Origin of the sequence: Absiella sp. AM29-15 (assembly GCF_003434225.1) — a bacterium.
Lineage (GTDB): Bacteria > Bacillota_I > Bacilli_A > Erysipelotrichales > Erysipelotrichaceae > Hoskinsella > Hoskinsella hominis.
In genome coordinates, this window is record NZ_QVFL01000015.1 from 29,216 (window position 1) to 125,845 (window position 96,630).

The window sequence follows — 96,630 nt, forward strand, 5'->3', positions numbered from 1 at the left end:
GTTCTTGTCGCTACTTTACTCATTGCCTTCACCTTCCAATTCTTTCACTGCTTGTGCACACTGTTCTGCATTTGGTGCACTTCCATGCCATGTGGCGTTGTTTTCCATAAAGGATACACCTTTGCCTTTGATCGTATGTGCTAGGATCATCGTTGGTTTTTCCTTTTCTTTCTTCGCTTCATCGAATGCGAAACGAATATCTTCATAATCATGTCCTTTGATGTTGATGACATTCCATCCAAATGCTTTGAATTTTTCATCAATTGGTGTAGGGTTCATGACATCACGGATGTTACCATCGATCTGTAAAGAGTTGAAATCTACGATCGCACATAGATTATTCAAGCGATAATGAGCAGCAGCCATAGCAGCTTCCCACACTTCGCCTTCTTCACATTCTCCATCACCTAATAAGGTATAGACTCTATGATCATTTCCATCTACTTTGTTTGCTAATGCCATACCAACAGCGGCAGAGATACCTTGACCAAGGGAACCTGTGGACATATCGACACCATCGACATAGTTCATATTTGGGTGTCCTTGTAGTTTACTGTTGATCTTTCTGAAAGTATTCAGATCTTCCTTTAATAAGCCTTTTTCAAATAAAGTGGCATACAGTAAAGGTGAAGCATGACCTTTTGATAATACAAAACGATCACGATCGATACCTTTGACATTGTCTTTATTGATATCCATGACTTCAAAATATAATACAGTTAATATATCAGCTGCGGATAAAGAGCCACCTGGATGACCACTATTTGCGTTAGCGACCATACGGACGATATTCTCACGAATACGTGCAGCATGTTGCTTTAATTCTTCTGTTTTCAAATGATATTCCTCCTTTTCATGCCTTTAGTATATCGATTTTTCAAAAGCATAAAAAGAACTCTTTTATTATGTTTTAGACATTTATTGTTTCTTAAAATGTCTTAGAACGCTTCTTTGTATACAAAATCATCAAAATACCAATCATCCCACAGATAAAATCACAGAGTGGCTGTGCCAGTATAATACCTTTTAACTGCAAACACCACTGTAATAAAAGCAATAGTGGTATAAATAACAACAACTGTCTTAATATTGAATCTTCAGATTTATTATTTTCTAATAGGTTCATTAAAATCATCTTCTTTGATCATGATATATCATATTTATAATTAGAAAAATAGCAACACAGTAGTATTGCTATCATATTTATCAATATTGATGTATTACTATACGTAACAATTTAGGCTTATTACCGATGTAAATTACATATCTTTCATCCCCGTTTAGCACACGAGTTCTTTTCCATTTACCATCTTTAAAACAGCCCTCTTCTAATGCGATAATGCCGATTTGATATATTGGATTCGTGATCGTTATTTTACTTTCTACCCCGTATATAAACCATTCTTTCCCAGTATTTATGATAAATCCGGCACTATCTAATTGTTCTTTTGATTTTTTTAAGTATGAAACATCTACATGGTTTCCATCAATCTGAAATTCGATATGATTTTCATCAAACTGCTGAAGATATGGATAAATATCAGCAGTTCCACGATATTTTAATAACAATGGCAACATCATTTCTAGATCATTATAAATCTGATTTAAATATGGCAAACTTCCCTCAGGATGGAATGCTGCTTTATCTATTCCTAACATTTTCATAACACTATCTTCATTAAATATGTCATCACCTACAAAATCTTCAATACCAAATGGCGAATAGCAAATGCATGGATATGCGGAAAAAACATAAATACAATGCGATATAGAAGCGATATCCTGCCTTGTTTCTGGAATAGCTAATACATCTTGTTTGGCATATATATCACAGATTTCTATAAAATTATCCACATAAATATCCGGTGTACATAAGTCTAAAGATGGCGCTAAATAACGATATAACTGATATTGAAATTGATTAGGTCCCCCACTTGGATAATCTCCTGCTTTTTCAAATGTTTTTTTTAGCCATGTATTTACCATAAAAGGCAGGGGATATATTTCTTTTCCTCGTTTTGCGATTTTTTCAATTGCCTTGGCATAATGATACGTCATAAAAACTTCATGACTTTCTTCTTCAAAAACTTCTTTCCATGTGCCTTTTTTCTTAAACAGGGTCTGAAGTTCTTCAGGAATTATTTCATTATATTTATTTTCGGCTATATCTTGAAAATCTCTTGAGGCTTTTAAAACACCAATCTCATTTTCTATCTGTACCATAATAACCGTGTGTTCATCTGAATCAAAATCATGGAGAAATTGCATCAGATGTGCAAATGCTTCTACATCCTTTTCAATCGCCTGATCACATAGTGGTGTGATGGCATAAATTTGATTTCCTTTTTCATCTTTGATAAATGGATAGGTTTCTCTATCAAGTTTCATCCATTCTGGTACATATGTAGACATACCATTTTTCCATAATCCAAACCACAACAAAATGACTTTTAAATTCTTTTTTCTTAAATCTTGAAGGATTTCTTCAAGAAGTTTAAAATCATAAATTCCTGCATTTCTTTCAACCAGTTCCCAATATACTGGAATTAATAATGTATTGATATGTATATCATCTAATTTATTCAAAATATGGTTGCGGAAATATACGATATCTGAGCAGGCTGAATTATGCACTTCACCAGCTAGTGCGATAAATGGTTCTCCATTAATATGTAACATTGCTGTGTTATCAGTATATTTTAATTCTATCATCCCATTACTCCTTTTCCTGTAATCTCATTTGTTCAGATTTATATGCTTTTTTATCTGCATATTTAAAGAATGGATAATAGATAAGCGCACCTACAACCTGAAGAAGAACCTGCAAGACAATAATTTTCCAACTTCCTTGAATTGTCGCATGCAATCCTATTGGCAAACCAAATACTGGATTAGCACCTAAACAAGGAGGAACGATACCTGAAACAGTTAGTAAATATGCAATGAACAATACGATACCATTTGTCAATATGAAAGGAATCGCGAATGTAAAATTCAATACTAACGGTGTACCAAAAACCATCGGTTCAGAAATCCCAAAGATTGCGGCAGGTGCTGCTACTTTGCCAACAGCCTTATACTGTTCACTTTTCGCAAACGACATCATAATAGCAAAACCGATAGATGTAGCACATAATGTATATGTTGCAAAGAATGCATATCCTACAGTGTTTGGCATAGGCAACCCTGCTGCTGCGGCACTTAAATTTTCAGCATCCATGGCCATTAAAACCGGCTGCATCAATGGTAAGGTAACATTGGTGCCATGAATTCCAAAAAACCATAATAATTGTCCAACAGTTGCTAACAGTATAATTGACCATATGTTGCCACCAAAATTTTTTAATGGTGTCTGAATCAATGAATATACTGCCTGATGAACACTGCCATACGTTGTGTGATTAAATAATATACTGATAATCATGAATATAACTGAAATGCAGAAAAATGGTACTAAACTGGAAAATACTTGTCGAATCATTGGCGGTATCGCTTCTGATAAATTTAATGTGATTCCTTTTTGAATAAATAATGTATACAATCTTCCTACAAATAAACCTGTAAACATTGCAGTAAATACACCAGATGCTCCCAGCCAGTCAAAACTTAATACAGAACCTGCTTCTGTATTTGTCAAAGGTGTAATGATGAAGAAACATAGCAGGGATAAGATTCCTCCACGTACGCCATCATCTGTTTTATCAAATTGTTGTATTAATGCTCTTGCGACAAAAAATGATACATATACTGCCATAAATCCAATTGTAAAATTATTAACAGATGCTAGAATTGGTGTTAACCCTATGGTTGCTACAACACTTTGTACATCTTTTATCGGAAAAACCAATAATAATACAGCCAATGATCCCATCAGTAATATTGGCATTAAATTCATCATTCCTTGAGAAACAGCATTCAAATATTTATTTCTTGTCAAACTCTCAAAAAAAGGCATAACCTTATTGTTCCAAAAACTCATATTTTCTCCTCCATACATTGTTCTCGTTCTAAGTGGCCCATCTTGAACAATCATAGTATATCAAATATCCAAAAATATGCCTTTCAAAAACGCTTTATATTTTCATTATCTTATGTTATTTTCACGTTTGCGAAAATTTTATCTTTAAAATTCTGATTGAATCGCTTATACTAAATATCGAGGTGAATTAAAATGCAGACAGATTTCACTACATCAATTCTTGATTATTTGAATAGTACCAAAAAAAGCGATACCTATCATAATATCTTATGGATTACTATGCAAAATATTGATAAACTAGACAAATTAACAATTAACCAATTGGCTGATTTATGTTATGTTTCAGCACCTACCATTACTAGATTATCACATTTTTTTGGCTGTCATAATTTTTCAGAGTTTAAACAAAATATCAAAGAATTAGGAAACAGTATAGAGTTTTCTCATTTTCATATCAATAAAACCAATTATAAATTGTTAAGTACAACCCCAAAACAATACCTTGAAAACTACACATCTTCAATAACAAATGCATTAATTGACGCTAGCAATGATATGGATCTAAAACAAATCGATCAATTTCTTCATCGCCTATATCAAACAGAAAATGTTTACTTTTTCAGTTATTCTACTTCCTATCATAATGCTTCTCTTTTACAAACTGACTTAATGACAAATCATAAAGTTTGTATATGTCCCCATACCATTGAACAACAAAAACAAGCCGCGAAGGAATTGACAGAAAATGATCTTGCAATCGTGATTTCCTGTTATGGCAATATGCTAAACCGCTTTGAAAATTTAATCAACGAGATCACTAGGAGTAATGCTTATACTGTTCTAATTACTCAAAACCCTACCACTATAAATTCTGCTTTATTTGATGAAATATTGTCATTTGCTAAAAGCAATCACATTGAAGCTGGGCCTTATATTATGAATTATGGATTTGAATACTTAGGTAGACGATATCATACGCTATTCAAACATAATGATTAGTAATTATGTGAATTTAATAAAAGCATATTTATAAACTTATTTTGTGTTACACTATGAATAATAGGTAATATAAATATAATATTTAATCGCATTATCATTCTTTCAACCATACACTGAAATGTTATGACGCACTTTTCTGTATTCCTTCTAAGAAACAGTTTCTTATTTTATTATGCAAAAGATGCAGTGTCATAGATTGATTTTCTGCTCTTTTAGCAGCACTTCCTGCTTTTACATTTATTTCTTTTATACAGTTTGCTAATAATTCAAATTTCATGCTATCAGGCATACAACATACCTCCCCTTCATTTCAAAAAATATTAAGTCTAACATATTGCTGCATTCATCCTACCACTTACTTATCGCCGTTGAAGTGAGAGGACTTCTGCCTGCTTTGGGTTAAATGTTTTATAATTATGTGAAATCAATAAAAGTATATTTATAAACTTATTTTGTGTTATACTATGAGTAATAGGAAATATAAATATAATATTTAATCGTATTATTATTCTTTCAACCATACACTGAAATGTTATGACACATTTTTCTGCATTCCTTCTAAGAAATGATTTCTTATTTTATTATGCAAAAGATGCATAAGGAAAGCTCATTCATTTGAGTATGGAGGAAGTTTATGAAACAAAATTTAACAATGTCTTTTCTGAGAAGTGAAATGCCTTATGAAAAAAGAATTGCCATTCTGCCAGAAGATTTAAAAAGTGTGAAACATTGTGAACAGCTTTATTTTGAAAGTGGATATGGAAAAGATTTTTTAATCGAAGATGCTTGCTATGAAACCTATGGTTGCCATATCGTAAGTAAAGAGGAAGCTTTACAAAAAGATATCTTATGTGATACCAAAATTGGTAATGCTTCTTATTTGAATTCAATTGGCGATAACAAAATCATTACCGGATGGATTCATGCAGGTGCAGATAAAGCTTTGACAAATACCCTGATCAATCATAAATTTACCTGTTATGCATGGGAAAATTTCTATAAAGATCATCGTCATTTATTTTGGAAAAACAATCGTATTGCTGGAGCAGGTGGCGTTATTAATGCTTTACAATATACTGGTTATCTGCCTGATGGATTAAAAGCTGGTATCATTGGCAGAGGGGACAGTGCTGCGGGAGCTTTCTCCATGTTATCAAAACTTGGTGTCATCATTCGTCAATATAATCGTAAACAAGAAGCTTTATTTGTAGAGGAGCTGCCAAATATGGATATCGTCGTTATGGCGATTCGCTGGGATACTTTAAGAACGGATCATTTAATTACATCCATCGCAAGAAAAAGTATGAAGAAAACCGCAATTATTATTGATATCAGTGATGACGCAAATGGTGCAATCGAACAAAGCCGGTCAACCTTGTTAAATCATCCTATTTATTATTTGGATGACATTATGATCTATAGTGTAGGCAATGTTCCAAATATCTTTTATAAATCTGCCACTGCTTCCATTTCAGAAGTTATGTGTCAGTATATAGATTACTTAGTTGAGGGTAATGATGATCCTGTACTATCCAATAGCGTTATCATAAAAGATGGCGTATTGTTAGATGAACATATTCTCAAGCAACAGCACAGATAATTCACAATGAAAATCATATAGTTTTCTCAGAAACGCAATTAGAATGAATGTCACATGAAGGGATTGATATCACAATATGTGTGGAGATATTTTAAATATTTTTGGATGTAACACCTAGACATTTAATGAAAATCAGGCACTCAAGATTAATTGAGTGCTTTTTTACGTTAAAGAAAAGAAGATTACATAATCAAGTAACCTTCTTATATTGCATAATATATTATAAATTTCTTGCGACTTCAAATGCATCCCATACAGCTGCCATGATATTATGAACTTGCTTCTCATCTCCAAGGATAAACACATCTTTATCTAACATACGGACTGCATCTTCTAAAGTCTTATTACTTCTATAACCGATTGCTGTCACGATGGTATCCGCTTCGATTAGGTTTTCTTTACCATCTTTTGTGATGACATATAAACCTTTTTCATCAATATGATCAGCCTTTGTTTCTGTTAATATCTGAACATGGTGAAAGTTTAACATATCCTTCAACATATCTCTGTTTGGAAATGCCATTGCATCTTCCCCACCAAACACGGTATTTGTCATTTCAACAATCGTAACTTGTTTTCCTCTTTGTGCAAACCATAATCCTAATTCAGAGCCAACCAAACCAGCACCAATAATTGCGACTTTATCTTTTACTTCATTTATATGAAGACTTGATTCAACACTACCCATAACATGATTTTTTTCTGATCCGGGTAATTTCAATTCAATTGGTTTTGCGCCTGTCGCAAGAATAATAGCATCATATGCATCATCTTTTAACATAGTTTCATCTACTGGCATTTGTAAATGTATTTCTACGTTTAACGCTTTTAGTTCTGTTTCATACCATGCAAGCAATTTACGATCATATCGTTTAAAATCTGGCATACCTCCCGGTATCAAACTTCCTCCAAGTCGATTGCTAGCTTCATATAGAACAGGTTCATGTCCTCTTAGTTTTAATACACGTGCGGCTTCCATGCCTGCAACACCTCCACCAACGATACATACTTTTTTAGGTGTTACTGCTTGTTTTAACGCGAATTCTTTCTCATTTGCACAGCTTGGATTGACTGCACAGGAAATAGGTACCGCATGTTCTACACGATTTACACAGGCATCATGACAAGATAAACATGGCCGGATACGATCAAATTTCCCTCTTCGTATTTTTTCTACAATATCAGGATCCGCAAGCAATGGCCTTGCAAGCCCAATCATATCAGCACTGGCATTCTGTAATGCCTCTAATGCTACATCAGGATCATCCATTCTGCCTGCAACCATAACAGGGATATTCACAGCATCTTTTATCATCTTAGCATAAGGAAGATACATTCCTTCATCAAAATACATAGGTGGATGATTCCAATACCAAGAATCATATGTTCCACAGTCAACATTCAATGCATCATATCCAGCCTGTTCAAGATATTTTGCAGCTTTGATTCCTTCCTCAATATCACGCCCTTTTTCCACAAATGCTTCATTAGGAACTGCTCCCTGACGTACATCCTTGATAAAGCTTTTTACGGTATATCTTAATGATACTGGGAAGTCCTGACCACAAACATGTTTAATACCCTGTACAATTTCTACAGCTGCACGATAGCGATTCTCAAAGCTTCCCCCATATTCATCTTTACGATGATTAAATAACTCCAGTGTAAATTGATCTAATAGATATCCTTCATGTACTGCGTGAATTTCAACACCATCGAAGCCTGCCATTTTAGCGATAACTGCGCCTTCAATCATCTTTTTAATCATGCCCTTTACTTCTTCTGTGGTCATTTCACGATGTAGTAGAGAAGGATTCCATCTGTTTTCTACTTCACTTGGGGCAACGTTGCCTGCTCCCATTGCGACTGCTGCTGGAACCATCGCACGTCCAAAACCAAAACCTAATTGTAAGAAAATCTTAGAACCATATGCATGTACCTTTTCACACATACGAGTTGCACTTTGTACAAAACTTGCTGGATTTTTAGAAAGCAATCCAATTCCTGGTGTTCCAAATGCTTCAATCGTATGATCTACTTTTGTTACACCAGTGATAATCAATCCTGTACCACCTTTTGCTCTTTGTCCGTAATACTCAATCGCTTTTTCTGTGTAAGCTCCATGTTCGTCTGCCATTCCTACTGCACCCATTGCAGCCATAAAATAGCGATTACGAATTTCACATTTACCAATTTTAATTGGCGTAAATAATTCTGAATAGTCTTTCATTCTAGACTCCTTTCTAATTCGTCGAATATAATTCAATGAATTTAATTCAATTAGTATTATATTCCACTTCCAGGCTTTGTCAAGAAAAATCGCTTACATTTTTGTATAAGTAATGTTTGTTTGACATTTCTTACAGATATCGGTATGATAAATAAAAACATACAGGAGGAAGCAATATCATGACAGAAAGACAAAAACAAGCAATGAAAACAAAACAAAAACTTATCGAAACTGCAATGATCATGATAGAAGAAACCGGCTTTGATCAATTAAAAATGCAGGATTTATGTAATCGTGCAGGTGTATCTGTAGGAACTTTTTATCATTATTTTAAAAATCTGGATGAGTTGATCCAGGAATCCTATTTGGGATTTGATGATATGCTAGAGGAAGAATTATTAAATAAACAATTTTCAAGTTATAAAGAAGCTATCAATTTTATTATTATTTATTCTATCAGACAACTTACTTCATTTGGAGTAAATGCTACTGCTATGACCTTTAAACAACAGATGGGGGCTTCCTCTCGGCTTATGGTAGATAAACATCGTTTTTATTATCAGAAACTTCTTTCTTACTTACAAAATGGTGTCACATCACATGAATTTTCACTTCCATACTCTGTAGAAGAAACAGCTGACTGGCTGCTTAGAACTGCACGTGGTACCGCAATTGACTGGTGTCTGCACGATGGAACATATGATGTTATTCAAATGGTCACATTAGAAGTAAATACTTTATTAGATGTGCTATGTCCTAGCAAAAAAAAATGAAGACATTTCATCTTCATTTCTAATATATAAACAAATAAATTCCTAACCAGTGTAAAAACGCACCACCCAATACAAATAAATGCCAGAGGAAATGTGTCCCATTTCCTTTTTTTGCGAATGGAATCATGCCAATCGTATAGACTAATCCTCCTGCCAGAATCATCCAAAGCAAAGGCTGATTGTGTTGATATAAATCTGGCAGATATAAAACACCGCTCCACCCAATCAAGAAATATAAAGTAAAATGTAAAGGAGGCCATTTGCCAGGTCCATATATTAAAATCATCGTTACACCAAATGCAATGATCAACCATTGAATGATGAACATGGTAATGGATAATGGACTAGCAATATAAACCAGACATATTGGCGCAAAAGTACCTCCAATTAAGAAATAGATAGAAGTATAATCAAATCTTCGCCATAAACGTTTTACTGTAGAGTCCTTTTTAAAGGAATGATATAAACAGCTCATAAGCATAAGGATAAACATACTGATACCGAATATTAAAGATGCCGCTACCTTCATTCCTGTGTCTGATTTAATTAGTAATAAAATCATCCCAACAAGGGCTAGTACTGCGCCTAAGCCATGTGTTACAGCATTGCCTATTTCCTCTAACAATGTTAATCGTGGTGGTTGATTACGTTCTCTTACCAGTTCTTTTTTCTGTTCGCGTGTTAATTTATCTTTCATGAGTATCACCTGTTTTCTCCATAAAGTATAACACAATTCATCATATGTATCATCATACAAAAAATTGAATTATTCTCATTTCAATATTCATTTATCCTTTAATTCACCTTGGTAAACATACTCAATCATTTTATTATTTAATATATGAAAAGTGCCTTGCATATGCACAAGACACTTTTTTGATAAATTTTATTATTTATTTGTAATTGCAGCCTGAGCAGCAGCAAGTCTAGCAATTGGTACACGGAATGGACTACAACTTACATAAGTCAATCCCATACGGTGACAGAATTCAATACTGCTAGGATCGCCTCCGTGTTCTCCACAGATACCAAGCTTAATGTTTGGACGAGTGCTTCTTCCAAGTTCTGCAGCCATCTTAATTAGTTTGCCGACACCTTTCTGGTCAACTCTAGCGAATGGATCCTGTTCAAAGATTTTCTTTTCATAGTAATCATTTAAGAATCCACCAGCATCATCACGAGAGAATCCAAATGTCATCTGTGTTAAGTCATTTGTTCCGAAACTAAAGAATTCAGCTTCTTCTGCGATTTCATCAGCCAATAATGCTGCACGAGGAATTTCAATCATTGTACCTACATGATATTTCATTTCAACATTTTCACGTTTTAAGATTTCATCTGCTGTACGTACAACAACGTCTTTTACATATTTCAATTCTGCTTTATCGCCTACTAATGGAATCATGATTTCTGGTTCAATATTCCAATCAGGGTGTGCTTTATTTACATTGATTGCGGCTTCAATAACAGCTGTTGTCTGCATTTCAGCAATTTCTGGATAAGAAATAGCCAAACGACATCCACGGTGTCCCATCATAGGGTTAAATTCATGTAATCCCATGATGACAGAACGTAATTCATCCAAATCAATCTTCATATCTTTTGCTAACTGAGCAATATCATAAGAGCTTGTTGGAAGGAATTCGTGTAAAGGTGGATCCAAATAACGAATCGTTACTGGCAAGCCCTTCATTGCCTCATAAATTCCTTCAAAATCACCACGCTGCATAGGTAATAATTTTGCAAGTGCTTTTCTTCTTTGTCCTTCTGTTTTAGATACGATCATTTCACGAACAGCTTTGATACGATCTCCTTCAAAGAACATGTGTTCTGTACGAACTAAACCAATACCTTCTGCACCAAAAGCAACTGCTTGTGCTGCATCTTTTGGTGTATCTGCATTCGTTCTTACTTTCAAGACACGAACTTCGTCTGCCCATTTCATGAAGCGTTCAAAATCACCAGAGATTTCTGCTGGAACTGTAGGGATTTTTTCTCCATAAATGTTACCAGTAGAACCATCAAGTGAGATATAATCACCTTTATGATAAGTCACACCTTTAACTTCAAATGTTTCTTCTTTTTCATTGATATTGATTTCACCACAACCAGATACACAGCATGTTCCCATACCACGGGCAACAACTGCTGCATGGCTTGTCATACCACCACGTACAGTCAAGATACCTTCAGATACATGCATACCTTCGATATCTTCTGGACTAGTTTCCAAACGTACCAAGACAACTTTGTGTCCCAATGCTGCTTCTTCTATTGCCTGTTCTGCAGTAAATACGATTTGTCCACAAGCTGCTCCAGGAGATGCTGGTAGTGCACTGGCGATTGGTTTTGCAGTTTTTAATGCTGCATCATCAAAACGTGGGTGTAGCAAACTATCTAATTGTTTAGGTTCTACCATCATCAATGCTTCTTCACGAGTAATTGTTCCTTCATCATACATATCACATGCAATCTTTAATGCTGCAGCTGCAGTACGTTTACCATTACGTGTCTGTAGCATGAACAGGTTTTCTTTTTCAATTGTGAACTCCATATCCTGCATGTTTTTATAGTGCTTTTCAAGTGTTGCACAGATTTCAGTAAACTTCTGATAAGCAGCAGGTGCAGTTTCTTTCAACTGATCGATAGTTTGTGGTGTACGAATACCAGCAACAACATCTTCACCCTGTGCATTCATCAAGAATTCACCATATAGTTTATTTTCACCAGTACTTGGATTACGTGTAAAGGCAACACCTGTACCACAGTCATTACCCATATTACCAAATACCATCATCTGTACGTTAACTGCTGTTCCCCAGCTGCCTGGGATATCATTCATCTTACGATAGAAAATTGCACGAGGGTTATTCCAAGAACGGAATACTGCTTCGATTGCACGGTATAACTGTTCTTTTGGATCTGCAGGGAAATCTTCATCTAAAGATTCCTGATAGAACTTTTTGAATCGTTTTACCATTTCCTTCATATCATCAGCGTCTAATTCAGTATCCTGTTTTACGCCTTTTTTATCTTTCATTTCATCAATAATTTCTTCAAATTTTGCCTTATTTAAGCCCATAACAACATCAGCAAACATCTGAATAAAACGACGATAAGAATCATATGCGAAACGTGGGTTTCCTGTTAAGGAAGCAACCCCTTCTACAACATCATCATTCATCCCTAAATTTAAAATGGTATCCATCATTCCAGGCATAGATGCTCTTGCTCCTGATCTTACGGATACTAACAGTGGATTCTTTGGGTCCCCAAACTGCTTCTGGCTCAATTCCTCCAATTTCATTAAATATTCAAAGATTTCTTTACGAATGTCTTCAGAGATTTTTTCTCCGTCATCGTAATACTTATTACATGCTTCTGTTGTTACAGTGAATCCGAATGGTACAGGCATACCTAAGTTCATCATTTCTGCCAGGTTGGCACCCTTTCCACCTAACAATTCACGCATGTTTTCGTTTCCTTCAGAAAAAAGGTAAACATACTTTTTGCTCATTAAGCATTCCTCCTCTAATGTAATCGTTTACATTTCGTTGGTACTATTATACTATAAACTATGCCATATGACTAGTTAAATTTTCACTTTTTTATGAACAATGTTGCAAAGCAAACAAAAAAGCTTTTAGATATGGCGTTTTATTCAAAAAATTTTTTTGATCTTCAAATTTTGTTTGTTGCATATAATACAGGAAAGCTTGCAAATATATTATCCCTAAACAAAAAGAAAAGCGCTATGAAGCACTTCTCCTGTTTGTTATGTTTTATTAATTCTTACCTAATAAACGGAACATATTTTTCTTATAAACTTCTACACCTGGCTGATCAAATGGGTTTACACCTAACATATAAACACTGATTGCACAAGCTTTGAAGAAGAAATAGCACATATAGCCAAAGCTTTCAGCTCCCATATCTGGAATAGTAATCAGGATATTTGGTACATTACCAGTAACTTCATGTGCTTCCAAAGTTCCCTTGCAAGCCATTTTATTTACCCAGTCAACGCTCTTGCCACTTAAATAATTCATGCCATCTGCATTATCTGGATCACTTGGGAATTCTAAGTCACTTGTTGGTTTTTCTACTAACAATAATGTTTCATATAATACTTTTTTACCCTGCTGGATGAACTGTCCTAAAGAGTGTAAATCAGTTGAGAAATTAGCACTTGTTGGCAGATTTCCCTTTTCTTCTTTTCCTTCACTTTCACCAAACAGTTGTTTCCACCATTCTGCAACCATGTTCATCTGTGGTTCATAAGATACTAACATTTCCACATCTTTTCCCTGGTTTTCAAGGATACGACGGGCAACTGCATACTGATAAGCGATATTCTTATTTAAATCAGCATCTCCAAAGTCTTTATAACCTTTTGCTAGACCGCTCATAATTGCGTCAATATCAATGCCAGCAACTGCAATTGGCAATAAACCAACAGGTGTGATGACAGAGAATCTTCCTCCGATATCATCAGGAATAACAAAAGTTTCATATCCTTCTTTATCAGCGATTGCTTTTAATGTTCCACGTGCTTTATCTGTGGTAGCTACAATACGTTTGCTAGCTTCTTCTTTACCGTATTTTTCTTCCATGAACTGTTTCAATAGACGGAATGCCAACGCTGTTTCTGTTGTTGTTCCAGATTTAGAAATAACGTTTACGCAAACTTCTTTATCAGCAATATAATCCATGACATTCTTAATGTAGCTGCTAGAGAATGTATTTCCCATAAATACGATTTCTACTTTATCCTTGTTGTATAAGCCATTGATCATTTCAATCGCAGCACGGCTTCCTAAATAAGAACCACCGATTCCACAAACAACGAATACTTCACATTTATCGCGCAGATCTTTTGCTACACTCTTGATACGGTCAAATTCTTCTTTATCGTAGTTATTTGGCCATTCTACCCAGCCTGTAAAGTCGTTTCCTTTACCTGTCTTGTTTACCAGCTGATCATGATATTTGCTTACAACATCCTGATAGCTTAATACGTCTTCTTTCAACAAGGCATGAGATAAATCTAACTTCATCATTTCTTTTTTTCCTCCTTCTATTGAATGGCATCCTTGATCCAGCCATCCAGTTTTTCCTGCAAAGAAGCAAAACCGATTTTCATAGGTGGCAATTCATGTGTAATTCTTTTACGCATACTTCTTGCCTTCTGCGGCTGTAATGCTTTCAGTGACAGTTTAAAGTGTGTGCCATCTTCATCCACATCCAGGATTTTTACCTTCACCCGCTGGTTGACTTTGACATACGTATGCACATCTCTTACAAAGCGTTCAGATATCTCCGAGATATGAATTAATCCGGTATGCTTACTGTCCAGATAGACGAATGCGCCATACGGTTTAATCCCAGTGACGACACCTTCTACAACACTTCCAATCATATACTGCACGGTTTCACCTCATTTCATCGTGCTTATTATATCATATCTTCGCTTTTATGTGTTATAATAATAGATGCCAGATGGAAATTTTCCACTCTCGCATTTATTTGAGGTGACATTATGAGTTCTATATACCCGTTATTGGCCGCTTTGCTGGCAAACGTATTTGCCCAGGTACTAAAACCCGTTGTACTGTATCTACGCACCCAGAAGTTAGATGTACATCAATGTATCGCCTGTGGTGGTTTTCCAAGTTCACACAGCAGTACCGTTACTGCATTAACTGTTGCGATTGGAATGAGTGAAGGTTTTGATTCAACTTTATTTGCCATTACTTGCGTATTCAGTTTTATCGTCATTTATGATGCGACCAATGTACGTTATTATGCTGGAAAAAACATACAGTTAACCAAGCAGCTGATATCTGATTTGGAAACATTAAAGGGTTTAAAATTTTCTGATCCGATCTATCATGAGAAAATCAAAAGTGTTCTTGGTCATAAATTTATTGAAGTATTAGGTGGTATTTTATTAGGTATATTGGTAGCTCTGATTTTATTTGAGTTACTACACATATAGGAAAGAGGTATGAGTATGCAGACAAAAATAGATGAAATTAAACACGTTATTGAAAAAATCCGTCCATATATCCAAAGAGATGGTGGAGATGTTGAATTTGTTTCTTTTGAAGATGGTATCGTCACGGTACGTATGTTAGGTGCCTGCATGGGATGTGTTGCATTGGATGATACGATTAGTGAAGGTATTGAAGCAATTTTATTAGATGAAGTTGCCGGCGTAACTGGTGTAAAGGTTGCTCAGGAATAATTTACCTTATAAGGAAAGCACCGATTGGGTGCTTTTTTATATACATGAATCGCATTTGATTTACGTGCATGGGCAAACTAGGCAATAAAAAAAGAGAGTTTTTAATAACTCCCTTCTGTCTATTTACTGGTGATATTGGTGATGTTTTTTAACTGAATACTGATAGTTCCATCACTTTGTGTAACGAATTCTACATAATCTTTTGAATTCATATAATCTACTGGAATAATAATTTCTATGCCATTATCGGTTTTAATCTTCTGTACACGTTCACTGCGTCTTGGTTTTACGTATTCTACATCGACTTTTTCTTCAATGCCTTTATCTTTGACTTCTTGGGTGAAGTCTTTTTTTATGAGTGGTTTTTCTGCGAACAGAATTTCTGCGATTTCTTCTACATCAATCGGTGCCTGACGATCCACTGTATCCGCGATAATGCTTTTCATTTTTGGCATGAGATTTACTTCTTGTATATCATATTTTTCACTGACTTCTTCTAATGTTTTACTCATGGTTTTTACAGCTTCCTGATAACTTGGCTTTGTGGTGCATTGTAAAACCAGTTCGGCTAAAAAGTTTACCTTTTGTGCTTCGATTTCAATTTTATTTTCTACACAATGGATACTTAAATCACTACATTCGATTAAAGCAGCACGATCTTTACTTGTCAAATTGGATGATAGCAGTGTACGATAGGAAATCAATTCGTTATAAACTGCTTCTTCCTGATGTAAGTCATGTGTTAAGCCACTTTGATATCCATTGTCTAAAATTAAAAGATAGCGTCTTCCCTCCTGCATGACACTGGCAATAATCAAGTCGCTTCCTTCATAAACCCCATATTGCATCTTTAAGTCAAAAATATGCTTAGCCAGTTTTTCACTGATTTCTTCAAAAGAAATGCGTGATGCGGTATAGTTTTCTATCCATGATTTGGCAATGCTGCCTTCTTTAAAGTGAGCAGCTTTTTTCTTTGTACTGGCAAAAGCTTTATTTGCCTTTTTTTCTATCATGCTTAAAATATCTTCATTCATTTCCTGCATACATTTACTGCTTGCGATATATGTGTTATGTTCACAATCCAGAATATGCACGATACTTTTTTCTAGTTCCATGAAATTCCTCTTTTCCTTATTTTTTCGTCCTGTTTATCATACCTTATTTTAAATATTTTTTCCAGTTTAGATTGTAAAAGTAAAAATAATCAAAATCACAAAAAATTCACATGACTTTTTTGTGTAATGTGCTACAATGAATATTGGGTAGAAAAGAAAAAGGACCAGGAAGGCTGATGGAATGGAAAAAGCAATATTTTCAAAAGTAGATTTAAACAATGTAAACAGTTATTTAGCAAATGAATATCTTGACTGTGTCAAGGATTTGATTGAGATTGATGATGTTCATAAGTTAAAGGACTTTTCACAGCATTTAAAAACAAGTCGTTTCCAACATTCATTGAATGTTTCATATTATAGTTTTTTATTAGCAAGAAAGTTTCATTTGGATGCATACAGTACTGCAAGAGCTGGTTTACTACATGATTTATATTTTTATGACTGGCGTGAAAAAGATACACGTCCAATGGAAGGAAGACATTGTTCTATCCATCCACAGATTGCATTAGAAAATGCAAAGAAAGCAACAAAGATCAATCATGTAATGGAGGACTGTATCGTTCATCATATGTGGCCGATGACCATCCATTGTCCTAAGACAAAGGAAGGCTGGATCGTACAGGCAGTTGATAAGTATTGTGCGATAAGTGAGATGATGTTACAAAGTGGACGTCGTATTAAGACTTCACAAATTGCCTTTTATTTTATGGCAATTATTTCTGTTATCCGATAAGTGTCTATAATGGGAGAGCCTAGCTCTCCTTTTTTTATTCTTCCAATAGGTTTAATTCACTCAGACGTTCTTCCATAAAACCGCGAAATGCGAATTCTTCTCCATCCTGTAATCCAAGATAATATACATAATCGATTTCACTTTGATTAAACATAATCGTTTCTTGTGCAGATATCCATCCTTCAGGATAAAAGCATGCGCTATAGTCATATTGGTGCTTTGTTTTGACATCCTCTTGACATCTGCCAATGATCATGATTTTTTTATTGCCGCCTTTTAGAAGTACAATGGTACCTAATGGTAAAATTTGTTCTAATGTTTTCTTTTTCATGTACGTTTAATTCCTCTCTCACTTATCATTAATATTCCACTTTTACTTTTAATCCTATACCCGCCAAAAATGAAGCTTTACCACCAAATTCAAGTTCCCCTTTTTTGCTGGAAAACTCTACTCCTGCACCTAATGCTCCTAATTCACCTGTACCTGTTACAGTGATTTTCGCTCCAAAAAAATTAAATCCGCCTTCTGCTTCTCCCTGAAGTGCAGCAATTCCTACATCTGCTTTCATGGTAATTTCTTCCTTATTCGCTGTTATTTTTGCTTCTCCATATGCTACACCGGCTTTGCCGCTGACTTCACCTTCTACATTAAAGTTTTCTGTGCCAATGCGCAATAATCCTTTTGCTTCACCAATGGATGCATTTCCACCAACTTCAAGGTTTACTTCTGGGTTGATTTTTTTATCTTCATCATATAGCTGTATATGTAAGTCTGTATTGCCTTCCACATTTCCAAAGGAAAGATTTCCCTGCGCTTTTGCAAATTTCATGGTTTTACCAATTTGATAATCCAGAATACTGGCACTTCCAAATGCACCAAAACATACACCGTTCTTGATGTAATCATCTAATGATTTACTTGGTGATATAGATGTATGAAAACGATGGGTACCATTCCACTTACTGCAGCTGAAATCCCAGAATGGCTCTTTTACTGGCGCGGCGAGAATTTGAAATACCTGTGTAACACGTTCAATAACATCTGTAGCGATATTGGCGATATCTTCTTCTGCTAATTCATAGGCTTCTTTGGATTCTTCAAGATAACTTTGTAATTTTGCCATATCATTGATCAGCTGATGATTTTTATAGTTCAGCTGATCATGATAGAAATAATAAGGTAGTAATTGTATGTGCGAGTTAGTTTGATTGCATAGTGCTAAAGTCTGCTGAAGTTTTCCAGTATGTACGCTCAGCATATACGTAAGATTTATAGTAAAGTTTCACAGATATAGCGTTGCTCCTGTATGTTCTTTTTCATCTTAGCGATATGTTGTTTTACATAGGGAAGCTCCATAGAAGAAACAGATGTGTGTACATCCTGTTCCATTCTTTGAAGATACTGTTGGATTTGGTTTAATTGTCTTTGATAGGTATAGATTTGATTAACGTTGGAAGGTGTCAGCTTCTGCATTTAGCTGCTGCTCCATTGTCTGATAAGTGAGTACTGTCTGATCTAAGAATTTTGCGTATGTATCTACTATCGTGCGATAGTTTTCAAAAGCTGGCAGCATTGCCATAAAGCGCTGACGAATCGTATCACTAGCAGGACTGTTCCAAAAATTGGACAATTGCTGCATCGTGGATGTGATTTCTCTTAAATTGGTATTTAACTGATTGTTTTCCTGTCGAATCTGGTTTGCACAGGTCGTGACCTTTGCCAAAGATATATTCATTGTTTCCATAAGCTGCCTCCTTAGTTACTTAAGCGGCGTGCCATATCTGCACGCTCCTGCTGCGTTCTACGATAAATGGATGCACTTTGTCTTAGATATTGTGCATATTGACGCATTAAGGTCACCATTTTTACAAAATCTGTTTCAAATCCTTTGATCTGACTGGTAAATGACTGATTGTCTTTTCCCTGCCATCCTTGTTTCATATTATCTACATCCTGAAATAGGTGACGATATCCTCTTTCATAGGCATCTGCCTGTTGTTCAATTCTTGCGGCACTGCTTTCTAAACGCTGGTAATCTACATTGATTTGAATGCTCATAGCCATTCCTCCTTAAATTAAAATGATATAGGATGCTGTATGTAAACCACTTTGGGCAACACAGCAATCCATTGCCAAAATCTTCTGGTCATTTTCATGATACAAATAAAACTGTTTCTGTATTGGTATTTGTTTCTTTTCGATATATGCAATACATACATCCATACAATCCTGAAGCTTTGCCTGTAATGGCAGATAGATGCTTAGGGAGGTCTGCACGAACGGGATGTACACCTCCACAAGAATACGATCATCCATATGTTATATCCTCCACTAACTGGATGATGTGGTAATTTCCATCTTTCCATAAGATTCCCATCCTTTCTTCGATATGTTCTTCATTAAAGTAAGGTAAATGTAATGTATATGTGGCAGCATTCAGGTTTGCGCCATTCCATAAAATGGTTTTTCCATGTAAATTACAGGAATCCGGGATTTCATGAACAGCATACATTTCTACCTGACATTCCTGTTTCATTATGGCTTTTAAAAAGGGCACATAAAATGTTTGATCACACAACAACACCACTTCCTCTTCTTTTAGAAAGATATCTTCCTTACTGATGACATGTTTTCCAATATAAACATGTCCTTTTTTCTTTTTGACAGTGATATGTTTTGGTAATACAGGTATCTGCTGTCGTTTTGTTTTTGCTTTCACAGTTGCTTTCACACTTTGAAATTGATAAATCTGGTTTTCTTTTTCAAAGATTCCTCGTCCACATATCTTTTTAGGTAATATTTCACATTGATGAAACAGTACATGATAATCATCTTTTTCTTCCATATAGAAACAATAGATATCATGCAGATATGTTTTGATCTGATAAGTCAATGCATAAGGATCCTGAAGTCCTAGACAAATGTAAATACCAAAGCTTGCGCCTTCTTTTAGTAGCATACGTATATCTTCCATATAGGTGGTATCTTGTATATTTACCATTTCATAATGCTGGAAAATACAATAGACTGGTTTTGTATATCCTTGTTTTTTACGTAAATGCAGTTGTTTTTTTATCTGATAAAAGAAACTTTCCATCTTTTCTTTATCTTCATAAATGATGACATCATCTACTGAAGGATACTCTTTCCTACAATGGTCTAATATGTAACAATCCGCATCCATTTGTTGGATTGAGGACAATATGGCCTGTAGAAAGTATGCTTTATCCTCTTCTCTGGTGCCGATATATGCAAAATGCTCCTGATGTAGATGTAATACAAAGCGTTTTTGATGCATTGGGTCATCAACCATCCCCAACATGTATGCTTCTGTTTGTTCCATATCGTTAGAAAGTGGTGGTAACCACAGGGTAGTGGCTTGCTGGCTGCTTCTTTGGGCACATATTTGAATATGATTTACGATTGCCTCCAGCTGGGTCATTGTACTTTTCGTTTTTTCTTCTACAGCCTTTTCAAATAATGGTTCTCCCGTTGGTGAAATAATGCTGATCTGACGATGGGCAAATGGCTCATGCTTTGTTTTTTCATAATAGGGAGCATTCGCCCATGCACCCATTCCCTTTACATACCATTCATCATAGCCCACCTGTAAATAAAACATTCCGGCTTGTTTCAAGTAAATGGCGTCATCTTTTTTCAACATTTCCACACTATCCATACGATCCGCAACCTTTAAACATACATGAAAGCGTGCATTACTCCAGATTTGATCATCCACAATGCCACTTGGTTTCTGGGTAGCCAATAATAAATGAATACCTAGACTTCTGCCAATACGTGATATCTTTTTTAAATCTTCCATAAATTGTGGCTGTTGTTGTTTTAATTCCGCAAATTCATCTGCGATAATCAAAATATGGGATAATGGCTCTGATACTACGCCTTCTTTATATAACTGTTGATATTGATCGATATGCATTACATGCTTTTGGCATGTTTCCTGCATTGCTTTAAATATCTTCTGCCGTCTAGTAAGTTCACTTTGAATTCCCTGAATGGAACGCATGATCTGATCATTATCCAGATTGGTCATGACACCTGCAACATGTGGCAGTTTTGAAAATGCCTGTGACATGCCTCCTCCTTTATAGTCAATTAATACAAAACTGAGTTGTGAAAGAGAATAAGAAACTGCTAACGATAAGATCAAAGTCATGATCCATTCACTTTTACCTGAACCTGTCATACCGGCAATTAAGCCATGTGGTCCATGAAAATGTTCATGTAAATCCAAAGAAATCGTTTCTTGATGTTCATTGATGCCAATGAGGGCTTCTAAAGAAGAAGTTTGTTTTTTCCAGCGTTCAAGAATCTGCAGCTGTTCGACATTTGCACATTCATACAAGTCTAAAAAGGTAAATGAAGCAGGATAACCTTGTTTCTGCTGGGTGGGAAAATGATATGTATGATACTTGGAAATGGTATCTTTTATTTCCTGTCGACTGGCTAAATGCATGGATAACTGCTCATTTTGAAGCATTAGATGGGCATCATCCATAAGCTGGATGATCTGCTCACACTTGGGATGTAATAATTGTAGATATGGTGCTATTTGAAAATATACTACCTGTTCCTCTTTCAAAAGATACGATAAGTAATCCATGTTTTGTTCCAGATGCCGATCAAATGAGAAAATCATTAAATAATCTTCTTCATCTTTTTCTTTCCACCATTGTTTTAAAGCATAATTCACCTGTTTTCCTGTTTGTTTATCACAGACGATAAAACGTGTTTCTTCAAAATATACAGCTGGTAAAAAGCCAAGGGCATAGCGTTTTATGAAACCGATATCTGCCAGAATACAGAAAGTGATATGTTCCCGATGATGCAGTAAATAAATCTGTAACATAATATTCGCAAGAAATTGCTGGCATAGAGCTTCTTCACCATAGATGCCAATTTTATGATTGCATCGACAATTAATCGTGATATTTTGATCATGCAGTCTAGTAGTATTTTGCATAAACTCATGATATGCATCCCAACAGATACTTTCTTCATGAATGGCTGGTTCTACATTACTGTGAAGATGAATGTCTGCATCACAATCTCCTTTTCCTATCGTAATATGTAAAAAGTTATGATCATTTGGCAGACGATTATGCAGCTTCCATGGTGCTTGATTCAACATTCTTAAGGCATCTTGTGTATCTTCATATCGAGAAGCTCTGCTGTGGCATTCTTTTTGTTGGTATGCCTTGATTTTTGTACGCATGTTTTCAAGATAAGAAAGATATTGGCATTGTTGGATGCTTGCTTTTTTCTTATGTTTTCGTTTTTCATAAATACGTGTCATGATTGGCCAAAGCATCATTGTACAAGCCATACTTCCACTCATGATGAGGGTTGGCAAAATACTGGTAAAGGATTCATGATTAGCTTTCATTGAAGTCACGCTGACGATTGCCATTGCCATAGAAGCGATTCCCATGATAAAGGAGGGTCCTGCACTCATAAAGAATGGTGTATCATCCACTTGTGATATTTCCTGTGGTAGTTCTATCGTTAGTTCCAATGGTTCTATTGTAAAGGTTTCATGAACGGATGGAAGAATATCTTGTGGAGTGAATGGATGTATGGTATGTACTTTTTCTTTTCCTTCCTCCATATGGATATTCATCGTGTCCTGTAAAACAACCAATAGTGTATCCTTCCCCATAATAAACAGATATTGCATTATCTGTATGCGATCTCCAGGATGAAGTTTTTCATGATTTATTCGTAATGCATTCACATATAAGCCATTGCGACTTTGTTCATCTTTGATAAACCAGGCATTGTTTTGATAATATATGCTGGCATGATGATGAGAAATCATTGTATCCTGTATGTATATATCGCATATTTTATGACGACCGATTTTATATGTTTTTGATGGTTCTAATGCATAATAACGATATTGAAATGTATCTTTTTGAATATATAAAAGATATATCAAATCATGATCATGGCGTATACACAGTTGTTTGTTTTTGGTTAATGGATAATACTTAGGAAAATCAATGGGAAAGTCACATTGTGGATTCTTCAACAAACACCATTCATTGTCTTGTCCACACACCTCCATGATCGGCATATGATGTTGGTTTTTTTGTCTGTACAGCCAGAATCTTCCAATCGCTTGTGATGGCAATAAACAGGAATCAATATGGGTAGGACTAAGAATGATGATTTCTGCGTTTTCGCAAGCCATACCAGATCGTACCTGTAATCACAAATAAAATACCTGTTAATGAATAGATCATAATATCACTTTTATTTTCGTTTTCTTCCAGTTGTTCACTCATTTGAATAGAATCCTGCTGTTTGGCAGTTTTTATTTCTTCTTTTACCTGTGCTTCTTCAAGTGGGGTGATGATCTGATTAAATTCTGTGACATTGCCTGCCTCATCCTCCGCTTTCGCATAGATATGTGTTTCATGATCCAGCATAATCAGATAATATGCATAACCGTTTTCATCATATTTGATTTGATTTACATCTATTTCCTTGCCATCAATCATTATTTTTGTAAAATGTTCATGGCTTCGTTTATGACTATCTTTTTGATCAATGTATAAAGAAATCTGAGAATGAATCATTCCATGATCTAGTATTTGATATGCATGATCAACATCATAAAGTGATATGATAGGAGCCTGTTCATCTATAGTGAAATGATATGGTGGTAATTTCCAGCGATTCATTGCCTGATCTCTTACATCCACCTCTAACTCATAATCACCTTCCTCTTTGATTGGCTGATTCCATAAATAAGGTTGTACTTCCCCATTACGTTTTAATGTCCAATGTACCACAGACAATTCCTTTTGATCATCTTTGATAGCTGGCGTATAGGGAGCATGATAGATGGCATCCTTTTCATTTTCAAAATGGATATTCGGCTTATAGTTGTCAATCACAAAGTCATACTGTTTGGAAGTAAGATTTCCTGCCAGATCACTTGCGTCAATCACTAATTTATATTGATGCTTTTTTCCATCTTCTTTTCTAATATACAACTGCACTTCATTGCCTTGCAGCTGTTTAAAGAACTGATCATCCTCATACAAAGTAGCTATTACCTGATTTAGCCATAAATCACTGATGGATGATTGTATTTGAACATCTTTATTGGTGATATAGGGAAGAGCATTATGAAAGGGCTGATGATTGATCGTTGTATTGATATTGGGTGCGATAGGATCATAGATCAGATGCAAAGAGTCAGTCGTGGTTATATTTCCCGCAAGATCTTTTGCGCTTAATCGAATATCATATTCTCCATATCCCTGTTCCATCAAAGAAAGCTGTTCACATATGGCTTGTGTTCCTTCATATGTTTTTGTTTGGCTGTTTCTTGTGATCGATAGTGTATAGTCAGATAAATAATCATCTGATACAGCATATTGAATCAATGGATGTTGATTCGTGATAGGAGCACTTAATGCCTGTAAAGATAACTTTGGTGCCTTTTGATCAATGATGAAATGATCACTTCCACTTGTTTGATTACCGGAAAGATCAAATATTTTCCAGTTGATATCATACACGCCGTCTTTTTTTATCTGATAGCGTAAAGTATCCTGTTTGTTATCTTTGGGATGTAATTCATCAATGACTTTTCCATCCCGCATAATTTGTATTATGCTGTTTTCTTCATCTAAATATAGATCACTTACATTCCAGCAAAGCATTCTGGCATGATTTAAATACTTTGTATCCTCATGATCATCATATGTATAACTTACTGTTGGTGCATGGTGGTCAATGACAAAATCTACTTTTTTTATCGTTCGATTAGATGCCAGATCACTTGCGCCTACTTCAATTTCATATACACCTTCCTGTTCAAATTTTGGATATGCAATGTATTGGTTACCCTTTTGTGTCCAGTTGAGGACTAGCTCTTTTTCCTTGCCATCCTTTTTCATAACCGCCCAATATTGATCGATATGCTCTTCTGTAATCATAATGGGAAATGTGACACTGTTTTTTTGATATTTATCGATTTTCATATCAATAACAGGTGCCATTTGATCAATTAATACTTCCCCTAAATCCTGTTCACAGACATGATGAACCTGATCCACAAAATAGTAACGGATATGATGGCTTCCATCACTTAAAGAAATGGTATATGATTCACGTGGTTCATTGAGAAATTGTTTTTTATCATCTATTTCAATATAGCTTTCTTCATAATTTAAATGTGGTTCATCGATTTGAAAACGCAGTTGAAGTTCATGATCATATATTGGCTGTAGATTTGTGATTTCTTCCTTACCTTCAAACAGATGAAGAATTGGTGCACTTTGATCAATCGATAATTCCACCTGATCTTTTACCATATTGCCACAGTTGTCCACAATCTCATAACGCAATACATGCTCGTTTTCACCCATAATGGAAAATGTCATATATTGTCCATTTTCGTCACTTTCCCAGGCAACCTCCTGTAAAACATCATTGATATAAATCTTAGATGCAGCGATATCCAGATGCTCATCTACTACATATAAACGAAAGGTTCCATCCTGCTCCATGACTTGTGGTTCCCATTTTACACCATCTTTCATTAATGTAACCTGTGGCAAGGTATCATCTACTAAAATTTCTTTATCATAGACAGCCTGATTCCCATAGGCATCTTCCATTTCAAAATGAAATTGATATGATCCGTTTTCTAATTGTAATTGAAATTCCTCCTGTTGTTTTAACCAAGAGATGGTTTGCTCTACACCATCTTTTTTTACGCTTGTAATCACTTGCTTTTGATGTTGATCAAAAAATTGAAAAGTAATCAAAGGGTGTGTAGAATAGGTATCTTGTAAAGCACCACATTCTTGTTTATCTTCATAGAATTTTATGGAATATGGTGTAGTATCCTTATCAAAGGCTGGTGTCAGAAAGCTTTCTTCATCAATCTTTAATTCGTATTGTACATCATCACCATCCAATACCTCTACCTGTCCAATCCAGCCATTTTCTACTTTCTGCCATGTGATCGTTTTAATTTCTTTCATATCCAGGTTTGATGATTTCACAAATAATTGGGCCTTATCCTTTTTATCATCGTCTACTAAAAAGCTTAAATTCGCCTGTTCATGATAACTTTCTTGTATTTGTGCACCATTGATCAAAAACATCTGTTCCTTCGCAAATAGAGATGCATCCATACAATAAAGCGACATTGCGGATAAAATACAGGCTCCCGCAGTTTTGGTTTTTCTCAAGTTATTCTCCTTTCATTTCCTGTGTCTGTGCCATCAGCACTTCTTTTTTAGTTTTTTGATGCTGTTTATCAATGTGAGATAAAATGATATAAAATACCAGAATACAGGCAATCAGATATCCTAATTTTGCGATAAAATATTCACTCATATATCCTCCATTTCTCCATCAGATAATCAAGTTGTGATATTGTCTGTTGAATACTTTCTCTGATGGCATCTTCGTGTTTGATTTTCTTCAACAGTGTTTTCGCTTCCTGAAGCATATGTAGATGGGCATGTTTTTCTTCATCTGATATGCAGGATTCAAATGCATCCATGTATAGAGAGCTTAGTAACAGCAAATCCTTATCACTTTGCCATTCCTTCTCCAGTTTTTGGATATAGCCAGTCACGTCCTTATCCTTACGCTCTATCTGCCATACCACAAAAGCATATTGCACACGATGCATTTCATCCTGCATAGATGCTTCCTCATACAGTTGTATCAGCTGCATCCACATTGTTTTATCCAGATCATTGCTTAATTCATATAAATCAGCCAACAGTTCTTTATGTACGGATGAATCAGTGTCTGTTTCTTTTATGATCTGTGTATACAATGCACTAAGACTTCTTTTACAATCCTTTTTATCTAAGATATCGCCCAGTATTTGTCGATAAGATTGATCAAATTCACTCTTGGACCTCTGCAATAATTGATATGCAAAATGGGCAGTTGATAAATCTTTTAACGTCATACTTTCCAATACCAGATATTGTTTGATATCCGGATGTAAATCAAATGCTTCCTGTTCATACAATCTTTCGATATGCTGTAAAGCATCTTTTTTATTTGTATAAGATAGATATGCACGATAGGCATCGATTTGATCAGGATTGGCGCATATGGCTTTTTCAAATGCTTTTTGTCGTATCAAATCGTTATAGATTTGTTGTTTCTTATCTTCATAACAAAGCATGCAATATCTTGATACAAGAATCATCATTACCATAATTCCTGTTAAGAAGAATGAAGATATGTGTTTTTTATGATGTTTACTAAGCTTATCCAGCTGAAGTGCTACATCTGACATATCATGGATACATTGATTATGATCTTTCTGCGCACATCGCCATAAGAAGATGTCAATTGCTTCTTTTGGCTTTTGATCAGGCACAAAACATTGATGTGCTAAAACATAAAAAGTCTGTCCAAAACTATATACATCACATGTGGCAGTGGGCTTCTGCTTTTTTAACGCCGGTGCTCCATAGCCTGGGAGTTAATGCATATACCTTCTGATTTTCTTCACTGACACTGACACCAAAATCAATCAAATGCAAATGTTTCTGTTTATCACATATCAAATTCTGAGGTTTTACATCCAGATAATAGATACCATGATAATGAAGATAATCTAAAATATCACGAACCTCTTTCATCCATGTTATCAGCTGTTTCCTACTGATTTTACGACCTATGTATTGATCTAGGCTTTCCCCTTCGATATATTCCATAACAAAGCTGCCTTTTGGATCGTATTCAATCAAAGATGGAATCATGGGATGATGAAGTCCTGCCAATAAACAGGCTTCCTTTCGTAAAGCTGAAGCATATAACGCTGATTTTGCGTCATCTTTCTTACAGATTTTACAAGCATAGCGTTTTTTGGTTTCTAAATGTTCTACCAGCCATACCTGTGACATGCCACCTTTTCCTAATAAACGTATTTTCTGATATGTCTTACACATGCTCCTCCTCCTTTGAAAATGGTGATTGAAACTGGAATTCATGATTGGCAAAGCTGATGATATCTCCATGGTTTAATGTTCGTTCTTGAATTTTTTCATGATTCACGAAGGTTCCATTACTACTATTTAAATCTGTCAAAGTATTGCTTTTTGAATCAAATACGGCATGTTTGCCAGAAACAAATGTATCATTGATACATAAATCATTTCCCTTATCTCTGCCAATATGATATTCATCCTTTTGTACGATATAGATAGCTTTCGTTTTTTGATCAATGAATGAAGATTGATCATCTCTTCCAAATAACACCATCGTTTCCATAAATAATTCATCTTCAATAGGAGAATGCGGTTTTTGTATAACAGCTGGTTTAGGAAGTCCATTCACAACAAATGCGACTTCTTGTTTTTTAGGAAGGAATTTCGCATACCATGGTGCTTTTGGTTTATTCGCATCAAAAAGTCTATGTAGTCCCTGAAGAACATTTGGCAAGGATACTTCTTTACCTTTTAATTGTTCAACTAAGAAACCTGATATCGCATATAGATTTTCTCCTTTCAACACTTTGATCAGTTCTTTTAGAAACGCCTTACTCTGTTCACTTTGAAATACCCATTTATCCATCGTCAATGGTAATGCCATAAATTTTAAGATACCGCCATCATAGCTTAGGTAAATCAAATCACTTTGTAAGACAACCGGTTTATTGGTATTTGTTCTTACCAGATGCTCAAATAAATAAATCAGAAACTTCATTGCTTCATCTTCTTCAAAACGATGCATTTCCAAATAAGACAATAAATCTAAATAGCCGTTGGTATCATAATAGAACTTCACTTTGCTGTTAGGATCACGAATTACATTCAGGCAAGATGTATCTTTACACATCTGAGCCAAAACGTATTCATCAAAATCTTTTGCTTTCTTTAACGTTACTTCCACAAATCCATCATCACGCTTCTCCAATTTTTTGATTTCTTCTTCCAATTTCAACACCTCTTTTTTTATCCGTACAAGTATACATACGTAAAAAAATCTGAAAATCCTAAATTTTTAGTCATTTCACATATTTTCACATAATTAAAATGGTATAATATTCCTACCTCTGAAAGGAGAAATCGCCGATGAATAAAGCGTTTTTTAAACATTTTCAAATCCTATTCCTCATTTTTATCATTTTTATAAATTTAGGGACTTTTTTCTTTACTGCACCTTTATCACAAAACCTAAGTGATCTTGGAAATGCTCTGGGGCATAAATTTTACCTCATCGTTTGGGGAATCAGTGCCGCCCTATATTTTTTCATTTATACCTTTGCATTTATGAAAAAAAACCGATATTCCTATCGGCTTGGTTATCTTCTATTAATGCTCGCTTGTATTTTTATGGCCATATCGGTATGTATACCCTATGATCCTATGCATGCCCCCTTCTTCTCAAAATGGCATACACAGCTTGCGATGGCAGGAACAGCTGCTTATGTGATCTTGTTTTATCATATCCTGACAACCATCATGAAAAAAGATATCCCTTTATTTCAATACTGCGTGCGTCCGTATACCCTCCTTGTTGTATGTGATCTGTTGCTCTATCTTTTAAATAGTGGTGTATCCACCCTGCTTGAAACATCATTTACCATTATGATGAGCATTTTGCTTTATATATTTCTAAAAAAATAGAGAACGCATGAACGTCCTCTATCCAAAATTATGCATACGCATACATATGACTGCTGTTAGGATGCCTAAAAACATACAAGAAACCAGTTGAAATCTTAAATACCCCGCTACACCAAAAATCAGTGCTAAACTGGCTAAACTGATCCTTTTTTTCTGCAGGCTTTTATCCTGTTTCATAATCTTTTAGTATTTGAATTCCTCACGGAATAATTCATCAATTGATTTTCCAGTTTCTTGTCGCAACGTTTCTACATCTTTATCTAAAACAATATTGCCTTCTTTGATAAATACAACATTGCTAAAAATACGTTCGATATCCGCAATCAAATGGGTTGCGATTAAAATTGTCTGATTTTCATCATAATTTTCTAATATCGTATCCAAAATCACCTCACGTGCTGCAGGATCTACACCGCCAATTGGTTCATCCATGATGATAAGTTTTGCTTTACGACTCATCACAAGTGCCAGCTGAAACTTTTCTTTCGTTCCTTTTGACATAGATTTGATACGCATTTTATTATCAATTTTAAATTTATCCATGATTCTTTTGCATTTTGTTTCATCAAAATCATGATACATATCACGGAAAATTCCAAGCACATCATTTACCTTCATCCAATCAGAAAAATAAGGCTCATCTGGCAAATATGAAACAACTGCTTTGGATTCTGCGCCAACGCTTTTTCCATCAATTTTCACAACACCCTGATAATCTTTTAACAGACCTGTCATGATTTTTAACATAGTAGTTTTACCACTTCCATTTGGTCCTAATAAACCAATAATCTGACCGTTTTCTACGGTTAAATCAACATTGTTTAATACCTGTTTTTTTCCATAGGATTTATTTAATCCACATATTTCAATCAGCTTTTCCATTTTCGTAACGCTCCCTTATCATTTGTATGATTTCTTCTTCACTGCTTCCAAATTCTTTCATTTCATCCAGAAAAAGATCAATTTTTTCATTCATAACATGCTTTTTTAATACCATAATTCGTTCAGGATCTTTACAAATATATCGCCCGTTTGTTCGTTCACTTATAAACAAGCCATCCCGCTCTAATTCCTGCATTGCCCGCTGTACTGTGTTAGGATTTACACCAAATTCCACTGCCAACTCACGAACTGGCGGTACCTTCATTCCAGGCTGATATTCGTCTGTGATGATTCGTCGCTTACATTCATCTATGATTTGTAAATAGATAGGTATATTATCATCAAACTTCATTTAGACCACTCCTTAATATTCTCTTTTTTTCATAATATGCATCGTTCTCAACACTGCAAGAATAATGATTAGCAATACACCTGATCCTATCATCAGAAACACAAATCCCAGCTGTAGATAGTCGACCAGCAAATATCCGGTATATAAATACCAGAAAGTAAACATAAGAATCACCAGGATTGCCAACAGGTTTTCCTTAAAATCATGCATTATTCTAATTCCAGTTTGTGGTCTAAGATATAAACAGATCCAAAATAGAATGCAACCATTAAGATGGCATCTTCTACCATAGAAATATACTGTGATGCATTACTGCTTACAACATTCATTTCGCCTCCACCAAACAAGACGCTTACAGAATCTATTCCTATTACATAATTATTAAATAAAGAAATCACGATCGTAATAGCAAAGAATAATAAGACAGCAATGATTCCTCTATGACGGCGAATATAGTTTGTATGTGTCACATTCATCACAAAATAAACCATAGCAACTGATTCAATCGTACCAATCAACACCATGATGATATTCATTAGGAAATTGAAATCCATTTGCTGAAATACTTTACCAAATGCATAAAATAATTCAGATAACGTAAATCCACCTGCTTTGTAAGCCAATAAAACTCCAGCTAATACAATAACAATCATAGATAAGATAAACCATAAAGCAGAATTTAAGATTTTCACTAACAGGATCATCTTACTTGAAGCTGGCAGCGTCATCGTCAAATAGCCGGCTTTTGTGAACATCGATTGTTGATAAGTTCTGATAATCATCACAAATGTTAATATAAAAACCACAAAAAGCATAATCGTAAACAGAAGAGATACGATCATCATAATGATATCACTGCTTCTGGTACTAAAGAATAATGCAGATAATAATAAAATCGCATACGTAAATAAATAACTTCTATAAGAACATTTTAATTCATATTTCCATAATTTCCAAAACATAAAGCTCCTCCTCTTTTTCAAAGATGATGTATCATTGTATTAATCATCTAATACAATAGTACAGCAGATGATGGGATATGTCAATAGACTTATTCTAATTATTTCCAAATAAATGGATACTTTTATAACACATAGTTTTACTAGATTGTCTGAAAATTAAAAAAAAGGCTATGGTCACATTAGCCTTTATGCATGCAATACACGATGTAATTTACCTTCTCTAAACATCCATAAAACAAGAATTATATCTAAAATTATCCAGATGATCCAGTATTTTGTGGCTGCTGGTATGATCAATCCTGCAACTGACATAAATAATGGTGTGACGCCAGATGTATAATTGACAACATTTAAATGCTCACTAAAATACATTAAAAGATTGCTAGGAAAATAGCTGGCAATTTCATACCCGCCCATGTGGAATACCGCATAATATATTGGGAAAATCACAAAAATCAAGGATAATATCGCAGAAAAATATGTGTTTTTTGACTTTTGAGAAATAAATAAAATACTGATACATAGGGATATTGTCATGATCAACTGATTGATAAATCCTATCCCTACAAGCTCTTTAATGGAAAATACATAAGAAGCGATTAAACTCCCCTGTTGGTAGAAAAAGATGTCCCAATGAATACCGGTTGATTGAAAAATAGCATAAACAAAAGTAACTATTTTACATAAAATTGGGATACCTGTTCCTAATAATAATGCAAAAATAATTTTCGCCCCTACCGTTTTGGTAGTGATAGGTGAACATGCAAGATATGTATCAGTTTTTCCCTGTGCTTCCCGACTAAAGATATTCGCAAAAAGTACAGCAATCACAATCAATATGATCATATTTGTATAGTTTATGCGATCAACGATATTATTTTCTATATAATTACTTTGATATGTATTCGAAAGATTTAACAAGCGCCGATTGATTTCTTTTTTTGAAACTTCATCTTTTACCATGTCACATTCGCCTAACACACATGTGTTATTTTCTGATTGATATACGTAGTTCTTACGATTTAACATGATATCCTGTTCTGGTATATATTGATTAAGTATCAACCATAAAAAGTCATCTTTATACCCATACCTTATATTCACTTCATCTAAGGAATGAAATTTTAATTCTGGATTATCGATTAGATCATTGATCATTTCCAGTGTTAATGTATGGTCTTCATACGCCTTGTATACCTTTTTCCAATCAAAGAAATTCATATTGGTGGTCATTTCTTCATCTATATCACGGTGAGGGTTATAATGTATAGCATCGTTTTCGAAATCAGGAATCTTCTTATAGATGTCCTGGTAATTTCCTTCTAAACTTTTTTGCTTTTCTATAAGTTGTGATACTTCCATCCCATTCTAGTCATCACTAAAGATACTTTTGATATCCTGTTGTGTCTGCCATAAACAAATGCCTAAAAACAACAATAAAATGAGTTTACCAGAAAAGGAAGAGATCAGTTTCTTCATTTCATAATAAATCAGTTTCCACATAAGCGTTTTCCTCCCTGAAATAGGATAGATATACATCATCTAAATTCGGCTCTTTTTCTATTGCCTGACCACAAGGTTTGTGATCTGACAATAATCGAATTGTGATAATATTTCCATCTGTTTTTCGATTGACGATTGTATAATCCTGTTCATATGCACGAATTGCCTGTTCATTCCCGCTAATTTCATAAACCTTTTCACTCATTCCCTGTAATATATCTTGCAATGGCTTTTTAAATAAGATTTCCCCCTGTTTCATCAACATGATATCATCGGCAATCGATTCCACATCACTAACGATATGTGTTGATAAAATGACAATCGTATCCTTGCCCACATGTGATAATAGCTGTCGTAATGCAATACGTTCTTTCGGGTCTAAGCCTGCACTGGGTTCATCCAGTATTAATATTTTCGGATGATTCAATAAAGCCTGTGCGATTCCTACACGCTGCATCATACCACCTGATAAATGCTTTAACTTTTTCTTTCTGACATCCTGAAGATTTAATCTTGTTAATAATTCATCAATTTTCTGTTCACAATAATCTTTTTTCAGACATTTCAATACACCAATATATCGTAAAAATGATTCAATATTAAAATCCATATAAAATCCAGCATTTTGTGGCAGATACCCCAAAGATTTCGTATACTCTTTATAATTCTGTAGGATTGCGATATCATCCATTTTCACAATTCCCTGATCAGGCTTCATGATTCCACAAATCATACGCATTAATGTTGTCTTCCCACTGCCATTTGCGCCAAGTAATGCATGGATGCCTTCTTCCAGAGTGAAGGATACATCGTTTACTGCGATTTTATCTTTAAATGATTTTTGTAAATGTTCAATTGTTAATTTCATAAAAGCCCTCCTTTCCAAGTCTTTGATATTTACAGATACAGCCTGACAGGAATAATATTATCGCTATTACACACAGATATGGCTGATAAGATATCCAAGATGAAAACCATGTAGAAGATAATGAATACCCTATATAATTCTCAAATACGCCTGTAAAAACATATATAAACAACATATATAACACGATATATACAGATAATGCGACTTGGTAGCTGCGTATTGGGACAATCCCAGATAAGAGCACAAATTCAGATAAACATAATGGCAACATGGATGTTGTGACTACCTCTATGATTTCACGATGGGAAAAATTGCCACAAGTGAATAACAGTCCTATGGTTACGATATAAAGTGTAAGAAAACACGCAATCTGAAAAAGGAATAATTTTGCGCCATTCAACGGTGTTGTGTATAAAATTTCATGTAGTCCACTTTCCTGATGACGAAATAGCAAAGTAGTGAAATAGATTCCCAGTGCACAATAATATAAGGAGATGTTGACTAATTCAAAATATTTTGTGAAAAATAGATAAATAAAAACAAATAAGAATATCAGATAACCGATGATGATCTTGTTGCCATCTACTTTTAGATATGCTGTAAAGATATGTACATTTTGGTGTTCAATACGATTTTCCTTTTGCATAAGCTGCACTTTGCAAGCCTGTAAAGTTTCATCTAAGCCTTCTGTTTCCAAAACTTCTACGCTTTTCCAATCCAGTTTCATAGCCAGTCCTCCTTTTTGGTAATTTTCCTTAATTTCTCCAAGCCTAGTCGTATCCGTGTTTTCACCGTATTTTCGCTGATTCCTAATATATCTGCGATTTCTTTTATTTTCAGTTCTTCATAATATCTTAGAATCAAGACTTCTTGTTGCTGCATCGGTAATGTTGCTAATAATGATTTTAAATCCCTCTAGGGATAAAGTGGTTCCACACTCATGTTCTTTAGTTTATCGTCATCCTCCTGAATAGGATGTGTACGATACCAGTTATGACAGCCATTAACTGCCATACGAAGCAAATAATGCTTAGTTTTTCCGATAAATTCAAAACGGTCTATATTTTTGATAAAGTTTAAAAAGACCTCCTGCGTAATATCTTTACTACATTCATTTCCTTTCACACGTACATAAACATAGGAGTATATTTGAGGATACAGTTTAGAAATTAATTCATCTAATGCATGTTGATCGCCGGCTTGTATCTTTTTGACAAGATGTTTTTCTTTCATATCTGACCTCCTCACTAAGTTAATGGTTTTAAGAGCCAAAAAGTTCTCTTTTTTCATCAAAAATTGATTTTTATTTTTTCATATAAAAAAAGCCTGTTTTTTCAAACAGACTTAATATTTTTCTTTAAAGAATTTCATTAGATTTTTTAAGGAGTTGATCAGTTCTTCTTCCTTATCCAGTTCCAATTCATTCAATAATTTTTCAATCATTGCCTCATGAAACTGATTATGGATCTGCATGATCGATTCTGCCTTATCCGTTAATGTCAGACGCACGATACGTTTGTCCTTCTCATCCTTGACTCTTTCTACATACCCTTTTTTTACAAGCTTACTTGTCGAAACGGTAAGCGTACCCTGTGTTACCATCAAACGTTTAGCGATTGCGGACATCATATTGGATTCACTTTTTTGAATTGCTTCTAGGATATGCACTTCGGTCATGGATAACTTGACCCCCTGATCACGAAGATTCTTCTCCTCAATCAGAAGGATGTAGTTAAATAAATCTACCAGAAGTTCATTTAAAGTATGACGTGTGTCATCCATAGATATTCCTCAAATTAAGCAGCTTGTTTTTCTAAAGCAGCTTTTGCTGTTTCAACGATTTTTGTGAATCCTTTAGGATCGTGAATAGCGATTTCTGATAACATCTTACGGTTGATTGTTACGTTAGCAAGTTTCAATCCGTGCATTAATTTTGAATAAGAGATTTCATTCATTCTAGCTGCAGCATTGATACGTGCAATCCATAACTTACGCATGTTACGTTTTAAATCTTTACGGTCATTGTAAGCATATTTAAATGAATGCATTACCTGCTCGTGAGCAGTCTTGTATAAAATGTGTTTAGCTCCGTAATAACCTTTTGCTAATTTAATAACTTTTTTTCTTCTCTGACGTGTTGTATATCCACCTTTTACTCTAGCCATATTTACTTCCTCCTATTATTTAACAAGCATCTGTTTTACACGTTTGAAATCTGTGTTGTTAACAGTTCCTGATTTTCTCAAGTGACGTTTTTGTTTCTGTGTTTTTCCATGGAAACGGTGAGAAGTATAAGCATGACTTCTTTTTAATTTTCCAGAACCAGTTGTTTTAACTCGTTTTGCTAATCCTCTATGTGACTTCATCTTTGGCATAAGTAGTACCTCCTCTAATTTTTTTATTTATTCTTTTTCGGTGCCAAAACACATGACATTGTGTTACCTTCAAGAATCGGTTTTTTCTCTACGGTCGCAATATCAGAAATTTCTTCCGTAAAGTTATTCATAATCTTTTTACCAACTTCCAGTCTTGTAATCAATCGTCCTCTAAAACGCATATCTACCTTGACCTTCATACCATCTTCAATCCAAGCTCTTGCATGACGCATTTTTGTATCAAAATCGTGTTTATCAATAACCGGAGATAGACGGATAGGCTTTACCTCTGTAACATGCTGTTTCTTTTTGGCCTCTTTCGCTTTTTTCTGCTGTTCAAAGCGATATTTACCATAATCCAGCACCTTACATACCGGTGGGACTGCCTTTGGCGCTACGCACAACAGATCCAAATCCTGATCATATGCGATTTGTAAAGCTTCACGACGAAGTTTGACACCCAGTTTATCACCATTAGCGTCAATGACCATGACTTCCTTAAATTTGATCTTTTCATTAACTAAATCGTCGTTTACGTTGTTAGGAATAACTTTCTTGTTTATAATAGACACCTCCATTTGTTGCCATAAGAAAAGCGGGTACTTATATGCACCCGCATGATTAACCTACTGATATCAATACTTCTATATCGATGTAGCTTATGACCCATATCCTTTGGATATCAGGTGAGAAGGGGTGCTTCTAACTTTCCACTAACTTTTCTGCTTGTTTATCTTATCATAGTGGTTCCACTATGTCAATCTTTTTATCGTAAAATATAATTTTCTTTCACAAAGTATCCAATTCCTGGTGTATAAAGCTCTTTAATATCATCGCCTTCATCTAGTGCTTTTTGAATTGCCCGATAATTTGCGCTAAACTGCGCAATCTGTTCAATCAGTTCCTGACTTGGTTCTTCATTTTTTAGATATTTTCGAATGGTTTCGTCTATATATGAGAAAGATCGTACCTGACTTTGATATAACTCTACTGTCGGCTCCCCTTTTCTGATGAGAAATAATTGTTCTCCACATTCCAAATCACTAAATACGTGTTTACAATATAATTCAGGAATAAACCCAAACAATTCCATACCCAGACTTTCATCTTTACATAATTTGATCAACTGAACACGAAGTTTTTTATACTCCTCTTTATCTTCACATTTTTCATACATATGAATTGCTTTTTTTGTATATGTAACAATCTGTTCCTTTGTGAATACAGGTGGTGTGTAAGTATCATCTTTTTGATAAAACAAAAAGCTTTGTTTTTCTGTATGATATGCATCGATACAATCCCAATTGCCAACATAGTCTTTTAATAGATCACTTAATTCTTTAGAAAGTACATCATTGATTCGCACTTCAATATCAGACTTTCTTCCCATTTTTGCGCAATAGATTTTAATCCAGTAACAACGCTTGTTGCCTAATCTTTTTAAAATCTGTTCTCCCAGCATATTCCAGAAGCTTTCCAGCATAATGCCTTCCCGTTTTCCATGAGAAGATACTTTACTTTCATATACATCAAATGCATGATTTTCCAATGTTTTGATGATCACGGTTTTGGTTTTATCTTTTTCCAATGCGCCTATGAATAATTGCACATCATGACGATTGAAATTATCACAGGCATCACGAATGCATTCCTCATAGCTTAATCCTAGACCACAAACAGGATCAATGATAGGATCCTCCAGGCTTTCATGATGGATTTGAAAAACAACCTGTGCCATTGTTTCATCTCCACCTAAAACATCCGCATAAATATAAATCTGATGTTCAGGGATCACAAATGCATCATTTTGTATTTGTCCATCTTCATATAGTTCTGATAAATATTGATATACCAAAGATGTTTCTTCTACAAGATTCTCTGGTTCTTTCTTCTTTTTTCTGAAAAACACGATATCTACCTCTCTTTTTATCATAAGTATACAACAAAATGTGACACCTTTCTACAATGATTGCGGAGATACCATAAAAACACATATTTCATATGATATAGAAAGTGGTTCCAGAGTAAAAAAAACCTTTCAACATTCCCTGTCAAAAGGTTTATTTTATAAATGGTGACCTGTCAGGGAATCGAACCCTGGACCCACTGATTAAGAGTCAGTTGCTCTGCCAGCTGAGCTAACAAGTCATCTTTCCAACTGCTAGATTATTATAACAGAAAATGGTGAAAATGCAATACCATTCATGAAAAAAGCTATAATTTTTATATAGCTATTTGTTGTTTACTGATCGATTCTACCATTTAAAAACAATTGTTCCCAAAATCAAAACAAATATACAATCGTATACAAAAGTTTTTCTATCTTCTTCATTATTCGACAAAACTCGTGCTATTCTGCAACATCATAACTGTATAATAACATCAGATAAAAACAAAGGAGGAAACACATTATGCAACAGAACATGATTTATTTCGACGATAATTTTAACAAAAATGCAATTATGGTAATGTCCGATTTTGATTTATGGGTAGATGACTTCATTCATCAAATTCAGGTACATAAAGAAAGCGCAGATACACTGGAGCAGTTCCAGCATACCTTGCGCCTCATGATTCAGTCTTACTATTGTTCCCTGATGTCAAAAGAAGAATTTGATACCATCATGGAAGACATGTATGCTGTAATGTCTTAAGTAAAAAAATTGCGCTGTGGAAACGACCATTCCATGCGCAGTTTTTTTATATATGATGCAATGCACTTTCTTGTGCCCATCCAACATTTTCATTAATCAGATAAGGATGTTTTGCACCTTTGGCGATACTGGTGATTCTTCCCTGTTTTACTAACAATGAGCTGCTTGGATAATATACCCCGCCGTTGCTTTGGGTCCATAGCCCATCAAAAGAAACCTTGTCACCGATTTTAAAACGATTGCTTTCTTGATGAATCACAACATCATCATTTGCCCATCCAACATTATGATTGATCAGATAAGGATGCTGTGTCCCATATAAAATCTTAGTAATGATTCCTTCTTTGATCGCAAGATTTTTTACAGGATACCAATTCCCACCATTACTTTGGGTCCATAATCCTTTAAATGCGATTTTATCTCCAACGCTGTATCTTGGTCTAGCAGGATGGGTAGTTATCGGAGGATGATTCTCTGGTTTATTTCCATCTTTATGATAACCGTTAAATCCCATAGAAGTGATCAGTTTTTCATAATCCACAAAACTATAATCCATATCTAAGCGACCAGTATAGCCATCAACACGACCATCGCTTGTAAACTGCCACATTTGATAAGGCTTGGTATACGTATTTACACTTGCCCATTGTGCTACCCATTTATCAAAACGATCTAATGTACTTGAGTTTAGATGATTATTCCACCAATCCAGATTGGCATAAATACCAGCATAAAAACCATTTGCTTCTAATTCAGAACAGGTATAGTAACAAACCTTCACATTCATTGCATCACTTACATGATGACTGGCCTTCCATCCATCAGCATCCTCCATATCGATAAAGCATGGATAGGATGGTTTACAGCTTTTACATAATCGGATAAAGCCTGATGCTTCTTCTCTCATTTCTTGATCCGTTGCCACATAAGAATAATGATACAAGCCATATGGCATATGCACACGTTCACATTCTTTTACATTGCGGCGAAACTGTCGATCTTCTACAAAGTGTCCATAACTTGAACGGATAATCGCAAATTTGATACCACCTTTTTTGATTGTATCCCAATTGATGACACCATTATGTTCTGACACATCAATCCCTAGCAGTTTTGTCATACACATTACCTCCTACCTTAAGGTATGTAGCTTCTTAAAAAACGCGTAAAGAAAAAGCACAAATGTGCTTTTAAGCGATATCTAGTTGTAGAATATAATCATCCATGATAAAGCCATGACCGATATCAGTTTGTACAGCATCGATTTCATAGAAGCCTTTTTTCTTATATACATCTAAGGAATGGGTATTAAACTTATTACATGTCAGATAGATTTTATCCAGCTTTGATTCTTTCGCAAAGGCAATGGCCTGTTTCAGTAATGTGCTGGCATATCCTTTTCCACGATACGCTTTTTTCAGATACAGCTTACTTAAAAACAAACGTTCTTTCTCAGGCTTTACTCCACAAAAGCCAATCAGCTCTTTTCCTTCATAGGCTAAAAAATATGTATAATGCTCTTCATTGATTGCTTTTTCCAAGGCAGGATAGCTTTGAAATTTTTCTACCATGTAGTCAATTTGCTCCTGTGTAATGATGGAAATAAAATATTCATTCCAGATTTCCTTTGCTGTTTCTGCCAGCTGTATCAGCTGCTGCTCATTTTCACAAACGCATATTTCCATAAAAATATTCCCCTTTCTTTTATTGGTAATGATTATAGCACAATTTTCATGTAAAAAAACTTCTTTTTTTACATATTTTGTCACCTATAATTAATAACGTGATATAATATAAAAGAGTATTTGGAGGAGAGAAAATGTACCCTAGAGATTTTCGTTTAAATAAAAATGTAAAGAACTGTATAGCGGTACTATTGAAATATTATCGTAAACAGTTGAAAATGAAACAAAAAGATTTTATCACTTATAATAATGCATTGATTTGTTCCATGGATTCCTACAGTCGTATTGAAAATCTGCATCCAATCAAAAGCGATTCTATTTATATCTATTTATTACATCAGATTGGAGCAACCATTGAATATGATCCAGCATTCTGGGCGAATCTTCAGCCATTATTTGAGCAGCTTTTACATGATGTCACATTTTATCACATTCATAATCTACAAAAAACAGCTTTAAAAATCAAGAAACTGTTACCAACAGACAGTAGTGACATTTTTGTAAAAGAAATTCTTGATTTATGTGATTTAATTCCCAATTATTATGCGAAATGTAGTGATATGAGTGAAGAACAGTTTGATAAATATATGGCATTATTAGATATTTTCACTAAGCCTTTAAAAGAAATCATTAAAGATATGTTATTTACATATACCGTTCATCGTACAAGAAATGCGAAAAAGGAGCAGGAAATCTTTGAATTTTTAAAGATCAATGAAAGTGATACACCTTTAAATATACTGAATCGTTCCTATATGCATTTTTACCGTGGTTGGTATTTAGACTGTTTTAGGGATTCTTTAGAGCTGGAACGTATCTTTATTGAAACTGAAAATTACAATCGTTTGCTGGATGTTTATGATGCAATGGCTTTATTGTATGTTGAATTACAGAAAAATCAAAATAACATCTATCAACAGAAGCTGTTCAAACTGGTAAGAGAACACAAAGACCAGCTGCATAAAAATAAATATCTTCAATCTTTATACCAATGTGGTATGTTATATTTGGAAGATAAAGAATATGAACAGGCATATCCTTTCTTTGTAGAACTAGCAGATCAGGATGATTATCATTATCTGCCGGCAGCCCTTATAGCAAATACGATTTGTACATTATTGGATACCAAACCTGATCCAGCGATTCTTAAAGAAGTCAGATATCCAAAGCGTTTTCCCCAGCATGTTACGCAGTTCCATGAATATTATCGTATGAAATATTCAGATGTAGCTGCTGAAAAGTTAGAAGATTTTCTAGTTATGAAGATTGCGCCAACACTGGCACGAGAAGATCTGTATTGGGAACCTTTCCAGATGGAATTAGAAAATGTATTGAAAATCACAAAGCATTATTATGTAAAACGTAAATTGAAAATCAAATAAAACTTTCATCCTGTAAATGCATATGATACAATAGCGTCAATAGAAAGTAGGGACAATATGAAAAAATTATTATGCTCCGCTTTAATTCTGTTATGTTTAAGCGGATGTGGATCTGATAAAAAGGAAGAACCCCAGAAAACAACAAAGTGTACAATGGAACAGAAATCAGGTGATATCACATTTACCACCACACAGGATATTACTTATGCAGGTGATGTTGTAAAATCTCAAAAGCAGACGGTCAGTGCAACACTTGATAAAGATGATAAGGATATGCAAAAAAAGGTAGAGGCTACAATTAAGGAAAACAAAGAAAAATATAAAGATATGAAAGGCATCAGCTATGAAGCCGGTATTGATAAAAACAATCTTTACACTGAAGTTATAACCTTTGATTTTTCTAAAGTTAGCGCAACCGATTATGGTAAAGTCACCAATCAAAAACTAGAAGGCGATAAACTAGAGATTGATTATAATCAAAGTATCAGCAACCTAAAAAAACAAAAATTTACTTGTAACTAACAAAAAGGCAGATACCCTTTAAAGGATATCTGCCTTTTTGAATGCCTGCTTCCATGCCTCAAACAAAGCTTGTTCCTTGATTGTTCGATTGGCATTACTGGTACTTGGTAAATACATACATGGAATCTGTATGGCATGAAAATGCTTTTGGTATAAATCATAGCTTTTTTTACCATTGCAGATCACCATGCGAATGGTTGGATGTGCTTGTATCAGATATGCAATATCATTTACTTTTTCATGACGAATCGCACTATCCAGGCTGCCTTCCCGCTCACATTCTCCTATCACATCCCATAAAATCATATGATGTGTCAAGATGATCTGCTTTTTTTGTTCATAGGTATCAATTGGCATTTGAAACATCTGATTCATAATTTTCCAGAAACGATTATGCTTAAAGCCATAATATTCTTGTTTTTCTAATGATGTCACACTTGGCATAGAGCCTAAGATCATCACATAAGGATATGGTGCGATAATTGGATCAAAGCCTTTTAACACACTTCCACTCCTTTTAGATCATGTGTCATTGCTTCCGTAATTTTTACTTTTACAAATTCTCCAAAGTTGATGGCACGCTCACTTGTAAACAATACCACACCATCAACTTCATCTGGCGCATCATGTACGCTTCTGCCACGATATACGCCACGTAATCCATCCTGATCTTCAACCAAAACCTCTAAGGTTTTCCCAATCATTTTCTGTTGGTTCGCAAAGGATACTTCTTGCTGCAGCTGCATCAACTCATCTAAACGCTGGTCTTTGATTTCTTCATCAATTGCACCATCCATATCGAATGCCGGTGTATCTTCTTCAGGAGAATATGTAAATGAACCCATACGATCCCAATGTACATCTTTCACAAACTGTTTTAATTCTTCAAATTCTTCATCTGTTTCACCAGGGAATCCAACAATAAATGTGGTACGCAGTGTTGGTTCTTCAAAAGTTTCACGTATTTTTTTGATAAGTTTCAATACATCTTCTTTTGTGCCTCTTCGATTCATAGCCGTCAGCATACGATGATTTGCATGCTGCATTGGAATATCAAAATAAGGTAATACCTTTGGAAGTTTTGCCATACCTTCAATCAATTCATCATCTATTTCATCCGGATACATATATAAAATGCGAATCCAATGGAATCCTTCAATTTCATGCAGTTTCTGTAGTAATGGCAACAAAGAACGTTTGCCATATAAATCTACACCATATTTGGTAGTATCCTGTGCAATTAATACAAGCTCTTTGACACCACGTGCAGCTAATTGCTTCGCTTCTTCTATCAATTGTTCCATAGGAAATGTAACATTATCCCCACGAATCAATGGAATCGCACAATAGGTACAATGATTAGAACATCCTTCCGCAATCTTTAGATAAGCTGTCCATGGCTTACTGCTTACCAGACGTTCTGCTTTCGCATAACTGACTAGATCATGTCCATCCAATAACTGTCCAAGTATTTCATGGATATGAGGATATTCTCGAATACTGATGACTGCATCGATTTCCGGAATATCTTCAATCAAAGCTTCTTTATAACGCTGTGCAAGACATCCAACAACAATTAGCTTCTTACAGTTATATTTCTTATATTCTGCCATTTTGAAGATGGTAGAAATCGCTTCTTCTTTTGCTGGATTGATAAATCCACATGTATTTATTATGATTGCTTCTGCCTGTGCAGGATCACTCACCATTTCATGGCTGGCTTCTTTTAGCATGCCCATGATTTTTTCACTGTCTACTAAGTTTTTACTACATCCAAGTGATACAAATCCAATTTTCATTTTCAACACCTCATGCATTACTATAACATGAAACTGCTGATTTAAAAAGCAAAATCCACGAAAATCTTTTACATGTAAATTTTGTAAGCATCCCTTTAAAAAAAGTCATACAGTATATACCATATGACTTTCTTCATCTTAATCTTTTTTATTTTTTAATGTTGTTTTATAGAAATTACGATTTTCCATTGCGAAGATTCTTGGTGTAAATTCACCAGGCATTACATTATTCATCGCTTTATCTAATGTACTCATACGTGCATCGATATTATCTATCAAATGCAGGATTTCTGCTTCCGGAATCATTGGCAATACTGGTGAACCATATTCGTATACCCCATGATGAGATAAAATCATATGACGCAGTAATAGAATTTCTTCTTCATTTTCATATCCCAGCTGTTTTGCTTTTTCATAGACCATTGCCTGCATAATAGAAATATGTCCAAGCAGTTTTCCTGTCTTTGTATATTCACTGATAATCGCTTTATTTAATTCCGTTAATTTCCCAATATCATGTAAAATAATGCCACCTGCCAACAGGTCCTCATTTAACATTGGATACAGTGCACAAATAGAGTGTCCTAATTCCAGCATTCCCAAAACATGAGTCGCCAGTCCTCCAACAAAATCATGATGATTTTTCGTAGCGGCAGGATATTCATAGAAATCTTTTTCGTTTTCTTTCATGATTTCCATTACCATCGTTTTGATAATTGCATTATCAATACCATTGATTTTCTCATCAATTCTAGATTTCAATTCTTCTTTTGTTAAAGCACTTGTTTTTACATAATCATAAATATCTATTTCACTCATATCCAGAATCTCCAGTTTGCTTACACGAAACTGTAACATTTTTTTATGAGATAATACATCCCCTGTTGCCTCTACCAGCATCCCATTGCTGTATAGATCAATTTCTTCTTCTTTTACATTCCAATATTTGGCTTCCATCGTACCAGTCTTGTCTTGAAAGGTAAAAGACAGATAAGGCGCTCCTTTGGCTGTAACACCACGATTTAGATTGGTGATTAAAACCGTAATACTGCCTTTATATCCATCATTCAATTCCTGAATCTTCATCGTTTTCCTCCATTTCTTCTAACTGGTTGATGACATCTTCTCTGACAAATCCTTTCTGCATACAATACAGAATGATTTTATTGCGTAAATCTTTTCCCTGATACTTTCTTGCATAGTTTCGCTGTGCTTTTTGAATTGTCTTAATCAGGGCAGAGTGATCATCTTCATCCTCAAAATTTAAGTTTTCACTGGCAGATAATGCGACATCACTATCATATCCAAGGTTGATCAGCTTTTTCACAATCGTCTGTTTCTTCATCTTCTTGGATTTATCTTTGATGGTTGCCATCAGTTTTTCTGCCATCTGTATCGCCTTCTGGCTTTCTTCTTCATCATCCAGTGCATCTAATGCCTGATCGATATCTTCTCTTGCGATACCTTTATTCATTAATGTTCTTCTAATATTGCCTTTTCCCATAAGTGAAAACTGCATTTTTTCAATCTTTTCCTGAAGATACAGCTGATCATTGATATAACCTTTTTCTTCCAGTTCACACAATAATGCTTCTACATCTTCATTAGCAAGCCCTGGCAGACGATTGAAATAAATCTGCATTTCTTTTCGTGTATAATCACGAATTTTCAGCTTGCGTATCGCAGCACGATAAGCTTCCAGCATAATTTCTTTATGACGGAATTCATCCACTGTATAACGATCCAGCATTGTGCCAATACGTATTTTATATAAAAAGTAGTCATCCAGAGAAACCAGAATTTTTAAAGGCTGATCCTCGCTGTCATTTTCTACATAGATACGTACATAATCATCCAGATTTTTAATTTTCACAACCTCATAAGCATGCTGATAATCATCAATTGCTTGATAATATACGCTTAATACCTTTTGATAGAATACACGTGAATCGTATTTGTCCACAAATGCTCTCGCTTTATTCTTCATTTCCTGTTGTGCTTCCTTTGTCATTGCGAAAAATGCTGTTAATTTCTTCGCAAATTCCTGTGGTGTTTCAAACAAATAGCCACTAACACCTTCCACAACCAAATCTTTTAATACATCATCTGGTCTAGCAAAGACAGGAAGACCACAAGCCAGTGCTTCAATAAATGTCATACCCTGTGTTTCACTCAATGAAGCAGACACAAAACAATCTGCACATGCATAATATTGTGGCACTTCTTCACGATTTTTCTTGCCTGTGAAAATCACTTTATCTTCTAAATGATATTTTTTCGCAAGCTCGCGATAATCATCTAATTGAGGACCATCGCCAACAATCATTAGTTTGATATGTTCATCTTCTACATAGCGAAAGCCTTCGATTGGTATATCAATACTTTTTTCTTCTGCGATTCTTCCCAGATAAACAATAAGTTTATCATCCTCTTGTATTCCATATGCTTTACGGATGCTTGTGATTGTATCCATTTGAATCTGACGCATATCAAACATAGAAAAATCAAGTCCTGTTGGAATAACATAAATCGGTGTTTTTACACCATATTTTAATAATGTTTCTTTGGTTTTTTCACTAGGGGAAATAACTGCCTGTACATTATCTGAAATAGAACGGCTGAATGTAGATACAATTCGTTTTGTCATCTTATCTACTTCTTCAAAACCGAATAAATTCACATAATGCGTGTAATCTTCATACATTGTATGATAAGTGGATACCACTGGTATATTTAGGTTTTTCGCAACGATTCGTGCAAAAAAGCCAACACCAAATTCGGTATGTACATGAATGACATCCAGATTCATCTTTTTCACTTCATCTCTTGCCGCAAAATGAAATGGTGTTGAAAGTTTATAACCATACAGCCATTTTAATTCCAGACCCGGTAAGCGCAAAACGTTTCCTTCACGCTTCATGGTTCTAGCCTTATGATTTGTAATGACGAATACTTCGTGTCCGTTTTTTTCCAATTCTCTTTGCAGGGTCACAATACTACTGACAACCCCATTGATATCCGGTGTGTATGTATCGGTAAATAATCCAATTCTCATACCAGGACCTCCTCTTATTATTTTATATCACGTTCATAACTTTCTTTACTATATTTCTGTTTCAGATAGACAAATATGACTGCGCCTACCAACATAACCAAATGATAGGTTGAAAAACGCCATAAAATCATAATACCACTGGTGATAGCGCCATCTGCGATCATCTGTCCATATAACTGTGTAAAGACAAATTCGGTTCCCCCGCTTGCTCCAGGTATCGGAATGAAGGCATTTGCCATCAATACGAAGCTGGATAATGCCAGACAATCAACCAAACGATCTATGCCCAAAGAATAACCCAGAGCATTGGCGATAAACCATGGCAGCATAAACTGAATGGTCATTCGCACGATATTCCATAATACTGATTGTATGATCATCTTTTTTTCATTTTTTAACTTTTGAATTTCTTCTGTAAAAGATGTTACCTGCGCACCCCATGATGCCAGTGTTTTATCTTTATCTTTCACAATATGCAGCTTTGCTAATAATTTTACACATAAGTTGCTAAGCTTTACATACATCTTTGGAAACAATGCCATTGTCCATAAAATACTGATAACACATAAATTGATAATATATCCAACCAATATCAAAAACAATAACGGTCCACCAATCATTTGTACATAATGGGTATAACGAAGCAAGAACAACACGGTTACATACCCCATCATCGTTGTCTGATATACAATGAAATCCGCCCATAAAATACTGGCACCATCACTGAATTTTATGCCTTGTTTTTTAAAGATATACGCCTGTGCAAACTGGCCTCCTGTAGAACTTGGGGTAATTCCACTAAAAAAACTGCCGACAAGTCCATTCTGAATACCTTGTACAGTGGTATAGCCTTTTTTATTTTTTCTTGCGAATATAGACAGAATCTTTCCTACAACGCAAGAATACAACATACCCCAGCTAAGAATAATGATCAGCCAGTACCATTTTAAACCAGATATCAACGTCAATACTTCTTGATAATTGTCTTTTAATGCGAACCAAAGTGCAATCACAGTTAATCCGATAATCACCAAAAAATTCAAGACGTAGCTTTTCAATGAATTTTTCATGATAAAACTCCCTTTATTTCACTTACAGTATTAAACCATACTGTAAACATATAGTTTTGCCTAAGTGCTTTCTACATTTTTATTATAGCATACTTCCTAGTGGGATGGTATGTATCTTATGCTTACAAGTTTGTCACATACGCTAAAACAATAACCTATACGCTATCCTGTCTTGTTTATTGACAACACGATATCTGGATTTTAATTCCAACACGCTGAAAGGTATGAAGCTTATTCATTTTCATCCTTCAACACCAGTTCATAAACCTGGCGTAATTCTTTTCCTACTTCTTCTATACTTCGTTTTGCGGCTGTTTTACGGCCTTCTTCACTAACATCCGGTAAACGTTTATTCACGACATCATCCACAAGTTTTGTGAATTCCTCCACGTTGTGTCCCATATAACAGTTGACTTTATCCTGCATCCATGGATCATATACTGGAATATCACGCAATATAACCTGTTGATAGGAAGCCAGAGCTTCTAATACTACGATTCCTTCTGTTTCCTCCATACTTGGAAAGAAGAAAGCATCCCCGCCACAATATGCACCTTCGATTACAGGACCGCTGACATAACCTGGGAATATCACATTTGATGGATGATCCTTTGTGACAATATCACGAATCTGTTTGGGAATGGAATATAGTGGCACATGGCCAAACCAGATAAATTTATACTCTGGTAAGCGTTTTGCGACTTCTATGAAATCCAAAATCCCCTTTCTCACAAAGAATAATCCTACACAGATAACTACTTTTTCATCTTCTTTTAATTGAAAATATTCTCTGAATGCTTTGATTTTATCTTCGTTATAGTTAAATTTATTCAAATCGATTCCATTACTGATCGCATGCACAGGAAGTTTTATACCATAGCTTTCGATCAGTTTTTTTGAATAAGGAGTCGGCGTTATGATACGATCTGCCTTGCTGTATAAATGAACCAAACGTTTTTTAAACAACGGCGCAATCTGGTTACTTAACATGAAAGAATTACGGAAATCTTCTTCCGTACTATGTGCATGATAAATTACTTTTTTGCCTTTATTTCTTGCTTTACGAATGATTGTAGAACTATTGGGACCAATCGTATTAATATGCAGAATATCAAAATCATCATCAGGATTTAAGGTATACTCAATGTTTTGAGATGTCAATGCAGCCATCTGATGCTTCATTGCCCTGCCTATACCTGATTTGCTGATTACTTTTTCACCTTCAAAATACAATAAAACTTTCATAACGCACCTCCAACACTTGGTAATTATACCATAATCCCTAAGCAGACACAACAATCCTAGGTTTCCTTCAACACGATCCTAGGTTTCCTTCAACACGAAGCGGCGCATCAATATGGCTAGGTGATATAATCCATCCTGATTTCTTCTGCGCAGGGTTGCATTTGTGATATGTAATTTTTTGCAGGCCATTTTTCTATCAAGATGGCACACATATAACGCATCCAATACCTTCTGTTCTTTTTCCGGCAGCTTTTTCATAAATTTCATGATTTCATTTGCAAATGTATTTGACCGACGTAACAATTGTTTTTTCTTTTCACCTTCCTTTCCCACATCATACACAGCCTCCGTTTCACGCACGTAGAACGCTTCTATATCAGAATAATTTCTACCTGTGAAATAGTACAACTGTTCCATTTCTTTTTTCATGTTTTGAATCGTTTGTTTCTTGTCAATCTTCTCTTCTAATTCTGTAAAAGTTTCCATATAAAAAAACCTCCTATATATATACATACGTAAAAAGGAGGCAAAAATCCTAAATTATTTTTATTTTTTTTACTTTTTTTCAATATTTCTTAATATTTTGCGCATTTCATCTGGAAAACGTGTAAAAATACCAAAAGGCAGCCTTCCTTTTGCGGGCCATTTGACTGTATTGCCTTGAAGATCAAGAACAGCGCCATCTTTACATTTTAATAAAATCGCCCCAACTAAAATATCTCTGATATTTCTGGTATCTGAAAGATATGCAATGGCTTCTTTGCGCATACATGCCAACAAGGCATCAGGACAGCAACAAGTTCGATCATCAATAATTTCATAACCAGCTGCCTCCATCACCTTCCATATTTTCTCCTTAACACGATCATTTTTATATATTCGTTTTACAAGCGCATGTTGTACATCTATTACTTTTCCATCCTGAAAGTCACATTGTGAGGCATTCATAAAAAATCTTGTGCCATATTGTGGTTCATAACAATACAAAGTATCTCGTTTAGGAAAATAAACAACTGCAGTTAAGATATCCTGTTGATGAAGAATCGCACTGCAGATTGAATATGTATCTGATTGATTTAAGTATTGCAAGGTTCCATCAATGGGATCAATCACCAGCGTATATCTTTCATCCTGACATGGAAAACATGCCACCAAATCACTTTCTTCTTCCACATCCAAGGTCAAAATATCTCGATCATCCATCATCGCCTTTAATAGCATATCCTGTACCATGACATCTGCCTTGGTCTTTGCCTGCCGCATTGCATAATGCATATCATCCTCCTTATCTTCTCTTATAATATCTTTTCCCTCATTTATAATATCTTTCTGCATAGATAATGCTAGTTTCCCTGCCTGAATACTTGTATCAAACAGTTTCTTACACCAAATTGTTTCTCTCATATATCCTCCATACGCAAAAAGCAATCACCTGGATTGCTTACTTAGGCGATTGCCGCTTTCATGAATGTTTCTTTATCTTCCTTAGAAATGCCATCTAATGCCTTCTGCAGATTTTCAAAGAAATCTTCATCCGTTGTTCCTTTTTTCACACCAATGACATAATCTGCTTTTGTGCTGAATCCTTTCTTTTCATCTGGCGTCACAACAACAAGATCTTTATTCTTTTTCACAATGCTTTGTGCACTTTCTTTTCCTACCACGATTGCATCTACTTTTTTATCAGTTAAGGCTTTTACCAGTTCTGTTGTATTCTTTAATGCATCAGCATGTTTTACTTCTTTGATTTCATTGATTGCATCATCAAAACTGGAGTTCGCAAGTGCCGCTACCTTTAAGCCTTTAAACTGTGCGATATCTTTATATTTCGCAGCTTTATCATCTTTTCTTACAACCAGCACACGCTCACTGCTGTAATATGGCTTTGTGAAATCCATTTCTTTTTTCAATGCTTCACTTGGACTTAATGCTGATATAATGACATCAATATCATACTTATCCAAAGAATCTTTTAAGGTATCTCTTGATATCTTTTTCACCTGAATTTCTTCACCCATTGTTTCTGCCAGCTTTCTGGCAATATTTACATCATATCCTACGCTGTAGCTGTCATCTGATATTATGACACTGCTAGACGTCTGTTGTTTTGTTTGAGAATTAAATGGGGCATCATCACAATCCATACCAACTTTAAAATATGTTTTCCCAGTTGTCTGTGAAACAGCACGCTCTGGTGCACTAGACCCGCATCCACCTAATAATAAGGTACATGCCAATACTGCAGTTAATAACTTTTTCATAGATTTACCTCCTGTCATGTAAATACAAAAAAGCGGCCAATATTTCATTGGTAAGCGCTTTTTACAATCACGATTCTTTATTACTTTATCCCATTTCACACCCCTTGTCAATAAAGTTCCCATTAGTTTTTACTGCATTTTTTATTTCTTTTTCTTACATTCCATACAATATGTTAATCGCATGTGAAATCGTAAAATTTTCGTGTTAAATAAGCACTACTGACTATAAATAGCAGTCTTTTTTATATCTCATGAGGCATACGTTTTTGCTTATATTTTAGCAAATATGTATATATCCAATGCCATAATAGTATTCCTGTGGCACCTCCTACTGTATCGATACAAACATCCCGAAACTGTCCTGCTCTGCCTTCCATAAACAACTGATGAAATTCATCACTGCAGGCATATGCAAATACACATCCGATGAGTATCAAAATCTGTTTCTTTCCAATTATTCGATAGGTAGAGAAAAATAAATAATACAACATTCCCAGTATCGCATACTCACTAAAATGCGCCAGCTTTCTTACAATAAAAGTCCATGTATCATTATAAGATACAAACGGTAAAATCTTGGAAAGGAAAATCACGATTGTATCACTCATACCCTGACTTTCCTCTCCCTGCGCATTTGACATACCAAATATTACAAACATCCAAATCAGGCACAGGGCGCCATAGATCCATCTTTTTTTCATTATTATCACATCCCTGTGCTCTATTATACTATTTTTCTTTTGTTTGTGGAATATGATCGACGGTATCAAATTGATATCCCAGCTTTTTCATATTCTTGATAAAGGTATCCATTGCTTCATAATTGCCTTTATTGCTGGGATGCAATAAGTATATTGCCCCATTATGATAATGTTCCATCATTGTCTTTAAAGCTTCTTCTCCACTAACATCACTTGCATAATCATAATATGCATGACTCCAGAAATAAGTCGAATATCCCAAATCTTTGACCATCTTCATTGCCCGCTCACTGCCTCCACCTTTGGGAAAACGAAATACTTTTTTCATCTGCTGGCCTGTCACTTCCATATAGGTCTTTTCTGTTTCTGTGATTTCCGCAACAAATTTATCAACACTTAAACTATTTGCTAAGGTTGGCATATCGTAATGATGCCAGCTGTGATTGCCTATCACATGTCCATGTTTTACCAAATCATTCATAAATTCTGGTTCATTTTTGATATAGTTTCGCGTTAAGAAGAAGGTTGCCTGTACATCATTTTTATTTAGTACATCGGCGATCTGTTTGATATATGTGATATCATTGCCCCCTTCATCAAAGGTCAGATAGATAACTTTTTCATCAGGCCCCTGATAATATGCCTGATATTTATCTAAAAGCTCTTGTGGCTTAGCACCTGTGGTCCTTGCATGATCTTTGCTTTTATTAAACCACCATTCTTCTGCGGTATTATCATATTCATCATAATCATAATAAAGTTTGGTAAGACTAGGATCGCTTAATACCTCAACTTTACGTAATGCTTTTCCTATGTTGCCACTGCTGTCTTTTACCTCATAATGGATGGTATACGTACCCTTTTTTTGCATATTGATCTGTTGTTTGACATTTACCTGTTTACTGATATCCCCATCACAATTATCGATTGCCTGATATCCTGGATCATTGAATTTCCCATTTTCAAATACACGCAGTGTACTATCTCCTTTTAATTTGATTTGTGGTGCTTTATGATCTTCTACTTTTACTGTTCGTTTTACTTCTTTTCCATATTTTTCACACTTATATATGACTTCATATGTTCCTTTTTTCTTTACATCCACATGACTTTCTATTTTCACTTCATCAGCATAATCCTGAAAATGAAAGCTTGCGACAACGCCTGGATCTTTGTATGGTTCATTTACCTCTACAATTAGTGGGTCATCTCCTTTTACTTTCAATAATGGCACAAACAGACCAGAGAAAAATAACAGCTTTATCAAAAGCGCCATTACTGCGATTGCTATGACACCAAGAATTGCGATAATAATTGTTTTACAACGTTTACTCATATGCTCACCTCTCACAACCTAATTTTATGCATATCCTCTAAAATTAAGTACGTAAGAAAAAGAAAAAGTACAATGCCTTTATCCATTGTACTCCTTATTGTATATGCTTATACAAATATTTTGCGACACCATCATCTTCACAAGATGGTATGATTTCTTTTGCTAATTCTTTAATATGTTTACTGGCATTTTCTACAGCAATCACGTTGGTGAAGTTTTGAAAGATTTGTATATCATTATCACTATCGCCAAACATGCATGCCTTTGATTCTTCTATCTGATAATCATCTAATACCTCTTTGATCATAGATGCCTTATGTATTTCTTTAGGTGTTACTTCTAAGTTGAATGATAAAGCACTTGATACTAACAAATCCTCATGTTTACGCAAAGTTTCCATGCAGGATAATCGTACATCCTGATATAGACTAACACTTTCAATCTTCATAATATCCTCATGAATCATAGAGATATCATCAATATGATATGTCGTTCCTGTATACATAGGTCCATTATCTGGGAAAAAGGACTGAACACAGGCATCAATCATCGACACATTTCCATATAAATAAATACAGTTTTTCGCAAATAGTGTAATTGGCAATCCATAGCTTTTGATTTCATCACAAATGCGTATCATCTGTTCTCTGGAAAATGCTTTCTTCTTTAGTGTTTCCCCATTTTCATCACAAAATAATGCTCCATTCAATAAAATTGCTGGCACATGTAGATCATCTGGAAAAGCACTGCGCATATCTGTATAGCTTCGCCCGGTACATGGGATAAAAGGGATGCCTTTTTCTTTTAAATCTTTGATGATGGAAATAGTTGCATAGGATATCTTATTATCATCTCCAACAATGGTCCCATCTAAGTCACTGAATACGATTTGAATATCCTTCATGCCACATCCTCCCCTACAATTTCCATATATGCGATGCCTTTTCTGCGTTTTACTTTCACAATCATTTGATGAACGAAATCCGTCATGATTCCAGTAAAACAAACCGAAAATATTGTGCCGATACCAATCACACCTCCGAAATATATACCTATGATAAAAAAGATGACATCAAAGATTGTCCTTAACCATTTATATGCAATCTTTGTTTTTTTACACAGGAAATATATGACAGCATCTACTGTATTCATACCCTTTTCTACAGTCTGAAAAATCCCATATGATAAAGCAAAACAAAACTGTCCCAATAACACACAGGTGATTCGTATGAAAAAAGAGGCTTCACTTAAATGTAGTGGCATGATCCATTGATTTACAAAATCAATCATAAACCCAATCATAATAGAATAAGCAATACAAGGCATGCCAATATATTGCCGGTTACAAAGAAATGCAAGTATCAAAAACGTAAAAGTAAAAAGCTGATCTGCCTGCCCCAGTGTGATAGAGAAATGGCGATGCATTCCATCTACTAAGACATCAATGGTATTACTGCCAAGTCCTGCCTCTATAAAAAGGCATACGCCAATTGCACAGATGATAGTGGAAAGCACCGTTTCTACAACGATGCTTTTGATTTTATAATTCTTCCCCATTGCTGGCAACGACTTTTTGATACCAATAGAAGGAATCTTTTCTGATACGTTTTTTACTTCCCTGTCCATAATCGTCCTGATCCACATAAATGAATCCATAACGTTTGCTCATTTCACTTGATGAACAGCTGATAATATCGATTGGTCCCCATGGATAATAGCCAATGACATCCACGCCATCTTTGATAGCTTCTTTTACTGCCGCAACATGTGTAGATAAATAATCAATACGATAATCATCATGAATCTTACCATCTTCACTGATTTCATCAAAACTTCCATAACCATTTTCTGCGATGATAATTGGTTTTTGATAACGATCATAGTAATAATTTAAAACTGTACGTAATCCTTCAGGATCAACAGCCCATCCCCATGCATTCGCTTTTAGATTTGGATTTGGCAGGGCACCATCTTCATTGACACCCACTTTGGCATAGCTTTCAGCACTACAGATACTGCTGTAATAATAAGATAGTGAGAAGAAATCTGCTGTATTTTCCTTTAACACTTTTTCATCTTCTTCACGGATATCCAAGTGAATATCGTGATCTTTAAAGAAACGAAGAGCATATCCTGGATATTCTCCACGCATCAACAAATCACTAAAGAAATATTCCATCTGGTTACGTTTGCGATTTGCAGAAACATCTTCAGGTTTACATGTTGCCGGTTCACTTAATCCATCATACACCATCATACCAATTTGGAAATCCGGATTGATTTCATGTCCGATTTTTGTGACGATGGCACTAGCAGTACATTCATGGTGGATACCCTGATATTTTGCTTCCCATAAGTTTTCTACACGATCCGCAGGGATACCTAAGTGATTAAATGACTCATGATGAATCAGGTTGATCTGATTTACAACAATCCAGTATTTTACTTTTTCTTTATATCTGCGCATAACAGTTTCACAATACTTCACAAAGAAATCGATTGTTTTACGATGATACCAGCCATTATATTCTGTCGCAAGATGTAGTGGCATTTCATAGTGTGATAAGGTTACCAATGGCTCCATGCCATTTTTTCTAATTTCATCAATCAAGTCATCATAGAACTGTAATCCTTCTTCATTTGGCTGTTCATCATCCCCATTTGGATAAATTCTTGCCCAGTTGATAGAAATACGGAAGCTGTTCATACCAGTTTCAGCAAGCATTTTTAAATCTTCTTTATAGGTATGATAGAAATCAATGCCATAACGTTTTGGATAATATCCTTCCTTATCCTGTAAAGCGAATTCGATATCCTTCATGGTTGTTTCTTTATTAGATTTCTTCTTTAAATCGCCTTTATCCTGCACCTTTAAGATATCCGCAAGGCATAATCCTTTACCGCCTTCCTGATATGCACCTTCACATTGGTTGGCCGCAGTTGCTCCACCCCAGAAAAAATCCTTTGGAAATCCATCTAATAGTTGTTTCATATAATTTATTCTCCTTTTCCTGATTTTGTGTAAAAAAGGCAAGACGTTTTGATTCGAATTGCCCCTTTTATTTCATTATTTACTGCCTTTTTCAGTATAGCTTGTATCCCCGATTGTTTTTAATGTATATTTACCATCTTTGTATTCAACGATTGTCGCAGAACAGTTAGAGATATCTTCGCCTTTATACTGACCAGGAACAATTAATTCCAGAATCGTAGGAATTTCACTTCCACTAGAGATAACCAGGGCATTTCCGCCGCCTTTTTCTTCTGTTTCTTTTACAATCTGATCAATCGCTTCCTGAGAACGTTTTGTGATTTGATCATAAGTTTCTGCTGTATGTGTTGGATCATTTGCGGCAATTGCATTAGCGATATCCGCATCACTCATCTGTTTTACCAATTCTCCATACTGACTCCACTCGTCATCAAATTTTAAACCATGTGCTTCAAAGATTGGATCCCACATTTCGTGGTTTAGTTTTCCTTCATATCCACCATAGCCCCATTCACGAAGACCAACCAATTCGATTAGTTCAGGAACATCATTTGCATTCTGTGCCAAAATACGTTTTGCAGTTGCTCTGGCTCTTCCTAAATCTGAAGTATAAGCAGTTGTAAATTTAATGTCCTTCATACCAATACCTGTTGCATCTGCCTGTTTTTCACCTTTTTCGATTAATGGTGTATCACTCCAGCCCTGCACCTGATCGGTATTGTTAAACATTGTTTTTCCATGACGAACAAAGTAGATGGTTGTTCCTTCATTTTTTGCTTCTTTTGCATCATTGCTTGAACATGCGAATAAGCATGTTGCCATAGCAGTTGCCATGATGACTTTTACCAGTTTTTTCATAAATATTTATTCCTTTTCCCTCTCAATTATAGTTCTTCTCCATTTGTTTTGATTACGTTTTGATACCAATAGAAAGAGTCTTTTCTTAAACGTTTTCCCGTACCATTTCCTCGATCATCGATATCTACATAAATATATCCATAACGTTTACTCATTTCACCTTGTGAACAGCTGATGATATCAATTGGTCCCCATGAAGCATATCCAAACACTTCCACACCATCTTTGATTGCTTCTTTCATTGCGGCAATATTGCCTTTTAAATAAGCGATACGATAGTCATCATGTACTTTTCCATCCACAACTTCATCTAATGCGCCTAAACCATTTTCTGCGATAAACATTGGCAGATGATAACGATCCCAATAGTGATTCAAAGAATTTCTAAAGCCTAATGGATCAATTGCCCAGCCCCAGATAGATTTTTCTAAATATGGATTATCTTCTGAAGCATCAGGATTTGCAGATGTTACTTTTGTAAAGTAATAAGAGAAGGATAAGAAATCCACTGTATTTTCTTTCAGCAGCTTCAAATCTTCTTCTGTGATATCAAATGATATATTGTTATCATGGAAGAAACGAATTGCATATCCAGGATATTCACCTTGACATAATACATCAGAATAGAAATATAAATTCATCTGATTACAACGTGTTGCGGCAAATACATCTTCTGGTTTACATGTCGCAGGATATCTTGTATCATCCCCAAGCATCATACCAATTTGTAAATCTGAACTAATTTCATGTGCTGCTTTTGTTGCTTTTGCACATGCCACAAATTGATTATGTAATGCCTGATAAACATCATTTTTACTATATCCTTCTAATAAACCAAGTGATGAAAATTCACCCCATCCACCAAGGCAGTTGATCTGATTTAAAAGAATCCAGTATTTTACTTTGCCTTTATAACGTTCAAATAATGTCACGCAGTATTTCACAAAGTGGTCAATACATGCTGCATCTAAGAATCCGTTTTTTAAAGCCAATGCTACTGGCATTTCATAATGAGAAACTGTCATAACTGGTTCTATGCCATTCTTTAACATTTCATCAATTAAATCATCATAGAATTTTAAACCAGCTTCATTTGGTGTTTCTTCATCACCATTTGGATAAATTCTAGTCCAGTTAAAAGAAGTACGGAAGCATTTAAATCCCATTTCTTTCATTAATGCTAAATCTTCTTTGTATGTATGATAGAAATCAATGGCACTTCGACGTGGATAATATCCTTCTTTATCTGCCAATGCCTGTTCAATATCTTCTTTGGTATGTTTAAAGCCAACGATTTGTTTACGACTGTATACTTCAGGTAGAATTTCAATATCTGCAATAGATGGACCTTTGCCATCTACATCCCATGCACCTTCTGCCTGATTAGCAGCAATCGCACCTCCCCAAAGAAAATCTTTGGGGAAGCCTGTAGGGGCCTGTTTCATATTAGTTCCCTCCATTTGTCAGCTTACGGTATAAACGTAAGATAGAATTTGTCATATTCAATTCACTATATATTGTCATAAGTGTATCTTGAGCGTGAGAGAAAAGAAGTGTTGTTTCTAATTCATCATCTTCGATTGTTCCTTGTATCATTTCTGTTTGAATTCGATGTGCTTCTGTAATTTCTGCCTTTGCTTCTTTCAGTTTAGCATCTATTTCTTCAATATTTCCATCATTTTCAGTCATGATAATAGCTTCATTCATTAAATTACGACAATCACCAGCATGAAGAATAATCTGCATTGCTGCCGCATTTAATTCATCTTTTGATACGTGATCCATCATAATACCTCCTAATTTTCTGCTTCTAATTCTTTTTTCTGTGCTTTTAGAGCTGCTTTTTCAGCTTTTTTACGTGCTTTTTCTTCTTCAGCCTGAATACATTGTTTATCATATACTTTAAAGAAAGGATAGTAAATAATCCATGATAATGCAAAGATAAACAACATGAATAATACGCCTCTTAATCCACCAACAAACCAAGCACAAATAGGTGCAGGTAAATACCAGAATGCGAATACTTCACTAATTCTTGGAATTAGATTAAAGTTTAATGCTAACCAAGTTAATGCAGGTGCTACTAATCCTATAATCCACATTGGTACCATCAAAATAGGGTTGAATGCAACTGGCGCACCAAATACGATTGGTTCATTGATATTTGCCAAACTTGGTACAATTGTTGCTTTACCGATAACTTTACATTTCTTAGATTTAGCTAAGAATAACATCATAAGACCAAGTGCCAGAGTACATCCTCCACCACCAATTGTCCAATAATAGCTTGCACCATATGCATTGATAGCAGGAAGTGCGTTTCCAGCTGCTGCTGCCGCCTGGTTAGCTGCTAAGCCTTGCATAACGATAGTATATTCGATAGGATAAATAACCCATGTAGAAATACCAAATGTATACAGGAATGCATATCCAAAGAAGAATAATAATGTAAATCCAACAAAGCTTTCACCCATTGTTAAGATTGGTGAGAATAAATTAGTAATTGCTTCAGCCATATCAAAGCCTAACAAGAATGTAGAAGCCCATCCAATAACTACAATCAGCAATATAGGAATCAATGTATCAAACCAAACAGTGATAAAATCAGGAATTGCAGAATCTTCACCGAAGAATGAATGTTTCGCAAACATATTCATAACAAATCCAGCGAATAAACCAGCAACTAAAGCAACAAGCATACCACCATTACCTAATAATGAAGTAACTAAAACTAAATTACCATCTGCGTCAAATGTTGGCCCAATTAGCAATAAGTATAAAATCACACCAGCAATAGCCGCTTCACGTTTTGTATTAGGGTGTTTACAATTCTCTAATACATAATAAGGTACTAAGAATGAGATAAATAGTGATAACAATCCCATTGTGAATGAACTAATTGTCCACAAGTCTACAACTCCTGGCATAAATTCATCAACGAAAGAGGCAATTAATGTTACGAATGATCCGATTAAGATCAAAGGCATTGTTGTTAATAATGATGACTGTACTGCACTTACATATGCGTTCTTTGATATTTTATTCATTTTTGGAGCAAATACATTTGACATCCAATCCATAAATTTTTTCATAGTTTTCTCCTTTTATTTTGATTTCTTTTTTATTCGCCTAATAATTCCATTGCGAATTCTAATACTGCTTCCCCATCTAATTCTCCATAAGCATCTTTTGGAATTAATGCTACAGGAACATTGTGAGGATCACAAATTGCTTTTAAATCATTTAGCATATACCCTAAATGTGGTCCTACTAATAATAAATCAATTTCATTGACATAATCTGCTACAGCAGAATCACTTCTTGCTTTCACACTAATGTCAATACCTTCCTCTTTTGCTGCCATACGAATGTTCTTTGCCATGAAACCACTGCTGGCTCCAGTTCCACAAACTAATAAAATGTTTTTCATATCTTTTTTTCTCCTTTACGTAATTTTTTTGATAACTTTCTAGTGAAATAATTTAGGATTGATGATAAAATGTAAGTGAGATATATCTTATACATGTATGGGCAAATACTTGGGGATGTATCTCTTTTTTTATTTTATCATCCAATAACTGTCCTCCTTTCTTCGTTCCTTGTTGACACCTACAGTTTAATTCAGAACACTAGGAACCTCAAATATGAAAAGTTCCGCCTAGTGGGAACTTTTTCCATTGGCTGTTTTATGTCACATTTGATATACTTAATACAGATATGATAGGGTAAATAGCATTATCAAGTATAAAAGAGGGAGGCATTATCCTATGAAAATTACAAAACAAGACAAATTACTTGAATATCTAGCTTCTGAGGGTGAACGCTGGATATCATCAAGTATTCTTTCTGATTATTTATCAGTTTCCACAAGGCAGATTAGAAAGTATATCAACATGATCAATGAAGAATCAGAAAAACCTATCATCTTATCCAGTAATCGTGGATATATGATTGATATGAAAGCTTTTCAGGAATACCGGCTGCATAAGATTACAGACGATGATGATTCCCCATTAACCAGACAGAATTATATTATTCAAAAGCTGGTTAGTGAAAAAGATGGTTACAGTATCTATGATATCGCAGAAGAATTGTATGTCAGTGAAGCAACCATTGAAAATGATTTAAAGAGTGTAAGAAACGTAATAAAAGATTATCATTTGTCTATATCCAGAGAAAAGGACTACATCAGAATGATTGGTTCTGAAAAGAAAAAAAGAAATCTGATGAGTCATCTGATTTCCTCTGATTCTTATGATAATTTTGTGTTAAAAGATGAAGTACGCCTTCTCACCTTCCATTATCACTTTTGGGATTTTCGTACAACCATACGTGAAATCTTTGCCCGAAATGATATCTTTGCGAATGACTATACCCTGAATAATACCGCCCTGCATCTGATTATTATGATTGATCGTATCAGAAGTCATTGTATGTTAGATGAAGATGTGGATATGAATAAAATCAAAAACACCCAGCAATATTGTGTTGCCCAGCAGATTAAAGAATATATCGAAGCAAATTATGATGTCAATGTGAATGATGCGGAATTATACAATTTAACACTTGTTATTAGCAATAATACAACAATGATTGATTATTCCTTTATCACTGCGGATAATATCAATGAATATATCGAACAAAAATATATTGATATCGCACATAAAGTCATTCACAATGTTGAAACATGTTACTACCTGGATGCATTTGATGAGGATTTCATCACGAAGTTTACAATTCATGTAAAGAATATGTTTAATCGTGTAAAGAATGATTATTATGCGAAAAATCCGCTTACCAGTAAAATCAAAGCAACCTATCCTTTGATTTATGATATTGCAGTATTTATCGCTCAGGAGTTTAAGCGTGATTATGATGTGCATCTGACGGAGGATGAAATTACCTTTATTGCTTTCCATATTGGTGCTTATTTTGAAAATAACGTACAGAGTAAAACCAAGGTAACATGTGCCTTTATCTATGCGGATTATTATTCCATCCATAAAAACGTCATGGATAAAATCATCCGCCAGTTTGAGGATAAAATCAATATGAAATATGCGATTTCTATCAATAATTATAATCCTGCGCTATTGCATGCGGATTTGATTATTTCTACAATTGATATGCCATTTCAAAACACATATGTGACCATTCATCCTTTCTTAACAGATAAGGATAACAAAAATCTTCGAGAAGCGATTGAACGTATTGCGGGTATGAAACGTGCAAATGCTTTAAAAGCTTATCTTATGAATTTCTTTGATGAGCGATTGTTTTATAAAAATCCCTCCTTCAAGGATAAAGAAGATGCTATTCATACATTAAGCAATGATGTCGTGGCGCTTAATTATGCAGAAGATACACTGTTTGAGGATGTGATGGCAAGAGAAAAAATGTCCAGTACTGCGTTTCATGATGTTGCTGTCCCACATTCTTTATCCAAGAATGCGAAAACCAGTTTTATTTCAATCGCAATTAGCGAGGAGGGAATGAAATGGGATCAACATATCGTACATATCATTGCGCTCATTGGTGTAAATGAAGATTCCAGAAAGATATTTTCTGAAGTATTTGATGAAATCATTGATATCTTAAGTGAGCCTGTTCATGTAAAAGAATTGATGCAGGCAAAAGATTTTAAAGAATTTATTGAACGTATTAAATTATTAATGAGCTAAAAAAAACTGCTACTGCAGTTTTTTTATTTTGTTTGCGACTTCGTTATGGATAATCGTATCTAATGCCTTCTGCTTTGGCAATGGGCGTGAATAATAATAGCCTTGTAGATAATCACAGCCACAAGATTTCATAAAATCAATATGCTCTTGTGTTTCAATTCCTTCTGCGAGCACATGTAAACCAACTTCTTTAAAAGCTTCTGCCATTTTACGAACCAGAATGGCAGCTTTTTTATCTTTCATAGCCTGCCACACCAGACTTTTATCTATTTTTACAGTATGAAAAGGAACCTTTAAGACATAGGAAATATTAGAGTATCCAGTCCCAAAGTCATCTAATAAAAACTGAATACCATGTTTTGTCATATTGCTCATAAACTGCATGATGGCATCATAGTTGGTCGCCAGCATACTCTCTGTGATTTCAATTTTGATTAGATCATAAGGAATATGATATTGACCAATGATATGTAAAACCTTCTGTTCAACATTTTCCTGCATAAACTGAATAACTGAAAAGTTGACAGAAACACCTACAAAATCAATTGTTTCTTTCATTAGTTCCTTAATAAATATACAAGTTTTCTCTAACACCTGATAAGTAATTGGCGCTATTAAACCATTTTCTTCAGCGATAGGGATAAATTCTTCAGGAGAAACAAATCCTAATGGATTGTCTGGCAGACGCAGTAATGCTTCAGCTTTACGATATGTAGCGGTATGAATATCAAAAATCGGTTGGAAATATACTTCAAAACTGTTTTTTTCCACACATTCTTTTAGTATCTCTACAATCTGATATTTTCGTTTGATATAGTTCATCATCTCATTTGTACAGAAACAGACTGGCTCCTGTTCCTTCTTTTTTGCGGTCATGACAGCATATTCCAGACCTTTGATGACTTCCTCTTCACTGTTTGCGACCATAGGATAACCAATACCGCCGACAACATATTTCAACATGAAATTCATACCAGATACAACCCATGGATTTTTCATTCGTCGATGAATATCCTGCATAGCCTCTCTTACGCGTTGCTCATCACGACAGATAATCGCAAATTCATCTCCACCATAACGGTATAATAATTGCTTTGGCAATAAGGATTTCAAATAAGCACATACCTGTAGTAAGATTTTATCTCCAACATCCTGTCCAAATTTATCATTGATAAACTTAAAATCGCGCAGGGATATTACAAATACAACAAACTCTTTTTTGTCTGTTATTTCCATATTGATCATTTTATTAAATTCTTGCCTGTTTAATAAACTGGTTAACGTATCTGTGAAAATCTGTTTGTTTTGTAGATACAGATATAGTATTAATAAAGCAGATGTTGCTGCTGTTCCTGTCAGGATATATTTAGGATAAAGAAATTGAAAAAGGATCATCAAAGCGGATATGAAAGGAAATACACCTAAGATATAAATCACATTCTTCTCCAGACTTTTGCGTTTATGAATTACAAAAGTAAAAGAGAATAATACATAAATATAAAAGATCACATAGGTCAGCATGATCAAAGGACCATGGGTATAGCCATTTACCTGATCAAAAGAGAATAACAGATGGGTAAATGGATTGCTTAATACCAGCAGAATATAAAAAGTAGAAGGCAGACTAAAAATCAATGCATATTTTTTGATATTTCCTTTATCATAAAAGTTTGCGAGCGTATAAATGAAATATACTACACCCATCATTGGTGTACTTAAATAATAGATGAGTAAAAATGTCATATTTAAAATCACCGGTACTTCCTGATAATGCTCAAGCATGATCGTGGAAATAATATTGGCAATGACGGATAAGAATGTTACCTGAAGACAATACTGAAATGCAAGATTTTTAATGGTAGGAAGCAAGGCCCCTTTTCTTGCGTACGTTAAAATGATACATAAAATGATAGCTGAAACAAATTCAGCCGTGATATCCCATTGCATGTTTTCACCACATTTCCCTTAAATAATTCTATGTAAATTATATCACATATTTATCTCAAGATATAAAACAAAATAGAATAAGCCCATAATATTGGCTTATAATGAAAAAAAGATGCTTAAAGCATCTCGTAATGATAGTATTCTATGATTTTCTCTGCACAGCGAAGTCCATCAATTGCTGCGGATACAATTCCTCCGGCATATCCTGCACCTTCACCACATGGATATAAGCCTTTGACATTGACAGAAGTATACTCTTTATCATCCCGTTGTAGACGTACAGGTGAACTGCTTCTTGTTTCTACACCGGTAAGTATCGCATCCTCCATCGCAAAGCCTTTTAGTTTATGGTCAAATCCAATGATTCCCTGTTTCATCGCTGTTGTGATGGGTTCTGGTAATATATCATGTAGATCACACATATGTACCCCTAATGCATAGCTTGGCTTCACACTTCCAATATGTATACTTGGCTGATGTTTCAAAAAATCTTTGACAAGCTGGGCAGGTGCTTCATAAGTTGAACCAGCGATTTCGTAAGCTTTTTTCTCTAATGTTTCCTGATAAGCGATGCCTTTCATTGGATCATCATCAAAATCATCAGTATGTACCTGAACCAGTATTGCACTATTTGCATTTTCTTTGTCACGGGCATGTTCACTCATCCCATTAACCACAACCCCGCCTTCCATAGAAGTACTTGGTACGACAGTACCGCCAGGACACATACAGAATGTATAGACCCCACGGCCATTATCTGCTTTATGCACCAGACGATATTCTGCAGCGCCTAATCTTGGATGATGGGCATAGGTTTTATATTGTGCTTCATTGATCAGTGCTTGTGGATGTTCAATTCTTGCGCCTACCGCAAATGCTTTGGCCTTCATATAAACGCCACGTTCTTTCAGCATTCGATACGTATCACGAGCACTATGACCAATCGCCAAAATCACGTGTTCACTTTCATATATTTGATCATTGACTTTTACACCAGTGATCTGTCCATTTTCAATCATTAAATCATCTACACAGCTGGAGAAATGAAATTCACCACCTAGAGCGATGATTTCCTTTCGTATTTCTTTTACGATATCTCTTAATAGATCTGTGCCAATATGAGGATGTGCCTGATAAAGGATTTCTTTTGGCGCTCCAAAACGGACAAACTCTTCTAATACCTTATGGATTCTTGCATCCTTGACACGTGTTGTCAGCTTGCCATCAGAAAAAGTTCCTGCACCGCCTTCTCCAAACTGTACATTGCACTGGGTATCCAAAATACCTTCTTTCCAGAACTTTTCAACTTTTTCTACACGTTGTTCTACTGCTTCTCCACGTTCCAATATTACAGGCGCATAGCCCAGCTGTGCAAGCAATAATGCTGAAAACATACCGGCAGGACCAAATCCGACAACGATGGGTCTTTTTTTCATCCCAATAATACCTGGTTTTGGCATATGATAACGTTCATCCGGTGTCAATGTGACATCCTTGATTTTCCTTTTTAGAATCGATTGTTCATGATGTACTTTACAATCAACTGTATAACTGAATATCATATGTCCTTTTCTTGCGTCAATACTTTCCTTAACTATGTGATAATCCAGCAAATCTTCTTCTTTCATATGTAGTTTATGCAGGATTTTTGATGGTAATAAATCTAAAGATTCATCAATATCCAGTTTCAGCTGTGTAATTCGTAACATAGGCGAATCCTCCTAATATAATTGTTTTAAAAGCTTATAATGTTTTGATAAATGGTAGATCAAATAGGAAAACAGGAAGGAACAGCCAATCGTCAATACATAGAATAAGAAAGAATTCATGCTTGGCATCAGCCAGATAAATACTTGGGCAAACAGCATATGTGATACATAAATCAACAAAGACAACACACGGAATGTTTTATACATCGGTTTATGCTTCATATCTACTTGTAGTAATCTTATAAAGATGAAGAATACACATGGGATCAGCATCAAATACATACTGCTTAAATCCTGAATCAGACCATTGATTTTTAATGTGACACATTCAATAACCAATAATACAACTCCAATGCCGGTATATAATGATAACTGATTTGCTTCCATCACAATTTTATAACGGGCCACATAACAACCCAGTATGATAAAGATCATACCAAAGAATAATCCATTTCGTGTCGTGCCAAATATTTGAAGATAAATATCTAATACTTTAGAAATTCCCGGTATAGCGTGAAGAAGCGGCTGATAGATATTTCCCAGCATTCCTATTATATATAATATAAAAGATATCAACATTGTTTTTTTCATGCCCAGTTTGAATACAAGTATGTATACCATGGATACCGCAAATAATAATGCTGGTAAAAACCACAGGTGATAAAAACTTCCTGTAAATAGAAAATCACGTAAATACCGAACGATATCCATAAGATCAAAACCACCGCTGTGAATCAATATAAAATTATATGGCAAATAAATTATAGACCATATGATATATAGTTTTAACAGACGCCAGAAATAATGTTTCCATATCTGTATATTTTCTTCATCATTCCATTTCTTTTTAAAGTTGATTTTTCTAAAGAAGAAAAATCCGCTTGTGATAAAAAAGAATGGCACCGCAAGTCTTGCGATAATGGATACAAGCACAAAATTAGCATTTTTACTGATATCCATTAATGGAAATGTATGGATGCATACTACCAATAATGCGGAAACCAGCTTTGCGACATCAATGGCGTCATAAGTTTTCTTATCTTTCATTTTCCCCCTCCTTTTTCGTGAAAAATAGCCAGTATCTGGCTATTTGTAAATTCTAGGAACACGTGATGCGATCCAGCATAACGTTTCGTTATTGATCGTATTTGCCAGACGGCTCAGTTCATCAATTTTAATTTGTTTATCTCCATCGTTTCCAACAATGGTAACGATATCTCCTTCTTTTACATCTTCAATACCTGTGATATCAATCATCATCTGATCCATACACACATTTCCAATAATTGGCGCATATTGTCCATGTATCAATACCTGATAGCCTTTATTGGAAACACAACGTGGAAATCCATCTGCATATCCAATGGCAACTGTCGCAACCTTTCTAGTTTCACTTGCTTTGAAGTGACGTCCATAACTTACACTTACGCCCGGCTGTATTTGTTTAACCAGGGATACATTGGCTTTCCATGATAAGATGGGTATAAAATCTGGATTGGTGCGAATTTCGATAGCATCATCACTTGTGACACCCATCCATAACAATCCCGGTCTGACATAATCATATTTTAAGTCTGGATAATTCAGGATGCCATAACTGTTTTGTAGATGTTTTGTGCCCGGTTCTATGCCTGCATGACGCAGATCATCTAATACACGATCAAATAATTTGATCTGATTTTCCGTAAAGCGTTTATTTTCCTCATCCAGATAATCACTGACACTGAAATGAGAGAAAATACCACATACATCTAAGTTAGGCAAGCGATATACGTTTGCCACATCATCGATATGATATTCATGATCCTGACAAATGATGCCAATTCTTGACATACCAGTATCTACCTTTACATGCCCGCGAATGATCACATCATGGGCTTTTGCAAAAGCATTGGCTTTTTGTGCATATTCCAGACTAACAAATGTCTGAAGAATGTTATATTTTACTAATAAAGGAAAATGTATGGGAGGTGTATATCCCAGAATCAGAATTTCCTCCTTGATTCCATTTTCTCTTAAATTTACTGCTTCATCTATACTGCTGACACCAAAGAAATCGATTCCACATTTTACCAGTTCCTTTGCACAGGCAACATCGCCATGTCCATAGGCATTGGCTTTGACAATCGCCATGATCTTGCTTGTGGATGGAATCAGTTTTCTTACTTCTTCTACGTTGTGGGAAATCTTTGATAAATCAATTTCCGTCCATGCTCTCGTATCGCTGTTCAGCACATTACCACCTCACTATTTTTCCATTGCCAAATCAACTAGTTTATCCAATAGATCAGGGAATGCAATGCCTGCTTCCTTCATCATACTTGGATAACGTGATGTAGCGGTAAATCCAGGAATGGTGTTTACCTCATTCAATACTATTGTATGTGCGCTTGTCACAAACATGTCTACACGTGTCATACCTTTACAATTCAATGCACGATATGCTTTCTTGGCAATTTCTCTTGCTTGTTCAAATAAATCCTGATCAATGCGTGCTGGACAGAAGATTTCACTATCTACCATCTGATATTTCCCTTCATAATCAAAGAAAGGAGCACTTGTCTGAATTTCATCTACACTTCCTGCAAAGATTTCTTTATTTCCCATGACGGCACAACCAATTTCAAAACCATCAATGGTGGTTTCCAAGATAACTTTGCCTTTTCCATCATGATAGAAAGCATCTTTCATTGCTTCTTCAAAACCTTCAAAGCTGTCCATCTTATGAATGCCAAAGCTGCTTCCGGCATTGGCTGGTTTAATAAAAATCGGTAATCCCAAGGTTTCTTTTGCGTCTTCAAATACTTTGTGATAATCTAAGTTTTCTTCTTCATAAATACACATATATGGTGCACAAGGAACGTTGGCATGTTCTAAAATGATATGTGTCATTTCTTTATCCATACATACCGCAGAGCTCATATGTCCACATCCTACATAAGGAATACCACTTAATTCAAATAAGCCCTGTATGGTGCCATCTTCTCCATTTTTTCCATGTAATACAGGGAAAATACAATCCACTTTCACAAGTTCATAACTTCCATTGTTTAACACAAAGAACCCTTTATCATCAGAAGAACAAGACAATACACAACGTTTACAATGCTCCTTGTTTAACCATGTATCATGTTCAATAGACTCAATATCTCCATCATAGGCATACCATGTGCCATCTTTACTGATACCTACAAACATTAAATCATAACGTTCTTTATTGATTTGATGAATCAAGCTTCCTGCAGAATGTAAAGATACAGGATATTCACTTGATTTACCACCAAAAATAATTGCTAATTTCATCTTACTCATATTTTCTACCTCTTATTTATGTTTTGTTAATTCCTCTACAACTTCATCCAGTTTCATTCCACGTGATCCTTTCACAAGAATCATACAGTTTTTATCCAGATATGGTAATAGATAAGCCAAAAGCTCCTCTTTTGTTTCAAACTGCTGTACGTGTGCCTGTGTATGATCTCTGGCTCCCTGTGCAATATATCTTGCCATTTCACCAATTGTCAATACTTCATTCACCTGATATGCCACCAGATCTTTCCCTAATGTATAATGGATCATATCACTGGTATCACCCAGCTCCAGCATATCGCCCAATACGGCAATCTTATAATCATAATCAAATTCTTCCATCGTATCCATTGCTGCTAAAGCACTGTTTGGATTAGATTTATAAGAATCATTTAAAATGAGTGCCTGTTTGATTCTAACAAGTTCATTTCGTAAACCGGTCTTTTCTATACTATGTAATCCACGCTGGATTTCCTCATCGGACAAGTCCAATGCTTTTGCAGCCAGTATTGCGGCAGCTGCATTACATGCGTTATGTTTGCCAATCATGTCTAAGTGATAAACATGCTCTGTATTTAATGAGAAGCTTACACCTGTTTCATCCTGACGGATGTGATCCACAAATCCATCACATGGCTGTTCTTTACCAAATGTCTTGATACGAATCGTTCCTGGAATCATTTTTGCCTTAACTGCATCATCCAACAGCTTCTGATCACCATTATATATAAATAATCCATGATCATTTAAGCCTTCCACAATCTCCACTTTGGCTTTTGCGATATTTTCCATCGATCCCAGATTTTCCAAATGTGCACATCCAACGTTGGTGATGATTGCGATATCCGGTTTTACCATATTGGTTAAAAAGGAAAGCTCACCAAGATTTTCCATACCCATTTCCACAACAGCAGCTTCAACGTTTTCACTTAGTGACAATAATGTCAAAGGAACACCAATTTCATTATTGAAATTGCCCATTGTTTTCTGTGTTACATAATGTTGAGATAAAATACCCGCCAAAATATCCTTTGTGCTTGTCTTGCCATTACTGCCTGTAATACCAATCACTTTCATATCCAGCTGGTGACGATAACTTTCTGCCAGTTTCTGTAAGGCAGCTGTGGTATCTTCCACTAAAATGACGACTACATCCTGTGGAGGATTGGGTTCATTTCTTTCCCAAAGCACTGCTTTGGCCCCATTGTCAATGGCCTGACGTACATAATCATGCCCATTGTTATTTGCGCCGTGAATTGGTATATATAAGTTACCTTCCACAACTTTTCTTGAGTCGATACAGACACCATATACTTTTTCTTCAATGTCTGCGTTTTCTATATAATCCGCATCTAACATACGGATAATTGCATCAATAGATCGTATCATCATGCTTCATCATACGCCCTTTCATTTTCTAACTCGTATATTATAGCATAACACCCCGTATTTCGGGGTGTTGATTTCAAAATTCCTAAGAATCTTTTGAAAATTGTAAGAAATTCTATAATCTTTGGATAAATGCTGTTAAGAATGCATAGGTATCATCAAAGCTAGATAATTGTAAAGCTTCCTTTGGTGTATGAATATCCTTCATGACAGGACCTAATGTCACAATGTCCATCTCTGGCTTTAATGACTTAAATACGCCACATTCCAAACCACCATGCGTTGCCATGATGCCTAAATCTTTTCCAGTCAGCTCTTTACATACTTCTTTCATGGTTTCCCGCATTTGACTATTCGCATCATAACTCCATGCTGGATATCTTGCGACATGTCTTGTGGTAAAGCCAAACAATTCTGCCAATGTATCAATCTGTGCCGCAAACTCATCAATATAAGATTCCAAAGCACCTCTTAACGAGCAATTGATATGAAGCATCTTATCATCCATATACACAACACCAACATTACTGCTGGCGGTACTTAAACCTTCTATGCTCATGCTGTGATGACGTAAACCATCTGGCAATAACATCATCAGCTTCAGAATTGCTTCACTTTCTTCAACGGATACATAAGAATCAATCTGTGTCTTCTCTAAAATCACCTGCACTCCTGCATCAGAGAATTCAAGTTCTTTTTTAATATCAGCTGCCATCGCTTTTACATATGCTTCTATCTTTTCTGAATTACCATCACTGATCCATAATGCACTTGCCTCTCTTGGAATGGCATTATCCATCAATCCACCTTTTAACTGTGCAAGCTGTAATCCAAAGTATTGCATAATTCCATACAATATACGTACCAGCAGCTTATTGGCATTGCCACGTTCTTTATCAATTTCCGCACCTGAATGTCCACCTGCAAGACCCTTGATTGATAAACGATACCCATCCATTTTCTCCTGGATGCGGATAATTTCCTTATCTAATAGTACATTCATGCCACCTGCACTTGTTGTACATGTCGCATAGCCGCTTTCATCATCTAAATTGATCATTCTTATGGCATCAAACTGATCTTTTTTCAAATGCAGTGCCCCACATAATCCAACTTCCTCTTGTACGGTAAATATACATTCTAGACGTGGATGTTTTAAAGTATCATCACTTAATATGGCCAACATATAGGCAACCCCACAGCCATCATCTGCGCCAAGGGTTGTATGATTCGCCATCAACCAGCCATCAACAATACGTAAGGATAGTGGATCTTTTTCAAAATCATGTACACTGTCTTTATTTTTCTCACAAACCATATCCATATGTGCCTGCAACACCAATGGTTCATGATCTTCATAACCACTGCTTGCTTCCTTATATATAATGACATTAAACATATCATCCTGTATATAACGTAATCCCTGTGCCTTCGCAAAAGCAACTAGATAATTGCTAATAGCTTCTTCATGATAAGAACCATGAGGAATCTGTGTCATTTCTTCAAAATATTTTTGATGTAATTTTGTATGATCTAAAATTGTTTTCATATTGAAATACCTCCAGCTAACCTTTATTTTACCACATTTATTTTCAAGTATCGTTTCAAATTCATTTTTTCATTAGAAAGCATAAAGATATCTAAAAAAATGCAGAATATGATCAGCGATTTCTGATACATTCTGCATTTGATATTCATCTATTAATGATGGAATAAACGTGCATGTGTAAATGCCATGACAATATCATATTTATCACATGTTTCAATAACATTGTCATCACGGATACTTCCACCTGCCTGTGCGATATAGGCAACTCCACTTTTATGTGCACGTTCAATATTATCCCCAAATGGGAAGAAGGCATCGCTGCCTAAGGCAACGTCCTTCATGGTTGATAACCATGCTTTCTTTTCTTCTTTGGTAAATGGTTCAGGTTTGGTTGTAAAGGTATTTTCCCATACGCCATCTGCCAAAACATCTTCATAGTCATCAGAAATATATACATCGATCGCATTATCACGATCTGCACGTCTGATACCTTCTTTAAATGGCAGGTTTAATACCTTTTCATTCTGGCGAAGATACCAGTTGTCTGCTTTATTGCCCGCAAGTCTTGTACAGTGTACACGGGATTGCTGTCCAGCACCAATTCCTATTGCCTGACCATCTTTGACATAACATACAGAATTGGACTGGGTATATTTCAATGTGATCAGCGCAACGATCAAATCACGTTTTGCTTCTTCACTTAATGCTTTATTTACGGTAGGAATATCTTCAAACAGTTCTTCTGTAATCTTCAGATTATTTCTTCCTTGTTCAAAAGTGATACCGAATACATCTTTAGTTTCTATTTCTTCAGGAACATATGCTTCATCCATCTGGATTACAACATAGTTGCCTTTTTTCTTTTTCTTTAAGATTTCCAATGCTTCAGGAGTATAGCCTGGCGCAATGACACCATCACTTACTTCTTTCGCAATATATCTAGCACATGTTTCATCGCAGATATCACTTAATGCCGCAAAATCACCATAACTAGACATACGATCACTTCCTCTTGCACGTACATAAGCACTTGCAATTGGCGATAATTCCAATCCATCTGTGAAATAGATCTGTTTCATAACATCATCTAATGGTACATATACTGCAGCTCCTGCAGGTGATACATGTTTAAAACTTGCCGCACTTGGAAGCCCTGTTGCTTCTTTTAATTCTCTGACTAACTGCCAGCTGTTGAAAGCATCTAATAAGTTGATATATCCTGGTTTTCCATTTAAAACCGTTATAGGAAGTTCTCCATTTTTCATATAGATGCGCGCAGGTTTCTGATTTGGATTACAGCCGTATTTTAATTCCATTTCTTTCATAAAAATCTCCTTTCACCACAAAAAAAGCCGACACTTCTGAACATCTTCTGCCCAGACGGTCGGCTTGTATCATTATACTTCATGTGGTCAATTCCACTTCCGTCAGTCGTATAACTGCTTATACTTTATCATTTTTTAAATTCATCGTCAATCTTATTTAAAAGATTTTTTTACCAAAAGCAGGCAGAAGTCCCCCACTTCAACGACAATAAGTAATGGGCGTACATCATTTCTTATATTATGGAGATGCCTGCTTTTTTAGTTTGTGATACCTTTCTATATATTATTACAAAAGCTGACACAGAAAAGGAATGCCAGATGACATTCCTGTTTCTTTTATAAAACACTTAATAAAACCATAAATACAACTACGCAGATGATGACCACACGATAGATGATCCGTTTGGTTTGTTTCTTCACATTTTCACCTTCTAATTTGCGATTTTCACCTTTGTCCATAAATTAGACATGATTTTCTTTGCTTTTTCATTAAATTCAAAGATTTCATCTTTTGGATATCCTACACGTGGCAGATAAGCTTCATTTCCTTCAAAATCGCCGCCTTCTCCACTTAACGTATCCAACACTTCTCCATTACTGCTTGCATATCCTACAAATACAGAATTTTTCATACTGTTTTCATATTCCAAAATGAAGTTGATATATTCATTTGCCAGCTTTGGATTTTTCGCATTCTTTGGAATTACCATTGCATCACTCCACAGATTGGTTCCCTCACTTGGCATATAATAAGCCATTTCTTCATTTTCAGATAAAATATAAGCTGCATCTCCACTATATACAAGAGCCATATCTTTATTTCCATTGATCATTGCGTCAATCACTTCATCTGTGACGATTTCCGGATTCATGGTATCCACAACTTTTACCAGCCATTCATATGCCTGTTGTAGTTGTGCTTCATCATCCGTATTCATAGAATAACCTAAAGCTTTCAATGCCATCATAAATGAATCACGTTCAGAATCATACATATAGATATGTCCTTTATATTTCTGGTCAAGGAAGATGTTCCATCCTTCTTTTTCCAGGTCTTTTTTATCAATATTGTTTTTATTGTATACAATACCTACTGTACCCCAGAAATATGGAACACTGTATGTGTTGTCTGGATCATAAGATAATCCTTTGACACCATCTGCCAATACTGCGATATTTGGAATCATACGCTTATCTAATGGCTGTAGATAATCTTCTCCAATCAAACGCTGGATCATGTAATCACTTGGCACTAAAACATCATAGGATTCTCCACCCTGTAGTTTTGTATACATCAATTCATTGGAATCGAATGTATCATAAATGACTTTGACACCAAATTGTTTTTCAAAGGCATCATTTACTTCAGGATCAATATATTCTCCCCAGTTATATACCTTTAAAGTATCACTGCCATATTTTGCGATTGCATCTTGTGGAGAATTTGTACTCATGCCACCTTTTAATCCATACAGGATACCAGAGAATACCAAAGCGATACATACACCAATTACTCCAAAAACACGATTACTGATTGGTTTATTTTTCTTCTTCGCTTTTTCACGCACAACCGGCAAGACATTCACAATCAATAAAGTGATGGTAATCATCAAAACGATGATGGTAGATAAAGAGTTGATACTTGGATTGATACGTTTAGACATTGTCCATACCAGTGTCGATATGTTTTTTACACCATTTCCTGTAACGAAATAGGAAATCGTAAAATCATCAAAACTCATGGTAAACGCAATCAATGCGCCTGATACGATTCCTGGCATAATCTGAGGAACAATAACCTTCCACATAGCCTGACTTGGCTTTGCGCCTAAATCCATGGCTGCTTCTGCCAGGTTAGGATCAAGACTTCTTAATTTTGGCATAACACTTAATATGACATATGGCGTACAAAACGCAATATGTGCTAGTAACATTGTTAAAAAGCCTTTCTCCATTTTCATGGATACATAAAACAACATCAAACCTACTGCAGTCACAATTTCAGGATTCATGATTGGCAGATCATTGATCTGTTGTACGACTTCCTTCACAATACGCTTTGACTTTGATAAACCAATTGCGGTAATCGTACCAACGATTGTAGATACAAAGGTTGCGATAATTGCAGTTACTAGAGTATAGTAGATAGCTTCCATCATATTACGATCATGGAACATTTTTGTGTACCATTGTAAAGAGAAACCATCAAAACTTGTTAGAGATCGGCTTCCATTAAAAGAGAATACCAACATATATAAGATTGGAAAATAGAAGAAAACCAATACCAGCGCTAATATCAGACGGCGGGAAAATTTACGGTCTTTCATTATATATTCCCTCCTTTTTTGGCACGCACGGTGTCATCTCCTTTATCCAGACGACGTGTCACATACATACTGATCATAATGATGATCGCCATAATTAAAGAGATTGCACTACCAAAGTTCCATTCACCAACGGTGATAAATTGATTTTCAATTACATTACCAATCATCATATATCCCCCGCCTCCCATCAATTTTGGGATAACGAAGCTGGATACACTTGGCAAGAAAACCAAAGTAATACCAGATATAACACCAGGTAATGATAAAGGTAATGTAATACGACGGAATCGTTCTACACGATTTGCGCCTAAATCATTGGCAGCTTCCAACAAAGAATGATCCATCTTTGCTAATGAGCTTTCGATTTGAAGAATCATAAATGGTACAAAATTGTACACCATACCAAGAATTACCGCAAAATCTGTATATAACAGTTTCGCTGGTTCCAATCCAAAGAATTGTAGAATATGGTTTACAAGACCATTATCCGCAAGGATTCCAATCCATGCATAGGTACGTACCAGCATATTGATCCACATTGGCAGGGTAATCAATAAAATCAACAGATTGCGTTTTCGATCAGATGCCTTTGAAATCGCATAAGCTACCGGATATCCTATCAGGATACATAAAATCGTTGTGATAAATGCAATCCTTAAGGATAACCATAAGGTTTTCAAAAAGTCAGGGTCTGTAAAGAACTTCTTGAAATTATCAAATGTAAATTGTAAAGTCGCTACATCATTGCCCTGTGTCGTAAATGCATATACAACAATCAGAAACATAGGGATGACGATCATTGCGATCATCCATACAATATATGGAATTGTTAAACGTTTAAACGTTTTCATCCTAGTATCCCATCTTACTCATAACATGGATATCTTCTGGGAAGAAGCTTAGACCCACTTCTGCTCCTTCTTCTGCGATATCTGTTGTGTGTACTTTGAATTCACGTCCCTGTGTAGAGAACGTTACTTCATAAGTACCTTCTGTGATATTACTTGGATCAAAATCATAATCTACGTTGCTGATTTCCACATCACTTTCATCACTCAGCTTCCAGCTTTGCGCATTTGCCCATGTTTTTAAATCTGTATCAATTGCGGCACTTTCTTTTAATTCATCTACTGTTTTAAAGAAGTTGAACGCAGATATTGCTTCATTTGCTTTTGGATTTTCTACATATTTCTGTTGAACAACGAATACTTTGATTGATACACTTGTTCCAGAACTTGTAGAGAAGGTTACAGGATATGTTCCTATTGTTTCAGGAATATCATATTCTATTTTATTTATAGAAATATATTCATCATTTTCAGGATCCCAAGCCTGTGCATCCGCACGTGCAATGATCTCTGCATCATTTAATTCTTTCACATCCTCAATATCCACATAGAAGTCATTGGCAGAAATTTTTTCTTTAGCATCACTGGACACAACATCATGTTCCTTTGTGACATTCATCATTACCGTTACATTGGTTCCAGGTACTGTTTCTACCATAATTTCATAATGAACACCTTTAAACAAAACAGATTTCACCACACCTGTCATTTTGCCATCCTCTTCTTTAACGATATCTAAATCTTCCGGACGAATGACAACATCGACTTTTTCATTTTTCTTAAAGCCAAAATCTACACAGTCAAAGGTAATATCGTCAAACATAACTTTATAATCATCCAGCATGACTCCGGGTATGATATTACTTTCACCAATGAAGTTTGCTACATAACGATTCTCTGGTTCGTTATAAATATCTGTAGGCGTACCTACCTGTTGAATCTCGCCATCCTTCATTACCACGATTTTATCAGACATTGTTAAAGCTTCTTCCTGATCATGGGTTACATAGATAAATGTGATTCCTACTTCCTGTTGGATCTTCTTTAATTCATATTGCATTTCTTTACGCAGCTTTAAATCCAAAGCACCCAATGGTTCATCTAATAATAAGACTTTTGGTTCATTTACAAGTGCTCGTGCAATCGCAATACGCTGCTGTTGTCCACCGGATAGTAATGTTACATTTTTCTTTTCATATCCTTCCAGACCAATCAGCTTCAGCATTTTTAAGACTTTCTGTTCAATAACATCCTTACTCATCTTTTTGATTTTTAAGCCAAAAGCGATATTATCATACACGTTCATATGTGGGAATAATGCATATTTTTGGAATACCGTATTCAATTCACGTTTATATGGAGGAAGATCATCAATCACTTCTCCATCAAATACGACTTTCCCTTCACTTTGTTGTAAAAAGCCACCCAAGATACGTAACAGCGTAGTTTTTCCACAACCGCTAGGCCCCAGCAATGTGACAAATTCGTTTTCATAAATGTCCAGGTTGATTCCTTTTAAAACCAGCTGTCCATCAAAATCTTTCACAATATTGCGAAATTCAATAAGTTTCTTTTTCTCCATTACGACTTCCTCCTCATCAAAAGCGTGGTGGTGTTGTGATCCACAAAACTTTTGCGTCATTTTTAGCGGTATTCTTTAAATAATTTTTCGCTTTTCCATTAATGTAAAAGGTTTCCCCTTTTTTCACAGGATATTCCTTATCTCCATAAACAAGTGTGATTCTTCCTTCCAGTACATAACCGAATTCTTCTCCATCATGTGGTTCAATCACCATAGATGTTTCATTGGTATGTAATTCTAAAAGGATAGGCTCCATTTCATTTTTCTGAGCATTTGGAACGATCCAGTGGATACAATATTCCTCATGTTCATCAATAAAGTAATCGTCTTTATGAAAGACAACTTTAGTTTCCTTACTGTCTTTGAAAAAGGTCGCAAGGTCTGTACCTAATGCTTCTAATATATCTTCTAATGTAGACACAGAAGGTGATGTCAGGTTACGTTCCACCTGCGATAGAAAGCCTTTGGTTAATTCACTGCGTGATGCAAGCTCTTCCAATGTCAGCTCATTTTGAATCCTTAACTGTTTGATTCTCTGTCCGATATCCATGACATTCCTCCTTTAGTTTAGTCCCACTAAACTTTTCGTATTATATTTGAAACAAGATTATTATACATATTTTTTCGCCATATGCAATAATTTCTAAACAAAAAGTTTAATATTTTAAACTTTTCACTATATAATCGAACACGAAATAACCAATATCTGTCCTCTTGGATATTTTATGTTATGATACCTGGGTATTTTTTTATTTCGTATGACGCAAAAAAGATGCAATTCTTTTTACAATTATGCTCTCCTATGCCATCATACTTTATGATACTATGATTTTATCTTTATTTTTATAATACCATTTGTAATGGTATTTTTCGTTGAAACAAATATTGTCCTTTATACTATATATTACAGAAAGAGGTGCATTCCATGCTTAAAATCGGAGGAATCATTAAAGCGGGATTAGAAAATAAAAACATGACACAGAAACAACTAGGGAGTTTATTGAACGTAAATCAGCGTACGATATCCAGTTATTGTAACGATATCTCATATCCAGATCTCGATACATTGACAAGACTTTGTACGATATTAGAGATTGATATCTGTGAAGTTTTACATCTTCATCAGACAAACAATATGCAATTTGTAGTTCAGGACGATAAAGAAATGCGTATTCTAAACGCTTTTCGACAATTGCCTGAACATAAAAGAAAAGATTTTTGTGATAGTATGATCCTATTGGCTAGTATTGTCAAACAATAATCACACAATTTCACAAATTTGCCCTATCTTTTTTCCGCATCTTTAGGTTATTCTATTACCAGACAAAGGTTTCTTTGTCTGGTAGAAAATAATCCCCCTAATTATTTTCTATACATTCTATCCCCTTAATAATTATTATTGAGAAAAAAGGCGTTCCCCTAAACGCCTTTTTTCTGTGCTAAAACCTTTATTCAAAGACTTTTCTTCATCTTTTTATAAATTGTTTTGTTTTAGAATGTTGCAAGTTTGTTGCAAATCATCAAATAAATAGAAATAAAGATTTTTACTTTTTATATCACTTTGAAGTTTGCTTCCGTATAATCCTTACAAAATGTCTTATACACATCATAAATCTCCACCATATTATAATCACATATTTTCCCTTATTTATCACATTATCATTTTACATTCTATTGATAACATATAGGGGAGCAAGGGAAAGTAAACCTTGCTTGTATGAATTATCATTCTCCCTAATGATAATTCATACAATTTTCTATCCCCTTAAATAAACATAATTATTTAGGAAAACCCGGAGCTCCCCCTTAACTCCGGGTTTTTCCTATTTCATTCATATTTTGACATCGTTATTTGTGACCTAATTGTTATCTAATGTACCGTTTATACAAAGTTATAAAAACCTTAATAATTTATAATTTATTTAAATTGATGAAGATAAATTATTCTAGCAGATTTAAATAAATACTTTTTCAATTTGTCTTTGCATATGATGATAATGTTGTTCACTGATCTGCTGATGCAAATACTTGTGATCTAACAGTGATGTTTCATAATCAACACATCGTTGATTTAATAAAATATACGTGCGTACACAATCTTGTTTCTTACAATATTGGGCAAAAGCTTGTCTGTGACTCTTCCAAATCTTACAAAAATACATAATGTCCTGAGAAAATAACTGTTGATGAAAAAAACTGCGTGTTTCTTTCATGTACTGATAGAAGTCCTGATATTCATGATCTTTCATCTTAACTCACCTCATGTATAGGATACAACACATTCTTACATTATTCATGTAAGAATGTGTTTTTTTATAACGTTGGTAAGTTAATTTATTTCAGCGGTTAATTTTCTTATATACAAAAAAACTGTCCGTTAATCGAACAGCTCGTTTACTATACTGGTGGAGGTTAACGGACTTGAACCGCTGACCCTCTGCTTGTAAGGCAGACGCTCTCCCAACTGAGCTAAACCTCCGTTTGTTTGCCTAAATATAATACCATATTATTCTAAAAATGCAAGATAAAATATATAAAAAAGTAAAAAATAACTATGATAAGGTTATACCATAGTTATTCATTTAACAATGTTTTTTCTACCTGTTGCAAAAAGCCTTTTAGATATTCGCGGTTTAAATGATAATATAAACGCTGGTTATCTTTTTCAAAGGTTACTAACTGGGCATTCATTAATGCCTGCATATGATAAGAAATGGTTGGTGTCGATAAATTGAGTTCATTTGCTATTTGTGCTCCATACGCCTTTTTATGAGATATAAATGTTAGAATATCAAATTTGCTGGGATCACTTAACAGCTTCAAAGTAGAACACATCTGTTCCTTTGTTATGTTATCTTCTTCATGTAACATCTTTCTGATGAGGACAATTCCCCAAAAAACGAATAGTATGTCTTTATCCTCTTTATGTATTTTTTCATTAAACATGAATGTAATTTCATTCACATCGGATAAAACAGGAATCACAACTACCTCTTGTACCTCATGAAAATGAACATTTAAACTATCACAGATATAAGTAAAACAGTCCTTGGTTTTATTTGTATAGGTGATATCTTCCAGATAAACATTTAATAATCTCTCATATACTTTGATGTGTTTCTCATATAACTGCATAATGCTTGAAATCATCATTTCTATTTTATCCAAATAGGTTTCTAATTGAGAATGAATCTTCCATATTTTCCATTTGATATCATCTTCATAAAGGACTTCATCTAAAAGGGCTGGTAAATCTTCTTCATTGATATCTTCTTTATAAATTTCTTTTCCTGAAGTGACAATCTTCCTTAAGAATGCGCAGGGATCTTTCTTATAGAATGATCGAATAGCGTGAAATGTTTTTTTCGTATCACTGCTTGTTTCTTCTTCTGAGCTGGTCTGCACAATAGCACGTACCAAAGAACTGTTTCCTTGTTTGTTTAAATTACGAAATAAATATGCTTCTTGTGGAAACTGTGCTTCCATCATCTTTCCAGCTTCTTCAATTAAAGAATACCATTCTTTTAAATCATCATTTTGCTCAGTAGATAAAGAATCTACATGTTTCAGTTCTAAATCCTGGTTTACATAATGCTCTAGAAGACCGATACATTCCAATATCGGTCTTAGTCTTTTTTCATAACGAATCATCGTCATTCCTCCATTTTTATAAATCGTTGAGTGACTTCATGAACATCATACCAGCAAATAACACAATTGTAAATATTCCACATACAAGAAGAATATCTAAAACACTGGCAAAGCTGCATACTCCACTTAAAATGAAGGATAAAATTGGCATTCCTGCTGTAGCAATTGCGGACAAGATAGAACTGGCTCTTGATACATAAGCTGTATCTACCCTGCTCATAAATGCAATATTTACTAAAGATATGATAATTCCTGCAAATAATCCAAATAAGAAACTGGATATGCCAATACAGATTCCAATAATTTCCATTGATGGTGCACCTGGAATAAGGGTCAAAGCTGCATAATAGACGCCCGTCATCATTCCACCGAATGCTAATAGAACATGATTAGAAAAGCGGCGGTGTGCATAAGGGTACAGGAAAGAGCCGACACCAATACCAATCGTCATCATGATGGATAACAAAGAAAGCATATAAGCAGGTGCATGAAGGATTCCACTGATATATGGTGCTTCAAATGAATTTAATGGAACCAATGTCATATTCATGATACAAGCCAGTATGGCAAGTGTGAATAGAATTTTTGTGCCCCTCAGATAGCGATAGCCATCTTTTAAATCATGTAAATAAGAAGCGCACTGTAATCGGATCGTTGCTTTTTTTTCGGCTTTTTCTTCCTGAAGAGGAATGGTAGCAATAAGAAATGCAGATATAAAGAATGTTAGCATATCGATAGCAACTGCTCCTGCAATCCCTCCAACACTTAATATCACACCAGCAATTCCTGTTCCAATCAACTCAAATATTCTGGCACTGGACTGATTTAATGATAAACCAAAATCATAGTCCTCCTTAGGCAGAATGCGTGGGATAAATCCCGTTTCTGCAGGATTTCTAAAGGATTCTAATGTGTTATTCATAAATGTGATGACCAGAAGAATCCATGGATACAATAATTGGTTGATATATAAGAGAATGATCAAACCCGTAAGCACGCCTCTACCTAGATCACATAAGACCATAACACGTTTTTTAGGCTGTTGTTCAACAATAGCTCCAGCGATTGGCTGAATAAGAATGTTAGGCAAAATATTTACCCCTAATACGATAGCAGACCATGCAGCTGAATCTGTAAGTGCATAAACAAGCCAGCTAAAGGCGATCATATCAATGGAATCTCCTAAACGATTGATAAGATTAGCAATTAAATTCTGCATAAAGCAGCGATGATGCATAATGGTACGGTATCCTTGTTTCATATGTATCTATCTCCTTTGTTTGACATATATATAATATTATGATAATAGATATTTGTCAACTGTCAATGTTAGATATCCATAAAATATATAAACAAAAAAAAGATCTGAATAAATCAGACCTTTAAACAACGAATTGTAAGAAGTAATCAATTTGTTTCTTCCACCAGTACCAGTCATGTGATACGTCGTATCCCCAATAGTCAATCCATACATCCAGATGTTTCTCTTCAAAAATCTGCTGCATCTGATGCAAGCTGTATTCCATTTCCTGCTCCCATGCACCTCGACCGCAGCATAAAATGACTTCTGATTTTTTATATAACTCCATATATGGGTGATCCATTGGCATATTTGGCAGATAATCACTTGGTGAATTCAAATATGTTAATTCATCATGATAGTCATGGAAGAAATAATCTGCATGATAAATACCAGACATGGCGATTACTTTATCGAATAAATCTGGTCTTCTTAAGAAGAAATTCAATGCATGAAATGCTCCTAAAGAACATCCACAGGTCATAATGCCTTTGATTTCTGTTTGTCCTGGATCATTGATTTCGTGAATTCTTGGGACTAATTCATCTACAATATAGTGATAATAACGCTCGTGTTGTTCAATGCGCTGTCTTGGATTGCCATCTTCTTTACTCCATGTTTCCGCATCAATGGAATCACAACAGAAGAACTGTACACGTCCTGCATCAATATATTCCTGAGCTGCTTCGATCATTCCAAAGTTTTCAAAATCGTAAAAGCGTCCATCCTGTGCCGGAAATACAAGACAAGGCTTGCCTGTTTCTCCATACACTTTAAATTCCATATCGCGGTTTAATTCATGAGAAAATTCCTTATAATATTCGATCTTCATACTGTTTCCTCCTTCTGGACATAGTCTATAAATGCATGTACTTCGTCCATCGTTTCAAAACAAGCGATAAATGTTTCATCTCCCATGGCATCCTGCCATATTTCTGGCAAATATTCATGCATCCGTATATGTGAACCATAGGTTTGCAGAATATCTTTTGTGCTATGACAATAGTGCCGATGATATTTTTGTGATGCATATACCCCATAATATGGTGCTTTCTTTAAGGAACGTGCACCATAGCCACAAACCATATCTGCCCATATTTGATAGGCATCAATTTCGTTGGCATAGTCAATCATATCTGCGGTATACCCGCCAGGTACACGCATATTGACTTCTAATCCTATTAAATCATCTTTCTTTCCCATTCCCTCTTTGTCGTGTGCGAGTCGGAAAAATTCTAAGTGGAACCATCTGCCTTTTGCTTTAAAGGCTTTTAAAACAGCCTTGCCTGCTTTTTTAAGATCAGATGGAATCTCACGCTCGCTGTAATATGCAAGATGGTTTTTCTGATTGACGATATCCATGATTCCTACAGGGAAAACATGTGATGTTTCTAATATGATGGTTCCCAAGCTGTCTACAATGCCATCATATGTAACAATTGTTCCCTCTATGAATTCCTCCATAACATAATTCTCATGAGGCTGTTTCATGAATTTTTCTACATCTTCATCACAATTCAGACGATAAGTCTGAAAAGCTCCAACACCATCTTTTGGCTTTGCGATACAAAGATATCCGCATTTCTGTACAAAGTCTTTGACCTGTGGATAAGACTGTACTTCAATTTGTCTGGCACTTTTGATATGTGCCTTTAAATACCCTTTTTTCATCAACGCCTTGTTTCTAACCATTTCCACTTCATCTTCCTGATAACCCGTGGTAATATGAAAATCCGTACGCAGTTTTGCGTCATATCGCATCCAGTATTCATTATTGGATTCCAGCCAGTCGATTTTACCATATTTGTATGAAAAAAACGCAACAGCTTTAAACAGCTGCTCATAATCATTCATATCATTGACATAATAGTATTCCTGCAAAGAGTGCTTACATTCATATGACAATGCTTCATATGGCTGATCCCCTATACCCAGCACATTGACACCATTGATTCTAAGGCTTTCACAAAACTTCCAGTAATTTTCAGGAAAGTTTGGGGATATAAAGATAAAGTTCATAACTATCCCAGCTTTCTGTTTTTTTTATTATAGCATACTTTTTTCAATATGTGTATATTTTTTGAATTTTTAAACGCTTACATAAACGATAAAAAAAGGAACTGCTACATTCCTTTCGCTTCATATAATTGTGATACAGTCACCAGTTGATAGCCCATTTCCTGTAATTTGGGTATGACGATAGCCGCAGCCTGTGCACTGGAGGCATATAGATCATGCATCAAAATGATATCCCCATCTTTTACATCTTTTAAGATACGCTCCACAACAATTTTTGCATCTCTATCCTTCCAATCTCTGGTATCCAGACTCCATGTCACAACCTTGGCATCCTCTGCGCATTTCACAACTGTATCATTTTTAATGCCATAAGGAGGTCGTAATACATGAGGATAAATATGCGTAATGGTATAAATACACTCCTTTGTTTCTTTGATTTCTTCTTCAATACCGGCTTTTGACAAGGTCGTTAATTGTTTATGTGAATAGGTATGATTACCAATTTCATTGCCTTCCAGCACCATTCGTTGCAAAAGTTTGGGAGCATTTTCTGCATTAGAGCCAAGCACAAAGAAGGTTGCACTGGCATTATATTCCTTTAATGCATCAAGGATTCTTTCCGTATATTTTGGACTTGGACCATCATCAAATGTAAGTGCCACCATCGGTTTATCTGGATCAATTGGTTTTACATTTTCATTTAATACCTGATCATATGGTACATAAGCAAAAGTCGTTTCAGGACTTAAATCGATATAATCTTTAAAATCTGTATACATGATTTCCATACTGGCTGCATTATCAAATAAATATCCCGGTGAAAAATAAAATACAACGCGATCTTTCTTCAATACGAAGGATGCGAAGTTTTCAACTGCAGCAGAACTATGCAGTTCAAAGTTTTTCTGGTTACATTCCTGTGGAAACCGCTCTTTAAAATATGTTTGTGCCTGATTAGATAAAGCGTGTAGATAATCTCCCTGAAAAATATCTTCTAAGCCTATAAAACGTTTTTCTTTACTATCATAAACAAGCGTTTTGATTTCTTCATGATTTTCATAAATACTCTCATATATATCCAGTCGAATAGAAAGATAGCGCTCATCTTTTACATAAGATTCATAACTGACATTATATTCCGCTTTACGCTTTTCTTTATACGCCTGTGTCTTTTCATCAAATGCTTTATGTCCATCTTCCACAATTGCTTTAATTTTATCGTCTAAATCATCAATTCCTGTTTTTGGATATAAAATACTATACACACTATGGTCCTTAAAGCCCATTTCCTGAATGCTTTCTCCAACCTCCTGATTAGGATTGTTTTTCTTTTTAAATGAAACATGCGAACAACTGCATAAAATCATCAGACACAAGAAAGGGCATACAATCTTTTTAAGTTTCATCTTCATCACCTTTTTCTTTCTAGTATATTGAAAAAGAAGTGAAAATAATGCATAAATATGCGAAAAAAGTTGTTATTATTGGAATTTCGTTATATTATTATAGTTGGTCTAAAAGGTGGAATAAAATATGAGCGAAAAAGAAAAAATTATAAATATAGCGGTCATTGCCCACGTAGACGCTGGAAAATCTACATTGGTAGATGCTTTCCTTCGTCAAAGTGATGTATTTCGCAGCAATGAAGAAGTAATCGATTGTGTTATGGACAGTAATGATTTGGAAAGAGAACGTGGTATCACGATTTATTCCAAGAACTGTTCAGTCATTCATGACGGTGTAAAAATCAATATCGTGGATACGCCGGGCCATGCGGATTTCTCCAGTGAAGTAGAACGTATCATTAAGACCGTTGATACTGTTATCCTGCTGGTTGACTCTTCAGAAGGTCCAATGCCTCAGACACGTTTTGTTTTAAGCAAAGCATTAGAAATGGGACTTCGTCCTATTCTGTTGATCAATAAGATCGATAAAAAAGATGCCCGTCCTCAGGAAGTTGTAGATGAAGTTTATGAACTGTTCTTAGACTTAAATGCTACAGATGAACAATTAGATTTCCCTATCCTGTATGGTATTGCTAAACAGGGTATTGCACAATACGATTTGGATACACCAAGTGATTCCATTGAACCATTGTTTAAGACAATCTTGAAACACTGTGATGTTTATCCTGATATGGATGATGAACCATTACAGATGCAGGTATCTGCTTTGGCATATGATGAATATATCGGACGTTTGGGTATCGGTAGAATTTATCAGGGTGTTTTAAAAGCACAGGAACAGATTGTCGTTTGTGATTCTTTTGGCAACTCTCGTACAAAAAGTACCAGCCAGATTTTCGTATATCGTGGATTGAGCCGTGTTTCTGTACAGGAAGCACATGCTGGTGATATCGTTGTAGTTGCAGGTATCGCAGATATCTCTATTGGTGAAACATTATGTGAAAAAGATCATGAAATGCCTCTTCCAAGTATTAAAATTGAAGAACCTACATTAAGTATGAACTTCATCGTTAATAAATCCCCATTCGCAGGCAAGAGTGGTAAATTCGTTACCAGCCGTAACTTGAAAGAACGTTTGGAAAAAGAACTGGAAGTAAACGTTGGTTTAAAAGTAGAACCTACTGAAAGTGGAGATTGCTTCAAAGTAAGCGGACGTGGAGAACTTCATATTTCTGTATTGCTTGAACAGATGCGCCGTGAAGGTTATGAAGTTGCTGTATCAAAACCAGAAGTTATCTTACATAAAGATGAAAATGGCAAGACAGTAGAACCAGTGGAAGAAGTTGTAGCAATCGCTCCTGAAGAATATTCAGGTACCATCATCAATAAATTGAACTTAAGAAAAGGTACCATGATTGATATGGTAGAAGAAAACGGATATGTACGTATCACTTATGAAGCACCTACAAGAGGACTTCTTGGTTATCGTAGTGAATTCATCAATGATACACGTGGTGAAGGAACTCTGGTACGTCGTATCAAAGGTTATACGCCTTACAAAGGAGAAATCCAGCAGCGTGCAAACGGTGCCATGATTTCAACTGAAACAGGCAGTGCCATGACTTATGCATTATGGAATTTACAGGAAAGAGGAACATTGTTTATCTCTCCACAGACAGAAGTATATGAAGGTATGATCATTGGTGAATCTGCTCGTACTGTTGATATGGATGTTAACCCATTGAAAAACAAGAAGCTGACTGCCATTCGTTCATCAGGAAATGATGAGGCAATGCGTTTAACTCCACCAAGAGTCATGTCATTAGAAGAAGCTTTGGAATGGATCAACGATGATGAACTTGTTGAAATCGTGCCAGATTGCATTCGTTTACGTAAAAAAGGTTTAACACCTCAAGATCGTAGACAATTCTATAGAGAAAGAGTTTCAGCTGAAGAAATAGAATAACTTGCATAAGACTGTCCAAATTTGACAGTCTTTTCTATTATATGTAAAGCTTTCATAGTACCTATGCCTTCACTTTTATACATTAAAAAAGCCTGAAATTTCAGGCTTTAAGATTTTGCATCAAATTTTGTACGACATTTTGGACAAGTTACTGTAATCTCACCTTTGCCCTTTGGAACACGCATTTCTTGTTTACAATTTGGACATTTCAGATATTTGTGTGTCTTACGATCTTTCCAACGCTTCTTCAGACTTTTCCAGCGAGAAGTTATTGGATATACCATACGAAGATATTTTGTGTTTTCTGCAGAACGTTTATAAACTTTTCGGCTAAACATACGAAAATAACTTAATACCAGTAACAAAACGGATATCCAGGAAACAAATGGTATGCGAAATAACGTTGCCAGTACCATAATCACAATTGCCAAAATCAGCAAAAAGAAATTCAACTGATCAACACCATAGCGCCCACGCATAAAATTCTGTAACCATTTCATGAATAAAAACTCCCTTCACTTGTGGGATATTATACCACTTTTCACATATATTTTCTAGTAAGCTTTTGATTTCATATTTTTTCACACAATTTGAAAGAAACTTCACATGAACAAAATGATATGGTATGATGAACACAAGGATGGTGATGACATGAATATCTTAATCGTATGCAATAATGGCTGTTCATCAAGTGTTTTAGTCAAACGATTAAATAATGAGCTTATGGCATCAGGTCTATCGAAAAAGCATCATATAGATCATGCCCAATTCATGTTTATGTATCTACAAAAGCAACCCTATGATATTATCATGCTTTGCCCACAGACTTATCATGAATGGCTGATGATGAAAAAAGATGATATAAAAGATACACCGATCTATATGATTCCACCAAAGCTCTTCGTGTCTTTTGATATAGAAAAAATGCTGGAAGATGGTGAAGATGCTATTCATCAATTTAAATCTGATCATAAAAATCCAGTCTTTTTTCCAGGAGAAGAAGCTTATATGAAAAATCGTAGATCGGTATCCTATCGAAAATTTAAAGAAAACAAAAAGAACATATGAATTGACAAATTTCTGATTTGTGCTAGTATATACATGACAAAAACTTCAGGGTCGGGTGAAATTCCCAATCGGCGGTAACCCCCGCAAGCCAATATGGCAGGAACCGTGTGAAATTCCGGTGGCGACAGTATAGTCTGGATGGAAGAAGTATGTGTTTTCTTTTTATGTAATCCCTAAAGGTTTTGTTGAAAACCTTTTTTATTTTGTAAAAGATAAAAAAGGCTGGCAAAAAAGGAGGAATTATTATGTCAGCAGGTGTTTCAACAAAAAACAGAAGCAGGATGAGTGTCAACACCATCGCAAAAGTCAGTATCTTAGGAGCTTTGGCCTTTCTAGTCATGCTGTTTGAGATTCCACTTCCATTTGCACCAGCATTTTATAAACTGGGCTTTGACGAAGTAATCGTTTTAATCGGAGGATTTGCCCTAGGACCATGGGCTGCCGTTTGTATTGAAGCGCTTAAAATCGCATTAAATTTATTGTTTAATGGTACCATTACCGCAGGGACAGGAGAATTAAGTAATTTTCTGATTGGTTTAGCTTTCGTATTACCTGCAACCTTTGTTTACCATCAAAACAAGACAAGAAAAAATGCTTGTATTGGATTGATTTATGGCACAATCAGTATGACGATTATGGGAGGATTGATTAATTACTTTATCATTCTGCCAGCGTATTCATTTTTCATGAAAATCCCATTAGATGCATTGATTGCAATGGGTACAGCGATTAATCCTAATATCAACGGTTTACTGGCATTTGTACTCTTATCTACAGTACCATTCAATTTATTAAAGGGTGTGTTGGTATCATTAATTGTCTTTATTTCATATAAAAAGGTATCCCCTGTGATTAAAAATCAATAGGAAGTTCTCAATGAACTTCTTTTTTTCTATATAAAATTAAATGTATGAAGATTTCCATAATCAAGGCTAATAAAATAATCCAGCCAGTCCATGCAAATACGCCTGTCATATCAAAGCTTACTTTACAATAATTCATTTGCCTTCCAATCCCATTTTGTGCCTGAGCGACGATTTCTGCCATGACACCTACTTTAAAGCCAAAGGATATTCCAGTCAGTAAAGAGGCCTTAATGGAGCTGTGAAGCAAAGGAATATAGATTTTACGAATCAAATATGATTTTTTTTCGGGATATATCTTCATCACATTAAGCAAATCCCGATTGATATTACCTAATCCCTCATAAAGATTGGCATACATCATGGGAAATAAGATTAAAAACGTAATGATAGCGGAGCTTTTCTCAGCACCAAACCACAATAAGATAATGATAACATAGGAAATGTTAGGAATACTCCTTGTTAATAGTAGTATTGGATAGAATAAATCATGAAATACTCTATGACGATAAGCAAGTGTTGCGCATAACATCGCCATGGTAAATGCAATGGTCAATCCTATAAAAACACGTAATAATGTTGTCGCAACCGCAACATAAAAGGACTGTGTTGACAATAATGCGAGCATATATTGTAAAACATCCAAAGGATAAGGCATCAAAAAATCATTATCTGTTCGTGAAGCAAAGATCTGCCATAATAGTATAAGGATAAAGACAGTGGTAAAAGAACGATATTTTTTCATAGATCTGGATCATCAAGTGAAAATGCTAGACCATCATTATCGACTGCAAATTCACAATCTCCTTTCAGATAACGCTCAATATCCTTTTCATGCAGAATGATTGGTGTACGATGATGAACAAACTTCATCTCCTTTTGTGCTTCTCCTGTCACAATGACGAATTCTTTCTTTTCATTATATATTCCTGCCAGATAAAAAAGCGGTTCCTCTTTTTCGTATATAAATACCTTTTTTTTATTCTTCCATTCATAAAAACCATTACAAGGAATTAAACAACGATGCTGTAACATTGGTAAAAATGTTTTTTTAGTTTCTATGCCTTCATTTCTTGCGTTGATTAACAGTTTGTTTTGAAAACCTTTCATGCCCCACTTCATAACATCTAAAGTATAATCGTTTTGTCCCTCCACCAAAACTAATGCATTTTGGGAAGGAAAAATTTCATGTTGGGCATAATGAGAGATGCTCATTTGTGTGATCTTTTGTTTTAATTTCGCAAAAGCCAGGGCTTCTTCAATTGAAAAATAATATCTTCCACACATAATCGCATACCTCCATTTCTATTAGCTTAACCTGGTTGTTTCTGTTTATTCATCTTTTCACGCAATGTTTCTATTTCCTCATGAATCCATGGTTCATCATAATCGCGTTCTAATGCCTCTGTGAAGCAGTTTATCGCTTGTCCGTATTCATGGATAGCCGCATATGTTTCTCCCATGACAGAGAATATCCAGCCATCTTGACGGCCTGCATCCTGTGCATGTTTCAAATAGGATAATGCCTGATCATATTGTTCAAGTCTTAAATAGCACCAGCCAATCATAGAGATATGCATTTCACTATCGGGATTTACAGCCAAAGCTTTTTCAAAATAAGCCAATGCCTGATCATAATCCTTTAATTGAGCATAGTCCCAGCCAAGCTCCCCATAATTCCATTCTTCTCCACCATACATATCAATTCTTTTTAAAAGTGTTTCAATAGCTTTTTCCTCTTTATCACAACGACCAAGGTTCCAAGCATATAAATCAAGCATTTCTTTACTTTTTTCACCAAGATCAAAGCATTTTTCACAAGCTTTTACAGCATTGGCATAGTCATTCATATCTGAATAACAACGGGCATAATGATATTGCATCCATATATTATTTGGAAATTCTGCACTAGCACGATCCAGATATGATAATTTCTTTTCATAATTTTTTTCTTTATGTGCAATCCAGATCATTTCCTGCCAGATCCATTCACGATCATTTTCTTCATCCCGCTGTAATGCTTTTTCATAATAACCAAGTGCCTGATCATAGTGTAAACAGCTTTCTTCTTTTTGATTCAAAGCATCATATACATCCCCTAATAGTGTTCTTACTCCTGTATCATCACGCCCACTGGCAAGGGATTGCTCCAGATGATCCACTGCTTCTCCATCATTGCCTAATTCATGATAAGCATTTCCTAATTCAAACTGCTTCCAGCCTTCATATTGGGAAGATGTTTTTTCAAGATATGTAATTGCTTTTTCAAAATCATTCACATGCTTATAAAAATTCACAAGATCAAAAATAGAATCATCATTTGGCTTCAGTCGATAACATTTTAAGAAATATTCTTCTGCACTCTGATAGTCTTCTTTTGAAAGATAACTATAAGCAGCTTGTGCTAACAGCCACACATTATTTTCATCATCCATCAAAGCATCTTCAAAACATTGAATAGCTTCATCATATTTCTGCATTTCTTTATAGCACCAGCCTTTTTCACCATGCAGCCATGGTTCATCAAAACCCAGCTTTAGTGCCTGATCAATTGCATCCAAAGCATCATCCAACTTGCCTAAACGATCATCTGCATAGGCAATCTGTGAATACATCCAGCCATCTTCTGGAAATAACTGTAGTCCTTTTTTTAAACAGATAATTGCTTCTTCAAAACGTTCCAGCTGATTTAATATCCATCCCATATTGGCGTAATAAAAAGGATCTTCCAACGCATGGATGTGATTTTGTTCTAAAAGGATTCTGGCATCCTCATATCTTTTCTCTTGTACCAATTGTTCAAATTCTTGTTTATAATCCATATATCTTTACCACCTTTATTGGTATTATACTATAAATTGAAAGTAAAAAAAACAAAAACCGAATCGAAGTTCGGTTTTAGAAAAACAACTGTAATAGGATGCCGGTCACAACAGCACTCATAAATAATATTAGCATAATTCGTATGATATCTTTTTTATTATCATACATTTTCAACATTACAAGTAACCCTAGCCCAGCACTTGTAATCAATCCTGCTGTCAACGAGCCAAAGCTGATGACCTGATCCAAATATAATTGAGCCAAAATCACGCTAGCGGCACAATTTGGAATAAAACCAGCAATTGCTGCAAATGCAGGCTGAATAATGGAACCATTTGCTAAAAACATGCGTAAAGTATCCTGACCAATTGCATCCATAATATAGGAAAGAATAAAGTTAATCACAAAAACAAATACAAATATTTTCATCGTATGGATAAATGCAATATAGAATATCCCGTGTTCTTCTTCCTCTTTTTCACAATCCGCATGTATATTCTTAATTGGATGATTTTGTTTTAATTGGTGATGTCTTACCATAGTATCAACAAGATATCCTACAATAATTGCCACAATCAGCTTTACCACAATCACACCAATCAGTGTATTGAATTCTTTTGGTTGAGATACAAGAATGGGGATTGCTTCATCACTTGTTGATATAAATACTGCAAGCAGTGTACCAACAGTAATCGTCCCATTTAAATATAATCCAACAGCAAGTACGGAAAAGCCACATTGTGGGATTACCCCCAGAATTGCTCCCAAAATAGGGCCAAGTTTTCGCGTATTCTCTAATATTCTTGTAAAATGTGCATTTCCTTTATGCTCTAAATATTCCATTAATAAATATGTAATATAAAGAAACGGCAGCATCGGTATTGCATCATGTAATACATCTTCTAAAAGCTCCAGCATCAAATGCCTCCTTTGCGTATGTTAAAAAGATTACCATTTTATTCTGTTTTATGCAATTGACATGCATATAAATTAAAAAAGCCTCACAAATGTGAGGCAAACAGACCTGGCAACGTGCTATCTT

General features: G+C 35.2%; 97 protein-coding genes, 2 tRNA genes, 1 pseudogene and 2 riboswitches. Of the genes and pseudogenes, 15 read left to right on the forward strand and 85 right to left on the reverse strand.

The genetic code is table 11. The annotated features are described in order from the left end of the window. Positions 1-15: 15 nt before the first annotated feature. The 4 genes from DW761_RS14625 to DW761_RS14640 all read right to left on the reverse strand — a co-directional run bounded on the left by DW761_RS14625 (position 16) and on the right by DW761_RS14640 (position 3,979). On the reverse strand, positions 16-780 hold the full coding sequence (locus tag DW761_RS14625) for a transketolase (RefSeq protein ID WP_394336557.1): 765 nt from the start codon (positions 778-780) through the stop codon (positions 16-18). Between the two features lie 148 nt (positions 781-928). After that, entirely contained in the window at positions 929-1,135 is a 207-nt protein-coding gene (locus DW761_RS14630; protein ID WP_233513109.1) for a hypothetical protein, read from the reverse strand. Between the two features lie 71 nt (positions 1,136-1,206). Then, positions 1,207-2,712 carry a DUF5597 domain-containing protein gene (locus DW761_RS14635; RefSeq protein WP_117518566.1) on the reverse strand — a complete coding sequence of 502 codons (1,506 nt, stop codon included), beginning with the start codon at positions 2,710-2,712 and terminating at the stop codon, positions 1,207-1,209. Positions 2,713-2,716: 4 nt separating this feature from the next. Further along, positions 2,717-3,979, reverse strand: a complete 1,263-nt coding sequence (locus tag DW761_RS14640; protein WP_117518567.1) for a PTS sugar transporter subunit IIC — start codon at positions 3,977-3,979, stop codon at positions 2,717-2,719. 192 nt (positions 3,980-4,171) lie between these two features. Between DW761_RS14640 and DW761_RS14645 the strand changes: the two genes are divergently transcribed. After that, positions 4,172-4,978: a MurR/RpiR family transcriptional regulator gene (locus tag DW761_RS14645; protein ID WP_117518568.1), complete on the forward strand. Its 807-nt coding sequence runs from the start codon at positions 4,172-4,174 to the stop codon at positions 4,976-4,978. Between the two features lie 121 nt (positions 4,979-5,099). On the opposite strand, the gene DW761_RS21050 is transcribed toward DW761_RS14645, so the two are convergent. Next, the gene (locus DW761_RS21050; RefSeq protein WP_158553819.1) at positions 5,100-5,267 is read right to left on the reverse strand and encodes a hypothetical protein; all 168 of its coding nucleotides are present in this window, start codon (positions 5,265-5,267) and stop codon (positions 5,100-5,102) included. 345 nt (positions 5,268-5,612) lie between these two features. Here DW761_RS21050 and DW761_RS14650 point away from each other — a divergent pair, with 345 nt between their 5' ends. Next, on the forward strand, positions 5,613-6,578 hold the full coding sequence (locus tag DW761_RS14650; RefSeq protein WP_117453161.1) for a N(5)-(carboxyethyl)ornithine synthase: 966 nt from the start codon (positions 5,613-5,615) through the stop codon (positions 6,576-6,578). A 220-nt stretch (positions 6,579-6,798) separates the two neighbouring features. On the opposite strand, the gene DW761_RS14655 is transcribed toward DW761_RS14650, so the two are convergent. Continuing rightward, entirely contained in the window at positions 6,799-8,808 is a 2,010-nt protein-coding gene (locus tag DW761_RS14655; RefSeq protein WP_117518569.1) for an FAD-dependent oxidoreductase, read from the reverse strand. Between the two features lie 179 nt (positions 8,809-8,987). On the opposite strand from DW761_RS14655, the gene DW761_RS14660 reads away from it, so the two are divergent. After that, positions 8,988-9,581, forward strand: coding sequence for a TetR/AcrR family transcriptional regulator (locus DW761_RS14660; protein WP_117518570.1), 594 nt, complete (start codon positions 8,988-8,990; stop codon positions 9,579-9,581). A 19-nt stretch (positions 9,582-9,600) separates the two neighbouring features. Here the strand turns inward: DW761_RS14660 and trhA are convergent, their stop codons facing one another. From trhA to DW761_RS14680, 4 genes are all read right to left on the reverse strand, one after another. After that, positions 9,601-10,278 (reverse strand): PAQR family membrane homeostasis protein TrhA, encoded by a 678-nt coding sequence (trhA, locus tag DW761_RS14665; protein ID WP_117518571.1) that lies wholly within the window; start codon positions 10,276-10,278, stop codon positions 9,601-9,603. Positions 10,279-10,470: 192 nt separating this feature from the next. After that, positions 10,471-13,098 carry a pyruvate, phosphate dikinase gene (ppdK, locus tag DW761_RS14670; protein WP_117518572.1) on the reverse strand — a complete coding sequence of 876 codons (2,628 nt, stop codon included), beginning with the start codon at positions 13,096-13,098 and terminating at the stop codon, positions 10,471-10,473. A 268-nt stretch (positions 13,099-13,366) separates the two neighbouring features. Continuing rightward, the gene (locus DW761_RS14675) at positions 13,367-14,641 is read right to left on the reverse strand and encodes a glucose-6-phosphate isomerase (RefSeq protein WP_117453158.1); all 1,275 of its coding nucleotides are present in this window, start codon (positions 14,639-14,641) and stop codon (positions 13,367-13,369) included. A gap of 17 nt (positions 14,642-14,658) precedes the next feature. Then, on the reverse strand, positions 14,659-15,009 hold the full coding sequence (locus tag DW761_RS14680) for a CvfD/Ygs/GSP13 family RNA-binding post-transcriptional regulator (protein ID WP_117453157.1): 351 nt from the start codon (positions 15,007-15,009) through the stop codon (positions 14,659-14,661). 111 nt (positions 15,010-15,120) lie between these two features. Between DW761_RS14680 and DW761_RS14685 the strand changes: the two genes are divergently transcribed. Together DW761_RS14685 and DW761_RS14690 are read left to right on the forward strand one after the other, a co-directional pair. After that, complete coding sequence (locus tag DW761_RS14685) at positions 15,121-15,579, forward strand: divergent PAP2 family protein (RefSeq protein ID WP_117453156.1); 459 nt, start codon at positions 15,121-15,123, stop codon at positions 15,577-15,579. 15 nt (positions 15,580-15,594) lie between these two features. Further along, positions 15,595-15,828, forward strand: coding sequence for a NifU family protein (locus tag DW761_RS14690; RefSeq protein ID WP_117453155.1), 234 nt, complete (start codon positions 15,595-15,597; stop codon positions 15,826-15,828). A gap of 119 nt (positions 15,829-15,947) precedes the next feature. Here the strand turns inward: DW761_RS14690 and DW761_RS14695 are convergent, their stop codons facing one another. Beyond that, positions 15,948-16,943: a nucleoid-associated protein gene (locus DW761_RS14695; protein WP_117453154.1), complete on the reverse strand. Its 996-nt coding sequence runs from the start codon at positions 16,941-16,943 to the stop codon at positions 15,948-15,950. Between the two features lie 181 nt (positions 16,944-17,124). Between DW761_RS14695 and DW761_RS14700 the strand changes: the two genes are divergently transcribed. Then, positions 17,125-17,676, forward strand: a complete 552-nt coding sequence (locus DW761_RS14700) for an HD domain-containing protein (protein ID WP_117518573.1) — start codon at positions 17,125-17,127, stop codon at positions 17,674-17,676. 34 nt (positions 17,677-17,710) lie between these two features. On the opposite strand, the gene DW761_RS14705 is transcribed toward DW761_RS14700, so the two are convergent. From DW761_RS14705 to DW761_RS14755, 12 genes are read right to left on the reverse strand one after another with little or no spacing between them, the layout of a single operon-like run. Continuing rightward, positions 17,711-18,007, reverse strand: a complete 297-nt coding sequence (locus DW761_RS14705) for a DUF4176 domain-containing protein (RefSeq protein ID WP_117518574.1) — start codon at positions 18,005-18,007, stop codon at positions 17,711-17,713. 28 nt (positions 18,008-18,035) lie between these two features. After that, positions 18,036-18,935: a hypothetical protein gene (locus DW761_RS14710; protein WP_117518575.1), complete on the reverse strand. Its 900-nt coding sequence runs from the start codon at positions 18,933-18,935 to the stop codon at positions 18,036-18,038. Positions 18,936-18,946: 11 nt separating this feature from the next. Then, positions 18,947-19,150 (reverse strand): hypothetical protein, encoded by a 204-nt coding sequence (locus DW761_RS14715; protein ID WP_117453151.1) that lies wholly within the window; start codon positions 19,148-19,150, stop codon positions 18,947-18,949. Further along, a complete protein-coding gene (locus tag DW761_RS14720; RefSeq protein WP_117453150.1) occupies positions 19,122-19,421 on the reverse strand; it encodes a pore-forming ESAT-6 family protein in 300 nt (99 codons plus the stop codon). Before DW761_RS14720 ends, DW761_RS14715 begins: the two co-directional genes overlap by 29 nt. Before the next feature lie 11 nt (positions 19,422-19,432). Then, a complete protein-coding gene (locus DW761_RS14725; protein ID WP_117453149.1) occupies positions 19,433-19,735 on the reverse strand; it encodes a WXG100 family type VII secretion target in 303 nt (100 codons plus the stop codon). A 12-nt stretch (positions 19,736-19,747) separates the two neighbouring features. After that, positions 19,748-19,993: a hypothetical protein gene (locus DW761_RS14730; RefSeq protein WP_117453148.1), complete on the reverse strand. Its 246-nt coding sequence runs from the start codon at positions 19,991-19,993 to the stop codon at positions 19,748-19,750. Beyond that, complete coding sequence (locus DW761_RS14735) at positions 19,986-23,891, reverse strand: FtsK/SpoIIIE domain-containing protein (protein ID WP_117518576.1); 3,906 nt, start codon at positions 23,889-23,891, stop codon at positions 19,986-19,988. Before DW761_RS14735 ends, DW761_RS14730 begins: the two co-directional genes overlap by 8 nt. Further along, positions 23,857-26,913: a hypothetical protein gene (locus tag DW761_RS14740; RefSeq protein WP_117518577.1), complete on the reverse strand. Its 3,057-nt coding sequence runs from the start codon at positions 26,911-26,913 to the stop codon at positions 23,857-23,859. Before DW761_RS14740 ends, DW761_RS14735 begins: the two co-directional genes overlap by 35 nt. Before the next feature lies 1 nt (position 26,914). Then, positions 26,915-27,061 (reverse strand): hypothetical protein, encoded by a 147-nt coding sequence (locus DW761_RS21055; RefSeq protein ID WP_158552210.1) that lies wholly within the window; start codon positions 27,059-27,061, stop codon positions 26,915-26,917. Continuing rightward, positions 27,054-28,070 carry a hypothetical protein gene (locus DW761_RS14745; RefSeq protein WP_117518578.1) on the reverse strand — a complete coding sequence of 339 codons (1,017 nt, stop codon included), beginning with the start codon at positions 28,068-28,070 and terminating at the stop codon, positions 27,054-27,056. Before DW761_RS14745 ends, DW761_RS21055 begins: the two co-directional genes overlap by 8 nt. Before the next feature lie 49 nt (positions 28,071-28,119). Next, a complete protein-coding gene (locus DW761_RS14750) occupies positions 28,120-28,644 on the reverse strand; it encodes a serine/threonine protein kinase (protein WP_158553820.1) in 525 nt (174 codons plus the stop codon). After that, complete coding sequence (locus tag DW761_RS14755) at positions 28,637-29,632, reverse strand: FHA domain-containing protein (protein WP_117518580.1); 996 nt, start codon at positions 29,630-29,632, stop codon at positions 28,637-28,639. The genes DW761_RS14750 and DW761_RS14755 overlap by 8 nt, the downstream gene beginning before the upstream one ends. A 335-nt stretch (positions 29,633-29,967) precedes the next feature. Here DW761_RS14755 and DW761_RS21495 point away from each other — a divergent pair, with 335 nt between their 5' ends. Further along, positions 29,968-30,324, forward strand: coding sequence for a hypothetical protein (locus DW761_RS21495; RefSeq protein ID WP_233513110.1), 357 nt, complete (start codon positions 29,968-29,970; stop codon positions 30,322-30,324). 183 nt (positions 30,325-30,507) lie between these two features. Here DW761_RS21495 and DW761_RS14765 read toward each other — a convergent pair whose 3' ends face one another. From DW761_RS14765 to DW761_RS14830, 16 genes and pseudogenes are all read right to left on the reverse strand, one after another. Further along, the gene (locus DW761_RS14765) at positions 30,508-31,206 is read right to left on the reverse strand and encodes an ABC transporter ATP-binding protein (protein WP_117453141.1); all 699 of its coding nucleotides are present in this window, start codon (positions 31,204-31,206) and stop codon (positions 30,508-30,510) included. Then, on the reverse strand, positions 31,190-31,558 hold the full coding sequence (locus tag DW761_RS14770) for a GntR family transcriptional regulator (protein WP_117453140.1): 369 nt from the start codon (positions 31,556-31,558) through the stop codon (positions 31,190-31,192). Before DW761_RS14770 ends, DW761_RS14765 begins: the two co-directional genes overlap by 17 nt. Before the next feature lie 12 nt (positions 31,559-31,570). Further along, the gene (locus tag DW761_RS14775; RefSeq protein WP_117453139.1) at positions 31,571-31,768 is read right to left on the reverse strand and encodes a hypothetical protein; all 198 of its coding nucleotides are present in this window, start codon (positions 31,766-31,768) and stop codon (positions 31,571-31,573) included. Next, a complete protein-coding gene (locus DW761_RS14780; RefSeq protein WP_117518582.1) occupies positions 31,768-32,520 on the reverse strand; it encodes a hypothetical protein in 753 nt (250 codons plus the stop codon). Before DW761_RS14780 ends, DW761_RS14775 begins: the two co-directional genes overlap by 1 nt. Before the next feature lie 186 nt (positions 32,521-32,706). Then, positions 32,707-33,882 (reverse strand): ABC transporter permease, encoded by a 1,176-nt coding sequence (locus DW761_RS14785; RefSeq protein ID WP_117518583.1) that lies wholly within the window; start codon positions 33,880-33,882, stop codon positions 32,707-32,709. A 6-nt stretch (positions 33,883-33,888) separates the two neighbouring features. Beyond that, the gene (locus DW761_RS21685) at positions 33,889-34,023 is read right to left on the reverse strand and encodes a hypothetical protein (RefSeq protein WP_255412397.1); all 135 of its coding nucleotides are present in this window, start codon (positions 34,021-34,023) and stop codon (positions 33,889-33,891) included. After that, on the reverse strand, positions 34,001-34,891 hold the full coding sequence (locus DW761_RS14790) for an ATP-binding cassette domain-containing protein (RefSeq protein WP_117518584.1): 891 nt from the start codon (positions 34,889-34,891) through the stop codon (positions 34,001-34,003). The genes DW761_RS21685 and DW761_RS14790 overlap by 23 nt, the downstream gene beginning before the upstream one ends. Further along, on the reverse strand, positions 34,875-35,618 hold the full coding sequence (locus tag DW761_RS14795) for a hypothetical protein (RefSeq protein ID WP_117518585.1): 744 nt from the start codon (positions 35,616-35,618) through the stop codon (positions 34,875-34,877). The genes DW761_RS14790 and DW761_RS14795 overlap by 17 nt, the downstream gene beginning before the upstream one ends. After that, positions 35,615-35,791: pseudogene (locus tag DW761_RS21500) on the reverse strand (RNA polymerase sigma factor); the annotation flags it as partial. The gene DW761_RS14795 and the pseudogene DW761_RS21500, both read right to left, overlap by 4 nt. Before the next feature lie 15 nt (positions 35,792-35,806). Next, a complete protein-coding gene (locus DW761_RS21505) occupies positions 35,807-36,124 on the reverse strand; it encodes an RNA polymerase sigma factor (protein WP_233513112.1) in 318 nt (105 codons plus the stop codon). Positions 36,125-36,235: 111 nt separating this feature from the next. Then, positions 36,236-36,673 (reverse strand): MarR family winged helix-turn-helix transcriptional regulator, encoded by a 438-nt coding sequence (locus DW761_RS14805; RefSeq protein WP_117453133.1) that lies wholly within the window; start codon positions 36,671-36,673, stop codon positions 36,236-36,238. Between the two features lie 14 nt (positions 36,674-36,687). Next, complete coding sequence (gene rplT, locus DW761_RS14810; protein ID WP_117453132.1) at positions 36,688-37,056, reverse strand: 50S ribosomal protein L20; 369 nt, start codon at positions 37,054-37,056, stop codon at positions 36,688-36,690. A 15-nt stretch (positions 37,057-37,071) separates the two neighbouring features. After that, positions 37,072-37,266, reverse strand: a complete 195-nt coding sequence (gene rpmI, locus DW761_RS14815; RefSeq protein WP_117453131.1) for a 50S ribosomal protein L35 — start codon at positions 37,264-37,266, stop codon at positions 37,072-37,074. 23 nt (positions 37,267-37,289) lie between these two features. Next, a complete protein-coding gene (gene infC / locus DW761_RS14820; protein ID WP_117453130.1) occupies positions 37,290-37,844 on the reverse strand; it encodes a translation initiation factor IF-3 in 555 nt (184 codons plus the stop codon). A gap of 188 nt (positions 37,845-38,032) precedes the next feature. After that, positions 38,033-39,199 carry a DUF6348 family protein gene (locus DW761_RS14825; RefSeq protein ID WP_117518586.1) on the reverse strand — a complete coding sequence of 389 codons (1,167 nt, stop codon included), beginning with the start codon at positions 39,197-39,199 and terminating at the stop codon, positions 38,033-38,035. Positions 39,200-39,338: 139 nt separating this feature from the next. Then, positions 39,339-39,414 (reverse strand) — tRNA-Lys (locus tag DW761_RS14830). Between the two features lie 263 nt (positions 39,415-39,677). Between DW761_RS14830 and DW761_RS14835 the strand changes: the two genes are divergently transcribed. Continuing rightward, positions 39,678-39,920: a hypothetical protein gene (locus DW761_RS14835; protein ID WP_117453128.1), complete on the forward strand. Its 243-nt coding sequence runs from the start codon at positions 39,678-39,680 to the stop codon at positions 39,918-39,920. 46 nt (positions 39,921-39,966) lie between these two features. Here DW761_RS14835 and DW761_RS14840 read toward each other — a convergent pair whose 3' ends face one another. Together DW761_RS14840 and DW761_RS14845 are read right to left on the reverse strand one after the other, a co-directional pair. Then, complete coding sequence (locus DW761_RS14840) at positions 39,967-41,040, reverse strand: glycoside hydrolase family 25 protein (RefSeq protein WP_233511355.1); 1,074 nt, start codon at positions 41,038-41,040, stop codon at positions 39,967-39,969. A gap of 70 nt (positions 41,041-41,110) precedes the next feature. Beyond that, positions 41,111-41,605, reverse strand: a complete 495-nt coding sequence (locus tag DW761_RS14845) for a GNAT family N-acetyltransferase (RefSeq protein WP_117453126.1) — start codon at positions 41,603-41,605, stop codon at positions 41,111-41,113. A 134-nt stretch (positions 41,606-41,739) separates the two neighbouring features. Between DW761_RS14845 and DW761_RS14850 the strand changes: the two genes are divergently transcribed. Together DW761_RS14850 and DW761_RS14855 are read left to right on the forward strand one after the other, a co-directional pair. After that, complete coding sequence (locus DW761_RS14850; RefSeq protein ID WP_117453125.1) at positions 41,740-42,987, forward strand: hypothetical protein; 1,248 nt, start codon at positions 41,740-41,742, stop codon at positions 42,985-42,987. A 57-nt stretch (positions 42,988-43,044) separates the two neighbouring features. Then, a complete protein-coding gene (locus tag DW761_RS14855) occupies positions 43,045-43,509 on the forward strand; it encodes a DUF1307 domain-containing protein (protein ID WP_117453124.1) in 465 nt (154 codons plus the stop codon). A gap of 18 nt (positions 43,510-43,527) precedes the next feature. Here the strand turns inward: DW761_RS14855 and DW761_RS14860 are convergent, their stop codons facing one another. The 19 genes from DW761_RS14860 to DW761_RS14950 form a co-directional block, all read right to left on the reverse strand. After that, on the reverse strand, positions 43,528-44,013 hold the full coding sequence (locus DW761_RS14860) for a DNA-deoxyinosine glycosylase (RefSeq protein WP_117453123.1): 486 nt from the start codon (positions 44,011-44,013) through the stop codon (positions 43,528-43,530). Beyond that, positions 44,007-45,308 (reverse strand): 30S ribosomal protein S12 methylthiotransferase RimO, encoded by a 1,302-nt coding sequence (rimO, locus tag DW761_RS14865; protein ID WP_117518587.1) that lies wholly within the window; start codon positions 45,306-45,308, stop codon positions 44,007-44,009. Before rimO ends, DW761_RS14860 begins: the two co-directional genes overlap by 7 nt. A gap of 138 nt (positions 45,309-45,446) precedes the next feature. Beyond that, the gene (locus DW761_RS14870) at positions 45,447-46,394 is read right to left on the reverse strand and encodes a 3'-5' exoribonuclease YhaM family protein (RefSeq protein ID WP_117453121.1); all 948 of its coding nucleotides are present in this window, start codon (positions 46,392-46,394) and stop codon (positions 45,447-45,449) included. Beyond that, positions 46,372-48,363 (reverse strand): glycosyltransferase, encoded by a 1,992-nt coding sequence (locus tag DW761_RS14875; protein ID WP_117518588.1) that lies wholly within the window; start codon positions 48,361-48,363, stop codon positions 46,372-46,374. Before DW761_RS14875 ends, DW761_RS14870 begins: the two co-directional genes overlap by 23 nt. Positions 48,364-48,380: 17 nt before the next feature. After that, complete coding sequence (locus DW761_RS14880; RefSeq protein ID WP_117518589.1) at positions 48,381-49,433, reverse strand: lysylphosphatidylglycerol synthase transmembrane domain-containing protein; 1,053 nt, start codon at positions 49,431-49,433, stop codon at positions 48,381-48,383. A gap of 231 nt (positions 49,434-49,664) precedes the next feature. After that, positions 49,665-50,678: a glycosyltransferase family 4 protein gene (locus DW761_RS14885; protein WP_117453118.1), complete on the reverse strand. Its 1,014-nt coding sequence runs from the start codon at positions 50,676-50,678 to the stop codon at positions 49,665-49,667. Between the two features lie 78 nt (positions 50,679-50,756). Next, positions 50,757-51,164 (reverse strand): hypothetical protein, encoded by a 408-nt coding sequence (locus DW761_RS14890; RefSeq protein WP_117518590.1) that lies wholly within the window; start codon positions 51,162-51,164, stop codon positions 50,757-50,759. 69 nt (positions 51,165-51,233) lie between these two features. Further along, the gene (locus DW761_RS14895; RefSeq protein ID WP_117518591.1) at positions 51,234-52,082 is read right to left on the reverse strand and encodes an inositol monophosphatase family protein; all 849 of its coding nucleotides are present in this window, start codon (positions 52,080-52,082) and stop codon (positions 51,234-51,236) included. Between the two features lie 41 nt (positions 52,083-52,123). Further along, positions 52,124-52,939, reverse strand: a complete 816-nt coding sequence (locus DW761_RS14900) for a transporter substrate-binding domain-containing protein (protein ID WP_158553821.1) — start codon at positions 52,937-52,939, stop codon at positions 52,124-52,126. 242 nt (positions 52,940-53,181) lie between these two features. Continuing rightward, positions 53,182-53,640 carry a VanZ family protein gene (locus tag DW761_RS14905; RefSeq protein WP_117518593.1) on the reverse strand — a complete coding sequence of 153 codons (459 nt, stop codon included), beginning with the start codon at positions 53,638-53,640 and terminating at the stop codon, positions 53,182-53,184. A 28-nt stretch (positions 53,641-53,668) separates the two neighbouring features. Continuing rightward, positions 53,669-54,976 carry an immunoglobulin-like domain-containing protein gene (locus DW761_RS14910; protein WP_117518594.1) on the reverse strand — a complete coding sequence of 436 codons (1,308 nt, stop codon included), beginning with the start codon at positions 54,974-54,976 and terminating at the stop codon, positions 53,669-53,671. 94 nt (positions 54,977-55,070) lie between these two features. Then, positions 55,071-55,880, reverse strand: a complete 810-nt coding sequence (locus tag DW761_RS14915) for an HAD family hydrolase (protein WP_117518595.1) — start codon at positions 55,878-55,880, stop codon at positions 55,071-55,073. After that, positions 55,877-56,533, reverse strand: coding sequence for a YczE/YyaS/YitT family protein (locus DW761_RS14920; protein ID WP_117518596.1), 657 nt, complete (start codon positions 56,531-56,533; stop codon positions 55,877-55,879). The genes DW761_RS14915 and DW761_RS14920 overlap by 4 nt, the downstream gene beginning before the upstream one ends. Next, positions 56,517-57,968, reverse strand: a complete 1,452-nt coding sequence (locus DW761_RS14925) for a glycoside hydrolase family 1 protein (RefSeq protein ID WP_117453110.1) — start codon at positions 57,966-57,968, stop codon at positions 56,517-56,519. Before DW761_RS14925 ends, DW761_RS14920 begins: the two co-directional genes overlap by 17 nt. Positions 57,969-58,043: 75 nt before the next feature. After that, complete coding sequence (locus DW761_RS14930; RefSeq protein ID WP_117453109.1) at positions 58,044-58,826, reverse strand: histidine phosphatase family protein; 783 nt, start codon at positions 58,824-58,826, stop codon at positions 58,044-58,046. A 26-nt stretch (positions 58,827-58,852) separates the two neighbouring features. Then, positions 58,853-60,271 (reverse strand): glycoside hydrolase family 1 protein, encoded by a 1,419-nt coding sequence (locus tag DW761_RS14935; protein WP_117518597.1) that lies wholly within the window; start codon positions 60,269-60,271, stop codon positions 58,853-58,855. A gap of 1 nt (position 60,272) precedes the next feature. Then, on the reverse strand, positions 60,273-60,614 hold the full coding sequence (locus DW761_RS14940; protein WP_233513113.1) for a PTS lactose/cellobiose transporter subunit IIA: 342 nt from the start codon (positions 60,612-60,614) through the stop codon (positions 60,273-60,275). Positions 60,615-60,622: 8 nt separating this feature from the next. Then, complete coding sequence (locus tag DW761_RS14945; RefSeq protein ID WP_117518599.1) at positions 60,623-61,918, reverse strand: PTS sugar transporter subunit IIC; 1,296 nt, start codon at positions 61,916-61,918, stop codon at positions 60,623-60,625. Between the two features lie 29 nt (positions 61,919-61,947). Next, the gene (locus tag DW761_RS14950; RefSeq protein ID WP_117518600.1) at positions 61,948-62,256 is read right to left on the reverse strand and encodes a PTS sugar transporter subunit IIB; all 309 of its coding nucleotides are present in this window, start codon (positions 62,254-62,256) and stop codon (positions 61,948-61,950) included. 337 nt (positions 62,257-62,593) lie between these two features. Between DW761_RS14950 and DW761_RS14955 the strand changes: the two genes are divergently transcribed. Beyond that, complete coding sequence (locus DW761_RS14955) at positions 62,594-64,507, forward strand: BglG family transcription antiterminator (protein ID WP_117518601.1); 1,914 nt, start codon at positions 62,594-62,596, stop codon at positions 64,505-64,507. Between the two features lie 9 nt (positions 64,508-64,516). Here DW761_RS14955 and DW761_RS14960 read toward each other — a convergent pair whose 3' ends face one another. The 13 genes from DW761_RS14960 to DW761_RS15015 form a co-directional block, all read right to left on the reverse strand. Next, entirely contained in the window at positions 64,517-66,454 is a 1,938-nt protein-coding gene (locus DW761_RS14960) for a GGDEF and EAL domain-containing protein (RefSeq protein ID WP_117518602.1), read from the reverse strand. A 116-nt stretch (positions 66,455-66,570) separates the two neighbouring features. Further along, on the reverse strand, positions 66,571-68,163 hold the full coding sequence (locus DW761_RS14965) for an NAD(P)/FAD-dependent oxidoreductase (protein WP_117518603.1): 1,593 nt from the start codon (positions 68,161-68,163) through the stop codon (positions 66,571-66,573). Positions 68,164-68,175: 12 nt separating this feature from the next. Further along, a complete protein-coding gene (locus DW761_RS14970) occupies positions 68,176-69,210 on the reverse strand; it encodes an acyltransferase family protein (RefSeq protein WP_117518604.1) in 1,035 nt (344 codons plus the stop codon). Between the two features lie 39 nt (positions 69,211-69,249). After that, positions 69,250-70,398, reverse strand: coding sequence for a serine racemase VanT catalytic subunit (gene vanT, locus DW761_RS14975; RefSeq protein WP_117453100.1), 1,149 nt, complete (start codon positions 70,396-70,398; stop codon positions 69,250-69,252). Positions 70,399-70,410: 12 nt separating this feature from the next. Beyond that, a complete protein-coding gene (locus DW761_RS14980) occupies positions 70,411-71,475 on the reverse strand; it encodes a D-alanine--D-alanine ligase family protein (protein ID WP_117453099.1) in 1,065 nt (354 codons plus the stop codon). Positions 71,476-71,487: 12 nt separating this feature from the next. After that, entirely contained in the window at positions 71,488-72,864 is a 1,377-nt protein-coding gene (locus tag DW761_RS14985; protein WP_117518605.1) for a UDP-N-acetylmuramoyl-tripeptide--D-alanyl-D-alanine ligase, read from the reverse strand. A gap of 112 nt (positions 72,865-72,976) precedes the next feature. Further along, entirely contained in the window at positions 72,977-74,410 is a 1,434-nt protein-coding gene (gene pepD / locus DW761_RS14990; RefSeq protein WP_117518606.1) for a beta-Ala-His dipeptidase, read from the reverse strand. 152 nt (positions 74,411-74,562) lie between these two features. Then, positions 74,563-75,735, reverse strand: a complete 1,173-nt coding sequence (locus DW761_RS14995; RefSeq protein ID WP_117518607.1) for a phosphoribosylaminoimidazolecarboxamide formyltransferase — start codon at positions 75,733-75,735, stop codon at positions 74,563-74,565. 42 nt (positions 75,736-75,777) lie between these two features. Then, a riboswitch (ZMP/ZTP riboswitch) is annotated at positions 75,778-75,855 on the reverse strand. A 216-nt stretch (positions 75,856-76,071) separates the two neighbouring features. Continuing rightward, on the reverse strand, positions 76,072-76,194 hold the full coding sequence (locus tag DW761_RS21690) for a hypothetical protein (RefSeq protein WP_255412400.1): 123 nt from the start codon (positions 76,192-76,194) through the stop codon (positions 76,072-76,074). After that, complete coding sequence (locus DW761_RS15000) at positions 76,167-78,062, reverse strand: extracellular solute-binding protein (RefSeq protein WP_117453095.1); 1,896 nt, start codon at positions 78,060-78,062, stop codon at positions 76,167-76,169. The genes DW761_RS21690 and DW761_RS15000 overlap by 28 nt, the downstream gene beginning before the upstream one ends. Further along, positions 78,062-78,913 carry an ABC transporter permease gene (locus DW761_RS15005; protein WP_117453094.1) on the reverse strand — a complete coding sequence of 284 codons (852 nt, stop codon included), beginning with the start codon at positions 78,911-78,913 and terminating at the stop codon, positions 78,062-78,064. The genes DW761_RS15000 and DW761_RS15005 overlap by 1 nt, the downstream gene beginning before the upstream one ends. Before the next feature lies 1 nt (position 78,914). After that, the gene (locus tag DW761_RS15010) at positions 78,915-80,492 is read right to left on the reverse strand and encodes an ABC transporter ATP-binding protein (RefSeq protein ID WP_117453093.1); all 1,578 of its coding nucleotides are present in this window, start codon (positions 80,490-80,492) and stop codon (positions 78,915-78,917) included. Positions 80,493-80,508: 16 nt separating this feature from the next. Continuing rightward, the gene (locus tag DW761_RS15015) at positions 80,509-81,042 is read right to left on the reverse strand and encodes a helix-turn-helix domain-containing protein (protein WP_117453092.1); all 534 of its coding nucleotides are present in this window, start codon (positions 81,040-81,042) and stop codon (positions 80,509-80,511) included. Positions 81,043-81,417: 375 nt separating this feature from the next. Here DW761_RS15015 and DW761_RS15020 point away from each other — a divergent pair, with 375 nt between their 5' ends. Further along, positions 81,418-81,753, forward strand: a complete 336-nt coding sequence (locus DW761_RS15020; RefSeq protein WP_117453091.1) for a helix-turn-helix transcriptional regulator — start codon at positions 81,418-81,420, stop codon at positions 81,751-81,753. A 694-nt stretch (positions 81,754-82,447) separates the two neighbouring features. Here DW761_RS15020 and DW761_RS15025 read toward each other — a convergent pair. The 7 genes from DW761_RS15025 to DW761_RS15055 form a co-directional block, all read right to left on the reverse strand. Further along, positions 82,448-82,741 (reverse strand): hypothetical protein, encoded by a 294-nt coding sequence (locus DW761_RS15025; protein WP_117518608.1) that lies wholly within the window; start codon positions 82,739-82,741, stop codon positions 82,448-82,450. Positions 82,742-82,895: 154 nt separating this feature from the next. After that, a tRNA-Val gene (locus DW761_RS15030) sits at positions 82,896-82,971 on the reverse strand. Between the two features lie 95 nt (positions 82,972-83,066). Further along, positions 83,067-84,143 carry an ArsR/SmtB family transcription factor gene (locus DW761_RS15035; protein ID WP_158552213.1) on the reverse strand — a complete coding sequence of 359 codons (1,077 nt, stop codon included), beginning with the start codon at positions 84,141-84,143 and terminating at the stop codon, positions 83,067-83,069. Between the two features lie 16 nt (positions 84,144-84,159). Next, entirely contained in the window at positions 84,160-85,404 is a 1,245-nt protein-coding gene (locus DW761_RS15040) for an MFS transporter (RefSeq protein WP_117518609.1), read from the reverse strand. 121 nt (positions 85,405-85,525) lie between these two features. Next, positions 85,526-86,275, reverse strand: a complete 750-nt coding sequence (locus tag DW761_RS15045) for an esterase family protein (RefSeq protein ID WP_117453087.1) — start codon at positions 86,273-86,275, stop codon at positions 85,526-85,528. Further along, complete coding sequence (locus DW761_RS15050; protein WP_117518610.1) at positions 86,272-87,462, reverse strand: ATP-grasp domain-containing protein; 1,191 nt, start codon at positions 87,460-87,462, stop codon at positions 86,272-86,274. Before DW761_RS15050 ends, DW761_RS15045 begins: the two co-directional genes overlap by 4 nt. A gap of 104 nt (positions 87,463-87,566) precedes the next feature. Then, complete coding sequence (locus DW761_RS15055) at positions 87,567-88,868, reverse strand: polysaccharide deacetylase family protein (RefSeq protein WP_117518611.1); 1,302 nt, start codon at positions 88,866-88,868, stop codon at positions 87,567-87,569. A 127-nt stretch (positions 88,869-88,995) separates the two neighbouring features. Between DW761_RS15055 and typA the strand changes: the two genes are divergently transcribed. Further along, positions 88,996-90,834 carry a translational GTPase TypA gene (gene typA / locus DW761_RS15060; RefSeq protein WP_117453084.1) on the forward strand — a complete coding sequence of 613 codons (1,839 nt, stop codon included), beginning with the start codon at positions 88,996-88,998 and terminating at the stop codon, positions 90,832-90,834. A 107-nt stretch (positions 90,835-90,941) separates the two neighbouring features. Here typA and DW761_RS15065 read toward each other — a convergent pair whose 3' ends face one another. Next, on the reverse strand, positions 90,942-91,334 hold the full coding sequence (locus tag DW761_RS15065; RefSeq protein WP_117518612.1) for a hypothetical protein: 393 nt from the start codon (positions 91,332-91,334) through the stop codon (positions 90,942-90,944). 106 nt (positions 91,335-91,440) lie between these two features. Between DW761_RS15065 and DW761_RS15070 the strand changes: the two genes are divergently transcribed. Together DW761_RS15070 and DW761_RS15075 are read left to right on the forward strand one after the other, a co-directional pair. Then, on the forward strand, positions 91,441-91,902 hold the full coding sequence (locus DW761_RS15070; RefSeq protein ID WP_117518613.1) for a hypothetical protein: 462 nt from the start codon (positions 91,441-91,443) through the stop codon (positions 91,900-91,902). A 37-nt stretch (positions 91,903-91,939) separates the two neighbouring features. After that, positions 91,940-92,056: riboswitch (FMN riboswitch) on the forward strand. Positions 92,057-92,147: 91 nt separating this feature from the next. Further along, positions 92,148-92,768 (forward strand): ECF transporter S component, encoded by a 621-nt coding sequence (locus DW761_RS15075; RefSeq protein WP_117518614.1) that lies wholly within the window; start codon positions 92,148-92,150, stop codon positions 92,766-92,768. A 7-nt stretch (positions 92,769-92,775) separates the two neighbouring features. On the opposite strand, the gene DW761_RS15080 is transcribed toward DW761_RS15075, so the two are convergent. The 4 genes from DW761_RS15080 to DW761_RS15095 all read right to left on the reverse strand — a co-directional run bounded on the left by DW761_RS15080 (position 92,776) and on the right by DW761_RS15095 (position 96,506). Further along, on the reverse strand, positions 92,776-93,510 hold the full coding sequence (locus DW761_RS15080) for an ABC transporter permease (protein ID WP_117518615.1): 735 nt from the start codon (positions 93,508-93,510) through the stop codon (positions 92,776-92,778). After that, positions 93,507-94,052, reverse strand: coding sequence for an SOS response-associated peptidase family protein (locus DW761_RS15085; RefSeq protein WP_117518616.1), 546 nt, complete (start codon positions 94,050-94,052; stop codon positions 93,507-93,509). Before DW761_RS15085 ends, DW761_RS15080 begins: the two co-directional genes overlap by 4 nt. Before the next feature lie 26 nt (positions 94,053-94,078). Then, positions 94,079-95,587 (reverse strand): tetratricopeptide repeat protein, encoded by a 1,509-nt coding sequence (locus DW761_RS15090; protein WP_117453078.1) that lies wholly within the window; start codon positions 95,585-95,587, stop codon positions 94,079-94,081. A 76-nt stretch (positions 95,588-95,663) separates the two neighbouring features. Next, positions 95,664-96,506 (reverse strand): putative manganese transporter, encoded by an 843-nt coding sequence (locus DW761_RS15095; protein ID WP_117453077.1) that lies wholly within the window; start codon positions 96,504-96,506, stop codon positions 95,664-95,666. Between the last annotated feature and the right edge of the window lie 124 nt (positions 96,507-96,630).

What these genes read in the sequence shown, in the direction of transcription:
- DW761_RS14910 (WP_117518594.1), bottom strand. Translation starts at nt 54,976, where the DNA reads ATGAGTAAACGTTGTAAAACAATTATTATCGCAATTCTTGGTGTCATA.
- DW761_RS14970 (WP_117518604.1), bottom strand. Translation starts at nt 69,210, where the DNA reads ATGAAAGATAAGAAAACTTATGACGCCATTGATGTCGCAAAGCTGGTT.
- DW761_RS14825 (WP_117518586.1), bottom strand. Translation starts at nt 39,199, where the DNA reads ATGATAAAAAGAGAGGTAGATATCGTGTTTTTCAGAAAAAAGAAGAAA.
- DW761_RS15095 (WP_117453077.1), bottom strand. Translation starts at nt 96,506, where the DNA reads ATGCTGGAGCTTTTAGAAGATGTATTACATGATGCAATACCGATGCTG.
- DW761_RS14965 (WP_117518603.1), bottom strand. Translation starts at nt 68,163, where the DNA reads ATGTTACGAATTACACAGCTGAAACTGGATATTGATGAATCTTTAGAT.
- infC (WP_117453130.1), bottom strand. Translation starts at nt 37,844, where the DNA reads ATGGAGGTGTCTATTATAAACAAGAAAGTTATTCCTAACAACGTAAAC.
- DW761_RS14920 (WP_117518596.1), bottom strand. Translation starts at nt 56,533, where the DNA reads ATGGGGAAGAATTATAAAATCAAAAGCATCGTTGTAGAAACGGTGCTT.
- DW761_RS14725 (WP_117453149.1), bottom strand. Translation starts at nt 19,735, where the DNA reads ATGAGCATTCAAATCAATGTAGATTACCAGCGTTTAGAAAGCAGTGCC.
- DW761_RS14795 (WP_117518585.1), bottom strand. Translation starts at nt 35,618, where the DNA reads ATGAAACTGGATTGGAAAAGCGTAGAAGTTTTGGAAACAGAAGGCTTA.
- DW761_RS14845 (WP_117453126.1), bottom strand. Translation starts at nt 41,605, where the DNA reads ATGGAAATATGCGTTTGTGAAAATGAGCAGCAGCTGATACAGCTGGCA.
- DW761_RS14705 (WP_117518574.1), bottom strand. Translation starts at nt 18,007, where the DNA reads ATGAAAAAGAAAACATTAGAACAAATTTTACCATTAGGTACCATTGTA.
- rpmI (WP_117453131.1), bottom strand. Translation starts at nt 37,266, where the DNA reads ATGCCAAAGATGAAGTCACATAGAGGATTAGCAAAACGAGTTAAAACA.
- DW761_RS21685 (WP_255412397.1), bottom strand. Translation starts at nt 34,023, where the DNA reads ATGTGGAAACTGATTTATTATGAAATGAAGAAACTGATCTCTTCCTTT.
- DW761_RS14985 (WP_117518605.1), bottom strand. Translation starts at nt 72,864, where the DNA reads ATGATGATACGATCTATTGATGCAATTATCCGTATGTTAGATGCGGAT.
- DW761_RS14890 (WP_117518590.1), bottom strand. Translation starts at nt 51,164, where the DNA reads ATGGAAACTTTTACAGAATTAGAAGAGAAGATTGACAAGAAACAAACG.
- trhA (WP_117518571.1), bottom strand. Translation starts at nt 10,278, where the DNA reads ATGAAAGATAAATTAACACGCGAACAGAAAAAAGAACTGGTAAGAGAA.
- DW761_RS14925 (WP_117453110.1), bottom strand. Translation starts at nt 57,968, where the DNA reads ATGAAACAACTATTAGATGGATTTCCAAAGGATTTTTTCTGGGGTGGA.
- DW761_RS14640 (WP_117518567.1), bottom strand. Translation starts at nt 3,979, where the DNA reads ATGAGTTTTTGGAACAATAAGGTTATGCCTTTTTTTGAGAGTTTGACA.
- DW761_RS15085 (WP_117518616.1), bottom strand. Translation starts at nt 94,052, where the DNA reads ATGTGTGGAAGATATTATTTTTCAATTGAAGAAGCCCTGGCTTTTGCG.
- DW761_RS14720 (WP_117453150.1), bottom strand. Translation starts at nt 19,421, where the DNA reads ATGGAAACAATGAATATATCTTTGGCAAAGGTCACGACCTGTGCAAAC.
- DW761_RS14700 (WP_117518573.1), top strand. Translation starts at nt 17,125, where the DNA reads ATGGAAAAAGCAATATTTTCAAAAGTAGATTTAAACAATGTAAACAGT.
- DW761_RS14785 (WP_117518583.1), bottom strand. Translation starts at nt 33,882, where the DNA reads ATGGAAGTATCACAACTTATAGAAAAGCAAAAAAGTTTAGAAGGAAAT.
- DW761_RS14835 (WP_117453128.1), top strand. Translation starts at nt 39,678, where the DNA reads ATGCAACAGAACATGATTTATTTCGACGATAATTTTAACAAAAATGCA.
- DW761_RS15070 (WP_117518613.1), top strand. Translation starts at nt 91,441, where the DNA reads ATGAACAAAATGATATGGTATGATGAACACAAGGATGGTGATGACATG.
- DW761_RS14915 (WP_117518595.1), bottom strand. Translation starts at nt 55,880, where the DNA reads ATGAAGGATATTCAAATCGTATTCAGTGACTTAGATGGGACCATTGTT.
- DW761_RS14780 (WP_117518582.1), bottom strand. Translation starts at nt 32,520, where the DNA reads ATGTTTTGGAAATTATGGAAATATGAATTAAAATGTTCTTATAGAAGT.
- DW761_RS14655 (WP_117518569.1), bottom strand. Translation starts at nt 8,808, where the DNA reads ATGAAAGACTATTCAGAATTATTTACGCCAATTAAAATTGGTAAATGT.
- DW761_RS14685 (WP_117453156.1), top strand. Translation starts at nt 15,121, where the DNA reads ATGAGTTCTATATACCCGTTATTGGCCGCTTTGCTGGCAAACGTATTT.
- DW761_RS14950 (WP_117518600.1), bottom strand. Translation starts at nt 62,256, where the DNA reads ATGAAAAACATTTTATTAGTTTGTGGAACTGGAGCCAGCAGTGGTTTC.
- DW761_RS14770 (WP_117453140.1), bottom strand. Translation starts at nt 31,558, where the DNA reads ATGAAGTTTGATGATAATATACCTATCTATTTACAAATCATAGATGAA.
- DW761_RS15065 (WP_117518612.1), bottom strand. Translation starts at nt 91,334, where the DNA reads ATGAAATGGTTACAGAATTTTATGCGTGGGCGCTATGGTGTTGATCAG.
- DW761_RS14650 (WP_117453161.1), top strand. Translation starts at nt 5,613, where the DNA reads ATGAAACAAAATTTAACAATGTCTTTTCTGAGAAGTGAAATGCCTTAT.
- DW761_RS14945 (WP_117518599.1), bottom strand. Translation starts at nt 61,918, where the DNA reads ATGAAAAAATTTATGGATTGGATGTCAAATGTATTTGCTCCAAAAATG.
- DW761_RS14995 (WP_117518607.1), bottom strand. Translation starts at nt 75,735, where the DNA reads ATGAAAGAAATGGAATTAAAATACGGCTGTAATCCAAATCAGAAACCT.
- DW761_RS14805 (WP_117453133.1), bottom strand. Translation starts at nt 36,673, where the DNA reads ATGGATGACACACGTCATACTTTAAATGAACTTCTGGTAGATTTATTT.
- DW761_RS14750 (WP_158553820.1), bottom strand. Translation starts at nt 28,644, where the DNA reads ATGTGTAAGACATATCAGAAAATACGTTTATTAGGAAAAGGTGGCATG.
- DW761_RS14855 (WP_117453124.1), top strand. Translation starts at nt 43,045, where the DNA reads ATGAAAAAATTATTATGCTCCGCTTTAATTCTGTTATGTTTAAGCGGA.
- DW761_RS14695 (WP_117453154.1), bottom strand. Translation starts at nt 16,943, where the DNA reads ATGGAACTAGAAAAAAGTATCGTGCATATTCTGGATTGTGAACATAAC.
- DW761_RS15080 (WP_117518615.1), bottom strand. Translation starts at nt 93,510, where the DNA reads ATGAAAAAATATCGTTCTTTTACCACTGTCTTTATCCTTATACTATTA.
- DW761_RS14935 (WP_117518597.1), bottom strand. Translation starts at nt 60,271, where the DNA reads ATGAAACAGGCCCCTACAGGCTTCCCCAAAGATTTTCTTTGGGGAGGT.
- DW761_RS14635 (WP_117518566.1), bottom strand. Translation starts at nt 2,712, where the DNA reads ATGATAGAATTAAAATATACTGATAACACAGCAATGTTACATATTAAT.
- DW761_RS14710 (WP_117518575.1), bottom strand. Translation starts at nt 18,935, where the DNA reads ATGCTGAGCGTACATACTGGAAAACTTCAGCAGACTTTAGCACTATGC.
- DW761_RS14630 (WP_233513109.1), bottom strand. Translation starts at nt 1,135, where the DNA reads ATGATTTTAATGAACCTATTAGAAAATAATAAATCTGAAGATTCAATA.
- DW761_RS14875 (WP_117518588.1), bottom strand. Translation starts at nt 48,363, where the DNA reads ATGAGAATTGGATTATTTACCGATACATACACACCGGATATCAATGGG.
- DW761_RS15075 (WP_117518614.1), top strand. Translation starts at nt 92,148, where the DNA reads ATGTCAGCAGGTGTTTCAACAAAAAACAGAAGCAGGATGAGTGTCAAC.
- DW761_RS15090 (WP_117453078.1), bottom strand. Translation starts at nt 95,587, where the DNA reads ATGGATTATAAACAAGAATTTGAACAATTGGTACAAGAGAAAAGATAT.
- DW761_RS14730 (WP_117453148.1), bottom strand. Translation starts at nt 19,993, where the DNA reads ATGGATGATCGTATTCTTGTGGAGGTGTACATCCCGTTCGTGCAGACC.
- DW761_RS14870 (WP_117453121.1), bottom strand. Translation starts at nt 46,394, where the DNA reads ATGAAGATTCAGGAATTGAATGATGGATATAAAGGCAGTATTACGGTT.
- DW761_RS15040 (WP_117518609.1), bottom strand. Translation starts at nt 85,404, where the DNA reads ATGAAACAAGGATACCGTACCATTATGCATCATCGCTGCTTTATGCAG.
- DW761_RS15045 (WP_117453087.1), bottom strand. Translation starts at nt 86,275, where the DNA reads ATGAAGATCGAATATTATAAGGAATTTTCTCATGAATTAAACCGCGAT.
- DW761_RS14675 (WP_117453158.1), bottom strand. Translation starts at nt 14,641, where the DNA reads ATGATGAAGTTAGATTTATCTCATGCCTTGTTGAAAGAAGACGTATTA.
- DW761_RS14940 (WP_233513113.1), bottom strand. Translation starts at nt 60,614, where the DNA reads ATGATGGATCACGTATCAAAAGATGAATTAAATGCGGCAGCAATGCAG.
- DW761_RS21055 (WP_158552210.1), bottom strand. Translation starts at nt 27,061, where the DNA reads ATGAGTGAATATTTTATCGCAAAATTAGGATATCTGATTGCCTGTATT.
- DW761_RS14840 (WP_233511355.1), bottom strand. Translation starts at nt 41,040, where the DNA reads ATGACAAAACTGCTAGGGATTGATGTGTCAGAACATAATGGTGTCATC.
- DW761_RS14735 (WP_117518576.1), bottom strand. Translation starts at nt 23,891, where the DNA reads ATGGCTTGCGAAAACGCAGAAATCATCATTCTTAGTCCTACCCATATT.
- DW761_RS14660 (WP_117518570.1), top strand. Translation starts at nt 8,988, where the DNA reads ATGACAGAAAGACAAAAACAAGCAATGAAAACAAAACAAAAACTTATC.
- DW761_RS15025 (WP_117518608.1), bottom strand. Translation starts at nt 82,741, where the DNA reads ATGAAAGATCATGAATATCAGGACTTCTATCAGTACATGAAAGAAACA.
- DW761_RS15005 (WP_117453094.1), bottom strand. Translation starts at nt 78,913, where the DNA reads ATGAAAACGTTTAAACGTTTAACAATTCCATATATTGTATGGATGATC.
- DW761_RS14980 (WP_117453099.1), bottom strand. Translation starts at nt 71,475, where the DNA reads ATGAGTAAGATGAAATTAGCAATTATTTTTGGTGGTAAATCAAGTGAA.
- DW761_RS21050 (WP_158553819.1), bottom strand. Translation starts at nt 5,267, where the DNA reads ATGCCTGATAGCATGAAATTTGAATTATTAGCAAACTGTATAAAAGAA.
- DW761_RS14885 (WP_117453118.1), bottom strand. Translation starts at nt 50,678, where the DNA reads ATGAAAGTTTTATTGTATTTTGAAGGTGAAAAAGTAATCAGCAAATCA.
- DW761_RS15050 (WP_117518610.1), bottom strand. Translation starts at nt 87,462, where the DNA reads ATGAACTTTATCTTTATATCCCCAAACTTTCCTGAAAATTACTGGAAG.
- DW761_RS14880 (WP_117518589.1), bottom strand. Translation starts at nt 49,433, where the DNA reads ATGAAAAATTCATTGAAAAGCTACGTCTTGAATTTTTTGGTGATTATC.
- DW761_RS14930 (WP_117453109.1), bottom strand. Translation starts at nt 58,826, where the DNA reads ATGAAAAAACTGGTAAAAGTCATCATGGCAACTGCTATGGCAACATGC.
- DW761_RS15000 (WP_117453095.1), bottom strand. Translation starts at nt 78,062, where the DNA reads ATGAAAGACCGTAAATTTTCCCGCCGTCTGATATTAGCGCTGGTATTG.
- DW761_RS14900 (WP_158553821.1), bottom strand. Translation starts at nt 52,939, where the DNA reads ATGAAAAAGTTATTAACTGCAGTATTGGCATGTACCTTATTATTAGGT.
- DW761_RS14905 (WP_117518593.1), bottom strand. Translation starts at nt 53,640, where the DNA reads ATGAAAAAAAGATGGATCTATGGCGCCCTGTGCCTGATTTGGATGTTT.
- DW761_RS15015 (WP_117453092.1), bottom strand. Translation starts at nt 81,042, where the DNA reads ATGGATATCGGACAGAGAATCAAACAGTTAAGGATTCAAAATGAGCTG.
- DW761_RS14645 (WP_117518568.1), top strand. Translation starts at nt 4,172, where the DNA reads ATGCAGACAGATTTCACTACATCAATTCTTGATTATTTGAATAGTACC.
- DW761_RS14625 (WP_394336557.1), bottom strand. Translation starts at nt 780, where the DNA reads ATGGTCGCTAACGCAAATAGTGGTCATCCAGGTGGCTCTTTATCCGCA.
- DW761_RS14790 (WP_117518584.1), bottom strand. Translation starts at nt 34,891, where the DNA reads ATGAAATTAACAATTGAACATTTACAAAAATCATTTAAAGATAAAATC.
- ppdK (WP_117518572.1), bottom strand. Translation starts at nt 13,098, where the DNA reads ATGAGCAAAAAGTATGTTTACCTTTTTTCTGAAGGAAACGAAAACATG.
- DW761_RS14850 (WP_117453125.1), top strand. Translation starts at nt 41,740, where the DNA reads ATGTACCCTAGAGATTTTCGTTTAAATAAAAATGTAAAGAACTGTATA.
- DW761_RS14960 (WP_117518602.1), bottom strand. Translation starts at nt 66,454, where the DNA reads ATGCAATGGGATATCACGGCTGAATTTGTTTCAGCTATCATTTTATGT.
- DW761_RS14715 (WP_117453151.1), bottom strand. Translation starts at nt 19,150, where the DNA reads ATGCAGAAGCTGACACCTTCCAACGTTAATCAAATCTATACCTATCAA.
- DW761_RS14765 (WP_117453141.1), bottom strand. Translation starts at nt 31,206, where the DNA reads ATGGAAAAGCTGATTGAAATATGTGGATTAAATAAATCCTATGGAAAA.
- DW761_RS14690 (WP_117453155.1), top strand. Translation starts at nt 15,595, where the DNA reads ATGCAGACAAAAATAGATGAAATTAAACACGTTATTGAAAAAATCCGT.
- DW761_RS21505 (WP_233513112.1), bottom strand. Translation starts at nt 36,124, where the DNA reads ATGAAAGAAAAACATCTTGTCAAAAAGATACAAGCCGGCGATCAACAT.
- typA (WP_117453084.1), top strand. Translation starts at nt 88,996, where the DNA reads ATGAGCGAAAAAGAAAAAATTATAAATATAGCGGTCATTGCCCACGTA.
- DW761_RS14895 (WP_117518591.1), bottom strand. Translation starts at nt 52,082, where the DNA reads ATGAGAGAAACAATTTGGTGTAAGAAACTGTTTGATACAAGTATTCAG.
- DW761_RS14955 (WP_117518601.1), top strand. Translation starts at nt 62,594, where the DNA reads ATGAAAATTACAAAACAAGACAAATTACTTGAATATCTAGCTTCTGAG.
- pepD (WP_117518606.1), bottom strand. Translation starts at nt 74,410, where the DNA reads ATGAAAACAATTTTAGATCATACAAAATTACATCAAAAATATTTTGAA.
- DW761_RS21690 (WP_255412400.1), bottom strand. Translation starts at nt 76,194, where the DNA reads ATGGACAAAGGTGAAAATCGCAAATTAGAAGGTGAAAATGTGAAGAAA.
- DW761_RS14775 (WP_117453139.1), bottom strand. Translation starts at nt 31,768, where the DNA reads ATGCATGATTTTAAGGAAAACCTGTTGGCAATCCTGGTGATTCTTATG.
- DW761_RS15010 (WP_117453093.1), bottom strand. Translation starts at nt 80,492, where the DNA reads ATGGAGAAAAAGAAACTTATTGAATTTCGCAATATTGTGAAAGATTTT.
- rimO (WP_117518587.1), bottom strand. Translation starts at nt 45,308, where the DNA reads ATGAAAATTGGATTTGTATCACTTGGATGTAGTAAAAACTTAGTAGAC.
- DW761_RS15055 (WP_117518611.1), bottom strand. Translation starts at nt 88,868, where the DNA reads ATGAAACTTAAAAAGATTGTATGCCCTTTCTTGTGTCTGATGATTTTA.
- DW761_RS15020 (WP_117453091.1), top strand. Translation starts at nt 81,418, where the DNA reads ATGCTTAAAATCGGAGGAATCATTAAAGCGGGATTAGAAAATAAAAAC.
- rplT (WP_117453132.1), bottom strand. Translation starts at nt 37,056, where the DNA reads ATGGCTAGAGTAAAAGGTGGATATACAACACGTCAGAGAAGAAAAAAA.
- DW761_RS21495 (WP_233513110.1), top strand. Translation starts at nt 29,968, where the DNA reads ATGAAAAAAAACCGATATTCCTATCGGCTTGGTTATCTTCTATTAATG.
- DW761_RS15035 (WP_158552213.1), bottom strand. Translation starts at nt 84,143, where the DNA reads ATGATTCGTTATGAAAAAAGACTAAGACCGATATTGGAATGTATCGGT.